The following is a 115,343-nucleotide window of genomic DNA, read 5'->3' as shown; positions in this document are numbered from 1 at the left end:
AAACATAATAAGTGTGGAAAAAGTAATAACTTATCCACATAAAAATATAAAAATCCACACATAATTTTCAAAATTAAACTAATCAACATTTACACACACATAGTATTAAATAACAATAAATTAATTAATAATATATTCTTTTATTTATATATGAATTCCAAAATAAGAAAAATCATTTTTTTGTTGCTCGTGACTTTTACCGGAGTTTTTGCTCAGGAACTTGAACTAGCAAATTCGTATTTCAAACAAGGGGAATATGACAAAGCTGCAGAGTTATATAAAAAACTTAGTTCGGACAGAAACAAAGCTAGACTGATTCATGCAGATTATTTATCTACGATGACAAAGCTTAAAGATTTTGACGCAGCGGAGAAATTTTTAAAGTCACAGATAAAAAATAATGGGAATCAAATAAGCTATAGAGCTGACTTAGCCCAGTTACATGAAATTTCCGGACAATCTGACTTAGCAAATGTAGAATACAATAGTTTGATTGAAGAAGCAGCCAAAGTAGATAATTACGTTTACGAACTTCAAAACTTCTTTTATAAAGCCAATAAAATAGACATGGCTGTTAAATTGCTTTTGACAGCAAGAACTAAAGGAAAAGACGCTCATAAATTTGATACACAGTTAGCACGTGGATATTTATATCTTGATCAGAAAGATAAGATGCTTGAAGAGGTGCTTGGCTTTGGCGTGAGAAGCAAGAACTACGCTTATGTACAGGCTACCATACAAGACAACATTAAAAGCGATAAGGAGATAGATATGCTCGAAAAAATACTTTATGGTAAAATACAAGACAGCCCCAATGAGTCATTTTATACTGAGATTTTAATTTGGCATTTTACACAAAAAGCAGACTTTGCTCGTGCGTTTATACAGGCAAGAGCATTAGATAGACGTCAAAAACTTTTCGGATTTAAAGTATTTGAGTTAGCTGGAGCAAGTTATAATGCCAAAGACTATAAAAATGCTGCTAAAATGTATCAATACATTATGGAGGAATATCCAGATGGCGAGCTGTATCCTTATGCAAGAAGATGGCTAATACAAAGCAAAGAAGAATTGATAAAAACTACGTTTCCTATTGATAATGAGCAAATTAAAGATTTAATTGAACAGTACAATCTACTAATAGTTGATGTTGGTATTAATACAAAAACCATAGAGGCACTTCGTAACATGGCTTTGTTAAATGCCTTTTACTTGCAAAATCATGACAAAGCCATAGAAATATTAGAATCGGCTATAGCAAGTGCAGGAAATAATCAAAAATTTATAGATCAATGTAAATTAGACTTAGGTGATATTTACATTTTGAAAGATGAGCCTTGGGAGTCCACTTTGCTGTATATGCAGGTAGAAAAATCCCAAAAAGAAGATAATCTAGCCGAAATAGCTAAACTTAAAAATGCAAAGCTGCAATACTACACCGGTCAGTTTGAACTGTCAAAAGAAATTCTAGACATACTCAAAAAGGCCACAACGCGAGAGATTTCAAACGATGCTATGCAATTGAGTCTATTAATTCAAGACAATACTGGCCTTGATACCTCGGAAGTGGCAATGGCTGAATTCTCTAAAGTAGATTTATTAATTTTTCAGAATCGTTACGATGAAAGCATTATACAATTAGATTCATTGTTTCAAAAATACAAATCGCATAGTTTAGCTGATGAAATACTTTGGTTAAAAGCCAATACGCTACTGAAAATCAACAAGATAGATGAAGCTGTAAAAGATTTAAAAGCTATTATAGAAAATTATAAATACGATATTCTAGCAGACGATGCCTTATTTATATTGGCAAAAGTGACAGAGGAAAATCTCAAAGACAAGCCAAAAGCAATGGAATACTACAGGACATTATTGAAAGATTATCCAGGAAGTATTTACGGTGCACAATCAAGAATAAGATTTAGGGAATTGCGTGGAGACAATGTTAATTAATTGACTATCAATATTTAATATGTTGATAAGTGCTAAATTTTATATTTCTAAACAAAAAATATTTAATTTTCAAAAATCCTGAAAAGGTCTTGTTATTATAATAAAAGTAATCGCCTTTTGAACCTAAAACCCTGTAAGGATTTAACTTTTTGTAAATAGTGACAATCTTAATTCTGATTTTAAAAGATTATAAAAAACTGTTTGAATAAATTTATATTTTCACATTTTACTTCAATTTAATTTCTAAGTTTTCATAAAAAAACTATATTTGTTAAAACAAAAATTCACCTTGAATTTATTAATCAAAATATCATCATTCGCTTTTCTATTAGGCTTACAGTTTAGTAAAGCACAAATTAATCCGTGTTTACCAATTGAAATTTATACGCAAAAGGAGGGAGCTTCCATTAGCAAAATACTTGTTGAATACGACAAATTCGATAATATCATCAGCAGAGAAGTTATACAATACTATGGAAATTCTCCAACATCTAGCAAAGTTGTAAATGAGTATAAAAACCCCAATAGACTGATAAAATCACAATATTTTGTAAACAATGTACTTACCAAATCAGTAGAAAAACAATATGATAATCTGGGAAAACTTATTGCTGAAACAGAATCTAATGGCGTAAAACAAAACAATAGAGGAACATTAGTAGATAACAAATTCGAACAGGTATATTTTAATGAAGATGGGAGTATAGCTGCAAAAACGATTTCAGAAAACAGCAATTCAGGAGAAAGTATTTCAAGATATAATGGAAACAATGTCCTTATTTCTTCTAAAAGAAACGTTCTTAACGCTTCTGGGAAAATTGTGGAAAATGAGAACAATGATGTTTTGGGTAAAGTAAAAATTTTAGAGAAGAATACGTATGACAGCTCTAACCAAATATTAAAGTCCGAAGAATATGTAAATGATGTTTTGAAGACCCATAGGACATATGAATACACAGGTAATTTATTGCGAAAACTTACTGCTTTTGATGCTAACAATACCGAAGATTATAGAATTGAGTATAATTATGAAAATGGCAATGTAATAGAAGAAATAGCGTATTACAAAGGGGAACTATCTGGTAAAAAAGTAAAAACTTACGACGAAAAAAATAATTGTATTAAAGAGACCAATTACAACAAAAACGGTCTTATAATAAACGAAACAACATTTAAATATACTTGTAAATAAAGGATGGATTTAGTAGCAGAAATTAACAGATTAAAAAAAGAAAAAAATGCCGTTATTCTGGCACATTATTACCAAACTGCCGACATTCAAGACGTAGCCGATTACATTGGTGATAGTCTTGGCTTGTCTCAAGAAGCAGCAAAAACTGAAGCGGATTTGATAGTATTTGCTGGGGTAAAATTCATGGCCGAAACTGCCAAAATACTCTCTCCATCCAAAAAAGTAGTATTGCCAGATATCAATGCGGGATGTTCGCTCGAAGAATCGGCTCCGGCTGATAAATTCAAAGCTTTCAAAGCAAATTATCCAGATGCAGTTGTTATTTCATACGTAAACTGCTCAGCAGAGCTCAAAACTCTGACAGATATAGTTTGTACAAGTACCAATGCCATTAAAATAGTGGAGAGTGTGCCTGCAGACAAACAAATCATATTTGCTCCTGATAAAAACTTGGGAGGATATATAAACAGAGTGACAGGCCGAAACATGATACTTTGGGATGGAGCTTGTATGGTCCATGAGGCATTCTCAGCTAGGATGTTGAAAACCATGAAAGAAAAATATCCTGATGCTTGCGTAATAGCTCACCCAGAATCTGAAAAACCAGTTTTGGATGAAGCAGAATACATTGGCTCTACCACAGGATTACTAAAATATACCATCAATAGTCCTAAGAAAGAGTTTATTGTAGCTACAGAATCAGGTATTTTGCACCAAATGCAGAAAGCTTCGCCTGATAAAGTGTTCCACGTGGCACCAACATCTAAAGACGGTCGTGCATGCCAGGCCTGTCAAGATTGCCCACACATGAAGCTCAACACGATGGAAAAATTGTATAACTGCTTAAAAGACGAATCACCAGAGATAATCTTACCAGAACAAACCATAAAAGACGCCAGGGCGGCCATAGATCGCATGTTAGAGATTTCGGCAAGGTTTGGGTTATAAAACACAAAAAAACATGTCAGAGCCACGTTTACAGCTTAAAAACATTCTCTTTCTCGATATCGAAACGGTGTCGCTTACCAAGGATTTTGATGAGTTACCCATAAGACTGCAAGAACACTGGAAAAAGAAGGCTCTGAGACTTAAAAAAGACGAAGAACACAAACCCGAAGATGTGTATTTCGAAAAGGCGGCGATTTACGCCGAATTTGGCAAAGTGATTTGCATTGGGGTAGGAGGGTTCTTTGAACAAGAGGACCATTCAAAGTTTAAAGCAAAAACGCTTGTAAATACCGACGAAAAGCAGCTTTTGCTAGATTTCAAAAAACTTATAGAAGAACACCAAGCCAAAGATGCACTGATACTTTGTGCACACAATGGCCGCGAGTTTGATTTTCCGTATTTGTGCAGGAGAATGCTCATAAACGGCATAAAACTCCCAAATGTTCTGGATATAACAGCCAAAAAACCTTGGGAAGTTCAACACATTGATACCCTAGAATTCTGGAAATTTGGGGATTATAAAAACTACACCTCCTTAGATCTCTTAGCCTCAGTATTCGACATCCCAGGTTCCAAAAGCCTGATGGATGGCTCAGAAGTTAACACCAACTATTACCACCAAAACAACCTCCAAAAAATCACAGAATATTGTCGTGAAGATGTGGTAGTACTAGCCCAATTGTACTTAAAACTTAACGGAAGAGATATTTTAGACGAAGGGGATATTTTTAGAGTGTAAAACAATTTTCCAAAATTGTTTGATTTAGATGAAAGGTAAGACCTTAAAAATGTCAATTATAGCATTTAACAAAGCTCACAATTTATAATCTAAAATAATTTTGGAAGACCCTCAAAGTACATTCATAATTTTTTCGGCTATTTGGGAAAATGCATCTTCTTCAAGTTGCCATTTATTTAGTGGGTGTAAATATAAATTTATCATAGACCAATTTTTCATAAAAGACCAAATTTAACCTCCTAAAAAACTCCCAAAATCCACTCAAATTTCCTACTTTTATAATCATATTCACTATTCAACCGTAATACAACATGAATTATTCACCCGGAGTTTTAAGTGTTTTACCTATTTTTTATGTGGGTTGGGCAGACTCGGTTTTGAGTCCATCCGAAATGCAATTGATCAGAAATCAGGTTCAGAAAATCCCAAACCTGAGTATTGACGATAAAAAACTATTGATAAGCTGGACAGATCAGAAAAACCCGCCCAATGCCGAGACTTTTGAATCTTGGAAACAAGCTTTGGTGGAGTTTTCGCCTGACTTAAGCCAAAGAAAAAATCTGGTACAAATAGGTCTGGAGATGGCCAAAAAAGCATCTTCGGCCAGCGATAAGGCTATTTGGGATGCACCACTTGTGCAGCAGGCTATAATTGAACTAGAACATAGCTTAGGTCTTGACAACAGTCTTTCACAACAAGCATTTTACAATGCCATATATTCATCTCAAAACATAGAGCTGGAAAAGCAGGATGCTTTTGATGTTTTAAAAATGCAGGCACATTTGGATGGTCCTTGGGCAGAATTAAAAACCCGCACTAAAAAATTGATTATGGATGAGTTTTTTAGGGTACCCACAGACCTAAGAGATAAAGACGCCTTAAGATTAAAAATACTCGAACAATGCAAAGCATTGGCTGAGCAAGGTTTGGGAGCCTACACTTTTTCAGAAGAATATGGTGGAAAAAGCTCACCGGCAGGCACAACTGTTATTTTTGAAGCGTTGGCGATGGGAAACCTGAGTTTACTGATAAAATTTGGCGTACAGTTTGGCCTCTTTGGCGGAGCTGTCTATTCGCTAGGTACGGCTTATCATCATAAAACCTATCTGGAAGCTTTGGGCAGCATGAAGCTGGCGGGTTGTTTTGCCATGACAGAAACGGGCCACGGCTCCAATGTGCGGGATTTAGAAACTACAGCAACTTATATTCACGAAAAAGGAACTTTAGTCATACATTCACCTACCGTTACAGCAGGAAAAGAATATATCGGAAATGCCCTGCATAGCAAAATGGCCGCTGTGTTTTGCCAACTCATAGTAGGAGAAGAGAACCATGGTATTCACGCAGTATTGGTTCCACTTCGCGATGAAAACCACCAGGAATTACCAGGTATAGCCGTAAAAGACAATGGCTATAAAATGGGACTGAACGGTGTGGATAACGGCCGGATCTGGTTTGATAAAGTAGAAGTTCCAGTGGCTAACCTGCTCAATAAATACGGCAGCATAGATGAAAATGGGCAGTATTCAAGTCCGATTGAAAATCCTTCAAAACGGTTTTTTACGATGTTGGGTGCTTTGGTAGGCGGTAGAGTTTCGGTAGCAATGGGCTCAAATACAGCAGCCAAAAAAGCCCTGGACATTGCCATTAGTTATGCTTTAAAACGCCGACAGTTTAAGACCTTAAGTCAGGAGACCGAAACTTTGATATTGGATTATCCAACGCACCAGGAGCGTTTGTTTCCACTATTAGCCAAAAGTTATGTATTAAGTTTTGCACTGGAGCGAATGCGGGAAAAGTTTGCGGATAGTATGCACTCAGACGACAAAAGAGAGGTGGAAGCCTTGGCGGCAGGAATAAAAAGCTATGCTTCCTGGCATGCAACGCATACGATTCAAGAGTGCAGAGAAGCTTGCGGCGGAAAAGGGTATTTGGCCGAAAATGAGTTAGCAGACCTAAAAGCCGACACGGATATTTTCACCACTTTTGAGGGAGATAATCATGTTTTACTACAATTGGTAGCCAAATCAATACTAACGGAATTCAAACAGGAATTTAACGATGGTGGTTACGGTGCAATTGTGAGGCATTTGTTTAAAAGAGTCAGCAGCGAATACATAGAGAAAAACCCATTTTCAGCCCGAAATACGGATGCTTCGCATTTGCTGGATGTGGAGTTTCATTTACAAACGCTAAGGTATCGCGAAGAAAAACTGCTGTTTAGCTTGTCAGACAGAATGCGTAGTTTCCTTAAAAAACGTATGAATCCGAATGATATTTTTTTAAGAACTCAAACACATATGATAAGCCTAGCCATGGCCAATATCGAAAGGTATATACTTGAATGTTCGAATGATTTCGTTTCTAAAATGGAGGATTCATCCGAGAAAGAAGCCCTTTTGACCCTCCAAAATGTATTTGCCTTAGATGCTATCTACAGGGATCGAGGATGGTTTTTGGAAAACGATTATCTGAGTGGCGAAAAATCAAAAGCTATCCGGAAAGTTTTGGCCAAAACTTACAGAGATATACGTCCGAATGCCGGACTGTATGTAAAAGCATTTGGTATTCCTGAGGTTTTGCGTAATGCTGAGATTGTAAAAAGGGAGCAAAGTGTGGTAAACTAAAAATATAAAATGAAGATTATTAAAGTACTGATTTTGTTATTTATCTCGAATTATGCTTTTTCTCAAACTAAAAAAGTATGTTTTACGATAGATGACTTGCCTGTGGTAAACTACGGAAATAATGGCCAAGATTTTCATCTAAAACTTACCGAAAAACTACTAACAGGACTAAACCAGAAAGGAATAAAAGCCATAGGTTTTGTAAATGAAGGTAAGATGTACGATAAAGATGGTGAAATTATTCCGTTTCAAAAAGAATGCCTTGAAATGTGGTTAAAAGTAGGGATGGATTTGGGAAACCATACGCTTAGACACCATGATTTTAATAATACGGATTTTAACCTTTATACCTCTCAAATTATTTCTGGAGAAAAGCAGACCAAAATGCTATTAAATAAATATAGGAAGGATTTGAAATTCTTTAGACACCCTTTTTTGCACGTAGGAGCTACAAAAGAAAGAGCCGATTCTTTGGCTATATTTTTAGAAAATAACAAATACACCGTGGCACCAGTAACTATTGATAATGAGGACTATATTTTCGCGAGTGCTTATGCCAAAACTTTAAATAAAGGCGATTTGGACTTAGCAAAAAAGATAGGAGAGGAGTATATAAAATATATGGAAGCAAAGGTTTTGTTTTATGAAAAACAATCTGATGCTATGTTTGGGAGACAAATAGCCCAAACCTTACTTATTCATGCCAGCCAGCTCAATGCAGACTATATTATAAAATTGGCTGAAATGTTTGAAAAAAATGGGTATGAGTTTGTTGGATTAGAAACCGCATTGTCTGACAAAGCTTATGAAACGCCAATTACAAAGTTCGGAAGATACGGCATTTCTTGGATAGACCGATGGGCTCTCTCGCAAGGCAAAAAAGGAGACTTTTTTAAGGGTGATCCCGAAACGCCTAATTTTGTGGTTGATTTGAGTAAGTAATTTAAAAACAAGTTTTTTTCATCTGAAAAGATAGAATCAAAAAATTAGATTATTAAAAGAATGAAATTGAATTTTTGTTTGAGCGAATGCAAAAAAAAACTGATTCATAATTTGAATCAGCTTATTAAAAACTAAATGCGAGTATAGCCTAAATATGTATCACTTCTGATAATTCTAGCTCCTTTGCAAGTTCTTGGGCAAATTTCAAATTACCTGTAGGAGCCATTAAATACAATTTGCTTGATTTCATTTTTGCAAGCGTATGAAACAACGTCACGTGTTCCTTTGTTTCTTTCAGATCATCTGCTTTTAACACTACCTGCATATAAAACTTTTTACCATTATAGACAGCGGAAAGGTCAGGAGTGAACTCCTTATTATCATTTGAACGAGTAAAATTAATTGGGTTTTCGAAACCTTCAATTGTTGCTTTTATATCAGTAAAGCCCTTTTTTTTAGCCCAGGCTATGGACTTTTCTACATGCTTTTCTTTGCTCATTAAATATTTAGAGGGGAAAATTGCTTCTTTTACAGAATTATTAAGAAGCAGTGAATACCTGAATTCTGTAAAATTAGCTAAAATAGCCTATAAAAACTAAAAACCAATCTATTTTAAGATAAAATTTTGTAAATGAATTGTTTTAAAATAGGTACTTTTTTTCAAAAAAACTTTGATTTCTGATTGAAAGTGCGAATATTTTTTATTGCAAAATTCTGAGATATTGATTCTACACTTAAATAAAATTATGCTACTTACCTTTAATTATAGTTAAAACAGTTAAAATGAAAATTTTTATTATTGAAAATAAATTGGTTGAGCATTATACTTTGTTCCATGAGAAATTGCTAGCTATTTAATTTATTTAAATGCAGTTAAAACAAATTTCGCCCCTGTCCATGCTTTGTCCATGACCTAAATTAGGTATAAAGCCCTCTACATCAATACTTTTGAACCTATTAATTCATTAAAAAAGTCTTGATTATGAAAACTACCTTTTACCGGCCTTGTTCTGCCTTGATTATCGGCCTTATGGCGTTTCTGCTAAACTCCTGCGATAAATTAGGCATAGATGCTGCACCTAAGCCCAATCCCGATGCTGCCGAAATCACGGATCTGATTTCTAATTTGACGTATGATCAGAATAAGCTGCTCAATGTAAATGATTTGGGAGGTACCCCTTCTAAACGTACCATGACCAAAAACTCCACTTCCAATAACGGCCCTAATCTGGGTATCATACAGTCTTGCGTTACCCAGGATTTCAACCTGAAAACTAATTTTGATGAAGTGGCCATTTTAAGACCTACAAATGGAATAGTTTGGCCGGGGGCTTTGGTTTTAGGTAACCAAAGCATGCTAGACGGACTGCCTGACCCTATTTCGCTGGATAGAAACCCGGTAAAACTTCGTATCGACCTGCCAGGTATTGGTGAAAACGGAAATTTGGAGATTAAAAAACCCACAAACTCCAGTGTGCAATCAGGTATCGATAATGCCCTCGAATGGTGGAATGCCAATGCCTATCAGGATGGTTATGTAAACGCCTCTAATTCATCTTACCAAAGCACTACTTCCTATTCGTCTAAACAAATGAGCATGGATATAGGCTTAAATATAGAATGGGCTACAGGCTCTGTCGCGTCTCAACTTAATTACGCCAGCAGTACCACCAAGCGGGTTGCTTCTATGGTTTATAAGCAAGTGTTTTATACCGTCACAATGGATACGCCCGAAACACCTGCGAGTGTATTTGGATCAAAGGTTTCTACCGCAGAAGTAGCGTCGGCCATAGGAGCGGAAGCACCACCGGCTTATGTAAATTCGGTTGCTTATGGCCGTATCATTATGTTCAGGATGGAAACTACCGATACCCGAACTTCAGTTGATCTGGACGCCGTTTTGAAATATGCCGCTGGTGTGAGTGGTACGGGCACTGTTAATTCTACTTACGATGCGGTTTTAAAGAATTCAAGCATTACGGTGGTAACTATCGGTGGAAATGCCGAAGTGGCCTCCGAAGCCGTAAACGCCACCGGACCGGGTTCTTTGAAAAAAATAATAACAGGTAAAAATGCGGTTTACAGCAGAAATAACCCCGGTGTACCAATAGCCTATACCATTCGATACCTGAAAGACAACACCTTTGCAAAATTGGGCTATACCACAGATTATAAAACAGTTACCTGTGGCGAAAATGCATACCAACACAAGAATGCATATGTAAAAAAGACAATTGACAACACGGTTCATTTTCGGTTCACATACAAAGAAAAAGGTACCCAAAATTTTAAAACAACGGGATGGACAGAAATCACCAAAAACAATATAAAAGTTGGTGCCAAACCACCTGCCGGTGCCCACGATGTCAGAATCCAGTTTGAAGCTTGGGATGTGGCCCATTGGAGCACGCTGGGAGAGCTTAATTTAGGCTATATTTCGAGTGACCATTGCTATGAGGCTTATTGTACCTCTTATTTTATTATTTGTACCTCCTGGAATATAAAATCGATTGGTTGTTAGCAAAAAGGGACTAAAAGTAAAACAAAACTTAATCTTTTGAAAAGATAAAGAATAGTCTGGTTCTTAAGGGCTATTCTAATTTTTCAAAACAATATTAGTCCGTCAATTTGACGTTTTTAGTTATTTTTTGTGAAAAATGAAAAGCAAAATATTGAAGAAAACTTGCGTAAAATTGCATCCAGGGCAAAGTTGATGGATGACCTGCAAAAGAAAGTAAGCCTATTGGAAAATAATTTGAATTTGTTTTTTAAAACTGCTTTAAAGGAAATAGAAAAGCAGGAAAATGACAGATAACAAAATGAATAAAAGGCCTTTTAAAAAATGCATTTCCATTTTGAAATTCCAGAAAGTGTTTCTTTTTAGAATTTAAAGTTTTTTATATTAAAATAATATTTTAAATTGTAAGTAACTGTTTACCAAACTATTGGCATTATGAAAACAAACATAATTTTGTTGTGCCTAATATTCTTACTTCAAGTCTTAAAAGGCGAAGCAAAAATCATTTATGTAAGCCAGGCTACATCGAGCACCCATAACGGTAGCAGTTGGACTTATGCTTACAATGATCTGCAGGATGCACTCACTACGGCTCAGTCTGGTGATACGGTATGGGTAGCTCAAGGTACTTATTTTCCTACCTCAGGTACTGACCGCACTTCCACGTTGCTCATCCCTGATAGCGTAAAGGTTTTCGGTGGCTTTGGAGGATTTGAGTCTCCGGATTTCAACTTAAATAATCGCAATTTTAATGTTTATGAAACCGTACTGAGTGGTGAAATTGGCGATACAACTACATTGGCGGACAATAGCTATCACGTGGTTCAGTTTGTACATGCAAGTTCTGAAACCGTTTTGGATGGATTCACAGTAAAAAAAGGATACGCCCAGGCACCATATACAGATATAACTCAAATTCTCGGTGGTGGCATTCATAACGATGGCCGCGGTTCAGGAATGAGCTCCAATCCGAAGATTATCAATTGCTTCTTCAAAGAAAATTCAGCAGCTACAGGTGGTGGACTTTATAACGATGCTCGATCGAGTGGCTTGGCTTCTCCGGATGTGATCAATTGCAAATTTTTCAATAACACCGCAGCAAATGGGGGAGCTGCTGCCAATAATGCCGACTCCGGTACTTCATCGCCAAGATACATCAATTGTGTGCTGGCTAATAATCAGGCAACAGCACTGTCTGGGACAGGAGGAGCAGTACTCAATTATGCCCGAAATGGTGGAATAATTCAATCAGAATACCTAAACTGTACATTTTATGGTAATACGGCGAGTTCGAATGGTCAGCATATCATGAATCAGAACGTGAATACCGGTGGCTCGGTGCTTGCCATAGTGGTGGTCAATTCTATTCTGGTTAATTCACCGCTAGGTCAAATGTTTGGTATTTCTACAAATGTCAGTTGCAAAGTATCATATACTCTAACGGACGAGCCTCAATGCACGAGTATGGGCTTAAATAGCCCTGATTGTCAGAGCGGGATGATTTATGCTGCGGACCCTCTTTTTGAAAACCCCCCCTTGGGTAGTTTCAGGCTTAACACCCTCTCTCCAGCTAAAAACATGGGCAGTGATATGGCCCTGGTATACGATACAGACCTTGATCTTAAAGACAGAAGAGTAGATGGACACGTGGATTTGGGAGCCTTCGAATCTCAAATACTTATCACCAAATATTTTGTGGATGCTAGTCAAAACGGGGGTTCGGGAGTTTATTGGAACGACGCCCTGCCTGACTTGCAAAAAGCGATCTATAAAGCAGATGCTGGTGATTCCATTTGGGTAGCACATGGAATCTATTTACCTACATCTAACGCCAATAGGAATATAGCCTTCCAAATACCAAATGGCGTGAAAATTTTTGGCGGTTTCCAAGGAAATGAAACAGAAACTTCTGATTTAGCAAAAAGAGATTTTAAGCTCAATGAAACCATACTAAGTGGAAATATAGGATCTTCGGGAACCGATACAGACAACTCGTACCATGTAGTTTATATCCAAAAGGCAGATTCCACCACGCTTCTCAATGGCCTTACGATTGCAGATGGAAACGCGGATCAGACAGACACCGAAAACTTTTTCGGAGCTGGGCTTTATAATAATGGTCAAGGGGCCGATACTGTTTCAAATCCCACTTTGGAACTTTGCGTTTTTAAAAACAACAAAGCTTACCGTGGTGGAGGTATCTACAATAACGGTAAAAACGAAGGACAAGCCAGTCCCTGGATTAGTCATTGCCGTTTTATAAGTAATACTGCTGTAGAGGGAGCAGGGGCATATAATAATGGATCAGGCAATGCCAAGAGCAATGTTACATTTTCTGATTGTGTTTTTGAAAACAACTTTACTTCATTTAATGGAGCCGCTATTTACAATTATGCCAACAATAGTGGTCAGGCCAATGCCTCTATAGACCGTTGTGTTTTTTCAGATAATGAGTCTTTATTTGATGGAGGAGCTATTTACAATCGTTCTGCTGATTTCAATTCTGAGTCAATATCTACCATAAAGAATTCACTTTTTGTTGGTAATCAAAGCACACAAGGCTCAAGTGGAGCTATTCATAACCTGGCCATCAATTATGCTGAAGCCTCTGCAAAAATTTATTCGTCTACATTTTATGGCAACTCCTCCTTCAATGTAGGGGCCATACTATTCAGTAACACCCAGCTCACGGATGCTATATCAAATAGCGAGATAGAAAATTGCATTTTTTATGGAAACGGCTCTGTTTATACGAGTACTTTATTCAGTGGTACGGTGGCTACGCTCAACATTTCAAATTCGTTGGTTTCAGAGCCAAATTGTGCTGCACTTTTTGATAACTTTTTAGGATTTTCCATGACTTGCGGCGGTGGAATGATTTATAACAGCAACCCACTTTTCAGAAATGCATCTCATGCGATAGGACCTGACAGCCTCTGGACTACATTAGATGATGGTTTACAGCTTAAGCCGGGAAGTCCTGCTTTAGAAAAAGTCTCTTTATTGCCCCTTCGCGACCTGAGTGGCAGGCATTTCAAACTTAAATCGGCCTTGGGTGCTTACGAGTATTTTGGTAGATTGTATGTCAGGCAGTCGGCGTCTGGAGAAAACAATGGAGAAAGCTGGCCCAATGCCTTTGTAGATTTACAAGATGCCCTGAAAGAAGCCGCAACGGGAGCGGAAGTTTGGGTGGCAGAAGGTACCTATAAGCCCACGCAAAGCCTTGATAGAACCCTGTCTTTTGTATTGCCTGATAGTGTAAAAATATATGGTGGATTTGCTGGAAATGAGCCTGAGAGTTTTAACCCAAAGCAAAGAAATTTTGCCAGCAATATTTCTGTTTTGAGTGGCGAAATTGGCATTCAAGGAAACCAGATAGATAATACATATCATGTGGTTTACAGCCAAAATGTAAGTCAAGAAACACTTTTGGATGGTTTTAATATAAAAAATGGGTATGCTGCAGGTACGGCAATGAATCTTAAAGGAGCGGGGTGGTTAAATGTGGCTTCTGGGCTCAATGCTATTTCAAGTCCTGAAATTAAAAACTGTGTTTTCCAAAACAATTACGCCATTAATGGTGAAGGAGCAGCAATCTGCAATTTTAGTGAAATGGGTGGCATCGGTAGTCCAAGAATTTCAGAATGTAACTTTTCAGCAAATACAAGTTATTACGGTGGTGCAGTGATAAATTATTCAAATGGCGGAAACAATTACCCACTTTTTGTCAATTGTAGTTTTTCTCAAAACTCGGGGACTTTCGGAGGGGCCATGGCTAATATTTCTAAAAATGGATCTGGTCAAACAAATTTTTTAAACTGTACTTTTTATTCAAATAGTGGAGGTTTTGGTGGGGCAATCTATAACGAAGCATACCTCGGCCAAACTGCCTTATGTTATGTGGCCAATTGTATTTTTAATGCTAATACGGCCAATAGTGTTATTCAACCTATTTATCAAAACAATGCTGACCTTGAAATTATGTTTTCACTGGTAGATGTATCCAGTTGTAGTGCTCTATACAGCGGAATCAACAGCTCGATCGTCAATTGCGGCCAGGGAATGATTTACAATCAAGATCCGCTATTCGTAAACACTTCCGATACCGATGGGCTTGATGATGTATTCGGCACAGCTGATGATGGCCTGAGGCTGCAAAATGGCTCCCCTGCCATCAATCAGGCGTCAAATATGAGTTTTAACACAGACCGAATCGGCCAAAAACACATCAATACGCCGGATTTGGGTGCTTATGAAAACCCTTGCCCTGAAATTCAAAACATCAGTTCAATTCCATCCATCACAAATCAAGTTATTTCAAAAGCAGCGGTGCAAACCATTCAAGCCAATAACCTCATAAACCCCACCTCGAATGTCTACTACTTGGCGGGCAATCATATTCTTTTAAGTCCGGGTTTTGAAGCCAAAAGCGGGAATGTGTTTGAGGCGGTGATTGAGGATGGGTGTCATTAAAAAAGGCGGATTCAAATTCCGAAGAAGCTCGCAAAACCCTTAAAAGAGAATAAGAAGCATTACCTAAAACTCGGGAAGCCAAAATTCCATAAAATTAAAACTACAATTCGCTTAAAAATGCATCAAAATCGGCATCCGCCTCCAAATTAAACTTCTTTTTTAAGCGATATTTTGATTTAGTCACACTCTCAGCTTGCACATTCAGCATACCTGCGATTTCTTTCGGGCTGAGTTTCATTTTAAGAAATGCCGCGAGACGAATTTCATTATCGGTGATATCAGGAGCCCGTTGCCTAAGCTTTAGGTCAAAATCATTATGAACTTCGGCAAAATGACTTTTAAATACCTCCCAATTGGCATCGGAGGTATTTTCTTGTTGCAAATCCTTTATAATTTTACCAATTTCTTTGGTATGCTCAGTAGTGGTTTTTCTAATTTCCTTCAGGTCTTCTTGTAAATCCTGAATCAAGGTATTTTTGTTGACCAAATGCAAGGTTTGACTAACCAGTTCTTTCTTTTTAAACTCCAACTCTTTTTGAACCAAAGCTTGCTTTTTCTCAAACTCAGCCCTATTTCTTTTATTACGCTGCCGGAATCCGAAATACAACAAACCCGAAATAAGTGATGCCGAAATCATACCACCCGCAAAAAGTGATTTTTGCAAATTTGACTTTTCTACTTCCAAAGCCAGGTTTTCAATTTCCGATTCTTTCTTTTCCGTATCAAAGATTATTCGGAGCTCTTCAATCTGCCTGGTTTTTGCCAGATTACTTACGCTATCTTGCCAAATGCTGTGTTTTTCAAAATCCTCTAAGGCACCTTGGTAATCGCCTTGTTTTTGTCGGCTTTTACCCCTTTTTTGATAGGCATAGCTTAAGCCTTCAATTACATTCTCCTGTTTAAAATAGGCCAGGCTTTCGGCAAACAATTGCTCCGCTTTTTCCTCCTGGTTTAGCCTGCTTAATGCTTCGGCTAATACTACCTGTTCATTGGCAATATCTAATTGATTTTCTTGCTCTTTCGATATTACTAGGCTTTTCTCAAGCAATTCAACTGCCTTTTTCAAATTGCCTTTTTTTAGTTCAATTTCCCCGTATTCGGCATAAATTCTACCCTTTGTTCCATCTATCTTATGCTTTTCGGAGTAAATCATAGCGGAATCCAGCATCAACCGAGCCTTTTCCAGATTCCCAATTTTCAAAGCGGATTCAGCTTCCGAATAATAAAGCTCAATCAAGAAATAGAAGTCTTTCTGCTTGAGGTAAATGGCTTTGGCAAAATCATAATATTTATACGCATCTTCGTAATGACTGAGTTGACTTTCAATATCACCCAGTGTGTAATAAGCATCGGCCAACCGCATCTCGGCATTGAGTTCTTTTAATCCCTTGATGCTTTTCAAAATATTCTCCAGTGCCAGTTTAAAATATCCCTTTCCCTGGTAACATACACCCAAATGCGTATAGCTAATTGCTAAGGTTAGCGAATCATTGGTTTTTTTTATTAATGGCAGCGTGCTTTCTATAATTTCCCGTGCCTGATCATATCGGCCGCTATCTAAATAACCCTGACCTATTCCGTTCAATGCCCTCACTTGTGCTCTGTAATCTTTTAGCTTCAATGCAATATCCAGGGCATTTCGATATGCCATTTCTGCAGAATCTGATTTGTACACCGTACTGTAATATACGCCAATCTGGTACCAGAGCATATTTTCACCTTTAGTGTATTTTAGTTTGGTGCTTAATGCCAGGCCTTCTCTGGCCAATTTCAGAGCCCTTTTCGCATCGTTATATATAAAAACATTGACCAGGTGATTTATGGTATGTACTTTACCGGTATCCGGTCTCGCATTTTTATAAGCGAGTAATAGGCTATCTTCTTTTCCATACAATTGGGCTTGAGGCTTAAAGGTTGATACAAAAAAGATGAAAATTAATATTGTAGTTTTTAAGGTCATGGTTTTCATTTTTTTATTAAGCATCTTTAAATGCTTAGTTCTCAGGCAAAAACCTCTCACAATTTAAATCTTTTTTTACGATTTGGGCAAATAATATTGTGATAAAAGATGAAATAAAAATCAATGAAATTGATTTTTTGAATTAAGTAAAAACATTTTGTTATTAAAAAAAGGGGGTAAATTGAATAATTAAATCGAAAAACCAATGCTCATCCCGAAAATATTGGTTGAGCCAGTTACTGGGTTCCAAGAGAAATTGCCAGATTTGTAGTTGGGTGTATATTGAAACTTTAAAAAGAGGACTTTCGGTTTTGGTGGAATGTCAAAAACAACCTGCTGCCTGATACCTATAATTCCTGATACTTGGTGACGAGGCTCAGAAATTCCGTAAAAAACGGGTGTATAAGCTAGGCCGACTTCTCCAAACCACTCTACTGATATTTTGGAAGGCGTAGCTTTGCATTTAAGTGAAACACGCTGCTTTACACGCCTTTTAAGATTATTTACCAAGAAATTTTCAGTAAGAGAAACAGGCAAAGAAACGCCGTTGTCCCTCCAGCCAAAACTATCCTTGTTTTTGGCACCAGGCACAAAACCCAATCCATATCTGATAGCCGTATAAGATCTTTTTTGACGGTTAACTGCATGTTCCATATTGAGTGAAACAATAGGACTAACAGCAAAAGTTTCCCCAAATATTGCGGTTTTGTACCTTGTTCTGTACCATATCTGAGCCATTCCATGCATAGGAAGCAACAAGAGAAGCATTAAAATGGGTTTCTTCACAAAAATATTATAGGTTACTAATAAAACTCAACCGCAAATTTAGGCGTTTAATATGTGGTTAATTGGTTATAAATTTCAAAAACGAATAAAAACTTACAACGAATCACAATTAAACATATTTTAATTTTGCTTTTTAAGAGGACGGGTTATTCTCTTAAATACTCTCGAAAGGTAAATATTTGTACTCAGAAATGAGATTTTGTGCCGTATTTTTTTTCGTAATCTGATTATATGGCCATTTAAAAGTATTTTAATAGATAAAAAATTAGGTACTTTGCGTTATCAAATATCTTATTTCAAATAATATTTAATGAATTACAATAACGATAAAAAATCAGTAATACTTCCAATAGCGGTGGCGGTTTCGATGATAGTAGGGATTTTGTTGGGAGCTACATTTTTTGGTAAAAAGACATTTGTTTCAAAAAGCCCCGGTTCTAATTCTATCTTTAAAGAAGTTTTGATGCACATCAACAAAAGCTACGTTGACGATGTGAGTATCGATTCATTGTCTACTTACGGAATCGAAAAAATGCTTGAAAAACTAGACCCACATACAGTTTTCATTCCTGCCTCTGATGCCGAATTGGTAAATGCAGACCTTCATGCGGGTTTTGATGGAATTGGCGTTGAATTCAATATTTTTAATGATTCGCTTTTTGTGGTTTCTCCTTTGGCCGGCGGCCCTTCAGAGGCAATTGGCATAAAAACCGGGGATATAATTTTAAAAGCAGATACGATAGACTTGGTTGGAAAAAAACTAAATTCTAATGTGGTTTTTAAAAGCTTAAGAGGTCCTCGAAACTCATTAGTGAAATTGACTATAAAGAGAAAAGGAACGGCTAAGCTTTTGACTTTCGATGTAAAAAGAGATAAAATTCCAACTTTTTCTATAGATGCCGCTTATTTGATGGCCGACAAAAAAACAGGCTATATAAAAGTTAATCGTTTTGCTGAAACTACCTATGATGAATTTAAAACGCATTTAGCCAAGTTAAAGTCTCAAGGAATGACCCAGTTGATGATTGACCTTAGAGGTAATCCTGGAGGTTATATGGATAAAGCTACAGACATGGTGGATGAATTGGTTGGCGGCAACGACGTTATAGTTTATACCAAAGGCAAAGACAGAGCGAATAATTATGAAGTAAAAGCTGGCAAAGCCGGAATATTTGAAAAAGGTAAAATTGTGGTTTTGGTAGACGAAGGCAGTGCCTCGGCTTCTGAAATCGTCAGCGGTTCATTGCAAGACCTTGACCGTGCAACTATAGTAGGGCGAAGGACATTTGGCAAAGGCTTGGTACAAGCACCTATTCAGCTTTCTGATGGTTCTGAGTTACGTTTAACTATCTCAAGGTATTATATTCCAAGCGGAAGAAGCATCCAAAAACCATATACGCTTGGACACTCTGATGAATACCGAGAGGATATGCACAAGCGATATACTAACAAAGAGCTTTTTGTGAAAGACAGTATAAAAATGAACGAAAAGCTAAAGTTTAAAACCAAAGGAGGAAGATTGGTGTATGGCGGAGGCGGAATAACACCAGATGTGTTTGTGCCGCAAGATACGAGCTATTATACCACTTATTTGGTGGAGCTTTTTGCTAAAAATATTTTTAGAGAATATGCACTGAACTATACTGTTCAAAACAAAGCAAAATTAGAGGCGATGGGTTTTGAAAACTATTTGAAAAACTTTCAGATTGATGAAAAAATGTTGGGAGAAATAAAACAAATAGCTTCCAAAAACAATGTGAAGTATTCAGAAGCTCAATATGCAAAGTCGAAAGATTTTATAAGAACACATCTGAAAGCCCTAATAGCAAGGAACGTTTGGAAAAACAACGAGAAAAACGGGTTAACCAATGAGTTTTATGAAGTTATTAACCTATCTGACGAGGTTATAAAGGCTGGAATGAAAAAGTTCTAAAGGCAAATTGATTTATTTTGGTAGTAGAGAACTTAATCAAATAAACATATTGAAATCTTTATTTTGAGGAGCATTCCGAAAATAAGATTCTTTAAAATTAGCTATTTTAGCAAAAAAGCGAAAAAATGTTTTTTGAGGCCAATTTTAAAAAACTATTTTGAAAACCGTCTCCAACCTAGATAAATTATAAAAAAGAGCAGTCCAAAGGCACCTATCAAATATTGAAACGGCAGAAAAGAAAAAACAAAGATTCTGATTTTTTCTAAAAACCACATTAAAAGCATAGTGGCAAAAAGGATAAACCAAAGTCCCGAGATACGGTCAAAGCCTGGAATGTAGTCTAATCTTACATTTTTTCTGATTAAAAAGATAGTAGCAAACATTACAACAATTGGAAAAATCTGAAGGTAGATATCCGTTTGCATGATATCTTGTCTTTGAAACAAGAAAAAATACACGTTCAGTGCCACAGCAAAAATCCCAGGAATGCTTACCAAATAGATCAATACTGCATAGAAATATTTCCAAAGTGAAAGGTGCCCTTTTCCAGAACTAATAAATCCTATAATGATTGTCAGAACGGGAATTGCCACAAAAAATGACAAAAGAATTATTGGGTGTTCACTTATTTTTTGAAAAAGCTCCTGTAAAGTCATATCCTGTTTTTTTTAACAAAATTAGTATAAATTATCATTTGACCGATTTTTTGGAAAAAAGATGAAATTTCAAAAAATGAGTTTAAAGGTTTTTTTACAAAACGGAACTAAAAGGTTTTGGAAAATTATACTTTTAGATTTTGGACTTCTTGGGAATTATTATCCACCAAAATTACTAAATATAATAATTACAAGTGCCACCAAAGCAGCAAGCCCAAGAGCATGTAAAATAGTCAGTATTATTCCAGCTTTTGCAAGTTTTTTACCCCTTTTGCCATTCTTTTTTATTTTACCTATGGCAATAATACTAAATATCAGGCCTACTAAACCAAAAAGTAAAGGACTGAAAATTAAAGATAAACTGCTTATTCCTAAAAGTTGAATTCCCCATGAAAGAATAGATGCAAGTGAAGAGGAGAAGCCAATTATTGAGGATATTTCATAAGGTTTTTTTATAGCTATTGTAGAGTCCTTTTTAGAAACTAAGTTTGACTGTACCGCAAGAATAGAATCCAATTTTGAATAATTATCAATCCGCGTATCAGAAGCGAAAGAAGTATTCCAAAAACCACACAAAAAAATAAACAAAAAGGCCGATTTGAGGTTCATAAAAGTTTAAATATTAATTAAAAGAAAGAATTTCTAACAAGATACTCATTCTCACAAAAAATCAGTAAAATTGTAGTACCTAAACTTATTAAAAGGTTTTAAAAATCATGAAACAAACTATTCAATTATTAACTATCGCAGTCCTTTTTTTCTGGACAATAAATACACAAGGTCAAAAATTTGATTTCGAAAAAGCTACTATAACATCAGTTGGGAAAGATATTAGAAGCAATCGAATTACTGTGGTTGAGCTAACCAAACTATATTTAAGCCGAATAGACTCTTTGAATCCGCTCGTTAATGCTATGTTGGTGATCAATCCTGAGGCTTTGGCTTTGGCAAGAAAAGCAGACCTAGAGCTAAAAGCAGGTCTGGACAGAGGCAAGTTACATGGAATACCTGTCATATTAAAAGACAATATTGATACCCACGATAAAATGCCAACAACGGCAGGTTCAAGGGCTTTGGCTGAGTCTATCGCTTTAAATGACGCCTTTATTGTGGAAAAACTAAGAGAAGCAGGAGCAATTATTATTGGAAAAGCCAATTTGAGCGAATGGGCAAATTTTCGTTCGAGCAAATCCTCTAGTGGATGGAGTGGGGTAGGGGGTCAAACCAATAATCCTTATAAACTAGATTGTAACCCATGTGGCTCAAGTGCGGGTTCTGGAGTAGCTATTTCTTCTGATTTCTGTTTGATAGCCATTGGTACTGAAACCAATGGCTCCATTGTTTGTCCTTCAAATGCAAATGGCGTGGTCGGAATTAAGCCAACTGTAGGTCTTTTAAGTCGATCGGGCATTATTCCAATATCTTATACGCAAGACACGCCTGGGCCCATGGCTCGAAACGTTACAGATGCAGCAATTTCTTTAGGTTTTATGACAGGTTTAGATTTAAAGGATAGCATCACAAAAGAGTCAGAAGGGAAATATTTTGAGGATTATACACAGTTTTTACAAAAGGATGGACTAAAAGGTAAAAGGATTGGTATTTTTCAGCCTCCATTAGGAAAAATGAAAAGTGTAGATAGTTTGTTTTTTAAAGCGGTAGACTATATGAAATCTCAGGGAGCTGAATTTGTAGATGTTTCAACATTGGGCACAAAAGATACAGGAAAAAGCTCATTTGAGGTTTTGCTATATGAGTTCAAGGATGGTTTAAATAAGTATTTTGCTGGTTTAAATCCCAATCAAAAAATTAAAAACATTGAAGATCTTTTTGCATTTAATGCATCAGACAATATAGAAACAGGGGTTTTTGATCAAAAACTCATTGAAAGTGCAATGAAAAAAGGCAACATTACTGAAAAAGAATATCTTGAAGCGAAAGCAAAAATGCACCAAGAAATGAGAGAAGAAGGAATAGATAAAGTAATGAATGAGCTTCAATTAGATGCAATAATAGCTCCTACGGGCAGCCCAGCATGGAAAACTGATTGGAAAAAGGGTGATACTTTCCATATAGGCAGTTCTTCTCCAGCAGCTATTGCGGGCTATCCAAACATTACGGTTCCGATGGGTTTTGTTGGCGAACTTCCCGTAAATATATCCTTCTTCGGTAGAGCATATTCCGAGCCTATTTTGTTGTCAATAGTTTATGCCTTTGAGCAAGGAACTATGCATCGTAAGTCGCCCAAATTTCTAAAGTAAAATCTTAAATACTTACGGAAACTCTTAAGGCACTAAATGCAGAGTTTCCCGTTAGTTTATCGATTACTTTTTCATCTGAAAGATCATTCAAACTTACGCCTGGATATTTTTCGGCTATTGACATTTTGGTGCCTTTTCTGTTATGTCCATAACCATGCGGAATGCTCACAACGCCAGACATAATATCTTCAGAGATTTCTACTGGCAATTGTACTTCACCCACACGGGATTTCACGGTAACTAAAGCATTTTCTGGGATCGCAAGCCTGTTTGCGTCATCGGGATTTATCAAAAGCGTACATCTGTTTTTACCTTTCATAAGTTTGGCGGAGTTGTGCATCCAAGAGTTATTATCTCTGAGGTGCCTTCTGCCTATCATCCAAAAAGTATTTTGACTTGAATTTAACATTTCAGTTTTCGATTCTTCCAAACGCTTAAGGTCATCCGCCAATAGCTCTGGGCAAAGGTTTATTTTTTGTTTGAGCCTTTCCGGCAAAAGCGGCTTTAAATCACCAAGATCTATGCCATGAGGGTTTTCCTTCAATTTCTCCATTGATAATTTGTAAGGACCATATTTTAAACCTAAATCAAGCTTAAACTCAGGGGGAATTACCGATTGGTTTTCTCCAATAAACACGTTTCTCAAATCCTGAAAAATCTCCCAGTCGTATTTTGCACCTTCTGTTTTTTCGAAAAGTGGAGGACTGTATTTTGAAGTATTTCTTACCGCCAAATTATGAAATGTTAAATCATAATGTGGGTTTTCAAGTCCTGTAGCAGGTGGCAATATCAAATCGGCGTGCCTTGTAGTTTCATTCAGATAAATATCAAAAGACACCATGAATTCCAACGATTCAAATGCCTTATCAAGCTGAATACCATTGGATGTGGATAACACAGGGTTTCCACAATTTGTAAACATCATCTTTATTTGCCCTTGACCTTCTGTCAACATTTCTTCTGCCAAAGCGGCAACTGGGAGCTCTCCTAAAAATTCAGGATATCCACTTACGCGACTTTTCCATCGTGCAAACCTATCTTTGGGTTTGGCTGGCCCCACAAAATCAATGGCAGGCAAAGTAAACATAGCTCCCCCTTTTTTGTCAAGATTACCCGACACTATGTTGATAACATTGATAAGCCATAAGCATATACCCCCAAAAGCTTGGGTAGAAACACCAACTCTGCCATAGCATACTGCGGAAGGTGCATCGGAGAATTCTTTGGCTAAAATTTGAATTTTCTCCATTGATATTCCCGTTAGGTCTTCTATTTCTTCAAGATTAAAGTTTAGAACTGAATTTTTCAATTCTTCTATTTTTTCTATGTATTCTGGAAAGGTTTTAGAAGGGTTGTTTTCTAAAATACATTTTAAAAATGCCAAAAGGAAATAGGCATCGGAATTAGGTTTTATGAATAAATGCTCGCTCGCCTGTTTGGCGGTTTCTGTTTTTCGTGGGTCTATTACTACGTATTTTCCGCTTTTTGATTTTATGGCCTCCAGTCTTTTGGCTACATCAGGTACGCTCATCATACTGCCATTTGAGGCCAATGGATTTCCGCCTATTATTAGCATATAATCTGTATGGTCAATGTCAGGCACAGGCAAAAGCATAGGGTGACCGTACATCAACCAAGACGCAAAATGATGCGGCAATTGATCCGTTGAAGTAGCCGTAAACATGTTATGGGTTTTTATCAACTTGAAAAAATCAGGAGCAAACATCGTGGTACCCAAATTATGGATAGTTGGATTGCCTTGATAAATGCCTACGGCGTCTCTTCCATATTTCTCTTGAATTTCTTTGGTTTTAGAAACTACCATCTCATAAGCTGCTTCCCATGAAATTCTTTCCCAACCATTTTCAGTCTTTTTTATAGGAAACTTCAAGCGGTCTGGGTCTAAATAAATATCTTTAAGACCATTTGCTTTTGGACAAATGTGTCCTCTGCTAAAAGCATCTTCTTGGTCTCCTTCTATTTTAATAATTTCATTATTGGCATAGGTGATTTTTAATCCACACATAGCCTCACAAAGATTGCAAGTTCTGAAATGCGTTTCCATTGATTTTTAGGTTGATAGTGAAGCAAATTAGTGAAATTAAATCTTTAAACAAAAATAGAAACATAACCGTAAAGTTTTCTGTAACTTCATGTTTCTTATTCAACCTTTTATAAATGAAAAAAAGAATTCTACTAGCGGTTTTTCTTGTAAATATTCAATTGTGTTTTTCACAAGAAACAAAACATATTGAAATAGATTTTAACCAGAAAGTGGGAGAAATGTATCCATTTTGGGCATTTTTTGGAGCGGATGAGCCCAATTATGCTTATATGAAAGATGGCAAAAAGTTACTTTCTGAGCTTTCTTCATTGAGTCCAGTTCCTGTTTATTTTCGGGCCCATAGTTTGCTTAATTCTGGTCATGATACTTTATCGCTTAAATGGGGATCTACCAATGTATACACAGAGGATGCCAAAGGGAACCCGGTATATGATTGGACGATAATTGATAAAATATTTGACACCTATCTTGAAAGGGGAATAAAGCCCTTGGCTCAATTTAGTTTTATGCCGGAGGCTCTTTCTACCAATCCCCAACCTTATGAGCCTCACTGGAAACCGGGAATGCCCTACAATGAAATTTACAAAGGCTGGACTTTTCCTCCAAAAGAGTATAAAAAATGGGCGGACTTGGTTTATGCTTGGGTAAAGCATTCCGTTGAGAGATATGGGAAGGCCGAAGTAGAAACATGGTATTGGGAACTTTGGAACGAACCTAATATCGGCTATTGGAGTGGAACAGTTGAAGAGTATTGCAAACTTTATGATTACACTGCAGATGCAGCAAAAAGGGCTCTCCCAACAATACGCATCGGTGGCCCTGAAACTACTGGCCCAAGTTGGGTAAAAGCAGCTGATTATTTGAAGTTTTTTTTAAATCATTGTGAAACTGGCACAAATTACGCAACAGAGAAAGTCGGTTCACCGCTTGATTTTATTAGTTTTCATGCCAAAGGATCACCAAAAATTGTGGACAATCACGTGCAGATGAACATGGGAACACAGTTGAGAGATATTTCGGAAGGATTTAGAATCGTAACTTCTTTTGAAAAATACAAAAACTTACCGATTATAATTGGCGAATCTGACCCAGAAGGCTGTGCAGCATGCGGAATGAAAACAAATCCTCAAAATGCTTATAGAAATGGCACAATGTATTCAAGTTATACTGCAGCATCTTTTGCAAGAAAATATGCTTTGGCGGATTATTACGGAGCTAAACTTTTAGGGGCAGTTAGTTGGTCATTTGAGTTCGAAAACCAGCCTTATTTTTACGGGTTTAGAGATTTGGCTACCAACGGAATTGATAAACCGGTTTTAAATGTTTTTAGAATGTTCGGGATGATGTCCGGAAAAAGAGTCAAAGTTGGTGGAGACCAAAGTTATACTTTTGAAATGGTGAGAGATTCAAGCGTTAGAGGAAAATCAAATGATATAGATGCTTTGGCGAGTATTGACCAAAACACCGCAGCAATAATGCTCTGGAATTACCACGATGATGATGTAAAAGATAAAGACGCAAAAATAGAAATAAATCTGAAAGGTTTACCCAACAAAACGATAAACTTTCACCATTATAGAATCGACGACGAAAATAGCAATGCTTACGAAGTGTGGAAAAATATGGGCTCTCCTGAAAGTCCAGACAAACAACAAATAGCCATTCTCGAAAAATCGGGTCAATTAGGGCTTTTAACTTCGCCAGAATTTATAAAAACGAATAACGGACAGTTAAAATTAAAAATAAGTTTACCTAGGCAAGGAGTTTCTTTATTGAAGTTTGATTGGTAAATTTTTTGCTTTTTGAGGAGATTTTATATCCATGTAAAGGTTAATTTACTTTAATTATTGAAAGTGTTTTTGTTGTTTCAGTGGAATTTCCAAAAAATGAAATGAAATATTTTCCACTGGGCAAAGCTTCAATATCAATGGTGTTTTCATCCGCTTTTAGCCTAAATTTTAATAGGCTTGTTCCTTGAGCATTGAATATTTCACAGCGATTATACTCTTTGGTTTTCAGTTTAATATTTAATTTTTTAGTTACTGGATTTGGATAAACCGATACGTCATTTTCTTCGGTGGAGTTGCCCAATAATATGAAACCAATGGAATTTGAAAACACACTTAAACAACCATTTTGGTCTTTTATTTGGACTTTATAGCTTCCTGATTTGGGTAATTCAAAACTTGTAAGTTTGTTTTCTGTGAACAGTGTGTCATTGATAAACCATAAAAAACTATTGGTATCTTTATTCAAATCAATTTTCGCCATTGAACCCGATAATTCTAGTTTTGCAGCGTCAGGGTTTTTATATAAAAGACAGTCATCGTTTATGTCAGCAATCATATCTCCGTCAGCGTCTGTGTCACACACATCTCCTATTCCGTCTTTGTCAAAATCTTCCTGATTTGGGTTTTTTACAGAAACGCAATTGTCTACCGTCGAGAGTACACCGTCGAGGTCGGTATCCAGGTATTGTCTTATTAGATCTGTCGCATCTACAAATATTGCTTTAGATTCAGAGAAGTCAGTAACGGCCTTGACTTCTATGATATATTCCTTTAAAAGGGGATCCAATGTTAGTAGATAGTTTTGATTTATAACTGTGTTTTTATTGGCTAAATCTTGGGGAGTATTGTTTCCAAGACTAAATTCATAAGCTACATTCTCATAATTTTTATAAACATTTGGGTTTAATGAAATCCTTAGTTTTCCATCTTCAATAGAGGTAGTAATTAATTCAGGTAAAGGAAGTTGATCATAAATAGCTACATCGTGAAATGTATAGGCTGGTATTTCTGTTTCATCAAAAATATATGGTCCAGAATATGGTTTGTCCTGAGGGTCGTTATATCTACCAGGTAAATAAGTCAGTGTTTTTCCAGGCAAATTGGAATAAGTGAGATAAAGAATGTTATTGTCTTTTTCTATTTTATCAAAAAAACCAGTGTTTTTATCAACAAAAAACTGGTCATTTAATCTTAATATTTGGTAACCATAATCCGCAAAAGGTTGAAAAGTAAGGTTTTTGTTAAAAATAAGTTTGAGTTGGTGTTTTTCTGGAAAATCGATAATTTTTTGAATATCAAGATATTGGAATCTGGTCTTGTTTTTTTCCAACGATTCGTAACCTTTATATAGCCAATCTCCAATTAGTCTATAACCCTCAAATGCAAAATGCATTCCGTCGAATTTCCAAAAGCCAAAACCTGTGGTTGGTATGACAGTTACATTATTAAACTCATGTCCAAATCGCCTTTCGTAATCTCTCAAAAGTCCGCCTTCCCAAATATGCGGTAAGTTGAAGATAGGCATCTGATAAACATAAATTTGGTCTATAGGTGGAAAGTCCGACTCCAAATTAGATTTAAATTTTCTAAAAGTATTCGGATAGCTTTTTACGCTGTTGGCACTTGTGTGTGCTTCTGACTCGCCTTGAAACAAAATAAAACCCTTTATTCTATCGATTTGTGCTTCTCTAACTCTTTTTAATAAAGTACCATAGGGAAGCGAAATGTTTTCTGGGTCTTCATTATTTCTTTCTGACAAATATTCCAAATAAGTACCTCCAATGGCGGCATTTATAAATAAAGCAGGCACGCCAGTTTTGTCAATTATTTCCTTACAAATCGACTTTCCCATGGTGCCGATGTCGTCAGGGTAAGTAAAGTCATGCCAACCATCATCGTTATGGCTTCTATCTTTGTAATAAGAAAAATTTCGGGCGAATTCACGCGGAATACTATCATTTAAAACCCAAAATCTAGCTACGGACATAGCATTTGATTGGCCATAGACTATAAATGCATCACCACAGAGTATTTTTTTTGCTTCGTTTAATTTTATGGAATCTGTATTTGTATAGCCCCAAGCTCGAAAAGCATATTGCTTTAATTGGGCTTTGATAGGAATTTTAAAGTCAAAAGACTTTTCTTTTTGTTCAAAAATTTGGGAAAGTTTGTCATCAATGAAGAAGAAGATTTTAATTTTTTTAAATTCTTCTCCCTCTATTTTACCTTTTATATCAACAAATGCAGAATCGTTTTCATTTCGAGTAAAAAGCTGCATTTCTTTTGGGAAACTATCAAATACAACTTGGGAAAATGATTTAAAAGAAACTGAAAACGTAAATACAATTATTAAAATATAATTGTTTTTCATAAGACCTTTACAGAATTTTTGAGACGCCTTTTAAGGCTTATAATTTATGTAAAGGAAACAAATTATATTTATTTATCCTGAAATACTCTGTAAACTTTATTATTCGTAAATCCAATAATTGAGAATTAAAATGGATTTTCTTTATCTTAAATGCTTTGGCAATTCAATTCCAATACTGTTTTCATCGGCAATAGGCGTAAGTTTTTTGCTTGGAATTGGGATAATTCCTGACCAAATCGGTAGCGTTTTGTCTTCTTCATCGTCATTGGGCATGCCAGTTCGCATACGAGCGGAGGCTTCAGATATTTCAAATGAAAGTAACATGGTTTTATTGACCTCGCTTGCTTTCATCTGACGTAGATATTCCCAACTATTAGGGACCATTTTCTCAGTCAATTCTTGAAAAAACAAGGCTTTTTCTTCGAAAGCATCGTGTCTTACGGCATTTGAAAACAATATTACTGATCTGTAATTTACAGAATGATGAAAAGCCGACTTGGCTACAACCAATGAATCGGTAAGCATAACAGAGATACAAACAGGCAAACCAGATTCTATTCCTCTTAAAAAATGACTGCCTACTGAGCCATGTATGTACAATTTGTTTTCTTTTCTGACAAATGCCGTAGGAATAGAAAAAGGTTGATTATCAACAGAGTAACTGACGGTGCAAAACAAGGCTTCGTCTAAAATAGAATATACCAATTCTTGATCATATTGCGTCCGACTTGGCATTCTGCTTGTAGTTGTTCTTTGTGTTTTTTGAATCATATTTTTGATGTTTTTTATTTTAAATTGCTTAAACTATTTTAGAATTCTAGTCTAAAATGATGATAGACAATCTTCATTCCTTTATTCAGATATAATCGGTGAGCATCGAATCTTTGATGTCCAGAATCAAGGTGAACAGCAGGAAGTCCTTCTGATTTAGCTTTTTCTACTACAAAATCAAATAGTTTTCCAGCATATCCTTTTCCTCGACCTTCGGGAAGCGTCGAAAGGTCATCTATATAAATGTATTTACCTTCAAAAAACGTGGTCAAATACCTAAAACCGCAAACAGACACAGCCATTTGGTTTTCTTCTATATATATAAGTGTATAAGTTTCTTTTTTCATTTCTTCGATTAAAGAAAGAAAAGACGCTAATGTTAAATGTGGTCTTAAGGCTTTCATTGCCTCAAAGCACTTTATGAAATCCGATTCTGTTTTTGCAATTTTGATATTCATATTTGTTTCATTTTTGAAAATTTTCCCATGTTTACTAACAAAAGCCCACATAATATTACGCCCAAAGCCACCAATTGTAATTTTGATATATGCTCTTGACCGAAAGTCCAGCCCAAAAACGTAGCAACGATAGGGTTCACGTAAGAATAAGTACTAACAATGGCTGGGGTTTGCACTTTAATAAGCCAAATAAATGCTAAAAATGTAATAGTGGTGCTCACTATTGCCAAATAAATAACCGCACCCCAGCCTTCAAAAGTAGCATGAGATAAATCAAAACTATTGTTAGAAGCAAAATTTAATAGCAGACAAAAAACACCAGCAGATAACAACTGGATTGATGTGTTTGGATATACAGAGGAGCTCGAAGGGTGGGTTTTTAAATATAAAGAACCCAAAACCCATAATAAACTTCCAGAAATCATAACCAGAATACTCAGAAATTGTAGGCCATCTGATGCATTTGAAACCTTGGCTGTCTTCTCTGTCATTAGTAAAATAACACCAACAAGCCCAAGGACTAGTCCTCCAATAATTAAAGGGTTTTTAAAATAAAATTTCCATTGGCTTTTATCTAATACAACAAACCAAAATGGAGTAGTAATAATAGCGGAAGCCATACTTGACGAAATATGTTGTTGAGCCCAAACTACGGCTACCACTCCACCAATAAAAATTACAATTCCCAAAATCGAATGTTTTTTTAATTCGCTTTTTTCGGGGAAGCTTTTTTTTGTAATAATCGAAAACAATAATAAGGCGGTACCACCAATTATAAAACGTAAGGCGGATAAAATAAAAGGTGGAAAAGAACCCAATGCTATTTTTACAAACAAAAAAGTAGAGCCCCAAACAAAATATATGGCTATGTATGCTAATACGAGTTTGGTTCGAAACGAAAACATTGTTTAATTTTTATTTTTTTACAAAATTCGCCTAAATTTGGACTATCATTGTAGTCCAAATTTCACAAATCTAGTAGTCCAATTATGGTTCCCTATCTTTCAACAATACAAATTGACCATCAGTCAAAAACGCCCATATATCAGCAAATATCTAATCAATTCATTTTGTTGATTCAAAAAGGAATTTTAAAACCGGGTCAACAAATTATTTCTTCGAGAGCATTAAGTGAAACTTTAAAAGTTCATCGAAAAACCATTTTAATGGCTTTTGATGAGCTAATTTTGCAGGGATGGGTAGAATCTCGCCAAAGTTCTGGAACGTTTATAGCCCAAAGTTTGCCTGAAATTAAACCCCAAACTTTAATAGAAAATACGGGTCTAGGCATGAAATTAAAGGCAGGTTTTGATATTGAAGCTAAGCCGCATTTACAAAGAGCCGTTATAACTTCAAGTGATTTATTACACCTCGATGACGGTTTTCCAGACCCACGAATTGCCCCATTGTCAGACTTAGCTCGGGCGTATCGTTCTAATCTGTTGAATGGAAATTTATATCAAAAATTGGGTTATAGTGAAACCAAAGGCACCCCTTGGCTTAGAAAAGAATTGGCCGTTTTTCTGAATGAATCAAGGGGGTTAAATATTACTGAGAATAATATAATCATCCTGCGGGGGACCATTATGGGCCTCTATCTCAGCAATTTGGCTCTTGTTAAAGCCAATGATTACGTTGCTATTGGAGAAGCCTCTTGGCAAAGTGCTAGAATAAGTTTTATGAATGCAGGAGCAAAAATCATTGATATACCCATTGATGAAAATGGAATTGTAGTAGATGAGTTAGAGGAAATTTGTAAAAAAACACCAATTAGAATGGTTTACATTACCTCTCATCATAATTATCCAACAACGGTTTCTATGAAAGCAGACCGAAGGCTGAAATTATTAGACCTTGCTCAGAGATATCGTTTTATAGTTTTTGAAGATGATTACGATTATGATTTTCATTATCAGAGTCGGCCGTTAATGCCTTTGGCAAGTGCTGATGACAAAGGGGTAGTATTATATTCAGGCTCATTTACAAAGAGTATTTCTCCAGCCTTTAGAGTTGGATATCTTGTAGCTTCTGAGGAAGTCATAGAACATTTGGCTATTCACAGAAGATTAATTGATCGTCAAGGAGACAATATGCTTGAAAATGCCATCGCCCAACTGTTACATGAAGGAATACTTCAAAAACACCTTCGAAAAGCCTTGAAAGAATATAAACAAAGAAGAGATTTTTTTTGTGAAATACTTTCAGAAACTTTGAGAGACGAAGTTTCTTTCGAAATCCCCGAAGGAGGCATGTCTGTCTGGACTAAATTTGATTCAAAAATAGATATTAAAAAAACAGCGGAAATAGCCCATAAAAATGGGCTTTATTTCTCAAATGGTTTACATCATAATATTGAAAACAAAATATTTAATTGCACAAGGTTGGGTTTTGCTTCATCCACACTTGAAGAATTACAAACCTCAATAAATATTTTAAAAAATAGCCTAACGTATTTTTAGGAGATAGTTAGCATATTTCCACTTAATGCAACCGAAAAACCCGTTGTGCTAGCATTTCCGTCACCTTTTCCCGAAGTTTTAAAGTACCAATTATGGTCTGTACACCTAAACTCCCCTGCCGAAGTATCGTAAATCATTCTATCTTGTTTTTCGTGAGGGCAAATTCTTGCAATGGCCGCATAGGCTGAGCTATCCGTTCCAGAGGAAATTCTGGCGATAATTACACTATTAATTTTCACATAACCTCCAATTTTTAAAAGTGCAGAATAGGTACTAGTGCTGAGATCTATTGAAAAAGAACCAGAGGAGCTTGGCGTTACGGTCGTGTCACTTGTAGAGCAAGATGTCAAAGTAGCGAATAGGGCCGCACCACCTAATCCCATTTTCATTAGAAATTCTTTGCGATTTAGTTTTTCTTGTAATGTCATAGATTTTTGTTTTTGAATATTATTACGGAATGCCGAGCAAAAATGTGGCTTTGTGAAAAATCAGTTTTACTTTTATTAAAAAATTCCTAGAAATGAAGATTTCAGTTTTCAAAGACGAAGAAGCTTTGTCAGATGCTGTAGCAGATTATATTATTGATTTGGTAAAGACCAATCCCAAAGCCACCATGGTGCTTACATCTGGAAGCACGCCGATATTAGCTTATCAAAAAATTACGCAAAAAGCGAACAAAGAAGATTTTGAAAATATAACAATAATAGGGTTGGACGAATGGGTTGGAATATCTGCAGAAAGTGAGGGTAGTTGTAGATATATTGTTGAAGAAAATTTATTAAAACCGCTGCAAATTCCTGAAACAAACTATACTTTTTTTGATTCCTTGTCTGATGATTTAACATCAGAATGCCAAAGAATTGATAAATTGATTTTTGAAAATGGCGGCTTAGATTTTATAATTGTAGGCTTAGGACTTAATGGGCACATCGGGCTGAACGAACCAGGGTCTTCATTTGATGCTTATTGTCAAGTTACAGATTTGGAAGAAATCACTGTGGTTACAGGCCAAAAATACTTTAATGCTAGTACCCCACTTACCCAAGGTATTACAGTAGGGTTAAAGCATTTTTTGGAAGCAAAAACAGCCATGGTTATGGCAAATGGAGCTGCAAAATCCGAAATTATTGGACGAATGGTAAACGAAGAAATAAACGAAAGTTTGCCTGCAACTGTATTAAGAAAACACAAAAATAGTTTGCTTTGGATAGACGAAGCGGCTAGTTCTAAATTATGAAAAAAGAAAGAGACTTTGGTTCGGAAATACAATACAGCACCTCTCGCAGCAGCGGAGCGGGTGGGCAAAACGTGAACAAAGTCGAAACAAAAGTAGAGTTAAGATTTAATGTAAATGCATCTATCGTTTTACAAGAAAATGAAAAAATACTGATTTTAGCTAAACTTAAAAACCAAATAAACCAGGAAGGTGAATTGATTTTAATTAGTCAAGAGAGTAGGTCTCAACTAAAAAATAAAGAATTGGTTTTGAAGAAATTTAAAAAATTAATATCTCAGGCATTGATAATCCCGAAAAGTAGAAAGCCAACAAAACCAAGCCTTGAAAAAATAGAAAAGCGACTAAAAACCAAAAAAGTAAATGCCGAAAAGAAAGCCCTAAGATCAAAGATCTACGAGTAAAGACGCAATGCATTGCGTCTCATCTCAAGAGTCTCAACATAAGCGTCTAACGGTAAAGACGCGATGCATTTTGTCTCAAGAAAAGTATCTTAACCCCAATAAACAATCATGAAAAAAATAACCCAGTTAGTCTTAATCTTAACAGCGGCAATAGCCTGTCAAAAAAAACCAAAAACCATGGGAACTAGCATAAAAGTAGGTGAGTCCATCTCTCACATATTAGATGGAAATCCCTCCACGGGCTACAATTGGAAATATACAATTGAAAACCCAGAAATAGTAAACATTACAGAAGAAATAACCTCTAAAAACCAAGAAGCAATGGTTGGAGCCCCATCAAAGTTTAAATACCAAATAGAAGGTGCCAAACCAGGAACTACCAAAATATTTTTCAAGTATTTTAGAGAATGGGAAGAGGATGTTCCGCCTGTTCAAACTGATACAATAGAGGTTAGGGTAGAATAAATTTACTTTCTATAATCAAGCGGAGGTTTTCTATCTCCAGCCAATGATTTATACTCAAATTCTTTTCCACCTCTTTTTTCATAAAGTTCTACTTTAGCTTTTTCAATAGTTGAAGTGTCAGAAAACAAGTCTTTTGCAGTAAGAGCTATAGTTTTGGCTGCATTTATCATACCTTTTTGGCCAATACTCATTCCGTCACAAGCTACTGCCTGCCAACTATGAGCGGGCACACCGGGTACCCATGTAGCAGTAGAAAGTCCAGCCGTTGCCACAACATAGCTAACGTCACCCACATCTGTAGAGGCTGTGCCTGGTGAACCCACAAAATAAGGTTTAACTTTATTGGCATTGTCTATTGGAGCCAAATTGCTGGCTGCTACCGTTTTTCGGATATCTTCTGCAAATTTTATTTCAGCGGCGTCGTATTTAATACCACCTATAAGTTCAAGGTTTTTTTGCATTGTTTTGGCAAGGGTTTCGTTTGGTAAAAGATTATACAAACCTGCCATAATCTCAAAACTCATTATGGTTTCTGTTCCATGAGCTGCTGCTTCTGCTGCTTTCATTACACGTTTCCATACTTCTTCCATACCTTGAGCACTAGGGTTTCTTACCGTATATTCTACCATTGCATAGTCGGGTACGATATTAGAAGTTAAGCCACCATTTTTGATTACATAGTGAATCCTTGTTTCTGGTGTTACGTGTTCTCTCATCATATTTACCATGTAATTCATAGCTTCAACAGCATCTAAAGCAGAACGGCCCTTTTCTGGACTTGCGGAAGCATGAGCGGCCAATCCTTCAAAGGTAAAATTAGTAACTCTGTAGGCCAAAGACGAATTAGGGCTAGCGTTGTTGTTGTCACCCGGATGCCAATGAAGTACTGCATCAATATTTTTAAATACCCTTTCTTTTACCAGATATGTTTTACCACCGCCTGCACCTTCTTCGGCGGGAGTACCTATAAGCTTTATCGTTCCTTTTATTTTGTTTTTTTCCATCCATTGTTTGGTAGAAATTGCCGCTGCAACAGAACCAACACCAAACAGATTGTGTCCGCAGCCGTGCCCGTAGCCATTAAGAGTTTTTGGTTTTCTTTGGGGAATGGCCTCTTGTGAAAGTCCCGGTAAGGCATCCATTTCCGCTAATATTCCGATTGTAGGATATCCAGAGCCAAATGTTGCAACAAAGGCAGTAGTCATTTCTCCAACACCTTTTTGTATGGTAAAACCATTCGTTTCTAATTCTTTTATTAGCAATGCAGAAGTTTTTTCTTCCATATAGCCTGGTTCGGCCCATTGCCATATCTGCTCTGACATTTGGGCATATTTTGCCTGATTTTCATTTATGTTTTTTAGAATATCATTTTGTGCCCATGATATATTGCAAAATGCTGGTAAAAATAGAAGTACAAGTTTTTTCATGTTTTGGTAAAAAATTGATTGCTAATGATAATTAAGAATTTTAAATATAAAATTAATAGTATCCGAATAAATATTAAAAATTGAATTTTCAATTCACAAACAAGTGATAATCAACAACCCAGAAGGGGTGTCATTATTAAAACAAAAATGACCCCTTTTGAGTAAAAAACCCTGAAAGGGTTTAATTTTAAAGTGATTTTTTTTATTTAATCGGACGCCAACAATATAAAATACAATCTCGTTTAGATTAGAATCATTTTGCTCTTGAACCTCACCCTATACCCATCTCAATAGGTAGGGGAACTAGGATCTCTGCTTAATTAAACTACATTGATATTTAATCAAAAAAAGATTTACTTGAAAATTAATAATCTTTTTTTAATCTTAAGTGATCTTAAATCAATTTAGCCTCGGGTCAACTGGATAATTTGCCAGGATTTTATAGTCTCCACCCATTCTTTTCAAAACCAATCGCCAAAACTCCTTTGCATTGTTTTCAAATACGACTTCGGCATCTATATCAGATAGAATCCAAGTGTTCTGAGACAATTCGCTATTCATTTGTCCTGCACCCCAGCCAGAATAACCTAGAAAGAACCGAATATCTTCTGATTTGATCGTACCAATATTGATTAAGCTTTTAACAGACTCAAAGTCTCCAGACCAAAAAATACCATTCCCCAGGTCAACAGAATCTTCAACCAAACTCCCTAAACGATGTATAAAATGTAGCGTATTCTGTTCTACAGGTCCACCTATATAGAGAGGGAAATCTACAAAAATATCATTTACAACATCCGCAATAGAATTTTTGGAAACGTTGTTTAACACTAGACCAAATGAACCTTGATCAGAATGTTCACAAATGATAACCACACTTCTCTCAAAATTTGGATCTCCCAAAAAAGGCTCTGCAATAAGAATTTTCCCTGCACTTGGTATTTCATTCATAACAATATTGTGTATTTTTGGCAAATTAGAAATTTTAGGTATTCAAACAAATAAAATCTTTGAATATGCCTTTTTTGTTTCTAAATTATTTTTTCAACCAAAATAACCTTAAAATGAAAAACAGAAGAGATTTTATTAAAAGCACGGGTTTAATAGCCGCTTCAGCCGTTTTTTCACCTCATGTATTATTAAAAGCTACTCAAACTAAGAAATCAAAGCTTGGAATTGCCTTGGTAGGTTTGGGATATTATAGTACTGATTTGATAGCTCCGGCATTGTTAAAAACAGAACATTGCGAATTAAAAGGAATAGTAACGGGCACACCTTCTAAAGTGGAGATTTGGAAAAACAAATATGGCTTGGAAGATAAAAACATTTATGATTATAATAGCTATGAACAAATTGCCAACAATCCAGATATAGATGTTATTTATGTGATTTTACCTCCTTCTATGCATAAAGAGTTTACTATTAGAGGAGCAAATACTGGCAAGCATATTTTTTGTGAAAAACCAATGGCACCATCTGTGGGAGATTGTCAGGCAATGATAGATGCTTGCAACAAAAACAAAGTAAAACTTGCCATAGGTTATCGTTGTCAGCACGATCCTAATTTACAGCAAGTGATGAAAGTGGCCAAAGATAGACCTTTTGGAAAGCCAATGATGATAAATTCTGCCGCTGGATACTTTGATGGCCGCACCACACATTGGAAACAAAGCAAAGCCATGGGCGGAGGCGTAATGGGCGATATGGGTGTGTATGCATTGCAAGGAGCCCGTATGGCTGCTGGGGAAGAGCCCATTAGCGTAATCGCTCAAGCGTCTACTACTCGTCCTGAAATATATCATGAAGTTGAAGAAACGATGATGTTTCAATTGGAGTTTCCATCGGGTGCAAGGGCTGCTTGCCAGTCGAGTTTTGGTATAAACATGAACCATTTGCAAGTAAACTACGAAAAAGGATGGCTTAAAATGGAACCCCAAAGTGGTTATGGAAACAACAAAGGCAGTATGTCAGACGGTACGCAAATAAATTTCCCTTTGGCAAGCCAACAACCCAAACAATTAGATGAAGACGCTCTTTCAATTCTTCAAAACAAGCCCATGCAAGTTCCAGGCGAAGAAGGTTTAAGAGATATTAAAGTAGTAGAGGCTATTTATAAATCTGTGAAAACTGGCGGTTTGGTGAAGATTTGAAATAACCATTGATTAAATTTCAGCTTTTAGAAAGATAAAAATTTCTGGTGTTCCTCTCAGCAATTTTTCACAAAAGCCAATTGGAGTGGGTTCTAATGTTTTTTTGCTATATTTAAGTTTCAAAAAAACACCTCTCTCAAACTATGAAGAAGCTGAGCCATATCTTGGGTATTGCATTATTTTGTTCTATTCAAAATCTTTCTGCCCAAACTGACCCTGATCAACTGGCTAGAATTAAAGCGGCATTGCCAGTTATTGATCAAATTTGCAAAGAAAATGCAGAGAAAAACCATCTTCCAAGTTTAGTATATGGCCTGGTGATAGATGGTAAAGTGATGCATTTCAATGCTATGGGACTTTCAAATATTGAAAAAAACATTCAAGCCAATGAGCAATCGGTTTATAGAATAGCCTCTATGTCAAAAAGCATTACGGCGATGGCCATTTTACAGCTTCGTGATGCTGGAAAACTCAAATTAGATGAGCCTGTTTCTAAGTATATTCCTGAAATAAAAGGACAAAAATTCTCTGATGATTCACCAGAAATCACTATCAGGCACTTGCTTACTCATGCAGCGGGTTTTCCAGAAGACAATCCTTGGGGCGATCGCCAGTTAGCAATTTCAGACGAAACAATGCTCAAGATGTTTAAAAAAGGCATTTCGTTTTCCAACACGCCAGGCGTAACTTACGAATACAGCAACATGGGTTTTGCAATGTTGGGATATATCATCAAAAAAGTATCTGGTGAGACCTATCAAAACTTTACGATAAAAAACATTTTGAAGCCTTTGGGTATGAACAATACCTATTGGGACTATATCAAAGTGCCCAAAGATCAACTTTCCTTGGGCTATAGATGGGTTGAAGACCGCTGGGTAGAGCAACCAATGCTAGGCGATGGTGCCTACGGAGCTATGGGAGGCATGCTCACCACTATAGAAGACTATGCTAAATATATGACATTTCATCTTTCGGCCACGCCATCAAACTTGCCTGAATCTAAAGTGTTGAAAAGAAGTTCATTAAGGGAAATGCACCAGCCGTGGAATTTAGGTGCTTTTAATGTTGAAAACAAAAATGCCTTGGGGAATCCATGCCCTTTTGTACTTGCCTACGGTTATGGGCTTCGATATGTCCAGGATTGCGACCATCATGTCAACATTGGCCATAGTGGAGGCTTGCCTGGCTTTGGTAGCAATTGGAAAATTTTACCTCAATACGGTATCGGTTTTGTATCATTCGCCAACCGAACGTATGCACCAGCTAATGCCTTGAATACCCAAATTTTGGACACATTGATTGCCTTAGCGGATTTAAAACCGATTCCATTAAAAGTTACACCAATTTTGAAAGAACGCCAAAGCCAATTGGTGGCTTTGTTGCCAACTTGGGAAAAAGCCGAAGCTTCAGGCATATTTGCCGAGAATTTCTTTTTAGATTATTTTCTTAAAAGCCTGAGAAAAGAATCCGAAGAAATTTATCAAAAAGCTGGAAAAATAAAGAAAGTGGGTGAAATGATGCCTGAAAACAATCTTAGAGGTTCGTTTATTTTGGAATGTGAAAATGCTAACATTAAAATTAGCTTTACACTATCTCCCGAAAAACCCGCATTGATTCAAGAATATCATATTCGCATTCAATAATATGAAACTCTTCTTACTACTTTTACCATTTTGTTTGTTCGGTCAAAACATTCCAAAAAACATGACATTGGATGAATATTTTAAGGAACTAGACCCCGAAATTCAGGTTTCTATGAAACTCCAGAATCAATCGGGTGAGGTTTTGTATGAAAGAAATAGCCAGAGAGTGGTACCGAGTGCAAGTGTTATAAAAATCCCGATTTTAATATCTTTTTTTAGTGCAAAAGACCAAAAATATTTAAAACTAAAAACAAAATACATTTTGCTGCCAAAAGATATTGTGGCGGGCTCTGGAGACTTGCAATTTGAAATTCCATTTACAAAATATTCTTACCTGTTCATTGCTCAAAAAATGATTGCTGTTAGCGATAATACAGCCACCAACATTTTAATAGAAAAGCTAGGTATGGAAACCATCCAGCAAGAGATAGATGAATGGAAACTCAAAAACACAAATTTGAGGCGAAAAATGATGGACTTCAAAGCTGTAATGGCTGGCATACAAAACACAACTTCTGCCGAAGACATGAACAGTATTTTGCTAAAACTGCTCAATAAACAAGTCCTTTCTGACAAATCTGGCAAACAAGCCTTGGAGATATTGTTAGGTTGCGAAGACCGAACCACCATTCCTAGAAACATACCTCTAAACATCCCTATTGCCCATAAAACAGGTACCTTAGATTATATCCGCGGGGATGCAGGCATCATTTTTTCAAAAAATATTTTAGTTCTCAGTGTTTTTGTAGAAAACTTTGAAAGCCATGAGCAAGCCGAAACTATTATAGGTAAAATTGGCGAACTTTCTTATTTGAATTTTGGAATTTGAGAAATTAGTCAAACTAAGAAAAAAAAGCAGAAAACCTGAAGTCTTCTGCTTTTCAATATTCAAAATTATTCTTCTCAATAAATCTCCTTTCTCTGCCCTTTAATTTTCTCGTCTGTCAAGTACTCATCAAAAGTCATTAATTTATCCAAACAACCCTTAGGTCCGATTTCGATGATTCTATTGGCCACAGAGTTGGTAAGCTGATGGTCATGACAAGCAAAAAGGATATTACTTTCAAAATCCTCCATTCCCTTGTTTAGTGCTTGTATAGATTCTAGGTCTAAGTGGTTAGTTGGTTCGTCAAAAATCAAAACATTCGAGTTTGAAAGCATCATTTTAGAGAACATACAGCGTTGCTTTTCTCCCCCAGAAAGTACTGTACATTTTTTCAGTGCTTCTTCTCCCGAAAACAACATTCTGCCTAAAAAACCACGAACAAAAGACTCGTCTTTGTCAGTAGAATACTGTCTAAGCCAATCTACTAAAATCAAACTATCGTCTTTGAAGAAATCAGAGTTATCGTTAGGCAAATAATCACTTGTGATAGTTACACCCCATTTAAAATCACCCGAAGAAGCTTGTTTTTTGCCACTAATTACATCAAAAAATGCGGTAACTGCTTGGCCATCTTTGCTCAAAAATGCAATTTTATCATTTCTTCCAACCCAAAAACTCACGTCTTTGAAAAGATAAACGCCGTCTTCGTTTTTATAGCTTAGATTGTTCACTTGTAAAACTTGGTCGCCCACTTCTCTCTCAGGTTTAAACCCAATAAATGGATAACGTCTCGAAGAAGGCTGTATAGCAGTAATATCCAACTTCTCAATCATTTTCTGACGAGCAGTGGCTTGTTTTGATTTGGCTACGTTGGCAGAGAAACGACGAATAAAGTCTTCCAGTTCTTTCTTTTTCTCCTCCGCTTTCTTGTTCTGGTCAGCCTTTTGGCGAGCAGCTAATTGGCTTGATTCGTACCAGAAGGAGTAATTTCCACCATAAAGCGAAATTTTCTTGAAATCAAGGTCAGCCACATAAGTACAAACATTGTCAAGGAAGTGCCTATCGTGAGAAACCACGATTACGGTATTCTTAAAGTTCATTAAGAAGTTTTCTAACCACAAAATTGATTCAATGTCTAAGTTGTTGGTTGGCTCATCTAGAAGCAATACGTCTGGATCTCCAAACAATGCTTGAGCTAATAAAACCTTCACTTTATCGGCAGGGTTTATGTCTTTCATCAACATGAAGTGAAGGTCTTCAGAAACACCAAGTCCTGATAAAAGAGAACCAGCATCTGATTCGGCCTCCCAACCATTCATTTCTGCAAACTCACCCTCTAGTTCCGCAGCACGATTACCATCTTCTTCTGAAAAGTCAGGTTTTAGATAGATGGCATCCTTTTCCAACATTATTTCATAGAGTTTTTCATTCCCTCTTAATACCGTATCAAGAACAGTAAACTCATCAAAAGCATTTTGATTTTGATTTAAAACAGACATTCTCTCACCTGGATCCATAGAGATGCTTCCTGAGGTGCGATCCAATTCTCCTGATAATATTTTAACGAAAGTAGTTTTTCCAGCACCATTAGCTCCAATAAGGCCATAAACATTGCCTGGAACAAACTTTAAATTTACATCTTCAAACAATACACGCTTCCCAAATTGAAGCGAAAGATTAGAAACAGTCAGCATATTTTTTGATTTTATTAAACGCTTTTTGTCTTTTGACGAAAACGAAGCCGCAAATTTACGATTATTTAAACACAAAAGATAGAAATCCTTTGGCTTAATTAAAAAGAGTTTTTGAAGGCATTAAAAAGTCCTTGATTACTAATTTTAATCGAATTATGCCGTTAATTGTTTTTATTTAAGGGTAAAAAAGTGCTTTTTTGTATTTTGTAAAATAAAAATATTGATGAAGGTCTCTGTATCCATACTATTATTTTGGGTGTCTTTAAGTTCAGTTTTAGGATTATTTGTTTCAGCAAATAACCCAATTTCTGTTGAAGAGGTATTTAAAAAAAATAAAACTGAAAAACCATTAAGTTTTAATCAAAAACAAACTATTTGGGTTGATAGTCTTCTTGCTTCTATGTCTTTAGAAGAGAAAATCGGCCAATTGTTTATGGTTGCGGCATATTCAAATAGAAATGAGGTAGATTATAGAAAATTAGAAGGGCAAATAGAAAAATACCACATTGGTGGAATAATTTTTTTTCAAGGAAATCCATTAAAACAAGCCGAATTAACTAATAGATACCAAGAGGTTTCTAAATATCCACTTATGATAGGTATTGATGGCGAGTGGGGATTGGGAATGAGGCTAGACGATGCATATTCTTTTCCCAAAGCAATTACACTTGGGGCAACTTCAGACCCTATTTTGGTTGAAAAAATCGGGTATGAAATAGGAAAGCAATGTAAAAGGCTTGGTGTGCATATAAATTTTGCTCCTGACGCGGATATAAATTCTAATCCTAAAAACCCAGTTATTAATTTCCGCTCCTTTGGCGAATCTGTATCAAATGTTTCTAACCTGGCTTTGGCATATTCACGGGGCTTAAAAAAGGCCAAAGTTATGGGTAGTGCCAAGCATTTTCCAGGTCATGGAGATACAGGCACTGATTCCCACTATGCTTTACCAGTCCTCAATCATAGTCTGAAGCATATAAATGAGGTAGAATCTATGCCATTTCGGGCATTGATAGAAGACAGTGTGGCGAGTGTAATGATTGGACACTTACACGTGCCTAGTTTAGATGATTCTCAAAATACTCCAGCGAGTGTATCTGAAAAAGTAATAAATGGGTTTCTAAAAAAGCAATTGAATTTTAAGGGTTTAGTAGTGACTGACGCCCTGAACATGAGAGGACTATTGAAGTATTATCCCATTGGAGAGGCAGAAGTTAAAGCTTTTCAGGCGGGCAACGATCTTTTGTTACAAACAGGAAACTTGGATATTGCTTTTAATAGTCTTCATAAGAAGTTTTTAGACAGTACTTTATCTATTACAGACTTAGACTATAAAGTCAGAAAAATTCTTATGTCGAAATATTGGGCTGGATTAAACAAAGTAAAATCAGTTGAACTTAGAAATTTGATTTCAGACCTAAACAATAACCCCTCTAAGGATTTGACACAAAAAGTCTTTAATGAAGCTACAACAATTGTTAAAGACGACGACGGACTTATTCCTTTGCCCGTTGTTTCAAAACTGAAGTATGCGTCTATTGCTATTGCTGGAAAAGTAGGCAATGATTTTCAAGAAACTTTATCCTATTACTCTAAAATTGAGAATCACACCATGCCATTTAAACCTTCTAGTCCAAACGATTGGAAATGGGTGGTAGATGAAGCCTCAAAGAGTGATTTGGTGATTGTGAGTGTACATGAAATGCACAATTTAGACAAAAAAGATTTTGGAGTAGTTCCAGAAACTTTAGAAATGATTAGGACTCTTCAGGAAAAAACCAAAGTAATTGTCTGTGTTTTTGGAAATCCATATAGTTTAAAATTATTTGATGAGTTCGAAACAGTTATTTGTGGTTTTGAAGATGAGTCAGCAGCTCATATTGCAATGGCTAATATTATTTTTGGCGTTGATGGTGCTTCAGGGACGATTCCAGTAAACACCCTATCGATTGACGGGAAAGTAAATTTTGGAATTTCGACAAAGCCTTTAAATAGAATTGGGTTTGGAATTCCTTCAGAGGTAGGAATGGATCAAGCCAAATTAGAAAAAATAAGTAATTTAGTTCAAAACAGTATTGCGAACCAAGAGTTTCCAGGGTGTCAAATATATGTTGCAAGAAAGGGAAAGGTTGTATATTATAAATCTTTCGGAAATCAACGATATGGTTATGATGAGCCAATAAACGGCAACACTATTTATGATTTGGCCTCCTTAACGAAAGTTTCTGCCACTCTTCAGGCCATTATGATGCTTTATGATCAGAAAAAGTTAAACATTGAAGCTAAAGCATCGATATATTTACCTGAGTTATTGAATTCAAATAAAAAAGACATCACTATCAGAGATTTGCTTTTGCATCAGGCAGGCTTAAAGTCTTTTGTGCCTTTTTATGAAAAAACAAAAACAAACAATACTGGGCTCAATCCTTTTTATTTCAAAAATGAAAATACTGACAAAAGTTGGCTAGATGTTTGTCCAAATTTGTGTGTTAATCCAACCATTAAAGATTCCTTATTTCAATGGATAAAAGATAGCCCATTGAGCACTTCTAGCACTAAAAGATACCTTTATTCAGACCTAGGCTTGATTGTTTTACAAAGAATTGTAGAAAAGATAACCGATCAAAGTTTAGATGTGTATGTGGGAGCAAATATATATAAACCATTGGGCTTACATAATACGGCCTTTAATATTCTTAAATTCGGAGATAATCCAAATATTGCTCCGACCGAAATGGTAAATGATTATAGAAGTGCATTATTAAAAGGAACAGTTCATGATCCGAATGCGGCCTTACTTGGTGGAGTGTCAGGTCATGCCGGCCTATTTAGTACGGCTTGGGAACTAGGTACCTTGTTTCAGATGAATCTAAATAATGGCACCTATGATGGACATCAATTTTTTTCTCCTAAAACAATTGAGCTTTTTTCATCATCACAATCAACTATAAGCCATAGAGGGTTGGGTTGGAATAAACCAACAAAAAACGATGCTAGCGTTTCGGAATATGCCTCAAGTAAAACATTTGGGCATACTGGCTTTACCGGTACAGTGGCTTGGGTTGACCCCGAAAATGACTTAGTTTTTGTTTTCTTGGCAAATAGGGTTTATCCAAGTGCTGATAACACCAAAATAATTAAGAATAAAACTAGGAAAAGAATTCATGACTTAGTCTATGAAGCTATTGTGGATTAATAACAATCAATTTCGCACAAAAAAATGAAGCGACGCAAAGCATCGCTTCATTACTAGTAACCCAAAAAGTAAAAATTAACGTCTAAGTGCTTTTAAGACACTCTCAGTTTAGTCTTCATTCTTATCGTAGTACTAACGTTTTTTCCAGAAGCCGTTAGAAAACGCCTGTATTTTCTTCTGAAATCAGCCGCTTTTCTACGTGAGATATTGATAGTTTCTTTTTCCATAAACAATTCTCCTCCTCTACAATTAAACTGTAAATCATTAACATAATCAAAGTTTACTATGTAGGATCTATGGGGGCGAACAAAATTCGAAACTCCTTTAAGTTCTTCTTCGAAAATACCTAGCGTTTTTGAACTTATGACTTCTTTACCACTTTTAAGTTTAAAAATAGTGTAGTTTTTTGCACTTTTTAAGTAAACAATGTCATTCAAATCGAGTAGGTTTCTTTTCCCTGCCACTCGCATTTGCATTTCAGTTTCAGTAGACAATACGCCTATTGAAGGCAATCTCATAGGATTGCTCATCATCATTGGTTTTGAATAGAGTAATTTCATCTTTATATTTTTGTTTATTAGGAAAGCTATTTTTCTAAATACAGATGCAATATTGGTTCCTCAATTTATGATTTCATAACCATATTCGATAAGTGGCTCGAATTTTAGGATAAGTGACGGAGAAAAAAAATGAATAATTATCAATCGGTATCATTTTGCCAAATCAATCCTTTTGATAATTATTTAAAGGATAAATTTTAATGTACTTTTATTTGGCAATTACCACTAAATAATTTTTTTGGGAAGGAGATTAGATATTAAACATGGACTTTAGTGCTGCCCAAAGTAATCTTTTTTCATCTTTTTGATTTGCCTGAATCGTGGCCAAATCATCAACTATCAAATAATTTGTCTCAGATTTTTTTTGAACCTGATAAGGAAAAAGCAAAAGATCACTTCCAAGTTTTGACATAGCTACGCCAAAACTTATTAACTCTTTTGCCGAACTCAAACTTGAAATATTTGCTGTAGGAGATGTTGATAACTCAATTATTTGAGCATTGTTTATGTCTTTTTTTACGGAAGCTAAGATTTTGCTTAAAAGTTCTTTTTCGCTCTTAGATATCGTATTTACTACAATTACAAGGCTTTTTTGTGGAATGATTTCAGTTTTTGCAGCTGGGGTAATTGGTGTAGTAACAATAGGACTTTGAGAAGGCACTATTGGTTTTTGTTCAATAGTGCCTTTCTCTATTTTATTAGTATCTATATTGAATAAGGTTTCTCCTGCAAACAAATAGCCTGCTAAGTATTTATTCATAGTCCTGACGCTCTAGTAAGTGTTGCTGTTCTGTCTGGCCCAGTAGAAACAAATGTTACTGGTACGCCAACTTCTCTCTCTATATATGCTGTGTATTCTTTTAATGCTTCTGGCATTTTTTCAAAATCAGTAATTCCTACAAGTGAAGTATTCCATCCTTTAAAGGTTTTGTAAACAGGTTCAATGTCTACATCACAAATATCAAATGGCAACTCTTCGGTAATCGTTCCGTCTGCCATTTTATAGTGTGTACAAATTTTAATTTCGTCAAAAATATTCAAAACGTCCACTTTCATCATTACCAATTGCGTTACGCCATTGAGCATAATTGAATACTTAAGAGCAGGTAAATCCATCCAGCCGCATCTTCTAGGCCTTCCGGTAGTGCTTCCAAACTCTCTGCCCTCTTTTCTCATTCTTTCGCCTACTTCATCTTCTAGTTCGGTAGGAAAAGGTCCAGACCCAACTCTTGTACAATAAGCTTTAAAAATGCCGTACACTTCGTTTATTTTTGAAGGTGCCACACCCAAGCCGGAGCAAACTCCAGCTGCTGTAGTACTTGAACTAGTTACAAACGGATAAGAGCCAAAATCGATGTCTAACAGCGAGCCTTGAGCACCTTCTGCTAATACTTTGGTTCCCTCACTTGCCAATTTTTCGTTGATAAGATATTCTCCATCAACAAGATTGAAGGTCTTTATAAATTCCAATGCAGCAAAAAACTCTTTTTCAGCTTCTTCAAGAGAATATTCGAATTTATAAAAGTCTAGTATTTGTTTATGGCTATTTACTAGTTTTTGATATTTTTTGTTAAAATTTACAGACAAAATATCTCCCAATCGTAGCCCTTGTCTAGAAACCTTATCCGAATAAGTTGGCCCAATGCCTTTCAAAGTAGAACCAATCTTCGCACTTCCTTTGGCTTGCTCATAAGCAGCATCTAAGAGCCTATGAGTAGGTATAATGATGGATGTTTTTTTAGAAATAAAAAGATTCTTTTTAAAATCTATATTATAAGCAGCTAATCCATCTATTTCTTTTTTGAAAATAATTGGGTCTAACACTACGCCATTTCCGATAATGTTTACACAGTCTTCACGAAAAATACCAGAAGGAATTTGGTGCAAAACATGTTTTTTACCATCAAATTCTAGCGTATGGCCGGCATTTGGACCACCTTGAAATCTCGCCACTACTTTATAATCTGGAGCCAAAACATCTACAATTTTGCCTTTTCCTTCATCGCCCCATTGAAGTCCTAATAAAATGTCAACCATTAATCTTTTATATTTTTATTTTCTGTTCTATTTTCACAATCTGCGTTTTTGCAGTTCCCGTAAAATATTAGGGAATGGTGCATAACCTCAAAACCCAGGTAATCCCCAACCATATTTTGGATATTCTGTATTCTAGGATCACAAAACTCTTTTACTTTGTTGCAATCCATGCATATCAAATGGTCATGCTGTTTGAAACCGTATGATTTTTCGTACTGAGCAAGGTTTTTGCCGAATTGATGCTTGGTAACCAAATCACATTCGACCAATAAATCGAGGGTATTGTATACCGTAGCTCTACTGACTTGATATTTTTTGTTTTTCATAGAAATATACAAATCTTCCACATCGAAGTGGTCACCTCGGTTATATATTTCTTCTAAAATAGCATATCTTTCAGGGGTTTTTCGGAGTTGTTTATTTTCAAGATAAGCAGTGAAAATCTGTTTTGCAGCCTGAAAATTTTTATTACTTTCTAAAACCATAGCGATTAAGAGCCCTTTTGCCTTTTGAGTAATTTCTAAAACACAAAATTAAGGGTTTTAATGGTAGAAAAAACAAATTTGTTAAAAGTTAGCAATTAGACCAATATTGCCCGACTTTGTAAAGCCCACTTTTAAGTCTAAACTGGACGAAGAATTTTTGTCTTTTATTTTTTGATTGTAAAGATTTACGGAGGTTCCTTTAAACTCATTGGCATATTCTATCATACATATGCCAACCGCAAAGACCGCTATGCCACCCAATAATTGTTTAATAGGCCTGATGTAATAAGTATAAGAAACACCGTCAATTTCAGCTACTCTTTTTTCTCCTTTAATGGCATCATAACCCAAATATATTCCTCCTAAAACTAAAGGTGGACCAACAGGTAAAAAATATTTTGCTTTTTTATAAAGTTTTAAAGATTTGGTAGCTCCTTCGGTAGTGTACAAATCGAGAATGTTTTGTTTTGATAAAACAACCTCGTTTTTTAATATTTGAGTATTAAGAAACCTTCTTTTATAGCTTAAAACATCAACATTGACAGTTGAGTCTTGAGCTTGAGTTTTTATTATAATTATAGCAAATAGGAGGGAGAATAAAAATTTCACACTTTTTGGTTTATAGTTCTACTTGGCCTCTAGACACATTACTGATTCCATCAATTTCTTCAAGTTTTGACATCAATATGTCTAAATGTTTCGTGTCAAACACGTACACTTTTATTTTTCCCTCAAAGATACCATCAAAAGTGTCAACTGAAAGCCCTCGCATATTAATATGTAGTTCGCCAGAGATTACCTTCGAAATATCTTGAATAATACCGACCCTATCTATGCCATTTAAATCAATTGAAACAAGATATGACTTTTCAATTTGACTTGCCCATCTAGCTTTTATTACCCTATTGCCATAGTTTGATAAAAGTTGTTGAGCATTTGGGCACAGATTTCTGTGAATTTTAATGCCCTCGTTTATTGTTAAAAAGCCAAAAACGTCGTCGCCAGGAATAGGATTGCAGCATCTTGATAAAGTAAAATCAATTTGTTGCATGTCGTCACCGATAAGTAATGTATCGTTGCCTTTTACTTTTTTTATTTCTTTTTCAAAACTCTTGGCATCTTTGAAGGCTTTTTCGTCAATAACAATTTTCTTTTGACGATTCAAAAGTGCTTCTCTTTCGTTTCTGAACTTTTTGATTTCGTCAGGCAGTATGTAGCCTTTTCCGAAAAAGTAGAAGAGTTCGTTATAATCTTTTTTATTAAAAAATGCCCGAAGTTGATTAAATGTCTCCAAGGAGTTTTCTATGCCTAAGTGTTTGAGCTTTTTACTAATAATCTCTTTTCCTTCTGTAACATATCCCTTATTGGATTCTTTCAGAACATCTTTTATGCGAGATTTAGCTTTGGATGTTACTACAAAACGCAACCAGTCTTCCGATGGTTTTTGATTTTTAGTTGTAAGGATTTCTACTTGATCGCCATTTTGTAATACATGACTTATGGGAACCAAATGGCTATTTACTTTTCCTGCAGTACATTTTCGACCTATTTCGGTATGAATATCAAAAGCAAAGTCTAAAACCGTAGCTCCTTTTCGCAGCACTTTCAAATCTCCCTTTGGAGTAAAAACAAAAACTTCCTCACTGAACAAATTGCCACGGAAGTCTTCCATAAACTCTATGGCGGAGGTATCACCAGAAGCTAAGGTATCTCGGACTTGGTTAAGCCACTGATCAAGGGGTTTGTCCAAAGAGGTATCAGCTCCTTTATATTTCCAGTGAGCGGCATAGCCCTTTTCGGCTATTTCGTCCATTCTTTCGGTTCTAATTTGTACCTCTACCCAGACACCGGAATTGCTCATTACTGTGGTATGAAGCGATTCGTAACCATTGGCCCTTGGTGTAGAAATCCAATCTTTTAGTCGGTCTGGGTTCGGTCTATATTCATCTGTTACAATAGAATATGCCTGCCAACATGCCGCTTTTTCCTTTTCTTTTTCTTGTGGTGGAATTCCTTTTAGGATTATCCTAATGGCAAAAAGATCATAAATGTTTTCAAAAGAAACATTTTGGGCATTGAGTTTTTTCCAGATGGAATATATATGCTTTGGTCTTCCTTTTATATAAAAATCCAGTCCTGCATCTTTAAGACGTTTAGAAATTGGCCTCATAAAACCGTCTATCAATCTTTTACGGGCAGTTTTAGAAGTATTTAGTTTGGATGAAATTTCCTTATAAACTTCTGGCTCGGTATATTTCAAATACAGGTCCTCTAATTCAGATTTAATTTGATAAAGACCTAAACGGTGTGCAAGTGGAGCATAAATATAAATGGTTTCGTGAGCAATTTTTAACTGAGAGTTGCGAGCCATGCTTCCCAAAGTTCGCATATTGTGCAATCTATCCGCAAGTTTTATCAAGATTACCCGTACATCTTGCGAAAGCGTGAGAAGCATCTTTCTGAAATTCTCAGCTTGAGCAGACTGTGTTTGTTCAAAGTTCTCGGCTATTTTGGTAAGTCCGTCTATGATTTGAGTGACTTTAGGTCCAAAATCCTTGTTGATATCTGTAAGTGTAATAGAAGTATCTTCAACAACATCATGCAATAATGCACAGATTATTGAGGTTGGCCCAAGGCCAATTTCTTCAACACAAATATTAGCTACTTCAAGTGGATGGTATATATAAGGCTCTCCAGACTTTCTACGCATCTCCTTATGAGCCTCCATGGAGATATTCAGTGCTTTCCGAATTATTTTTGTATCGCCTTCTTTTATATATTCTTTAGCATTTCGCAGTATCTTTTTATACCACCTCGAAATCTCTTTTTTTTCCGATTCAGTATAATACTCTTTGGGGAGTTCTTGAGGTATAATATTTTCTTTGGTCAAGCTCATAGATCTTCTCGTATCGGAAAACAATAATTCTTTCTGCTAAAGTATATAAATTATGATATTTTTTAAAGTAAAAACAGCTTTAGATTTAAGAAGTTATTTAAAGAATAATATTTTTTAAAAAATACAGAGTGATTTTTTGAATAATAAAAAAATAAATCTAACTTTGCACCCCGAATAATTGAGAGACATATTCATTTGCGGGCGTGGCGGAACTGGTAGACGTGCTAGACTTAGGATCTAGTGCCGCAAGGCGTGGGGGTTCGATTCCCTCCGCCCGTACTTCTAACCCTTCAAACTAATATCTTGTTTGAAGGGTTTTTAAATTTTATAGTTTTAGAACAAAATTTCAAATAAATGCAAACAAAATTTGACAAGGTTTCTTCCACAAATGCCAATTTGAAGGTTGAAATTGCTGAGGCAGATTACCAAGAAGTAGTAAATAAAAAACTTAAAGAATACGCGAAAACAGCACACGTAAAGGGTTTCAGACCTGGTCATGTGCCTATTCAATATATCAAAAACATTTACGGAAAAGGAATTTTGATAGACGAAGTTATCAAAATTGCTAGTGATGCCGTTAATAAATCAATTCAAGAAAACAACCTTAATGTAGTAGGAGAGCCAACACCATTAGAGGATTCTTATAAAATAGATTGGGCTGCTCAGAAAGAATTTACCTTTGATTATGAAATCGGTTTTGCTTCTGAGTTCACTATCAATGTGGATGAGCTTCCTACCATTACAGAATATGACATTGAGCCGTCTCAAAAACAAATTGACGAATCTATCGAAGATTTGAAGAAAAGATTTGGAGTAGAAACTGAGCCAGAAGAAGCCGAATTGGGCGATTTAGTGTTTGGTATCCTTTCACAAGAGTCTACAGAGTTTTCTTTTCAATCGGGAATTCCTACAGACAAAGTAAAAGCAGATGCTCAAAAACTTTTTGTAGGATTAGAAAAAGGAAGTTCTTTGAAGTTTGACATTCAGTCGATTTTCGAAACAACAAAGGAACTTGGTTTTGCAACTGGCAAATCTGATGAAGAGGCAGAGGCACTTTCAGGTGATTTCGACTTTGTAGTTGATAAAATTACGAGAATCTCTCCTTCAGAATTAAACCAAGAGTTTTATGATAAGGTTTTAGGGCCAAATAAGGCGGCTTCTGAAGAGGAGTTTTTGACGCAAGTAAAAGAGATTATTAAAGGAAATTACAAAAGGGAATCTGAGTTTTTGTTAGATTTTGATATTGATAAAATATTGTTAGATAGCACATCAATCGAGTTGCCGACTGAGTTTTTGAAAAAATGGTTGCTTGAAATAAATGCTGGAAAAGCTACCGCTGAAGATGTAGAAAAAGAGTTTGACGCTATAGCGAGAGGATTGAGGTTAGACCTTATCAAAACTGAAATAGCCAAACAAAACGACATAAAAGTAATGTATGATGATGTTTTGGAAGAAATCAAAAACGAAATCAGAGGATATTTTGGTCAGCAAGGAGGTTTTGATGGCATGGAAGAGTTTATAGACAGCATGGCCAAAAAACAAATGGACGAAAAAAACACTGAAGCTACAAAGAAACATTTTGAGAAGGCATTCGGTAGAAAAGTGTTGAACTTTGTGAAAGATAAAGTTAAAAGAGAAACGAAGTCTGTTATGGTGGAGGAATTCAACGAAATAGCTACGGAGAAATACAAAGTATAATATCTGATATTGTTTATTGTTTAAAAAATCGGGTTCAGGGTTCGCTCTTACCCGATTTTTACGTTTTAGGAAATTGAACTTTTAGAAAATTTACATAGTTTTGAATATAAACAAATAATTAAAATGCATTTAGGAGAAGAATTTAGAAAATATGCGGTTCATCACGCAGGCATGAATGGTCTTACGATTGATGACTACATGAAGCACAATGTGACCAATATGACTCCAAATATCATCGAAGAAAGACCTATGCGTTTCGCAGCTATAGACGTATTTTCTCGTTTGATCATGGACAGAATCATATTTTTAGGCACAGGAGTCGACGACCAAGTTGCCAATATCGTTGTAGCTCAATTATTATTTTTGGAATCTGTGGATGCCAAAAAAGATATATTAATGTACATAAATAGCCCAGGAGGTTCGGTTTATGCTGGTTTGGGTATGTATGATACTATGCAATATGTGCGTCCAGAAGTGGCTACTATTTGTACTTCTTTGGCTGCATCTATGGGGGCAGTATTATTGGCTGGCGGTGCAGCTGGAAAGCGTACGGCTTTGCCTCATGCACGTGTGATGATTCACCAACCAAGTGGTGGTGCTCAAGGTCAATCACGTGATATGGAAATTACAGTGAAGCAAATCATCGAGCTTAGAAAAGAGTTGTATGATATTTTAGCTAAACATTCGGGTAAAACATTCGAAGAAATTGAAGCAGACTCAGACAGAGATTATTGGATGAAAGCCGAAGAAGCAAAGGCTTACGGTTTGATAGACGAAGTTTTGTATAGAAATTGAGATAAGTTAATATTTAAGAAAAAGCTCTTCAGAATTGGAGAGCTTTTTTTATATAATATAGTCTCATTTTATCAAAAAATTGATAAAAATATTAGAATTGGGTTCCTTATTTTCTTAGGAATTGTTTTCACAGTCAAAAACCTTTATTTTTGTAAAAAATTCAGTTAATGGCAGCAAACAAAGAACCCAATTGCTCTTTTTGTGGTAGAAAAAAAAATGAAGTAGAACTTCTGCTTTCAGGGACAGATGGTCACATCTGTAATTTATGCATTGAGCAGGGTTATGAGCTTATACAACAAGAGCTTTATGGAGTTGGGCCAAAATCCAACAAAAAGAAGAAAAAAGGAGAGACACCTAAATTTGATATCAAACCACCAATTGAGCTCAAAAAATATCTTGATAAATTTATTATAGGTCAAGATGAAGCAAAAAAAGTACTTTCAGTTGCTGTTTATAACCACTACAAAAGATTGTCTCAACCTAAGGGTGACGAAGATGTAAATATCGAAAAGTCAAATATCATCATGGTAGGAGAAACTGGTACAGGTAAAACCTATTTGGCTAGAACAATCGCCCGCATGCTTCAAGTACCATTTGCTATTGCAGATGCTACCGTTTTGACCGAAGCCGGATATGTCGGAGAAGATGTAGAAAGTATTTTAAGTAGACTATTGCAGGCAGCAGATTATAATGCAGAGCTAGCCGAAAGAGGAATAGTTTACATAGATGAAATAGATAAAATAGCTAGAAAGTCAGATAATCCGTCTATAACGAGAGACGTAAGTGGTGAGGGTGTACAGCAAGGTTTGTTGAAATTACTTGAAGGATCAATAGTAGGTGTGCCACCACAAGGAGGTAGGAAACACCCAGACCAGCAATTGGTACAGGTAAATACTGAGAATATATTGTTTATTTGTGGTGGAGCATTTGACGGTATAGCCAGACATATAGCAAAGCGTATAAACAAAGCACCAATTGGGTTTAAAGTAGACAGCAAAGGACTTGATCTAAACGACGAAGAAAGTTTGCTGAAATTTGTAACACAGCAAGATCTGAAATCTTTTGGATTGATACCTGAATTAATAGGTCGTTTACCATTGTTGACCTACTTGAATCCTTTAGACAAAGAAACACTTAGAAAAATATTAACCCAACCTCAAAATGCCCTAATCAAACAATACAAAAAATTGTTTGACATGGAGGGAATACATCTAGAGTTTGAAGATGATGCCTTGGATTATATTGTAGACCAAGCTATTGTGTTTAATCTTGGAGCTAGGGGACTTAGATCTATTTGTGAGGCTATTCTTACAGATGCAATGTTTGAATTACCCTCAGATAAATCTATTAAAAGTTTTAATGTATCAAGAGACTATGCCCAAAGTAAGTTTGAACATTCGGCATTTTATGAGGTAAAATTAGTAGCATAAAATTTAAAGTTTTTAATATTTGAGCCTTTAGATAAGATTCTAAAGGCTTTTTTATTTGCCTGAAAATGAAAAGGTTTGGTAATTAAAATGAAAACAATAACTTTGGATTTCATAATTAAAATTTAAACCCTAAAAAAATGTCACAAAAGCTTGAAAATCATTTAGCCAATGGATACGAAGTTAAAATCGGAGATTATATCTCGCGAGGATTTGAAATATTAAAAGCCAACATGGGAGCATATATAGGCTACATGGCTGTGTTCATGGTTATTTCTTTTTTTATTAATTTTATTCCTTTTGGTAATTTAATTCTTTCTCCATTACTATTATTTGGATTTTATTTAGTGTCTAATCAAATTTCACAAAATAAAACTATTCCGCCATTTGGCACTTTTTTTAATGGGTTTCAACATGCTGGAAAACTTATTGTCATAGCTTTAATTACTGCAGTTGCATATCTTGTATGTGCTTTACCGTTCATTATTTCAGTAGGTGTTAGTATATTTTCTTTGAGAGGGGCAGACAATTCAGAAATAATATCTGCGATATTGGCTGGACCACTTCCGATTTTAGGAATTGGTCTATTGGTTATTATATTTTTGGGCGTAAGTTGGGTATTTGCTTCAATGATTGCTGTTTTTCATAATAAAGAAGCGTGGACTGCTATGGAAACCAGCCGCAAACTTGTAGCAAAGAATTGGTTAATGATATTTTTGTTTTTAATAGTGGTCGGGATTATTTCAATGAGCGGGTTTATATTGTTAGGTATTGGAATGTTATTTACTGTTCCATTAGGCATTTGTTCTCTTTACGCGGCCTTTGAAGACATAGCCGGTTTGCAAACAGATGATAGTGAAATAGATGAAATTGGTGCAATCGGAGCAGAATTATAATTTTCCGTTTTTTAACAATAAAAAAGCCTTCAAATCGAATTTTGAAGGCTTTTCTTTTTAGACAGAATGAGTTTTATGCATATACATTCAATGCAGAAACAACATCTTTTACACCAAGCATTTGCATATTGGATAAGTGGCTTTCTACATTACTTTCAAAATCATGCAATAAACTCAAGTCTGTTCCCCAAAGTTCTTTGTTTTTCAAAACAACCGTAACCACTTCATGGGCATTATGATTATCCCAAACAGATTTAAAATATCCTGCTGAATCACAATTTATCGGATATTCTACACCATTATATTCTCCGAAATATTTCCCATCCACTTCTTTTGTAGCTTTCATAAACAATAAATAAGCAGCAAAACATCTAGCAAAATACTGAGGCACGGTGTCAAAAGCTTTGTAATAATTTAAAAGCAAAGGAATAACTCTAGCTTTCATTTTTAAAGTGTACTGAAGGGTAATACTTATCCATTGGTGTTCTAGATATGGATTTCTGAATCTATCCATTACCTCTCTTCCATATCTATGAATAGTTTTAAGGTCTAAATCTAAAGGAATAGCTGGTCCTAATTCGGTAAGCATCAAAATGGTGATGTATTTTTCCATCATTTCGTCATTGAGAGCGTCTTTTACTAGCTTGAAACCTGACAAGTAGGCCATTCCAGATAAAAGTGAATGTGGGGCATTTAACAAGCGAAGCTTTAATTCTCTATATTTTTCTATGTTTTTGGCTATTTTAACGCCATTGTCAACTTCAGCAAATGTCAAAATATCTTCAAGATTTTCACCCTCAATGGCCCAAAGTCGGTAAACTTCTGACTTTATGATAAGATTGTCGGTATAACCAATTTTTTCAAAAAGCTTTTGAGCTTCTTCTTGATTCGGTTTTCCTGGTACTATTCTATCTACTAAAGAACTGCAAAATCTAACTTTTTTATCTAGCCATTTTGTGAAGTCCTCTCCAAGTTTGTTATGAGAGATGTGTTGGTATACTATATCTTTTAAAACTTTACCATTGTCAACAATCAATTCTGTTGGTATAACCACCGTTTCGGTTTTAACAGTTAAATATCTTCTATGAAGCCATGCCACGAGCTTTCCAGGATAAGAGTCTGGGCAACCCTCTAGCACATTTTCTTCAGTATATTGGAGGCCAGCTTCGGTAGTATTAGATACTACTATTTGTATTTCAGGATTTTCAGCCGTTTTTAGAATTTCTTCCCAGTGAGTCTTCGAGCTCAACACTCTGCTAAGGCATTCAATAATTATATCTTCTTCTATCAATTGATTGTTTTCGATACCTCTTACTGAAATCGTATAGAGATTATCTTGCTGGGTAAACTCTGACACATCTGGCCCTGTAGTTTTTACCATTACTACACTTCCGTTGAATACATCGTTTTTATTGGCCTTGTCGATAAAATAATCGACTAATCCGCGAAGCAATACGCCTGTTCCAAATTGAAGTACTTTCTCAGGTAAAATAGAGGTTTTATTTAAGTGGTTCTTGTTAAGCATCATTAGATTTTTGTAAACTCAAAAATATCAAAAAATTAGACAACTTTTTAGTAATATATTACTAATGTTTTGTGAATTTTTGACACAGGTAAATCTCAAGTTGTCATAAATGTATTATATTTTTCAAAAAGCGATAAAATAATACCTAAAATCAGAATAGTATTTAATTAAAGAGGTAGAGATTTGCAAATATTATGCAAGCATACTATTTTTGTTTTATATCATTTAAAATACATGGAATACAAAGTATCTACAATGGCCGAAATGGCAATGAATGGTGAAACACCTGAAATCTTGTTTTGGGTAGGGTGTGCTGGTTCGTTTGACGATCGCTACAAAAAGGTCACGAAAGCTTTTGTGAAAATATTGAATCACCTCAACATTAAGTTTGCTGTGTTAGGTACAGAGGAAGCTTGTACTGGCGATCCCGCAAGAAGGGCTGGAAATGAGTTTACTTTTCAGATGTTGGCACAGCAAAACATTCAGGTTCTGAATGGCTATTGTATAAAAAATATTGTAACAGCATGTCCCCATTGTTTCAATACTTTGAGGAATGAGTATCCCGAGCTTGGAGGTACTTATGATGTAATTCACCATTCTACGTATTTACAAAACCTTATCAACGAAGGTAGACTAAAAGTAAGTGGAGGTGCTTTTAAAGGTCAAAAGATTACTTATCACGATTCTTGCTATCTCGGAAGAGCAAATGATATATATGAAGCTCCAAGAGATGTTATAAAAGCATTGGATGCCGAATTGGTGGAGATGAAAAAATGCAAAACCAATGGCTTGTGCTGTGGAGCTGGTGGTGGACAGATGTTTAAAGAACCAGAAAAAGGCACTAAAGATATAAATGTAGAACGAATAGAAGACGCCTTATCAACAGGTTCAAAAGCGATAGCGGTTGCCTGCCCTTTCTGCATGGTTATGATGTCTGATGGCGTAAAAAACAAAGAAAAAGAACACGAGGTAAAGGTTTATGACCTTGCGGAATTATTGTTGGAGGCTTTGTAGGATATGAAAAGAAAAGCTTATCTTATGTATGAAATTTATTATTTAACTAGGTAATACTAACTTCATAAAAATATATATAATTGACAAACCTTATAAAGGAAAAGTGTTTTTTGAAATAATAGTGTTAACAATTTAGGAAAATTGTTTTACTTGATTGAAAAAACTGCTACATTCATATTAGAAATAATTCAACCCTATTTTTGATATGAAAAACCTTACTTCAAGAAGGCAGTTTCTTCAGAAAACTGCATTGGCTACCTTAGGCATGGCCGCATTTCCAAGTTTTGCTAGAAAAGTAGCTCCAAGCGATAAATTAAGAGTAGCTCATATAGGATTAGGTGGCATGGGCAATGCCCATCTCAACTGGTTTGGGGCTTTACAAGAAGTGGATGTGGTGGGAATTTGCGATTTAGATTCTGAGCACCTTAATAATACAGCTAAAAAATACTCCGAAAAATATCCTGACCGAAAACTTGAACTATTTGATGATTTCAGAAAGGTTTTAGATAGAAAAGATATTGATGCCGTAACGGTTGCCACACCTGATCATTGGCATGCACAATTAGCTATTATGGCATTTGAAGCTGGTAAAGATGTTTATGGAGAGAAACCGCTTTCTTTTTCTGTAAAAGAAGGACAAATGATGCTGGCCGCTCAACAAAAGCACAATAAAATATTTCAATTAGGCACACAGATACACGCAGGCGAAAATTATCACCGTGTAGCCGAAATAATAAAATCAGGTGTATTGGGTCAAATAAAAACGGTGAGACTATGGAAAACAGGTTTTCCGCCAGTTTTGGGGCCAACAAATTACCAAAAACCTCCAGCCAATTTGAATTATGATATGTGGTTAGGGCCAGCACCCTATCATAAATATTCGCCAGAAAGAGTACACTTCAATTATCGTTATTTTTTAGATTATTCAGGTGGCGTTTTTCAAGATTTTTGGTGTCATATAGCGGATATCGTTTGGATGTCATTGGATCCGCAAAATCTTAAGAAAGTTTCAGCGACTGGTACGAAACCAGAAGGTGTGGCAACTGCTCCCAAATCCATAGATATTGCCTATGAATTTGAAAATTTAAAGTTGTTTTGGACTTCAACGCCCCCAAATGTTCCGGGAGCAGCAGCAAGAGGAATAGGAGCTTATTTTGAAGGAGAAAAAGGAACTTTGATCTGCGATTATAGCACAAAGGAAATAACTATAAATGGCGTAACAATGTTGGATGTTCCTGAAGTGCCGATAACTATAACTAGATCTCCCGGCCATCAACAAAACTTCGTAGACGCAGTAAAAACACGAACCCAACCAGAATCTAATCTTGCTTATGCTCGAAAAATGACCATGCCGATGCATTTGGGTTTGATTTCCTACCGTTTAGGTAAAGAGCTTCATTGGGATAATGTAAATGAGAGATTTGTAAAAAACCGAAAAGCTAATAAATTATTATGGCGGCCTTACCGTAAAGAATGGAATTTAATAAATGCATAATTTTAAACGTAAATTCGGCAATTTTCACTTTTAAACCTAAGAATATTTTATTGCATAATATCAATTTGCTTTTTTCAAAAAGGCAAAAATTTAAATTTTTATGCTTGTTTTTCGGTCACCACACTTATTTTTGAAAAAACTATGTATATATAAAATATGGAAGGACTAATTATTTTGATTTTTTTGGTTGGATATGCAGCCATCGTACTAGAACACAAACTTTCGATTAATAAATCCTCCTCGGCTCTTTTAACAGGAGTTTTAACATGGACGGTAGTTGCTTTAATTTCCCCTAATATTGAAGAAACTTTACATCATCTTAATGAACATCTAAGCGAAATAGCTAGTATTTTGTTTTTTTTGATGGGTGCTATGACTATAGTTGAGCTGATAGCAACTTACGGTGGTTTTGAGATCATTACTAGCAGAATTACTACCACAAGTCAATCTCGATTGTTGTGGATTATCGCCCTAATTACATTTTTCATGTCGGCACTTTTAGATAACCTTACCACCACAATTGTGATGACGACTTTGATAGGAAAAATTGTGCAAGACACAAAACTTAAATTAATGTATGTCGGAATGATAGTGATTGCTGCCAATTCTGGTGGAGCTTGGTCGCCGATTGGAGACGTTACCACTACTATGCTATGGATAGGTGGACAAATTTCTACAGGAAGTATAATTGGCCAGTTGATATTACCTTCTTTGGTAAGTTTATTGATACCATTATTGGTACTTTCTACACAAATGAAAGGCGATTTGCCTGTAAAAACTAGCACTAAAAAAAGTGGAACTGAAGGATTGACTTTTGGTAAAAACATAATTTTTTGGGTTGGATTGTGCGGATTATTATCTGTTCCAATATTCAAGTCTATTACGCATTTGCCTCCTTTTATGGGTATGTTATTAGCTTTAGGAGTTATTTGGGCTGTTGCGGAAATACTCATTAAGGATAAAGCAGTCGAAATAAAAGATAAATTATCAATTTTTAGGGTTCTGGAAAAAATTGACCTGCCAAGCATTCTTTTCTTTATGGGTATTTTGCTTGCAGTAGGAGCTTTACAATCGGTAGGATTGCTTACCTCTGCTGCGGAATGGCTAACTACAAATCTTAAAAATCAGACGGTAGTTGTCACTATTATAGGTATACTTTCTTCAATAGTTGACAATGTGCCTTTGGTAGCGGCTGCGATGGGAATGTACGGCTTAGAGCAATTTCCAATGGATGACCCGTTCTGGGAGTTATTGGCATTTTGTGCGGGTACGGGAGGAAGCATATTAATAATTGGCTCGGCAGCGGGTGTTGCAGCTATGGGGATTGCCAAAATTGAGTTTTTTTGGTACTTGAAAAAAATCAGTTGGTTGGCATTGATTGGGTATTTTTCTGGTATAGCAGTATATCTTTTACAGAAAAGTATTTTTGTTTAAAACCAATAATATTTTTAAATGAAAGGTTGCCAAAAATGGCAACCTTTTTTTCTTTTTATGTCTGCATTTTTACTAAATAACGCACTTATTATTAATTGATTAAAAAAGAAATTATTTAATTTAAACATTATTTAAAAAAAAGTGGTTTAGGGAGGATAAAATATCAAATAGTCTTCTAAATTTGATAAAATTTAACCCCTTATAAAAAATGACAACACTTTTAATTCTCGTTTTTATAGCTGGATATACAGCTATCGTTCTCGAACATAATATTTCAATAAACAAATCGGCCTCTGCATTATTAACAGGGGTTTTTTGTTGGACTTTGGTGGCACTAGTTTCACCCAATATGGAACACACCAATGAAAAACTTAATGAACACTTAAGTGAAATCGCCCAAATTTTGTTCTTTTTGATGGGAGCCATGACTATTGTTGAATTAGTGGCAACCTACGGTGGTTTTGAAATCATTACGGACAAAATAAAAACTACAAGCCAATCACGATTACTCTGGATTCTATCTTTGATTACATTTTTTATGTCTGCCTTGTTGGACAATCTAACAACTACAATAGTTATGACAGCTTTGATTGGAAAGTTGGTTCATGATAAAAACCTCAAACTATTGTATGTTGGCCTTGTAGTAATAGCGGCAAATTCTGGAGGAGCATGGTCTCCAATTGGAGATGTTACCACAACAATGCTTTGGATTGGCGGGCAAATTTCTACTGGAAACTTAATCAAAGGTTTGTTTTTACCATCTTTAGTTAGTCTTTTGATTCCATTGTTATTCTCAGCGTTTTCAATGAAAGGCACATTGCCCTTGAAAAAAGAGAGTCTTAATAAAAATGAAGAAGCTGCACCAGAATTTGGTAAATACATTATTTTTTGGATAGGGATGTTGGGACTACTTTCTGTACCTGTTTTTAAATCAATTACTCATTTACCTCCGTTTTTAGGGATGCTCTTAGCTTTAGGAACTATTTGGGTTGTTGGAGAAGTATTGTTAAAAGACAAAGATGAGCATTTAAAAAACAAGCTTTCTATTTATAGAGTTTTAGAAAAAATAGATCTTCCTAGTATACTTTTCTTTTTGGGAATTTTACTCGCAGTAGGTGCATTAGAAACTGAAGGGATTCTTGCTTCTGCCGCAAATTGGCTCACCGAAAATCTGAAAAATCAAACTATTGTTGTTACGGCAATAGGCCTATTGTCATCAATTGTCGACAACGTACCTTTGGTTGCTGCTGCTAAAGAAATGTACTCCATGGATATGTTTCCTATGGATAATCAGTTTTGGGAGCTTTTGGCTTATTGTGCAGGTACGGGCGGCAGCATATTAATTATTGGTTCTGCAGCAGGCGTGGCAGCTATGGGTATTGCTAAAATAGAGTTTTTTTGGTATTTGAAAAAAATAAGTTGGCTTGCACTAATTGGTTATTTTGCGGGGATAGGCACTTTTTTATTACAAAAAATGATATTACATTAAAAACTAAAGCCTCAAGTATTTTCTTGGGGCTATTTTTTGCTTTACAGAAACTATTAAATTGCCATTCTTTTTGTAAGTTTGACCATATTATTCAATCTTTAAATTTAATAAAAATGAAAAATAGAGTGCTTTTGGCTCTTATTGCTACTTTAGTATTTAATGTTTCGGCATTTGCCCAAAAACAATTCAAGGTATTTCTTTTCACTAAAACCGGTGGCTGGCACCATGAGTCTATTCATGAGGGCGTTGAAGCAATTAGAAAATTGGGAGAAAGACATAATTTTGATGTAGACTGGCAAGAAAACACACAATTTGTATCTGATAAAAATTTAGAAAAATACCAAGTTATCATTTTTTTAAATACGACTGCGGATATTTTAAACGACGAACAACAGAAAGCAGTAGAGAAATTTATCCAATCAGGAAAAGGGTTTGTGGGTATTCACAGTGCGTCTGATACCGAATACGAATGGGCATGGTACACCAAAATGGTGGGAATGATGTTTAAAATTCACCCAGCACAGCAAACAGCATATTTGAGAGTGCAGGATAGCAATTTCCCTGGCATGGAGCGTTTTCCGAAAAAACTACTTTGGACAGACGAATGGTATGAGTTTCAAACGCCTGCAAAATCAAATGATTTAAAAATTTTGGTGACTGTTGACGAAAAAACCTACGACCCAAAAACAAAGTGGGGACCTAATGAAGGCAAAGGAATGGGAGATGTGCATCCAATCAGCTGGTATCATCCATATGATGGTGGGAGAGCATTTTATACTGCTTTAGGACACATACCTGCTACATTCTCAGATCAAACTTTCCTAGACCATATCTACGGAGGTATTTATTGGGCAGCAACTGGGAAGGGGATTGAGTAAATGAAGCTATGTGGCATTAGGCACAAAGGCATAAAGCACAGAGTCATAAGGCAAGATTTTTAGGGCATTACCTCAAAAGACAAAAGTTAGGTGGCTTTCTGTATAACTTTATGTAAAAAGCCAAAACTCATAATAGTGCATGGAGATAGTTAAGGTAGAAATAGATGAACTAGAAACCTTTAAAGAGGTTTTCGAAATCTATGAATCATCTTTTCCTGCCAATGAGCGTCAGCCAATAGAAACATTAAAAATCAGACTAAAAATAAACAAAGAAGTACTTTTTGCAGCCAAACTTAACAACAAAGTGGTAGGCATTGGGTTCTTATTTGACTTGCTTGGGTCTGATTTTTTGCTTTTAGATTATTTGGCTGTTAAACATAACCATAGGGGAAATCAAGTAGGGGAGAGGCTATTCAAACAATTGAAAGAGTATGCTAACAACCAAAAAAAACATCTTTTGATGGAAGTAGATGACCCCGAATTTGGAGAAGACAAAGAACTGAGAATTAAAAGGATAGCTTTTTATCAAAAAAATGGTGCATTGGTTTTGCAAAATGTTAAATACATTTTACCTGCTTTAGATGGCACCGAATCAACAAATCAAATATTAATGTTGGTGCCTTATTTATCGAAAAGTCAGTTTTCTGGTTTTGAAATTAAAGAATTAGTAAAATTGCTTTATTCGGAACTTTATGGGATTGATGGTGATGATGAAGGACTTTCGGCAATTATAAAATCAATTAATGGAAGTGTTTTAGTTAGTCCATATTCTTAAATCAAAACTCCAACAAATCGGGCTCAACAAACGCTTTTTTTGTTCTTTCTTCTTTTAAAATATCAAAACTATAATGTTTGGAAACTAAGTTCTTGAATTCGTATTTCAAAGCTGGAAAAGTTTGGATAAAGTCTAAAAAGTCATCACTTTCGACTTTTTGTATAAAATGATTCACCATTTTCATAGATGCTACTGTGAGTGTGGTATTAAATTTTTCTTCTGCACCGAGAGGAATTACGAATGCCAATATTTGTGAACAAATCAATTCTGTTCCTTTTTCCAAACCGTGATTTTTTATCAAGATCCAAGCTAATCGCAGATGTGCTTCATGCGTGAAAATTTCAGGATTCAAGATTTTTGATGCGAACTGAGTTGAAAATTCTTCATCAGAGAGAATAAAATGTGCTTCTAATGGAAAACAAGTTTCATTATCTAATGGGAGCTTTTGTAAATCGGGTTCAACCCAACTTTTTCGAGCTTTTAAAGAAAACAAAACCTCTTGTGAGTAATAATCTAAGGCCAAACCTCGATTTGCAAATGGAGAAGCTAAAATAGCATCCGCTGTTTCTTCAAAACTCTTTCCAGAATATGACTTTACAAACATGGCGGCAATCAAAAGCCAAAATCTAGTCAAAGTTTCGTGATATCCTCGGGTGTGTGAATTTGGTGTACCGACGGATGTATTATAAAATTTAATTTGAAACCTTAGTAGATTCAAAGCTTTTTCTAAGGCGTAGTTTTTACAATACCAAATGGCTACCACTAGATGTGCTTCGTGCGTCCATTGTTCTTTGGGTAAAGAGCATTTGTTGAATCGTTTTACTAAATATTCAAAATCTTTCATTTCAAATAATCATAAGCAGCTTTGGCAATTTCAGCTATTATTTTTTCGTTTGTTTCAATTTTTTCTTTCGATTTACTCACAAAAATAGCAATAGCAAATTGGTTTCCGTTTGGTAAAGTAATTAAACCAATATCGTTTACCGCTGCCATTTCACCTGTTTGTTTATTTGTGCCAGAAGTGCCAGTTTTGTGTGCAACTATAATTCCTTTAGGCAATAGACCTTTAATTCTTTTGGGGCCAGTGGAGGTTTCTAAAAGTAATTTTTGGACAAATGCTCTACTTTTAGTAGATAAAATTTTATTTTTGTGTATTGCCATCAAAAGCTCAACTGCCGAGTTGGGCGAAGAGTAATTTTCAAATTGCGGCTCCCAAGAGGCCTGCATAACGGTTTCGTTATGTTTTACTTGAACATCTTTCATGCCAATTTTTTTCAAATAAGCATCTACCACTTTTGGTCCACCTATAAGATCAAGAAGAACCTCACAACCCACATTATCGCTTTCAGAAACCGTTGGTTTAAGAATTTCAGCCAAAGTTAGTTTAATATTTCCATTTGGGTATTTGTCCCTTAAAGGGCTGTACCAATCGGGCTGCATGCGTTCTTTCGAAATAAAAACCTTTTGTGTGAGACTCAATTTGTCTCTATCAACCAAATCCAAAACTGTTAAAGCAATGTGTAACTTGAAAACACTTTGCATTGGATAATGCTCGTTTTGGTTTATTCCATAAGATTTTTTTGAAGAAAAATCATAGATGGAAACGCCTACTGTGGCATTTTTGCTCTTTAGGATTTCAGAAATAGTTTTATTTAAATCAGGTTTTTGTGAAACCGCACAAAAAGAATAAAAGGTAAACAGAATAAAGTATAGGTTTCGCATTCGTTATTTTTTCAATAAAGTTAAAATTTCTGAAAGACTTTTGAGCAAATATTTTATTGAATAAAACTTTATCTATTATTTAATTCCATTTTTTCTTAAAAAACAAAAAAATCCCGCCAATTGCTTAGCAGGATTTTACACTTGATTCTTATTGGGTTTTGTTATATCATCTCTTTTTTCAAAAGATATTCTGCTATTTGTACGGCATTTGTAGCGGCACCTTTACGAAGGTTGTCTGCTACGCACCAAAGGTTTAGCGTTTTTTCTTGTGATTCGTCTCTGCGTATACGGCCTACAAATACTTCGTCTTTACCGTGTGCCGTGATAGGCATTGGGTATAGGAAATTGGCTGGATCATCTTGTACAATAACACCTTCGGTAGCGGCCAATAATTCACGCACGGTTGTCAAGTCAAAATCGTTTTCAAATTCGATATTCACCGCCTCGGAGTGACCACCGATAGTAGGTATACGAACCGTGGTTGCCGTAACTTTGATGCTATCGTCTCCCATGATTTTGTTGGTCTCTTTTATCATCTTCATTTCTTCTTTGGTATATCCATTTTCAAGAAATACGTCGATGTGAGGTAATACGTTTAAGTCGATTTTGTGCGGATATACTTTCGAAACGCTATCGTCACCTGCTCTTTCGGCAAAAAGCTGGTCAACGGCCGCCTTTCCAGTTCCCGTAACCGACTGATAGGTAGAAACTACCACACGTTTGATTTTATATTTGTCGTGCAAAGGCTTCATTACTACCACCATCTGTATAGTGGAGCAATTTGGATTTGCAATGATTTTGTCTTCCGAAGTCAAACAATCTGCGTTTACTTCTGGTACTACCAATTTTTTGGTAGGATCCATACGCCATGCCGATGAGTTGTCAATAACCGTAATGCCAGCATCTGCAAATTTTGGAGCCATCTCCAGCGAAGTGCCACCACCAGCAGAGAATATTGCCACGTTTGGCTTCATTTTGATGGCTTCGTCATAACCCACAACGGTAAATTCTTGACCCTTAAAACTGATTTTTTTTCCGATACTACGCTCAGAAGCGACTGGAATGATTTCTGAAACAGGGAAATTTCTTTCCGCCAAAACTTTCAAGATTTCGCCACCCACTAGACCGGTAGCTCCTACTACTGCAACTTTCATGATAAATAATCTTACCCCCCGACCCATGGCAGGGTATTTAAATTATTGATAAAGAGAGAGGTCTATTCTCTTTTTGTTGAAATGTTTGTAAATGTATTGATGGGTGTAAAAGGGCTGCAAAATTACGGAAAAGATTTTTTAAATGAAAATAGGTTTGGATTTTTTGTACGGCGATTTTTCAAATCGCCGCAAAGGACATCAAAAAATGTAGTTTCTATTTAATCGGGTAATTGGTAAATATAAGGATGAAATAGTATATGAAAGTCATTTGAAAATTTGAATATTAGCAGCTTATATATTTAAACGATTTGGAAAATCGTTATGCTTAGGTGTTTAGTCATTTTACATTTAATTTACCAAGCCCAAACTCGCTCCGGCGTAACACAAAAATTCATTTTGACATCAAATTCATTCGGATCTTCAATTAAGTCGGTTGGTTCAAAAAGAGAAAGTCCTACGATGGTGGTGTCTTTGGTGGCATATTGAAGAAATCTGTCGTAAAAACCTTTTCCATAACCCACACGGTTTCCTTTTTTGTCGAAAGCTAAAAGCGGCACAAAAATCAGGATGTCTTCGTTTTTGAATTGCTCAAAAAAAGCCTCTGAATTCAGTGCGTGCTCTATGTCTATCGGTTCTTCTATGCCCCAATGATTGGTTTCGACAGGTGTTGATTCTAAAAATTTGGTATGGAGCAGTTCTCCGTTTTCTAGACTTTTTGGAATAAATATATCTGGGGAAAAATCTTTTCGAAGTGTGTTTAAAATCAAAAGTGAATCTACTTCATTATTTCTTTTAATAGGTAGATATAAATGAATAGGCGAATAGCGGTGCATCATCAATCTGCTAAACAACAAATCGTGTATCCGCTTGCTCATTTTATCAATTTCCTCCGATTTTAGTGCATTTCTTAAGCCTTTGAAATGTGTTCTTATTTCTTTTTTTGTCACAGTTTGTTTAGGTTTAAATCAAATAGCGAAAAAATTTACGATTTTTCCCTTCTCAAAATAATCATTTTCGGAGTTTGGCAACTCCACAAATCCGTCAGCGTTAATCAAACTTATAAAGTCACCCGAACCATTGTGTTTTAAAGGAAATGCGTAAAAAGCACCATTTTCGTTTATGATTTTTACTTGCAAAAAATAGCTAAGTTTGGGTTTGAAAACTATGTTTTCTCCTAATATTACTTTTTGAAATTCCCCTTTGTTTGTTCCGAGACTTTTTTCTAAAAAAGGCAAAACATAGCGTAAAGTGCATAAATATGTTGAAACCGGATTTCCAGGCAAAGCGAAAACAAGGTTTTTGTCAGTTTTTCCAAACCACATGGGTTTTCCTGGTTTTTGTGAGATTTTATGAAATACTTCGATTACACTATTTTGAGCTAAGGCTTCTGGGATAAAGTCTTTTTTGCCCATTGATACTCCACCTGAAAATATCAAAACAGAAAATTCTTTTAAAAGCTCTTTTATTTTTTCTACGGAGTTTTCTAAGTCATCAGCAATATGGAAATGGGTAATTTCTGCATTTACTTTTTTGAGGATGGTTTCTATGGCATACACATTAGATTTTCGAATTTGATGTGGAAGTGGCTGATCTGTAACATCTACCAACTCATCTCCTGAAGAGATAATGGCGATTTTGGGCAATACATAAACATTCAAGTTTTCTTTTCCAAGCGAGGCTGCCAAAGCTATATGAGAAGCATTAATTTTTGTGCCTTGTTTCAAAACAAGCTCTCCTTGTTTTTTGTCTACGCCTTCTAAATGAATATTTTGGCCTTGTTTTATGTCGACCAATATCTCTGCCATTCCATCTACAATTTCTACATCTTCATATCTAATAACCGTGTCGGTGTTTTTAGGTAAAACTCCGCCGGTCATAATTTCTATGCAACTTTGGTCGGAAGATAAGGTTATTTGCTCATCTCCTGCGGCTTGCATTTCTTGTATTTTAAACTTGCGTCTACCATTTTTATAAGCCTTAAAATCAATAGCTATTCCGTCCATTGTTACTCTATCAAAAGGCGGGAAGTTTCGGTCAGCCACCAGGTCTTCTGCCAGAATGTGTCCCAATGCTTTTTGAAAAGGGATGCTTTCTACCTTTAGAGAAAGCGTATTTTGCATGATAAGTTCGAAAGCTTTTTCTACCGAAACCATTCAATTAAATTTAAAAATTTCTTCATTTCTTTCGTTAATCGGCAAAGTTCGACTTTTTAAAAAGCCACCAGCTCTTTCATTAAAAACTGCCTTTATTTCAGCTAATATGGCCAGTGCGATTTCCTCCGGCGTGTTTGCACCAATATCTAATCCTGTCGGTGCAAAAATCACATTTTCTTTTATAACAACACCTTCTGTTTTTAATTCTGAAATTATTCTTTCTGAGCGTTTCTTTGGCCCAAGCATACCTATGTATTTTGGATTAGCGGTTGTCAATTTTCTTAAATTAGCTTTGTCGGTTTCTAAGGAATGGGACATCAGTAAACAAGCCGAATTTTCATTGATATTTTCTATATTAAAATCTGTGGGACTAATAATAGATAAGCCTTCTGGGTTCTTTATTTTTGAGGGTTCGGATACAATTAGTATTTCCCAATAAAGCATTTTTAGAAGCTCAATTAAAGGATAAATGTCATATTGATTTCCAAAAATATAAACTTGAATAGGTGTTGGAATTTTTTCTACAAAAACCCTGATTTTATTGTCAAAATTATAATTTTTAGACTTTTCCAGATTTTCAATTTCCTCGGCAAAACTTTTTATATCAACTATTTCAGACAGGAACGCCAAATCCTCGGTAGAAGTATAGGCGAAAATTTTACCCAGAAATTCAGGATGAGCGTCTGAATTGGTTATGGAAACTATCGTATTTATATTTTCAGCTATACCTTTTTTTAATATTTCTATCGCATTTTCCGAGCTTTGATAATCTATAGGAATAAACAGTACATCTATAATACCATTGCAACCCAAGCCTACTCCTATTTGATGATCATCGTCGGTACTTGTGTCGTATCTTACTAAGTTAGGTTTTGATTTTAAAATAGCCATGCGAGCTTTTTTTAGAGCATCACCCTCTAGGCATCCACCACTTATGCCACCTTCCCAAAAACCGTTTTCGCTCACCAGCATTCTGGCACCTGTACGCCTGTATGAAGAGCCTTCAACGTAAACCACAATCGCCAAGGCACAAGCTTGATTGGCTGATTTTTTCAGAGAATCGTAGAAGCTCAGTATTTTGCTTATTTCCTTCATTTAATTAAATAATGGCTCAATTTCCGTATTTTTTTTGAGGAGGCGTAAATATTTGTCATTTTTGTAAAAAAGAAACATTCGTTAAATGCAGATAGTTTTCGATAATGCTCAGTTGTTATTATTATTTTTTGGAATAGCATTGCTCTATTCTTCCGTTGGCTTTGGAGGAGGTTCTAGTTATTTAGCTGTAATGACCCTTTTCAATATTGATTTTAAAATATTGAGGTCTATCTCTTTGCTTTGTAATCTCACGGTAGTTTCTAATGGCACCCTGCAGTTTTATAAAAAAGGATTTCTTAATCTTAAAAAAGTTGGTCCTTTGGTTTTCGTTAGTGTGCCTATGGCTTTTATAGGGGGCTTGTTGCCTATTTCAGAAAAGTTATTTTTTATAGTATTGGGTATAACACTTTTTATTGCTGCTATATTGATGTGGTTTCAACCTCAATCAAAAGTAGATTTTTCAACAAATCTAAACGAGAAAGTATGGTTTAATGCAGTTTTGGGAGGAAGCATTGGGTTTTTATCTGGTATGGTAGGGATTGGAGGAGGCATTTTTCTTTCGCCCGTTCTTAATATGTTAAATTGGGATAAACCTAAAAACATTGCTGCCACAGCGAGCTTCTTTATTTTAGTAAATTCGCTTTCGGGCTTATTAGGACAATCAAAAAGTTTGACCTTGGATTTTCCTTGGACTTTGGCCTTAGCTTTGATGGTGGCAGTAGGAATTGGCGGTTTTATAGGAACTTATTTGGCAACGAATAAATTTACCCAAGTGTGGGTCAGAAAAGCAACAGCCATTTTGATTGCCTATGTAAGTTATAATGTTTTAAGAAAATATATATGAAAATAAAACTGCTGTGTTTTGGTATTACTAAAGAAATGGTTGGTGTTTTTGAAAATCAAATTGAGCTTGAAGAAGGTACAACGGTTGGTGTTTTCATGGAAAACCTTAAAAAGGAGTATCCAGAATTAAACAAATTGAACTCGTTAAGAATAGCTGTAAACGAAGATTATGCCGAAATGACTCAAATTTTGTCTGAAAAAGACGAGGTAGTTTTGGTGCCGCCTGTAAGTGGAGGTTGATTAAAATAATAATGATAAAACTCACAGAAAACATATTATCTCTTGAAGAATGCGTTTCATTAGTTTCTTCTGATGAAGTAGGAGGCATTGTAACATTTGTTGGTACAGTTAGAAATTTGACAAAAGGAAAAACCGTACTTCGTCTAGATTTTGAGGCTTATAAACCCATGGCTATTTTAGAAATGGAAAAAATAGCGAATCTGGCCAAAGAAAAGTTTGGCTTAAGCCAAATGGCAATTCATCACCGCATTGGTAGACTAGAAGTTGGCGAAGTACCAGTAATAATAGCAGCATCTTCTGCCCACAGAAAAGCAGCATTCGAAGCCTGTCAGTTTGCAATAGACACACTAAAAGAAACTGTTCCCATTTGGAAAAAGGAATATTTTGAAGATGGCGAAGTTTGGGTTTCTGCAACTCCCTAGGGTTTTTTAAATGGAATAGCTTCATTGGTTCTTTAAATCAGAGGTTTATTAAAATTATTTAAGAAGATTTTTTTAAATTGTGAGCTGTTTCAACCGCCGGTAAAAAGAATGTTTAAAAAAGCTTCTCTCAAAATTCTTGTTTTCTCAATTCTTGGGCTCTTGCTCTTCAATTACGCATGCCGTGTTCAATCTAAAATTGACTACAATTCGCAAGTCAAACCCATTATCAATAAAAGTTGTATTACCTGCCACGGCGGTGTAAAAAAGCAGGGAGGCTACAGTTTATTATTCAAAGAAGAAGCTTACGGAAAAGGTAAATCGGGAAAAATCGGAATTGTACCAGGAGATGCTTCTTCGAGTGAGTTTATCAAAAGACTTACCACTAAAGACCCAGAAGAAAGGATGCCGCATGAAAAAGCACCACTTACTGATGAAGAGATAGAAATCTTAACCAAATGGGTGGACCAAGGAGCTGAATGGAAGGAGCATTGGGCTTATGTTCCAGTTGAAAAACCCGAAATTCCTGATTTTTCTAATGAATGGGTAAAAAATGACATAGACAGATATATCTACAAAAATGCTGAAAAACAAGGATTAAAACCTTCAAAAGAGGCCTCCTCCGAAGATTTATTAAGAAGAACAGCACTAGACATTATTGGTTTTCCAGCATCAGATAATCTCCGAAATCAGTTTTTACAAAACAAGAACTACGATCTATTGATAGACAGCTTGTTGAGTTCGAAGCATTATGGTGAAAAATGGACCTCCATGTGGCTCGACATGGCCAGATACGCGGACACCAAAGGCTACGAAAGAGACGGCGACAGAAATATTTGGCGTTACAGAGATTGGTTAATTCGGGCATTCAATGAAGATAAACCCTATGATATTTTTTTAAAGGAACAGTTAGCGGGAGATCTTTTAAAAAACCCATCCGAAGATCAGTATATCGCCACAGCTTTTCATCGCAATACAATGACCAATGACGAAGGAGGAACTGACAACGAAGAGTTTAGGGTGGCAGCTGTTTTGGATAGAGTGAATACTACTTGGGAAACGCTTATGGGCACCTCTTTTTCGTGTGTACAGTGCCATAGTCACCCTTACGATCCTTTTCGGCATGATGAGTATTACAAGTTTATGGCATTTTTTAATAACAGCCGTGATGAGGATACTTACGACGAATATCCTATTTTCAGACATTTTGATGACACGCAAAAGACTGCTTTAAACGGCTTGGGAGAGTATCTACAAAAAACAGTTTCCGAACCTGAAAAGCAAGAATTAATAAATTTTATAAAAACCTTTCAACCATCGCATAATTCTCTAAAATGCGATAATTTCGTAAATTCTGAACTCTCGGATACCAAGTGGCTATCAATGCGACATAATTCTTCAGCAAGGCTCAAAAACATTAATTTGACAGGAAAAACTAAAGTTATTCTTCAATACAAGGAATATTTGGAAGGCGGATTTTTAGAAATAAACTTAGACGAACCAAAAGGAAATTCTATTGCTAAATGGAAGGTCAAATTCGAACAAGATAAAAAAGGATGGAAAAAAATCGAACTGCCGATTCGGTCAACGGAAGGTTTTCATGACATTTATCTCAAATATGTCAATCCAAAACTCACCAATCCAAATGCAAACGGTATAACTTTTGATTGGTTTTATTTTACGAAAGGATTTCCTGAAATCAATACTGCCGAAAACAATAAGCAAAAAACGATTTTTTGGGATTTATTGAATGCAAATGTCGAGAAAACACCTATAATGGTAGAAAACCCAAATGATTTTTCTAGAAAAACGCAAGTTTTTGAAAGAGGAAGTTGGCTCTCTTTGGGTGATGAAGTTAAAGCGGGTGTACCTGCTTCCCTAGGAACAATACCAACAGGATTTCCTGCTAACAGATTAGGTTTAGCTGAATGGATGACCTCAAAAAATAATCCTTTGGTGGCTAGAACTATGGTAAACAGAGTTTGGGAACAATTATTTGGGCTGGGATTGGTAGAAACCTTAGAGGATTTAGGTTCACAGGGTGCAGTTCCACAAAATCAAGAGCTTTTAGACTATTTGAGTTATAAGTTTATGAATGAATACAAATGGTCTATTAAAACATTAATAAAAGAAATAATGCTTTCGGCGACTTATCGACAAGATGCCAAACTTACACCTGAAGCTTTGGAAAAAGACCCTTCTAACAGGTATTTGGCCAGAGGACCAAGAGTAAGACTTTCAGCAGAACAAATTAGAGATCAGGCTTTGTCCGTTACAGGCATGATGAATTCCAAAATGTTTGGACCGCCAGTTATGCCCTATCAGCCCGAAGGAATATGGAGTTCACCTTATAATGGTGAAAAGTGGGTAAAATCTTCCGAAAATGAGCAGTATAGAAGAGCCGTTTATACCTTCTGGAAACGAACGAGTCCTTACCCAAGTATGATGGCTTTTGACGGAGTTGGGCGTGAAGTATGTGTGTCACGCAGAATCCGAACCAATACGCCATTGCAAGCATTGGTTACATTAAACGACTCTGTTTATGTTGATCTTTCAGCTAAATTGGCCCTTAGAGCTTTTAATAATTCAAAGAAAAACTATCAAGAGAGTATAAAAAAGGCCTATGAATATGCCGCTGGAAAAAAAATTAGTCAAGAAAACTATGCGATTCTTGCCAAATTATATGCCCAATCTTTGGCTATTTATAGAAAAGAAAACAGTAAAATAATAACTGGGGTTGAAAGTCCCGAATTGGGAGCATTGATTGTTGTATGTAATTCGATTTTAAACCTCGACGAAGTAATAACAAAAAGCTAATGGAAAAGTTAATTCAAGAGGCTCTTCTTGCACAAATCAGAAAAGATACCAGAAGAAATTTTCTTAAAGGAAGTTTTCTTGGTTTAGGCGGTATGGCACTGGGTTCTATGTTGGGTTGTTCAGGTTCAAAAAATACAAGTCAAAGTCTTTTTGATCCTCAAAATCCGCTTGCACCGAGGTCGCCACACTTTGCTCCAAAAGCTAAATCTGTCATTTATTTACACATGGCAGGTGCTCCATCGCAATTAGAGCTTTTTGATTATAAACCTGAACTTTTAAAGTTAGATGGCCAAGATTGTCCTCAGTCTTTTCTGGAAGGCAAGAAATTTGCATTTATTAGAGGCGTACCAAAAATGTTGGCTTCGCAGGCGGAGTTTAAACAACACGGACAATCTGGGGCTTGGATTAGCAATTATTTGCCGCACCTATCTACAGTGGCTGACGAGTTGAGTTTCATGAAAGCCGTAACAACAGACCAGTTTAACCATGCTCCAGCCCAATTGTTGATGCAAACCGGGAGTGCAAGATTAGGAAGACCAAGTATGGGCTCATGGGTAACTTACGGCTTGGGTTCTGAAAACAACAACTTGCCTGCTTTTGTAGTCTTGACTTCGGGCGGAAGTAATCCTGATGCAGGTAAAAGTGTATGGGGAAGTGGGTTTTTACCTTCGGTTTACCAAGGCGTACAATGCCGCTCAGAAGGTGACCCCGTACTTTTTATAAAAGATCCAGAAGGTATGGGCAGAGATATAAGAAAAGCCTCTATAGATGCCATAAACGAAATAAATCAAAACGAATTTAAAAACTACGGCGATCCAGAGATTTTAAGTAGAATAAGTCAATATGAAATGGCTTATAAAATGCAGATTTCGGCACCAGAAGTAATGGATATTAAGTCAGAGCCTGCCTATATTCATGAAATGTATGGTACTAAACCCGGAACGGGAAGCTTTGCCAACAATGTGCTACTTGCCAGAAAATTGGTAGAAAACGGTGTGCGTTTCGTGCAATTGTACGATTGGGGCTGGGATACACACGGCACCGATGCCGGCGGAGCATTAGACATAGGTTTGATAAACAAATGCAGAAGTGTGGATAAAACCATAACGGCATTGATTTTAGACCTAAAACAAAGAGGCTTATTAGACGAAACGCTTATTGTGTGGGGAGGAGAGTTTGGGCGTACACCGATGGCCGAGAACCGTGAGGGCAAACCAAACGCCTTCAAAGGAAGAGACCACCATGCGGAGGCATTTACGATGTGGATGGCTGGTGGAGGTATTAAGCCAGGGGTAAGTTATGGAGAAACGGATGAATTGGGCTATTCGGCAGTTTCTGGAAAGGTAAACCCTCACGATATTCAAGCAACCATTATGAATCAACTTGGTTTTGATCATGAAAAACTTACGTTTGATTTTCAAGGGCGATCATTCCGTTTGACTGATTTGGAAGGAAAGGTTATTAAGGAATTGGTGGGGTGATAAAAAACGCTTGAAGTAAAAAAGAATTAAATTATTGGTTAAATTCGTTGAAAATTTGTTTAAATATGACTTTGAAAAAAACATATAGCGTAATTAACAATCAGATAGTAATAGACTTGCCTGAAAATTTTAAAGGTAAAAAAAGTCTAACTGTAACAATTGAAGATAATGTTTTATCAAAAGAGGAGAAGTTTAATAAAATGAAATTAGCTTCTAAGGATCCTTTGTTTTTAGCTGATATTTCTGATATTTCTGAGGATTTTAAAGATATTGATAATGTCTGATTTTCTTAAATGGGGAATATACAGAGCGAGTTTGGACCCTGTCATTGGATCTGAACAAGGTAAATCCAGACCAGTATTAATTATTAGTGAGAATGAATTAAATGAATTAGTAAACACCGTTAATATACTGCCAATAACAAGTCTAAAACCTGGCAGGCATATATATCCTAATGAAGTATTACTTCCTAATCAGGAAGTAAGCATAGATAATGATTCAATCGTTTTATGTCATCAAATTCGTACAATTGATAAAATTAGATTAACCAAATTTTATGGGATTGTAGAAAGTTTTAATGTAAAAAGAGAAGTATTAGAAGCTTTATCTTTTCAGCTTGGGATAGAATTAAAATAATACTTTCATTATGAACCGTAGAAATTTCCTTTCCAATACCCTCGCAACATCGGCTGCATTGGTTTCCTCTAAAGATACTTTTGCTCAAAAATCCACAAAAACCGACTTGGAAGTTATTGTTTTAGCCACAGATTGGGGTTTTGGAGGAACTATTGACGAATTGTGTGCAAAAGTAAAAAAAGCAGGTTATGATGGATTGGAACTTTGGTGGCCAACAAAAAAAGAAGATCAGAAGGCACTTTTTATGGCTCTCGAAAAATACGAATTGCAGATAGGCTTTCTTTGTGGAGGCAGCGGGCCGGATTTTGAAAAACACTTTACACAATATAAAAATGCTGTTAATGCAGCTTTGGAAGCCAAACCTTTGTATGTAAATAGCCATTCTGGCAAGGATTATTTTAGTTTCAAACAGAATGCCAAGTTTATAGAATTTACGATAGAGAAAATGGAATCTTCCGGCATAAAAGTGCTACATGAAACGCATAGAGGAAGAATGTGTTATTCCGCTCCAATTACTAGGCAATTTTTGGAGAAATACGAAAAAATGCGTCTGACTTTGGATATAAGTCATTGGACAAATGTGCATGAATCTTTACTAGATGACCAAGCGGAAACCGTAGAAATGGCTCTAGAAAGATCCTATCATATTCACGCAAGAGTTGGTCACCAAGAAGGGCCACAGGTAAATGACCCACGGGCTCCAGAATGGAAAACAGCCTTAGACAAACACCTAGAGTGGTGGGATAAGGTGGTCAAATACAGAGAAACGCAAGGAGCAAAAAGAATCACATTTTTAACCGAATTTGGGCCACCAAACTATCTGCCAACATTGCCGTATACCAATGTGCCTGTGGCTGACCAATGGGAAATAAATGTATTTATGCTGAACCTTCTAAAAAACAGATATAAAGGATGATAATTGAGTTTTTTGGAAAATTCCACCCATTGTTGGTTCATTTACCCATTGGCTTTTTTCTATTGGCCTTTGTGCTAAAAATTTATTCTTTTTGGAGACAAAAGGATGTTATAGATGCTATACTTCCACTCATTCTAGGTTTGAGTATTTTGGCTTCCGTTTTTAGTTCTGTTACGGGGTATTTGCTTTCGCAAAGTGGCGAATATGACCTGGAAATGGTCAATGACCATCAATGGACTGCGATAGGATTTACGATAATTTTATGTCTTTTTTATTTTCTTAGAAATTACCAAAAAGTCAATTTACTATTTTGGATAGGCCTATCTGTACTTTTAATGGTTGTTGGTCATTTGGGTGGGAGCCTTACGCATGGAGAAGGTTTTCTAAACTTGACCAAAGCTGTTGAAAAAAACCAAATAGTGGATGTTCAAAACGCCAAAGTTTACGAAGATTTGGTAAGACCTATTTTTGAAGAAAAATGTTATGCTTGCCATTCTTCCAAAAAACAAAAAGGGAAGCTAAGACTAGACAGCCAAATAGCTATAGAAATGGGAGGGAAAAATAAAAATTTGATTATTCCTCATGAAGTAGAAAAAAGCCTTCTCAGCCAAAGGTTATTCCTTAAAGACTCTGATGAAGAGCACATGCCGCCTAAAGGTAAACCACAATTGACAAACGAAGAGCTGAAAATAATAAATTGGTGGATAAAAGAGGGGGCCTCTTTTGATAAAAAAGTAAGCGAAATTCCGCAATCTGCAGAGATAAAGACCACACTTCTGCGTTTTCAAAAAGGCTCCGAAATCGTAAAATCAGCACAAAATATTCCCGAAAAAGAAGTAGAAAAGGCTTTAGAAGAAAAGATAGAAATTTTAAAAAATGCAGGCATTTTAGCATTGCCAGTTGCGGCTAACTCTAACTATTTATTGATAAATATGCGAGGAATATCACCTCAAGAGAAAGAAATAGAGGCTATGAAGTCTTTGAAAAAACAGATAATTTGGTTTAATGCGGCGAATGTAAAAAACACCAAATCATGGAGTGAAGTTCTTAAAGATTTAACGGAAATAAGTATTTTACACTTAAACAAAACTGAATTTTCGGACGAAGAAATGAAAAACCTACAAGGTTTAGCCAATCTGCAGACTTTAAACCTTAGCAATACTCAAGTTACTGAAAAAGGACTGGAAAGTCTAAAAGATCATAAAAAGCTTCAAAAAGTCTTTTTGTATAAATCTAAAACTGATTTTTCGAAACTGGACTTCAATCAGTTTCCAAACATTAAAATCGACACTGGTGGTTATAAAGTTCCAACTTTTGAAATGGACACGGTGGAGGTAAAAGCGATGTAAATTTTATTGAATGCAAATCACTTCGTACATAAGTGGCATTTCTAATTTGTAATAACTCATTTCAAACTCTCTGTAAAGAAAATCTATATCATCTTTAGTTTGGAAAATTCTTTTTGCTACTGATAAGGGTCTGCCTAAAGCATTCAAAATAATCGAATGCTTGTTTTTATCTATTATTTTAATAAAATATCGATTGCTCGCTGGAAATTTCCCCATCACTTCAATTCTACTCAATTTTGTGTTCTTTTTGCCCCAATCAGACTCAAATGAAGGGTCGAAATCCACAGTTTTTAATTGGGCACTATCTGGATAAACAACAACTCCATTATTTAACATTTTAGTCACCATATTATAAACATCACCTGAATTAAATACCTTTTTTTCTTTTAAATATTCGTATTTAAAGCCTGCTTCAAAGGTATTGTTGGCCTTATCGTTATTTACCATTTTCTGTTCTAAATTATAGGCATCCATCATTTTAGTTTCCTTTTTTTGATTTAAAGAGAATAGGGATTTAAATAGCCATATAGTATAAACGGCTATGAAAAAAGAAACTAGGGTGTATTTAAACAAATTTGAAGACTTGTATTTTACTAAAAATGAAAGCCCTGCTATTAAAATAAGTATACCATAAATTTTATATCTCGAAACCAATACGCTTTCTATGCCTACAAACCAATAGTTGTATCTGTTGAGTACGATTACAGCTAAAGATGCAGCTGAAAACAAGAACAATAATTTTTCAAAATCATAGGTTTTTGATTGCCAATTTCTCAAAATAAAATAACTTGTTGAGAGGAAAATCAAAAGACCAGTCATTCCTGCCAATGCATAGCCTATAGAATTAGAAAAGAATTGGAACATGCCTCCGAGTGAAACAAAATATGCCCATACTATCTCAAATTTGTATTTAAAAATATTTTCAAAAAGACTATTTGATGGGTCATCGTTAGATGCATGACTTTGATAAATAAACAATTGAAAGCCTAAAAGTATTAAAATAATAAGCCAGTGTGGATTCGTTTTTCTTAAAAAACTATAGATGAGAATAAAGAAAATAGCAATAAAACCTATTGCACTTCCAAATGGAACTATGAATAGAAATATATAAAAGGCTATTTTTGAAAAAAGGGAATGTTGTTTATAATCAGTCGTGACAAAATAGAATAAATAAGCTGACAAAGCGATAGAAGCTAATTGATAAGTAACGACATCGTTTCTAAAGTAAACTTCCCAATTACAAAGATTTAATACTGTTAAACTTATGATACTAAGAAAAAGAGGTGAAAATTTGTATTTTCTGTAGAATACATAAATTAATAAAACTGTGTAAAGGTTAGCAAACCATAACATTGTTTTAAAATTCAGTTCGCCGAATATACCCATTTGGGTTAATAATGAAAAACGTATTAAGAATGGCCTGCTTTCGTTATCAGGCGTTAAAATCATGTGGAACTTATCGGAAAGCGTATTGGCTTTTAGAAAGTTATAGGTAAAATCCATAAAAACCCGATGTTGGTCTTCAAAAGGGAAGTTTATGGAAAAATTGTTTAATACAATCAAATGGATTACAATCGGAACAAAAAATAATAAGAGAGCTATTTTTTTCGAAATGGTTTTTTTCAAAGCAAATTTATTAAATTGAAAATAGGGTTTGTTTTAGCGTGTTAATTAATAGCAAATTTATAAGGTCAGATAATAAAAGAGGCATTTTTGCCTTAAAAATATCTATTTTTAATATTTTCTCTATCTTCTGGAGTATTTACATTACTAAGTATTTCCGGATTCGAAATTTCTACTAACTCGATGTCACTGTTTATCAGTACTTTTCGTGGGCAAGAGTAACCTAAACTAAGAAAAGATAGAAGGTTTAGATAAGCTTTGGGTTCCCAAATTGTAAACAATGGATCAGGGAAATTCGTGGCTGGATTTAGAATGGCAGTAGCAAATTTCCTTGCGTTTCGTGTTGAAATTAAACTTAGAATGTCTTCTTTTTTAATCAAAGGCAAATCACAGGCAATAACCAACCATGCGGCATTTGGGTCTGATTGAAATGCCGATAAAATCGCTCCATATGGTCCTAGATTTGAGAATTTATCCGTAATTACAGAGGTTTTATAATTGAGTTCTTGTTCGGCTCTGCATGAGATAAAAGAGGGCACGCCCAATTCTTCAAAAATTTGGCTTAAATACTGGTGCTGAGGTACTCCATGGTAATTTATTTCGCTTTTATCTTCACCCATTCGCGAACTTTTGCCTCCTGTTAATATCAATGCTTTTAGCGGAGCACTTTTTATTTCAGATAAAATAATGGCACAAATTTTATCTATTTCAGAGGTTTTGATAATTGGTATTTCAACTTCATTGTTAAGCCATGGATATATTTCCTCCACTCCTTCGGCTAAAATATACGCTTTTACATCTGTTAGCTGCGGGTTTCTCTTTTTTAAAGATGCCTCTTTTTTAGGATCTATAATCACGAACTGACTTTTCGCCTGAAAATGATTTCCATTGACCAAAATTAAATCCTGATCGTTTAGAAAGAACTTCTGCTCATATTCATTGATATTCTTCTTTTCAAGTCGAATATGGCTTATTTTATCTTGAAAAACATTTGCTGAAAAACTATCATTTTCGTTTTTACCATGGTCAGCATCTATATAGGTTATTTTTAAGTCTTGGAGTAAAATTGAAATAATTCTTTGACTTATTTCTTCAATAAAACCACAAGGAGCACCTAAAAAAGAGAATTCATTTCTGCCAAAAAAACCGATATCGGGCTTAGATAGTTTGCTATGTTTTTCGTGTTTTTTCATTGTTTTAGCTTAAAATCACTCTTTCCACCTGTTTTTTCAATCAACCTCGTTTCTTTGATTACTATATCATGCGACAAGGCCTTGCACATATCATAAATGGTCAATGCAGCCACACTTGCACCTGTCAAAGCCTCCATTTCAATACCCGTTTTACCTGATAAAGATGCTGTGCAAAGGATTTCGATTTCATTTGTTCCAATTACTTTGATTAATATTTGGCAGTTTTCCAAACCTAAGGGATGGCAAAGCGGAATCAAATCACCTGTTTTTTTGGCTGCCATTACTCCAGCAATTATTGCGGTTTGAAATACAGGCCCTTTTTTTGAGTGGATTTCCTCATTATTAAACTTGGCCATGATTTCATCATTGACAACGACTACACTTCTAGCAGTAGCAGTTCGCTTTGTTATGGCTTTCCCGCCAACATCTACCATTGATGGATTTCCTTGAGCGTCGAGATGCGTAAATGAGGACATGTTTGTTTCCTTTTGTTTCCCAAAATTAAGGAATAAATAAATCAAATAAGATATCGATACAATTAATCCGCAAATGTATTTTCTAAACTATAAATGATGAAATCTTAAATCTTTCCGAATTAGCATAAAAAAATTAGCAAAGATTAAAAAGCAATAATTCTGTTTTTGAATAATTAGAGTTTACCCACCAATTGTTGTCATACTTTCGTGCACAGTACTTTTTCGGGAAGCTTCCGCTTCAAAACCATCCTTGGCCCGGTGTAGAATCGATTCTTGTAGTTTTTCTTTGATTTCTTCATTGCTCATTCCGGCCCTCAGCATATCTCGGAGGTTCATTACGCCGTCGTCGTAAAGGCAGGTTTTGAAGTCACCCGTGGGTGTTATGCGGAGACGATTGCATGTGCTACAGAAAGTACGGCTAAATGCTGCAATAACGCCGATTGAGCCCTGAAAGTCAGCTATTTTGTAGTTGTAAGAGGTAGAATTTGCCTCATCAGCTATTTTATAAAGTGATGGATGTTTGGCTTTTATGGTATCTATGATTTTGTGATAAGACATAAAATACTCAGGTTTTTCGCCTTCACCGTTAAACGGCATTTCTTCTATAAATCTTACGCCAATCGGGTGGGTTTTTGCTAAATCTACCAAACTAAAAATATCTTCTTCATTCTTGCCAGCCATCATAACCGAGTTGATTTTCAGTGGGATGTCGTTTTCGAGAATGGCACCAAAAGTTTTCAAAACATTCGGTAGCTCATCGCGGCGGGTCATTTCATGGAATCGCTTTCTGTCTAAGGAATCCAAGCTGAGATTGATAGACGAAATACCCAATTGCTTAAGTTCGGGAATGTAAGGTGCTGTAAGTACACCATTGGTGGTCAAATTGATTTTTTCGATGCCTTTAATCTCAGATATTTTCCAGAGGAAAGACATTAGTTCTTTACGTACAAATGGCTCTCCGCCCGTTATTCTGACTTTAGAAATACCCATTTCGGCCAAAAGGCTGATCAAACGCAACATTTCCTCAAAACTCAAAAGGTGTGTTTTGGGCAAAAAATCAATGCCCTCGTGCGGCATACAATAGAAACAACGGAGGTTGCATCGGTCGGTCACTGCCAATCGAAGATAGTTTATCGGACGTCCGTGGTTGTCTATGAGCACTTTTTGAGTTTTTAAATTGTATAAAGATTGAAACTTATCTTGGAGGAAATTTCTTATAAATATCGCCTCTACTTAGAACTGTTATTACTATTATTTGAGGATCAATAACCTCTATTCCAATACGATAAGACCCAACTCGAATTCTGAAATAATTCTCATCGGCTCTCTGGCCTTCCATACGTTTGATGTCAATGTTGATATTTTGAAGGGTTTTAGCACTTTCTAGAGTATCAATTATTTCTCGGATAGAACTTTGAATTTTAGCAGGCAATTTAGCCGACTCTTTTATGAATTGCTTCTTAAGAATTATTTCCACCCTAGTTCTTTTTTGGCATCTTCATAAGAAACATTATCGTCGTTTTTTAGAGCTCGCATACGTTCAAGCATAAAAAACTCCTCTACATCCTCATTTTTTATAACTTTCAGCAGCCTTTCGGCATCTTCAGGACTAAATGATTTTCTGCTAATTTTAGCTGAAAATGATTGAGGTGAAATACCAAGTTTTTTGGCGATGTAATCTTTCCTATATCCAGAAACAGCTATAGCCTTCGGAAGATTCGCTAGAATACTTTTATAGTTAATGATTGTCTCTTGAACCATACAAAATTTGAATTTGTGGTAAATCTAACACAAAAACGTTAAGTGTGATAAACGAAAGTGTTAAAATTTATAAAATAAGAATTGCAAATCAAGCCTTTAAGCTCCTACACAATTAACCTGAGTAGCTAAAAAATACCCAATAACACCAGCCACAAGTAACAACAAACCATAAAATGGCCAAACGGACTTCGAAATTATTTGATAGAAAATTTCAAGTTTGTCTGCAGGACTTTCCATGTCATACACATTGAAAATATCAATTTTACCTTCTTTATATTTTTGTTTTAATAAGTTGTATTGCTCACGATAAAAAGTTTCTAAAGCCAAATAATACATATCCAAATACATTAATGGCAAAATAGGCAAAACAAGCACAAACCAGGGCAAAGCCAAGGTTTTAGAACTAAAAACCAACAAAGCCGAAACAATACTAATGCACCAAGTTTTTGCATTTCTACTGTTTTCTGTCATTCGCTTTATAAGCTCCTGATACAGGCTCATTTGATGATGTAGGGATGTTTGAAGGGTTGGTTCCATTTGGAGTTATTTTTTCTATATATTTTACTATTTCTTGCCATTTTGCGGCTCTTTCATTTACTCCCAATTCTTGAGAAAGATCAAAGGAATTGCTATTTGTTGAAATTGGCTGGGCTTTGTCGTAAATATTAAGTTCTTTTAATCCCGTTTTTGTCCAATCGCAAGGGCTTACAAGAATAGGTATTATCTTCAATCCTCCCAAGTTAAATCTTTTCATTGCTTCTGGTATTTCAACATTCATCACATAAGGAGTACCTAATGTTTTAACACTAATCAAAAGTATAAAGATATCACATTGCTCTAATTCTTTTTTAAGTCTTGCATGCCATTTTTCACCCATATCCATTTCTCTGTCATCAAAAACAGTAAATTTACCTTCAGCAATACCAGGATAAAGGTGGTCTCGAAGCTCAAGACGATAAATATCATCAAATTTGGAGTAAGCAATAAATATTTTTAATGGAGCATTTAATTCATCACCTAAAAAATGTCTGAAATCATATTTAGGATATAATACGCCGTCAGAATAAACAAACTGGCTTTTTTTACTATTTCCTTCGGAAATAGTCATGTTTATATCATCAAAAGGAATATAATTTCCGTAAGGTGTTTTAACTTTGATTAATGGTGAATATTGACTTAGTCGGTTTTTAATTTCTTTAAATACTTGATAAAATTGGTCATTCTCAATTAATCCTGCACTACTTCGAGATATAGAGAAGACTGGAGTTCTATTTTGATATTCTTTATTGGGTAGTAATAGTTCTAGTTTCAAATATTGCTTTGAAGCTTTTGAATTGTTATAAATTATAACACAGTTTTTCCAAAGTAAATATTCTACTTTAGCATCATCTTTTACTAATAAACCTTCATTTTTGTAATGTTTAACAACTTGTAAAATAATATTGGGATGGAAAAAATTATTAAATTCGAACTGGCAATCTGGGCTTTCAAAAGAATCTATAAATAAATTCTCAATTTTTTCTTTAGGGTTGGGTAAATAAGAAGGAGCCACAAATTTTGGATTTATACTATCTGTTCCTTCTACTTCAAATATAATATCAGTTTTTATCAGAAAGTTTAATACGTATTCTTTTACATTTTTATCCTTACATTTTATTCTTTCAAATGCCTCTAATTTATTAAAATACCCTTGATTTTTTTCATTTACGGCTAACTCCTTAGATAGCACTTGATAAATAAATTCACTAAATTTCTGAATGTTTACAATATAATATTGACTTAACTCAGGTATGTTTTTACCAAGGAATAATAAATACTTATAGTTGATTAATGAATTTTTAAATTGGTCAATGTCGATTTTATTATATTTAATATTTAATCCTTTAATTTTAGCTTCTAAAGTTGAATGATTAATTAATGTCAATCCTTCTTTATAAATACCTTCACCAAATTCTTTTACAGCCTTTAAAACTGAATTTTGTTGAATTTGGGAACGTTCTTTTATCTTATTTCTAAGCCATTCTCCAACATCTGGCTTAATAAAATCAAAACTTAAAATATCTTGTACTCTTACATATTGTGTAGACTTTAAATCTTTATTGTTTAAAAACATTTCAAATGTCCTAGCACTAACATTTTGTATTATATCAACTATGGGTTCATTTTCGTTAGGTTTGAAAACTTCTCTAGCGATTTCTTCCTCACTAATATCTTGTGAAGTTTCTTTAGCATATTTTAACCTGCCAACAAATTCATATTGTTTGTTAAATAGAGATTTGGAGCTATAGTACATGTGGTTATTTAAAAAAGAAATTTTTTGAATACTTTTTAACCAATATTCAATTGGGTAAAGTAAATTCTGAATTTCTATATTTTTAATCTCTTTCGGTATTTCTGTTTTCCCAAAATATGAATTATAATTTCCCCATACTTTATTTTTATGATTTCCCCATACAATAATATAATGACTCAAAGTATCAAAAAATGATAAATGTAACGCATGATAATAATCTTGTCCACCAAAATCATAACCCATAACTTCAATGTCTCCAATTTTTTTCAAAAAATACTGAACACCATGGGTAGAATCAAAATTTGTTCTTTCTTCTTCTAATAATCGGTGCTTCAATTCTGTTTTTCCAGCAGTGGTATTTCCTAATAATATTATTTGATGTCGATTTATAGGGACTAGTTCATCTTCATGTTTTTGTTCAAACTTTAAATATGCTTTTAGATTTTCTCTTAGTTCTCTACCTGATGTAATTTTTGCTATTTCGAGAATATCTTTTGACAATAATTGATTGGATTCGTTTAATCCCAAGATTTCTAACTTGTCTTGAATCCATTTTTTGGGCCATATAATATTTAGTTTTGAATTTCCTTCAGCAAAAAAGTATTTGAGATTAATTAATTGTGAAATATTTATGACGTCGATCTCATTATTTTGTATATTTAAATATTCAAGTTTTTCAGATCTTCCTAAAGTTAATGAAATTAGTCCAGACTTCGAAGCATCAATTTTTATTAGGTTTTGGCTTGATTCTTTTATTAAAAGGGTCTTAAGTTTGGGACAATCAAAACAGTAAAACTCGAAAAGTTTAGAAGTGTTTCCAAAAGTTATTTTTCTTAAATCTGGGTTAGAGGATAAATACAAATATTCCAAGTTCGAGTAATTAAATACATCTAAATTGTACTTACTAATTTTAGTTCTGGAAATATATAATATTGACAGCTTTTCAATAATTTGTTGTTCATGAAGACTATTTAATACTAAGGCAATTTCAATTTCGTTGAAGTGATTATCTGAGATGTGCAGGCCCAAATTTTTTCCATCCCAATAATATCGTAAATCGGGAGTGATAATTTCAGACGTAAAACCCTCTTTGTCAAATACAACCTTTCCAAAAGATGTTTTTATGCTATCGATATTTATTTTATCTTCAATAAAACCTAGCTTTTTTAAAAAATCTATTTCCATTATAATATCATATTAGTAAATTTTGTCTTTTTTTTGTGATTTTCTGGAATAGCTATTCAGAAAATAAAATTCGAAAACCATAACCTTCTCCTTTCAATTCAGGCTGAATTGCACTTCGACTTCTATTGCAGCAGTAATTGGCTCGCCCAAAACAACTTCCTCCACGAAAAGTTTTTAAATTAATTTCGCCCAAATGTGGACTTCCATTTTTAGGAATATCATTAAGGTTTGGGTTAAAATCATCAATGCACCATTCCCAAACATTTCCGCTCATATCGTAAAGTCCACTTTTATTAGCTAATTTAAGCCCAACTGGCATTGTTTGCTTGTTACTATTTCTATCATACCAGCCTACATCGTTTAAGTTTTGTGAGCCCGCAAAAACGAAGCCTTGGTTGGCTTCAGCGGCGTATTCCCATTGGGTTTCTGAAGGGAGATCAAACTTGCCATTAATTCTATTATTATTTTCAAAACTAATTTTTTGTAAGTGCAAAAGCGAATTCAAAGCGTCATTAAATATTCGGACATTACTCCAGTTAACTCTTTCCACTGGACGAGTTTCTCCTTTAAAATAACTTGGGAATGCTTTTAATGATTTGTGCTCTGCGGCAATTACAACGCAAGACCAAAATTCTTGAGTAGTTTGATAAGCACACATCCAAAAGTCTTTTTCAAAGGTTATGGGAATACCTTCGCTCTTAGTTCCGAGATTTGAACTATCATCCGCCTGAAACATAAAGGTTTTACCTTTTGCGGGTATAAATTTGAAAGGCATTGGTAGGCTTAGTGCAGTGTCGCCTATGTGTGTAATCGTAAAGTCTTTCATGTGTTTAAAGGGGATATGAAAAGACTAAACTAAGAAATATTTCTGAGGTTTAAAAGTAGAGCGATTTTTCAAATCGCTTGGGCAAAATCAAAAAGTAGATAAAGAAAATTATTAATAATCTGCGATTTGAAAAATCGCAATACAAAAGACCTTACTTAAACAATCCTTCTGCCCTCAAAACCGCCTCCGGCTTCCCAACATCCAGCACCAAATCTTTACTGTGGTCGTATCCAATTATTTTGTTGTCGGCACAGAGGTCGAGGTAGAGGTCTATCATTCCGAACTTGCCTGTGAGGTTTATTTTGGCAAAAATGGCATTGGAAATCACATGTATGCCGCTGAATGCCATTGGCGTAGGTTCAGTTTTGCCAAGTTTGGCTTTAGCGGGTAGTTTTATTTCTTCGGTTTTTATGTTTTTCCAACCTACCATTTCTTGGTTTTCGTTGAATAGTAGATAACGGCTTGTTTCTCTATTGGCTACGGCCAAAGTAGCGAGAGCTTGGTTTTCTTTATGTTGGTTTATTAAAATATTTAAGTCTAAATCCGTGAGAATATCACAATTCATTAGCACGAAATTCTCATTTTCAGCCAAAAGGCTTTTGGCTTTTAATAAACCCCCACCAGTTTCCAAAACCTCTTCTGTTTCATCACTAATACTTATTTTACTGCCCCAGCCTTTGTTGGTTTCGATAGCTTGAATGATTTGGTCGGCAAAGTGATGGACATTCACTACAACATCTGTAATTCCGAATTTCTGAAGGTATTCGATATTCCGTTGCAACAAGGATTTTCCATTCACCATAGCCAATGCCTTTGGATGGTGATCAGTCCAAGGTTTCAGGCGTGTACCGAGGCCAGCAGCTAATATGAATCCAGCAATATTTTTTGTCATAAATTGATCTTTTTTAACCACATAGTTCACATAGCTAGTACTTTAGAATATTTTTTAACTAGATAAAAAGTTTAAAACCTATGTGTCTATGTGGTATTTCCTATGATAACTATGTGTTTAAAATCCCATGTTATTATCTTATCTTATCACCTTAATATTTTACCCGTTTAGAATATTTTTCACATAGAAACAAAGATTAAAAACCCTATGTGCCTATGTGTTATTACCTATGTTAACTATGTGTTTAAATTTTCATAAAACTCAATCAAACTTACCACCTTTCTAACTTACCACCTTTCCACCTTATTAATACCTCACCTCCTTAATCCCCTGCTCCACATGTTCTAGCTCCACTTTTACTTTGTATTTGTTGCGGAGGTGGCGGGCGGTTTGTTCGGCTGCGTACACGCTGCGGTGCTGGCCGCCAGTGCAGCCAAAGTTTATAGCCAAACTGTCAAATCCACGAGCCAAATAATCTTCTACCGAAATATCAATGATATTATAAACATTGTTCATAAAATCCGGCATTTTGGTCTGTTGTTCCAGAAAATCTATCACTTCTTTTTCTCTACCTGTGATTTTCTTGTAGGGTTCAAAACGTCCAGGGTTCAAAATTCCCCTGCAATCAAACGCAAATCCTCCTCCATTGCCAGTTTCATCTTTAGGTATTCCACTTTTTTTGTAGCTGAAGCTCTTAACTTTTACTATCAATGGCGTGGTTTCATCGGCTTTTTGAGTCTCAAATCTTTTGATGATTTCGTCACTCGTGATTTGAGCCAAAATATGATCTAAAGTAGGCACAATTAATCCCACTTTTCTGTTTTCCAAGAACCATTTGAGATTATGAAGTGCCAATGGAATACTAGATAAGAAATGTGCTTTTCGTTCAAATAGTCCTCTAAAACCATAAGCTCCTAACACTTGGAGAAGCCTAATTACTATAAAACCGTAATATTGTCTCACAAAGACATCTTTTTGGACAGGTTCTGGCAATAGTTTATCAATTTCAGAAATGTAATATTCCAAAAGTTCGTTTTTCCAATCATTGCTCAAGTCGGCCTTGGCTTGCCAAAGTAAGGAGGCTACGTCGTATTGCAATGCACCACGCATGCCACCTTGGTAGTCTATAAAGCTCACTTCACCTTCGTTCACAATGATATTTCGGCTCTGAAAGTCCCTAAACATAAACATTTTGTGTTCAGTTTTGGTCAAATAAGTTGCCAAAGCATCAAAATCCTCAAGGAGCTGCTGCTTGTCGTAGGCGATTTTGAGGGTATCAATAAAGTAATATTTGAAATACAATAAATCGCTCAATATAGCTTGTTTGCCAAATTCTTTTGCGGTCAAACATTTTTCAAAATCCAGATCTTTTGCACCTAGTATTTGCATTTTAGCCAATGCTGACAAACTTTTTTTATAGAGTTCAAAAACTTCATCCGAGAACCCTTTGGCTTCAAGATTATTGAGTAAAGACTCCTTGCCCAAATCCTCTAAGATATAGATTTTTTGTTCGGTATCGATAGATAGAATCTCAGGTAGGGGAGAACCCACCGACCTAAAATGATTGGTAAAGTAGAAAAAAACTTCGTTTTCCTTTACGTTTTCATTGTAACAAACGATATAAGATTTTTGGGAAGTATTAAAACGAAAATAACGTCTATCGCCACCACTCAAGGGGATGATTTCGGTATTGACAATGGGCTCAGCAATAACTGAAGTAAAATATTCTTGAACGATCTCTAATAAAGGCTTCATTAAACAGAATTAATCTGCAAATATATTGAAAACAAAGGGCGGAACAATTTGAAAAAGCAATTAGCGAAGAAATACCTTTTAAAATATGAGATAAAAATGTTTAGAAGTTTTCTAAAATTGAAATTGTTTTTGTTCTGTAGAAAATATTTGAGAAAGGGAAAACCTAATATTAATCAGGTCTGTTTTTCAAATTATCGAATCAAATTTTATCCTTTAAAAAACAAAAAAATCCGTGTCCCATCCATCCAATCTGTGTGCCAACATTTCAAAAAATTAGGCCAAACTGTTCTCAGGATCAATTTTGAGCCAAAGCAAAGAACTTACCGCAATTAAAACATTAAAAATCCGTGTCCCATCCTTCCAATCCGTGTGCCAACAAATCAAAAAATTAGGCCAAACTCTTCTCAGGATCAATTTTGAGCCAAAGCAAAGAACTGACCGCTAAACAACCCGCAATAAGGAAGAGCGGCAACTCGAAATTATTGGTTTGTTTTACGATAATACCAAAAATAATAGTGATAAAAAAGCCGCCCATTTGCCCTGCAAAATTCATGGTGCCCGTTACTGTGCCTGAGTTTTGTTTGCCAATATCCACACAAGTGGCAAAAGCTACTGGCAAGGCCAAGTCTTTGGAAAGCACGCAAAGTGCCAAAAGATATCCTGCCATTTGGTTGTTTGGCGTAAGACCAGCAAACAAAAAGAAAACAGCCGAAAGGCCAAGTCCTGTACCTGCCACAGCTCTTCTTCCAAAACGTAAACCGTACTTTTTAACGAGGAAGTCACTCAAATACCCACCAATTAAGCATCCAATCGCACCTAAGAAATAGGAAAGTGAAATGAATTTTTTGGTGTCGTCTTCACTCAGGCCGCGGCCTTCTTGAAAATACGTAGCGGACCAATTGGTAAAGAAATAAGAAGCATAAAAAAACAAATGGCACATCAACATTAAATATAAAATATTGGACTGTATTATGACCTTTTTCCACTCTATTTTATGTGATTGAGCTATTCCTCGTCCAGTTTCTATTTCTTTAACTTCTTTTTCTGAGATATTTTTCATTTCGGAAGGTTCGTCTCGAAACCAAAAATACCAAATTGCCGCCCAAAATGAGCCCACCAAACCTAAGACAAAAAAGGACATTCGCCATCCAACGGCATGCACCAATGGAATGACCAATAAAGGCGTAAGTGCACCACCAATACGTGCCGCAGCCCAAATAGCAGCCTGTGCTTTGCCTGTTTCGGTAACAGGAAACCATTTTGATATTGCAATCGAAGTGTTTGGATATGCACCAGCTTCACCCACTCCAAACAGAAACCGTACGACTATCAAATACACAAAATTGAACGCAGTTCCGGTCAAAGCTGTAAAAGTTGACCACCAAATTACCACACGAGTTAAGACTTTACGAGGGCCAATTTTATCTCCCAAAATACCTGTTGGAAGTTCGAAAAGTGCGTATGCTAGTGAAAATGCTCCCAATATATAGCCAAACTGTTGATTGTCGATTTTGAGATCTGCTTTGACGTATTTACTGACAACGTTCATGCATACTCGATCCAAAAATGTGATTATAGAGAGTAATACCAATACGGCCAATACTTTATTGCGTACTTTCATTCGGTTTTAGGGTTTGTAAAAGTAAATGTAATTTATTTTAAGAATTACCATCAAAAGTTTTCAAATTTTTATACTAGAAATAAATGCCTGAGACATTTTTTTATCTGCTTAAAGCTATCTAATTTTAGTTTTTAATTCAACCATAAATAAAAAAATGAAAACCTTAAAATTTATCGTAATTGCATTGATTGGACTTATGGGTCTCACAAGTCAGGCACAAAAAAAGCTATATACTTACCCTCTTGGTGTCCAAGCATATACCTTCCGAAATCATTTCCCCAAGGGCGTTGAACAAACCTTGGATATTATTCAGAAAATGGGTTTTACAGAGCTTGAAGGCGGACCTCAAAAAGGTCAAACAGCGGAGGAGTTCAAGAAAATGTGCAACGATCGTGGCATCAGTATTCCGTCTACAGGATGTGGTTTTGAAGAACTGCAAAAAGACCCTCAAGCTGTAGCCGATAAAGCGAAAGCTTTGGGTGCTAAATACGTAATGTGTGCTTGGATTCCTCACAAAGGCAATGATTTTACATTCGAAGACACCAAAAAAGCTGTGGAGGTTTTTAATGCTGGTGGTAAAGTGTTGGCGGAAAATGGATTGATATTCTGTTACCATGACCACGGCTATGAGTTTCGTCCGCATGAAAAAGGAACCTATATGGATTATATCATCCAAAATACCGATCCAAAATATGTGTCGTTTGAAATGGATGTCCTTTGGACAATTCATGGTGGTGGAGCCGCTACTCCACAAGAACTGTTAAAAAGATACGGAAATCGTTGGAAGCTAATGCACGTAAAAGACCTTAAAATTGGTGTAATAGGTGATAAATCTGGTCACGAACCGGCAGAAAACGACGTAGTTTTAGGTACAGGTCAAGCTGATTGGAAAAAAATATTGAAACTTTCTAAAAAAGCCGGTATCCAACATTATTTCATAGAAGATGAAAGTAATAAAGAATTGGAGAATGTACCCAAGAGTTTGGAGTATTTGAAAAGTCTTTAGTTTTAATATTGTATTTGAAGCTTTTTAAAGTTTAACTAATCTTTACTTATCTTCGCCACAAATTATTTTTCAACCAAATTTATATTTAAAAATGAAGTTCTTAAAATCAACCTTATCATTTGCTTTACTTTTTACGGCATTAGTTTTTTTTAATGCTTGTCAGTCAAAAACTGAAACACAAGAGGAAAAAACGCCAGATCTCAATATATCATTAGCACAATGGTCTTTGCATAAAAGTTTTTTTGGCAACTCCCTAAACGGTGATTGGGCGGCTTTCGGAAAAATGCTCATGGAGTCTCCCGATTCATTATTAAAAGGAACTTTACACCCTGACGATTTTCCAAAAATTGCTGCAGGCTATGGTGTAAATACGATTGAACTTGTAAATACTTTCTACTATAGCAAAGCCAAAGACATGGCTTATTGGGAAGGTTTCAAAAAGAAATGTGATGATGCTGGCGTAAGTGTAGGTTTAATCATGTGCGATGCCCTTGGTGACCTTGGCAATGCAGACTCTGCAGTACGAATGAAAGCTGTTGAAAATCATTATGACTGGGTTAAAATCGCCAAGTTTTTAGGAGCGAAATCAATAAGAGTTAACGCCGCAGGACAGGGAACAGCTGAAGAAGTTGCTATGCATGCAGTTGATGGTTTAACTCAATTAGGGAAATTTGGAGCTCAAGAAGGAATAAATATTATTGTTGAAAATCACGGTGGGTATTCATCTAACGGAGAATGGCTTTCTGGCGTAATGTCAAAAGTAAATATGGAAAATGTTGGAACCTTACCAGATTTTGGGAACTTCTGTCTAGAAAGAGGTCCTGATGGTTGTTTGAAAGAATATGATCGCTACAAAGGAATCGCCGAATTGATGCCATATGCAAAAGGCGTAAGTGCAAAAACCAATGTTTTTGATGCAAATGGTAACGAAAGAGTAATGGATTATTCTCGAATACTTAAAATTGTGAAAGACGCAGGTTTCAAAGGAAATATTGGGATAGAGTTTGAGGGTGACGAGATTAGTGAAGACGAAGGAATTAAAGGTACAAAAGCTTTGATCGAAAAAGTTTTGACTGAAAAATAGTTTCAGAATTTATTTATTAAATAAAAATTTAGCCTAGGTGTATTTTCTACATCTGGGCTTTTTTGTGCAAATACCTGAGCAAGGTCAGTTTTTTTAAGCCTTTAAGGGTGACAAATCTTACATTTTATAAAACTTCGAAGGTCTAATTTTGTATTTCAAAAAGAACACAAAAAATGAAGATAATAATTATTGGTGGTTTGTCTGCTGGTCCATCTGCAGCAGCAAAGGCTAGAAGAGAAAATGAATTTGCAGATATTTTGCTTTTTGAAAAAACGGCAGATATTTCTTATGCCACATGTGGAATTCCATACGCACTTTCTGGTCATATAAAAACACGGGACAAATTGCTTGTTACAGACGTAGAACTTTTAAGAAACAGATTCAAGATCGATGTACATCTTAATGAGGAGGTTACAGCAATTGACCCAAAAACTAAAACTATTGTAACGCCCAAAGGTAAATACAAATATACAAAACTAGTTTTTGCCACAGGTGCTAAGTCTTTTGTACCACCGATTCAAAATTTAGATAAAGCCCAAAACTGGTCTACATGCCGTAGTTTAGGAGATTTTGACCACATTATGGCGGAAGGACTTAACGACAAGGTAAAACATATTACCGTGATGGGAGCGGGTTTGATTGGCATAGAAGTAGCTGAAAACTTGATCCATGCGGGCAAAAAAGTAACCGTCATTGAAGGTGGAGCTACTGTATTGCCGATGTGGCAACCAAAATTTAGTGCATTTGCTCAAAATATTTTAGAAGACAAAGGAATAGCGTTTATCAAAAACACATTTGTAAAAAATGTTATTGTAGAAGAAGGAAAAATTAAAAAAATTGAAATAGGACATGGGCAGTTTTTGGATACAGATTATGTGATAATGAGTGTGGGTATTAAACCAAATACCGAAATGTTACTGAACCTTGGAGCCAAGGCATTGCCAAATGGAGCACTTTTGGTAAATGAAAGTTTCGAAACTTCAATTCCTGATATTTACGCTGCCGGAGACAATGTAAGCATCAACAATTTACAAACGCACGAGCACGATTATTTGCCTTTGGGTACGCACTCCAACAAAGGTGGAAGGTCTGCAGGATTTAATGCCGTTGGGGGAAATGAAAAGCTTTTTGGAGGATATAAAACTGCAATAGTACAATTGTTCAATTATACCATGGCTAGGACTGGACTTGGCCCTAGAGAATTGGATAAAATGTGTATCAATTTTAAAAAGACATTGATAGTGGCTAGTTCTACACCAAGTTATTATCCCGAACCTAAAGATATAATTGTGGAGACTTTTTACGATGCAGATTCTTTGGTGCTTTTAGGAGCTGAGGTTTTTGGTGAAGTTGGCGTAGACAAACGAATAGATGTTTTAAGTACTGCTATCTATGGTAAATTAAAAATTACGGATTTGCCTCAGTTAGATTTAGCATACGCTCCTCCATATTCACCAGCAAAAGACCCGGTGGTTGTAAATGGATATACGGCAACAAATGCCATAAATAATGGATGTTCGCCTCTAAGTGTAGAGGAATTGCACGAAAAAATATCTGAAAACGATGATATTCAAATCATCGACGTTAGAGAGCCAAAAGAGAGGGAAACCAATGGAATAATTGAAGGCTCATTGAACATTCCTTTGGATACTTTAAGAGAAAATCTAGAGAAAATCCCAACAGATAAATTGGTGATTTTACATTGTGCTAGAGGACTTAGAGGGTATTTAGCAGCCAAAATATTACAACAACATGGTTTTAATAATATAAACAATCTGGCGGGAGGATTTAAAGTTTGGAAAGAGTATGTTAGACAATTTCCAATTGCCTATCCAATTTCTTACGAATTAACATAAACAAGCGATTATACTTCAACAAAAAAACCTTCCAGAGCAATCAGGAAGGTTTTCATTTTTATGTTTGGTGCTTATTTTTTATAAACCACACCGTCTTTCATCACAAAACTCATGTTCATTAATGCCAAGACATTTTTAGCAGGGTCTTCGTCTATTGCCACGATATCAGCCATTTTTCCTGGCTCTATTGCACCCAACTGGTCATCCATTCCTAATACTTTCGCATTGGTAATTGTAGCTGCTTTTAGTGCTTCCATTATAGGCATTCCGGCTTCTGTCATGTATAAAAACTCTTTGGCGTTGTATCCATGTGGGTAAACTCCTGCATCGGTTCCAAAGCAAATATTTACACCAGCTTTGTACGCTCTAGCAAACGCATCTTGAATCAAAACACCTGTTTCTAAGGCTTTTTTTACAACAAATGGATGAAAATATCCAGGGATTTTGGCAGAATCAGAAGCTGTTTTTCCAGCTATAATGGTTGGAACCAAATACGCTCCTTTTTCTTTGAAAAGAGCAATGCACTCATCATCAAGAAAGGAACCATGTTCTATTGTGGTTACTCCGGCTCTAAGGGCTCTTTTCATACCTTCGGCTCCATGAGCGTGGGCAGCTACACCAAATCCATAATCTTTTGCAGTTGATATCAAGCCTTCTAATTCGTCGTCTTGAAACTGTGGTCCTTTTCCGTTTTTGGCAATACTCAAAACGCCTCCAGTTGCTGTTATTTTTATCCAGTCGGCACCATCTTGGTATCTTTGTCTTACTGCTCTTCTTGCTTCTTCCGCTGAATTTATAACACCATCAGATGCGTCTTCCGGCAACATTAGCTTTGTACCAATACCATTGGATGGGTCGCCATGTCCGCCTGTGGTTGCTATCGTTTTACCAGAAGTAAAAATTCTTGGTCCAATCACACTTCCTCTATTTATGGCATTTCTTAGAGAAATATTGACATTTGTGCCACCCATATCTCTAACGGTTGTAAAACCCGCCATTAAGGTAACCCTAGCATATTTTTGGGATTCAAAGGCCACATCAGCTTCACTATACTGAATTCGTTTTTGAAACTGGTCTTTAGCTGTTTGGCTTTCTATATGTACGTGCATATCTATCAAACCTGGCATCACATACTTTTTGCTTAGGTCAATAAGCACATCAGTCTTTTCACCTTTTTTTAGGCCTTTTTGTACATCTACTATTTTGTTGCCTTCTACTACAATCGTCATGTCTTTCAACACCAACTGATTTCGGGTATCAATTAAGTTTCCACACTGAATATAAGTTTTCTGAGCAATTGAGATTTGAGAAACTAAAAATAAAAGAAGGAGTAGTCTTTTCATGTTTGAATATTGATAAAAAATAGGGAATGAAATTTAAGGAAATAGGTTTTAAATCGTTTTTTAGTAAAATTCATAATTTATAACAAAGAAAAAAAATTTGTAGAGAAAAGAATTACTTAAAATTCTTAAATTCGATAGTGGATAGTTTAAAGATGATGATTTTCACATAAATTTCACAAAAGTTAAGATCATGGATTAAATGCTTTACTATTAGTTTCCTTTCAGATTTTTTTAACACATAATTATATCAATGCAATTATGATAAAATTCAAGATTAAAAGTTTTACGGGTATAATTTTTTTATTTTTAAATATCCAATCTTCATTTTGTCAAAATTCTGAAATTGGTATAAGAGAATATTACAGATATTATTTTAAGTTTAAAGGGATAGGAAACCAATTTGCTTCTAAAAATAAATACCCCGGAAATCAATTTTCAACGGAAATCAATTTTCAAAAACAAATCTTTAATTCAGAAAATATATATCCTTATTTGAATATAAAATTTGGAGGAGGGTTAAATTTGATAAGAGATGGTTTGTTTTTTCAAACAAAAAACAGCAATGACAATAAAATTATCTGGTTTCCATTTATATTAAATTCTTTTACAATTACTCCTATTAAATTGCGTGATTCAAATGTTAAATTCCGCTCTGAGGTTTATGTTCCAATTAAATTTAATCATCTAAACAAATATTTTCCGGGTCAATTTTTTCCTATTGCAACTTTAGGATATTCACTGATTTTTAATTCAAGAAAAGTATTGTCTAGGCTTAATATTGGCTTTAGTTCAAACATAACGCCTTGTTTGTTGGGAAAAGATGATATTGGAATTAAAGTTCAAAAATTTTACAGAAATTCGTTTTTTTTGTCAGTTAATTTTTAAACCTACTTTAAACTAAATTTTTTCCTAAAAGTAAATCTTCAGGCATAGTTTTATGAACTTTCTCGGCTTTTTCCAGCATTTTATGAACCCTCATCAGCTGCATCATTTTACGAAGCCTTTGCTCATGAATGTTCAATTCAGACACCTTTTTCCCAAGATATAGTTCCTCTTTCATTTCGATAAAATATTAAATCAAGTAATATAAATCTATAACATGAAGATAATCAAAATTTTATCAAACTATCCCTCCATTAACCGAAAGCGTATGCCCATTTACAAATGAGGCATCTTCAGAAGCCAAGAATAAATAGGCATTGGCAATATCAATTGGTAAGCCCATTCTTTTGGATGGAATTTCCGAAACCATTTTGTCGATGACTTCTTTTGGCATAAGGTCCGTCATATCAGTTTTTATAAATCCTGGAGCAACTGCGTTGGCTGTAATATTATGTTTTCCAAACTCTTTGGCCCAGGTTTTTACCATGCCAATGATGGCCGCTTTTGTGGCCACATAATTCGTTTGTCCAAAGTTTCCAGCTATTCCCACTACAGACGAAGTACAAATTATTCTTCCATATTTTTGCTCTACCATGTGCGGTACAATGGCTTTTGTACATTTAAATACGCCTGTTAGATTCACATCAAGAACTGACTGCCACTCATCATGGGTCATTTTGAGCATGCTTTTATCTCGCGTTATCCCAGCATTGTTGATTAAAATATCAATTTTGTGATGCTCTTTTATGATTTCAGAAACGGCATTTTCTATTCCTGCCACGTCAGTAACGGCTACTTTCATAAATTGAGCTTTGCCTCCTGCTTTTACAATTTCTTCAGCAGTTTCTTGTCCTGCATCGAGCAAGTCCCAGATTATTACTGTTGCACCTTCTTTGGCAAAAAGTTCGGCTGCAGCTTTTCCTATTCCACGTGCTCCGCCAGTTATTACGGCTACTTTATTTTCTAGTTTCATTTTCGGTTGATGTTTAATATTTTTATACGCCAGGCTCCACGAAGGGCATTTTACAAACTTGAGCTTTTATAAGCTTCTCTCTAATTTTTATAAAAACTTCAGTTCCTGTTTTTGCAAATTCTGTTTTAACAAAACCCATCGCTATTCCTTTTCCTAAAGTCGGAGATTGTGTTCCTGAGCTTATTTCACCGATTGTATTTCCATCTTCATCACATATTTCGTAATGACTACGAGGAATCCCGCGGTCTATCATTTCTATACCTACAAGTTTTCTTTTAAGTCCAGCTTGTTTTTGTGCTAAAAGACTTTCACTATTTATAAATTCTTTCGTGAATTTGGTCACCCAACCCAATCCAGCTTCTAATGGCGAAGTAGTGTCTGTAATATCATTTCCGTACAAACAATAGCCCATTTCTAACCTAAGGGTATCTCTAGCACCTAATCCTATAGGTTTTATGTCAAATTCAGCCCCTGCCTCAAATATTTTCTTCCAAACCTCTTCGGCAATTTCATTGGGTAGGTATATTTCAAAACCTCCTGCTCCAGTATATCCCGTAGCAGAAATAGTAACATTGGGATGTCCTGCAAATTCCGTCTTTAAAAAAGTGTAATAATCCATAGCTGAAAGATCAACCGAGGTTAGTTTCTGTAACGTTTCAGTTGCTTTTGGTCCTTGTACCGCAAATAGGCTGGTTTCGTCAGAAAGATTTTTCATTTCCACCTCAAAAGTGTTATGGCTACTTATCCAATTCCAATCTTTTTCTATATTTCCAGCATTTACAACCAAAATATATTCTGTGGCATTTACTCTGTAAACCAACAAATCGTCTACTACACCACCATCAAAGTTGGGTAAATATGCATATTGGATTTTTCCATCAAAAAGTACTGAGGCATCATTAGAGCAAACTTTTTGGATCAAATCCAAAGCCTTTTCCCCTTTTAGTGAAAATTCTCCCATGTGGGACACATCAAAAACACCCACACTTTCTCTTACACATTTGTGTTCTTCGTTGTCTGAGGAATATCTTACTGGCATATAGAATCCTGCGAATGGCACCATTTTGCCGCCAATAGATTCGTGAAAGTCGCTTAAGGTTATTTTTTTTGTGTCCATTTGTTGATTACGTTAGTTTAGAATTGCAAATATAATAAAATGAGCGATGGATTTTATTTTACCTATTTATTTCGGTAATATTTAAAACCCTTTTAGCCATTCAATTAAAAAAAAATCTTTTTGTTTAGAAAGTCCAAAAAACCGATTATTTTTGATTCCTTTTTTTTGGCACGAAAATTTCAAAGAATATTTAATAATCTTAAATATTTTTTGAAATAATACGTTTAAATAATGTTTTCTGAAAAATTAAAAGTTTCCGTGAAGAACCATTTTTTATTTCTTTTTTGTGTTTGTGCAAATACCCTCAGCTATTCCCAGCAGATGGTGTTGAAGTCGCAGAATGTAGGTAATAAAATCCTTTCTTCAAAGTCAACCATTCTTACTAAAACTTCAAGTTTACCTACTACTAATACAATTATAGAGGAAGGAAACAATGCAAAACTAGAAGAAGAAAGCGAGGTAGTAATAGTAAATAAAACGGCTCCTTCAGGTGTTGATATTAATTTTTTGCCGCTTTTTGGGCGATATACGAAAACAGAAGCTCAGCAATTAGATGACTACATGTTTTTGTCTGATTGTGATAAATCATTTAAATCTCGAAGTGAGGCTTCTGATTTTTTTTCAAAAATGGGCTGGGATTATCTGTCAGAAGGAGACAAAAACACTGCCATCAATAGATTTAATCTTTCTTGGTTATTAAACCCTGAAAATATTGATCCTTATTGGGGTTTAGGGGTTATAGAATATCAATCATCCAATTTTTCGAATGCCATAAAACTCATGACAAAAGGGATTGATATTTCGAAAAACACAAATTATGTGCTGAAGGTGGATTTGGCAACTGTTTACATAAAAATGGCCTTCGACAATCCTAACTCTATGATAGAAACAAATATCGCAAGAGGATTAGTAAATGATGCATTGGAAATACAGCCAAAATATACTCCTGCATACATGCAATTGACTTTGTTAAACATATTCGAAAATAAACCCGATGAAGCTTGGGAGTCATTTCATAAGGGATACGAACTTAATAGTCAGGAAATAAATCTTGAAATACTTAACGAGCTACTTCAAAGAAAGGATGATCCCAAAGGGATTTTTAAGAAATAAATGCTTTTCGCTTTACAAATAACCTACAATTAATCCCTTAAGCTTTATTTTCATTTAGGAATAAACTATCTTTGAAAGAATTTAAACTCAAGTTTAAACTCAACAAAACCTTTCCAGTGAAAAAACTTCTCTTCTTATTTTTATTAGGTTTTTATACCGTTTCAAGCCAATCTTTCGACATTAAATTTGATTCCATTCGCAACAATACAGCCTTGCTAAGGTCTTTTTTTTCGGCAATGCCAAAGGGGGGAGATTTGCACCACCATTTTGATGGATCGTTATACGCTGAAACGTTTTTTGAAAACGCTATTCAAAACAAATTGTGGCTAAACACACAGACTTATATTCTTTCAAAAAATCCTGAGAAAGCAAAAAACAAACCTGGTGTCTGGGTGCAATTATCTAATATTAAAAGTCAAGATAGTCTTTTGTTTTTACAACAAAAGCTTTCTGAAAAATGGTCGTCCAAAGATTTTAATATTTTAAAAGGACCATCTGACGATCATTTTTTCAGTACTTTTTCAGGATTTGAAATAGTTAATAACGAAGATATTGGCAAAGGGTTATTAGAATTAAAAAACAGAGCACAAATAGAAAATGTACAATATATTGAAACTATTTTATTGCAACATTATCAATCAGAAAAGACCGAGTCTTTGGAAGGATTTAATTTAAAACTTTGGAACGCTCAAGAAAATAAGGATGAAAAATTATTGACAGAAATTTTAGATGAGGTTTATGATAATTTACTAAAATCTAACCTCGAAAAACAAGCAAAGGAATATAATAAGAAAATTGAAAAAACGCATTTAGCAAACCGTATAGATGATGATTCGTTTACTTTAAGATATCAAAATGCTGTACTACGTTTAAAATCTCCAGCTCAAGTTTTTGCTGATTTGGTGCTTTGTTTTGTTTCTTCATCCAATAGCCAATTGATCAATGGAGTAAATATTGTAGGTCAGGAAGACCACAGGGTGGCGATGTCAGACTATTGGCTCCACATGCGTATGTATAGGTACTTGAATTCAAAGTTTCCGAATATTCAAAATTCACTACATGCTGGAGAGCTAACCCTTGGTATGGTAAAACCTGAAGAACTCAGTTGGCATATTGAGGAGGCCATCGACGTAGCTGGAGCAAAACGCATTGGGCATGGAATTGATATACCTTTTGAAAAAAATGGAAAAGCTATTTTAGAAAAAATGCATAATGAAAACATTGCAATAGAAATTAATTTAACCAGCAATGAGTTCATTCTAAAAGTTAAAAACGACGAACATCCTATCTCACTTTACAAAAAACACAGTGTGCCGATTGTCATTTCCACAGATGATGCAGGTGTTCTTAGAACAAACTTGACAGAACAATACGTTTTAATGGCTAAACGTTATCCTCAATTCTCTTATTCTGACATAAAGCAAATTGTTTTTAACAGTATTCAATATTCCTTTATTGAAGATTCAACTTTGAAATCTAGGCTTATGCTTGAACTCAAAAATGATTTTGAGTCTTTTGAGAAGGATCATTTTTAGAATTTCTAATATGAAATGCAACATTTGGCTTTAAAAAATCACTTTTATTTTAAACAATTTGCAAGTTTTATTATTAATAACTCCAAATAACCTGGACAGTCTCAATTATTAAAAAGTTTTTTTATTGGTATCGTTTCTGTAATTTTAAATTTTATATCTCATTTTTTTAACAAATTAAACTTCAATTTATGAAAGTAAAACTACCCATTTTGCTCCTTTTGATGTTTTGTGCTATTTCAAGTTTTGCACAAAAAACAGTCAAAGGGCAAGTAAAAGATGAATCTAGCCAGGAGTCTTTACCTGGAGTGACAGTGACTGTTCCAGGCACAAATGTTGGAACTTCTACAGATGCTGACGGAAATTTTTCTATTTCTTTACCAAGCAACGCCAACGAGCTTAGTTTTAGTTTTATAGGCTATGATGCTAAAATGGTTACTATAGGTGCCCAAAGTTTTATAGATGTAAAACTAAGTAGCGATGTAACAAACCTTCAAGAGGTTGTAGTAAATGCTTTGGGTTTTAAAACCAAAAGAGATAGGTCAGGCTCCACGTCTTCTAGTGTTTCTTCAGATGCTATAAAGAGTAGCGGCGAAGCAAACATTTTAAATAGTCTGGCTGGTAAAGCTTCGGGTGTGAAAATCGCTCGCTCAAATGGTGATCCAGGTGCTGGTACGAATATTCAAATCCGTGGGGCAAATACTATTGGAGGGAATACTCAGCCATTGGTAATTGTAGACGGCGTGCCATTGTCAAACGATAACTTGTATGGATCTGGAAGTTCAAGATCTGGAGGAGTTTCTCAGCAATCTCGTTTAAATGACTTAAATCCTGAAGATATCGAATCAACTCAAATTCTTAAAGGTGCTTCTGCGGCTGCTCTTTGGGGTTCGAGAGCTGCAAATGGGGTTTTGGTTATTACAACAAAACAAGGCAAGTTGAATCAAAAAATGAAAATTAGTTACTCTGCAGCTTACTCAATGGATGAAATAAACAGAAAGCATCCAATGCAAACTGTTTATGGACAGGGTTCTGCGGGGAAATACAGCCCAACAGCGACAAATTCATGGGGAGATAAAATTGCCAATAGAGCTGGAGGAGCTGATATTTTCAACACTACTGGAGAATATTTTTTGGGGGACAATGGTCAAACTATTTACCCAATTACCACTAAAAATTCCAAAGAACTTTTTGTTAATAGCAATTTCGATCAGGTATTTCAAACGGGTTCTTATCTAGATCAAAACCTTACGATATCTGGAGGTAGCGGTAAAACCACTAATTTTTTTAGTTTAGGGTATTTAAGCCAAAAAGGTATTGTTAAAAATAGTGATTATGATCGTTTTTCGATGAGATTCAATAATCAAACGTTTTTCAATAATAAAGTAAACCTTACTACAAAGGCTAACTATATTTTTACAAATAGCAACAGAATTCAACAAAACTCCAATACTGCTGGACTTTATTTGGGATTGTTAAGACAGCCTGCTGATTTTGATATGTCAGCCTATAAAGGCACATATTTTGATAAAGCTGGTGTAGCTACTTTGGGAAGACAAAGAAGTTATAGAAGATATTTAGGAAATAATATTAACCCTACATATAACAACCCGTTGTGGACTATTTACGAACAAAAAGCGACAACCGCTGTAAACAGATTTAATGCTAACTCCAACCTTAACATAAATCCAGTAAGTTGGTTGCAATTAGACTTTAGGGGCGGAATTGATACATATGTTGATAAAAGAGTTTATTTCTCTCCAATCGGTTCAGCAAGTTTTAATAATGGTAGATTAGATAATGAGAATTTTATTAATTCCGAAATTAATTTGGATGCGATAGCTAGAGCTGATTTTCCAAACTTAGTTCCTGATAAAATTGGTCTTAATGCTACTTTAGGATATAACATCAATGATAGAAATAGAAATAGCCTATATGCAGCTACGCAAAATTTCTTGGTAAATAGTGACCTTCAAAACTTTAACAATGGAGTTGCTCCATTTGAAGTATCAAATAACACCAATCATATTCGTTCAAACAGATTGTATTCGATTTTGTCATTTGATATATTCAAACAGTTATTTTTGAATATATCAGGTACGCAAGAGGCTGCTTCCACTATCAGTGGTACATATTTTTATCCTTCTACGGACTTGGCTTGGCAGTTTTCAAATCTTAAAAATATCACAAATGATATTTTCTCTTTCGGTAAGTTAAGGTTGTCATATGGTCAGGTAGGAGTTCAGCCTACAGCATATAAATTTGGTACTACTTATGAAACCTTTACTTATTCTACTTACGACGACGCACTTGACATAAACGAGTTTGGAGGAGGTTTTAGATTAAATGATGACCAAGGAAATGCTAATTTGAAACCAGAAATCAAAACTGAATTTGAAATTGGTACTGATTTAAGATTCTTTAAAGATCGTCTAAATTTAGGATTGACCTATTATAGAAACGAAATCAAGGATATCTTACTTGCCGTAAACTTATCTCCTACATCTGGTTTCCTTTCTAAATATGCCAATGCTGGTAGAATGGAAAATAAAGGACTAGAGCTTGATTTTGGATATAAAATCTTAGCCAAAGCAAACTATGGATTTGATATTTACGGAAACTGGAACAATAACCAAAACAAGGTTTTAGATTTAGCGGGAGTTGATAGAGTGGCTTTAACTGATCAATCGATTACATCCAATGCTATCGTAGGACAGCCATTGGGAATTTTGTTTGGAAGTAGAGCCGCAAGGAATGAAGACGGTAGCTTGAAGCTTGACGCTAATGGATTCCCAACTTTAGACCCTCAACAAGGAATTATAGGAAATCCAAACCCGGATTGGAGAGGAGGCTTAGGTTTTAGAGGATATTTCAAGAAACTAAGCTTTAATATCTTATTTGAAAGATTCCAAGGAGGAGACTTTGCAGAAAGAACAAGATTTGTCTTGAACAGTTTCGGAACTTATGAAGATACAGGTCATGAAGTTACTTTAACAAAAGACCTCAAAAACTCTGCTGGAAAAACCTTTACGTCAGGAACTACGGTACGTGGAAATATTTATAATTATGGTGGAGGAGATGTGCTTTTAGATGAGTCATGGTATACTACACTAGGTGGAGGTCTTGGTGGTTCTGCAATAAATGAATTTTCGATAGCAGATGGTAGCTGGACACGTCTTCGTGAGATCTCAATGGGATACAATTTCGGAGGAGAGAAATTCAGAAAAGCTACGAAGTTTAATTCTGTTGACTTCTCAGTTTCGGGCAGAAACCTACTTCTTTGGACAAAAATCAAAGGTATAGATCCAGAAGTTAATCAATCGGGTGTTGATAATGGATTCGGTATTGAATATTTTACTAATCCAAGTACACGTTCGTGGGTTTTCACTGCAAAACTTAATTTCTAAAATCTAAAAAGAATAAAATGAAAAAGATAAAATATATAGTGCTGTCTCTGATGTTTTTCACAACAATTAGTTGCGAAAGCTTAGTAGATGGAATCAATAATAATCCAAACGAGATATCTTCTGATTCGTTTGAGGCAGGTGTTCTTTTATTGAAAGGAATAGAACTTGCTGATATTTCTGTTCAAGCAGGTCATCAAACACGAATTGGTGGGATGTGGTCTGGACAAACTAAAGGTCTTATTCTATTATACAAAAGTATATACGAGTATAACCTTTCGGCTGAAGAAACCAATGGTATCTGGGAGAATGCTTACCAAGGAGTTGTTAAACAAGCTCGCGTTTTAAGAGAACAAACCAAGTCTAGTCCTAAAGCAAAGCAATATTCTGGAATTACTAAGGTGCTGGAAGCCAATGCTTTGGGTACAGTAGCTAGTTTATTTGGCGATGTGCCGTTTTCTGAGATATCAAACGATGAAATCTCAGACCCAAAATTTGATTCTCAAAAATCTGTATTTGCTGGGTTACAAACTCTTTTAGACGAGGCTATTGCCGACTTAGGGGCTTCAACAAGCTCTGCTATTCCTGAAGATTTAATGTTAGCAGGCAATGTAACAAAATGGAGTAAAGTAGCTCATACGCTTAAGGCTAGATTCTACATTTATACCAAGGAATACGATAAAGCCAATCAGCAAGCACTTTTAGGTATTTCTTCTACCTCCGAAGCTTTGGCATTTACACCACCTAATATCGGAAATGGTAGCTTGAATTTAAACTACAAAATGATAAACGAGAGAGGAGGATATTGGGGATTTAATGGTTCTCATCTTGATAACCTATTATCTGGCAGCCGCAATAATGCCAAAACGGCTGAAGGGGCACGTTTAGCATATTACAAGTTTGATGGTAACTCAGCTTCAAATAATAAAGGAATAGCTGCGGCTAGTACTCCAATCACCTTAGTTGGTTATGAAGAAAACTTGCTCATTTTAGCCGAAACAGCTGTAAGGACAGGTAAAACAGCAGATGGCTTGGTTCAGTTAAATAAGCTTAGAGCTCATTTAGCAAGTGGAAAAGCATTTACTAAATTGAATGCAACCAATGAGCTAAAATACGATGCCTATGAATTATCAGACTTTGATAAAGGAGGAATTGAAAACGTTGACAATCTTGACCCAGTTAGGGCTCTTTTACGTGAAATTATTGAGGAAAGATATGTATCTGGTTTTACAGGCCTTCTAGCTTTTGATGATTTAAGAAGGTTAGGAGCTAAAGAAAAGGACATTGCCGTTCTTCCTCCTTATAATTCTCCGACTATCGCTCAATACCCTCAAAGATTTGTAGTGGCTCAGTCAGAGTTAAGTGCAAATACCAATGCTCCACAGGATGCTGGTATTTTTGCTATCACAGAAGTGAACAAGTAAAATTTTACTAGAGGTTTTTTCAAAAAAAGCCCTTTTGATTAATTTCAGAAGGGCTTTTATCTTTTTTCGTATTATTTCAAAAGTATCTCCATCATTTTCATGGCTGACAATTTGCCTTTCTCTTCAATAAAATCCCTCGGTGTGTCATCACCAATTTCATAGGTAATTCCCACGGCATTAAAATTTACAAAAAACCAGTTCTTAGATACAGGTTGACCAAGTTTCGAAGGTGCGATTTTGGGTTTGTATCCAATCAATCCATCTTGTATTGATTTTAGCCAAGTATTAGTAAAATTTGGCAAAACCGAAATGGAGTCACTTAGATTTGTGTAATATACGTCGTCAAAAGTAGAATGAAAGTCAATACCCATTACTACTCTGTTTTTTGTTGATTTAATATAATTATTTACAAAATCATTAATGGCTCTCGTCTCAGGTTGATTATATAATGCCCAATCCCTATTCAAATCTATTCCACCAACATTGTGTCGCCAATGGCCAAGAGCTACCCCGTCAGGGTTTAGCATCGGAAATACCAACACATTATATTTTTCAAAAAAGCTGCTTTTTGTTTCGCTGGGAACCAACAAGCCATCAATAAAAGCCTTGAGGGCAAATTGCCCCGTCACTTCTGGTGGGTGTTGTCTACTAAATAGTACTATTAAATTCTTTTTTTTATTTGACTTTTCGCTTATTTCAAAATATTTAATGTCTCTTTTTTGAGTACTAAGCCCTGCGTTTCCTATATTAATATTGTCATTTTCTGCTTTTAATTCATCTAGCCAATTATTTAATTCTTTTGCAGTAAAAAGCTCCTGAGCTGAAACCCATGTTGTATCTGAACTAATATTTAATCTTAAAATTTCTTTGTTTTCATATTTACCCAAGGCACTTGAGTCAATTTTAACCCAACCTTTGCCATCGGCACTAATTTTGGGTAAGTATCTATGTTTAGATTTTCCATAGTCGAACACCAAATAGATTTTTTTAGGGGTATTAGACCATATTTTAAATGAATACCAAGGGCTTGGATTTATCGGTTCGTTTTCCGGATAGCTTTCTACCAAAAAAGTAGAGTCATTTATTGGGCTAAAATTATTTAGCCTTGCACCATCAAATTTATTGCTTGCAGATACATTTTGAGGTGTGCTAAATTCTTTTCTCTCTTGAAACCTAATTTCTCGAGATTTGGTGTCAACTATTTCTGCATAATAGTTTTTAGAATTTGTTTTTAAAGGTATAATCGTTTTTTTGCAACCCAAAAAAAGGACAAATAAAAACAAACCAATAAAAATTCTCATTGTTGTAAAATTAAGGATTTAATCCAGATCCAAAGAAAAACCAATTTAAACGATCGCCTCTCTTATTCTTACCAATTCCACCAAAAGTTGTTCCATATTATTTAAATGTAGCATATTTGCTCCATCCGACTTTGCGTTTGCAGGGTCAGGATGGGTTTCTAAAAATAAACCGTCAGCCCCTACCGCAATAGCTGCTTTAGCAATAGTACCTATCATTTTAGGATTTCCGCCAGTTACACCAGACGTTTGGTTGGGCTTTTGAAGCGAATGAGTACAATCCATAACCACCGGAGAGCCAAACTCCCGCATATCTACAAGATTTCTATAATCAACCACTAAATCTGAATATCCAAAACTGTTCCCTCTGTCAGTCAACATTCCTTGCACATTTGGGTTCACAGATTTTATCTTTTCTATAGCAAAACCCATTGAAGCACCCGAAAGGAATTGACCTTTTTTTATATTTACCGCCTTTCCTGTTTTGGCAGCGGCTTCTAAAAGCTCGGTTTGTCTACACAAAAATGCTGGTATTTGTAAAACATCGACGTAAGCTGCAGCCAATTCCGCCTCTTTGGTTTCATGGATATCAGTTACTGTTGGTATATCAAATGTCTTTCCAACCTCTTCTAGTATTTTCAAAGCTTTTTCATCTCCAATTCCCGTAAAGCTGTCCGCTTTTGTTCTATTTGCTTTTCTATAACTTCCTTTGAATATATATGGAATCTGAAATTTCACGCACAAGTTATTTATCTTTTCCGCGATTGTTAAAGCCAATTCTCTGTCTTCTATTGCACATGGACCTGCTAATAAGAAAAAATTATCTTTATCGTATTTGGCTATTTTATCTAGTTTAAGCGTCATTTTTGATTATTATTTTAATTTTTTTGTAAATATCCGAACAAACTTCCAATCAAAAAAAATTGATTCGTTTTGTTGGTTTCACATAAAATCCATTTCTTTGCATTGTTTTTCACCAAAATACATTTTTAAAATGTCTGATATAGCATCTAAAGTAAAGAAAATTATTGTTGAGAAGCTTGGCGTTGACGAATCTGAAGTTACAGCCGAAGCCTCATTTACTAACGACCTTGGAGCGGATTCGCTTGATACTGTCGAGTTAATAATGGAATTTGAAAAAGAGTTTAATGTTTCTATTCCTGATGACCAAGCTGAAAACATTCAGACTGTAGGTCAAGCGGTAACTTATTTAGAAGAAAACGCTAAATAATTATTTTCTCTTTCAATAAAGTTCAATATTCAATTGTTAAATGTTAATTTGCATTTTCAATAGGATATTGAATTTTTAATTTTAAAACAAATATGACATTAAAAAGAGTTGTCGTTACTGGATTGGGTGCCTTAACACCTATTGGTAATACTGTTGAGGAGTTTTGGAATGGATTGTCAAATGGTGTAAGCGGATGCGATTTTATCACACGATTTGATGCCACAAATTTCAAAACAAGATTTGCTTGTGAAGTTAAAAACTTTGAAGTAACAGACTTTATCCCGAGACAAGACGCTCGAAAAATGGACTTATTTACCCAGTTTGGCGTAGTCATAGCTGATCAGGCTATTGTGGATTCTGGCCTTTCTGAAGAGAATGTCGATTTAAATAAAGTCGGTGTAATCTGGGGTTCTGGTATTGGAGGCTTAAAAACCTTCGAAGACGAAATGATATCTTTTGCTCAAGGTAATGGAACACCAAGGTTCAATCCATTCTTTATACCAAAAATGATCGCTGATAGCGTTTCCGGCCAAATATCAATTAGACACGGTTTCCGTGGGCCAAACTACGTAACTGTTTCAGCTTGTTCATCTGCTAACAATGCAATTATAGACGCATTCAACTATATTCGTTTAGGTAGAATCACCGCTTGTATCTCTGGTGGTTCTGAAGCCACTGTTGCTCAAGCAGGCATTGGAGGTTTTAATGCCTTAAAAGCACTTTCTGAAAGAAACGACGATCCAAAGACTGCCTCTAGACCTTATGATCAAGACCGTGACGGTTTTGTGTTGGGAGAGGGCGGAGGAGCTATAGTCTTAGAAGAGTACGAACATGCTAAAGCGAGGGGAGCAAATATTTACTGTGAGTTAATCGGTGGAGGTTTTTCTTCAGATGCCTATCACATCACTGCACCACATCCTGAAGGCTACGGTGCTTATCTTTCTATGAAAGACGCTCTCGAAGATGCTCAAATAGCACCAGAAGAAGTAGACTATATCAATACCCATGGAACTTCAACTCCGCTTGGAGATCCACAAGAAATTAAAGCTATTGAGCAATTGTTTGGGGATCACGCATTTAAAGTATCAATAAGTTCTACAAAATCAATGACTGGCCATTTATTAGGAGGTGCAGGAGCTGTTGAGTCAGTAGCAGGTATTTTGGCTATCAAACATCAAATGGTGCCACCGACTATTAATCTATTCAATGTTGACGAGACTATAGATCCAAGAATAGACTTAACGCCAAATGTTGCCAAATCAAAAAAAATAGATGTAGTATTAAGTAACTGCTTTGGTTTTGGTGGCCACAATGCCACTCTTATTTTCAAAAAAGTATAAAAAGCCCACATCAGCCATGTTAAATATATTTTAATGGAAATTGGAAAAACATTTTTAGGCTTTTTAAATAAAGATGTAAAGCAAAAAGAGTTCAGGAAGTCGATTGAGCAAATAATAGGCTCTAAGCCTAAAAACAATTTGCTTTATCAATTAGCTTTTAGGCATACATCAGCTTCCAAACATAACGGTTTCAATAATTTCAAAGAATCCAACGAAAGACTTGAGTTTTTGGGCGATGCAGTATTAGGCATGGTGGTAGCAGAATATTTGTTCAAAAAATATCCTTTTAAAGATGAAGGATTCCTAACAGAAATCCGCTCAAGGATCGTTAATAGAGAATCATTAAATGTAGTAGCCAGAAGATTTGGACTTGATAAACTGATAGAATTTGACGGCCAACGCAACTTTCATCGGACCTCCATGTTCGGTGATGCAATGGAGGCTCTGATTGGAGCTATCTATCTTGACAAGGGTTTTGCTTTTACAAAAAAATTCATTGTTAATAAATTACTCTCAAACCACTTCGATTTAGACGAAGTAATATCCAACAATACCAATTACAAATCAACTATTTTAAGCTGGGCACAGGCAGATGGTCGTAAAGTCGAATTCCTTATAGTAGAAGAAAAAGGCAAGAACCATAGCAAGGAGTTCATTGCCCAAGTTTTGGTCGATGCTAAAGTGATCAGTTCTGGAAGTGGCTGGAATAAAAAGAAAGCCGAACAAGATGCCTCAAGAAGAGCCTGCGAGATATTAAGTATCTAGTGATTTAATTTCCTTCAAAAATTAGTATTGACATATTTCAGAATATTTTAAATTTTAATACTTTCGAGTAATAAACTTTCTATTATACTTTAGGGCGTGCCCCTACACCCAACACCTTTGTTTTAAAATTTCAGCTTTTTGCCTTGGGTGGAGGGTCGTGCAGAGCTATGCTCGTAATCTTAGCATTTTCATGCTCAATTATTTTCCCGCTTTTGTGTCCGGCCACGGCCAGGCCACAAAGAGCTCCACTACTATCCCTCACGCTTTCCCCCGCCAAAGTTTCTGTCATCACAAACATTACCCAACGCTAATATTTATATCCCCGCAAACTTTTCAGACCGAAATCAGTATCCAATTAGATATAACAATCGGATAAATAAACAGGACAAAAAGAAGAAGTTTAATTGGGAAGAAACAAGAAGATACTGAAAAGCAGAGGATTAGGGGAAGTGGATAAAAAGGCATATAAAATAAAATTTGGAAAAGGGGAAAAAGAAGTGCTACCTTTGCACTCCCAAACGGCGAGAGAGAAGAAATAGGAGAGTTAGTTGGGATAAAGTACATTAAAAATAAATAAATTTTTTTCGATAAAAATTTGGGAAATAAAAAAAGGTTGTTACCTTTGCACCCCGATTAAACGAGAAGGATTAAGAGTTTAGAAGGGAAAGCTTGAAAAGGCAACGAGCTCACTACGGTGGGATAAAGTTCATTAACTTATTGGAGATAGAGACGAAACACGAAGTTGGGAGATCTTTCTGTTAGTAGATATTACTATGGAGAGTTTGATCCTGGCTCAGGATGAACGCTAGCGGCAGGCTTAATACATGCAAGTCGAGGGGGCAGCAATGTCACCGGCGAACGGGTGCGTAACGCGTATGCAACCTACCTACATCAGGGGGATAGCCCTAGGAAACTGGGATTAACACCGCATAATAGAGACTCTGGCATCAGAGACTTTTGAAATATTTATAGGATGTAGATGGGCATGCGTAGGATTAGCTAGTTGGTAAGGTAACGGCTTACCAAGGCTACGATCCTTAGGGGCTCTGAGAGGAGTATCCCCCACACTGGCACTGAGATACGGGCCAGACTCCTACGGGAGGCAGCAGTAGGGAATATTGGGCAATGGAGGCAACTCTGACCCAGCCATGCCGCGTGCAGGAAGACGGTCCTC

At 35.5% G+C, this 115,343-nt stretch carries 93 protein-coding genes, 1 tRNA gene and 1 rRNA gene; 50 read left to right on the top strand and 45 right to left on the bottom strand.

Annotated features, from left to right (window positions below; all coding sequences use genetic code 11):
* Positions 1-150 precede the first annotated feature (150 nt).
* The 6 genes from EGI22_RS00475 to EGI22_RS00450 all read left to right on the top strand — a co-directional run bounded on the left by EGI22_RS00475 (position 151) and on the right by EGI22_RS00450 (position 8,404).
* Positions 151-1,956: a tetratricopeptide repeat protein gene (locus EGI22_RS00475; RefSeq protein ID WP_255065598.1), complete on the top strand. Its 1,806-nt coding sequence runs from the start codon at positions 151-153 to the stop codon at positions 1,954-1,956.
* A 289-nt stretch (positions 1,957-2,245) separates the two neighbouring features.
* Positions 2,246-3,148 (top strand): hypothetical protein, encoded by a 903-nt coding sequence (locus EGI22_RS00470; RefSeq protein WP_255065596.1) that lies wholly within the window; start codon positions 2,246-2,248, stop codon positions 3,146-3,148.
* A gap of 3 nt (positions 3,149-3,151) precedes the next feature.
* Positions 3,152-4,096: a quinolinate synthase NadA gene (nadA, locus tag EGI22_RS00465; protein WP_255065595.1), complete on the top strand. Its 945-nt coding sequence runs from the start codon at positions 3,152-3,154 to the stop codon at positions 4,094-4,096.
* A gap of 13 nt (positions 4,097-4,109) precedes the next feature.
* A complete protein-coding gene (locus EGI22_RS00460; RefSeq protein WP_255065594.1) occupies positions 4,110-4,835 on the top strand; it encodes a 3'-5' exonuclease in 726 nt (241 codons plus the stop codon).
* A 311-nt stretch (positions 4,836-5,146) separates the two neighbouring features.
* Positions 5,147-7,462: an acyl-CoA dehydrogenase family protein gene (locus tag EGI22_RS00455; protein WP_255065593.1), complete on the top strand. Its 2,316-nt coding sequence runs from the start codon at positions 5,147-5,149 to the stop codon at positions 7,460-7,462.
* 9 nt (positions 7,463-7,471) lie between these two features.
* On the top strand, positions 7,472-8,404 hold the full coding sequence (locus EGI22_RS00450; RefSeq protein ID WP_255065591.1) for a polysaccharide deacetylase family protein: 933 nt from the start codon (positions 7,472-7,474) through the stop codon (positions 8,402-8,404).
* Positions 8,405-8,552: 148 nt separating this feature from the next.
* On the opposite strand, the gene EGI22_RS00445 is transcribed toward EGI22_RS00450, so the two are convergent.
* Positions 8,553-8,903, bottom strand: a complete 351-nt coding sequence (locus EGI22_RS00445) for a hypothetical protein (protein WP_255065585.1) — start codon at positions 8,901-8,903, stop codon at positions 8,553-8,555.
* Positions 8,904-9,386: 483 nt separating this feature from the next.
* Here EGI22_RS00445 and EGI22_RS00440 point away from each other — a divergent pair, with 483 nt between their 5' ends.
* Positions 9,387-10,925: a thiol-activated cytolysin family protein gene (locus tag EGI22_RS00440; RefSeq protein WP_255065583.1), complete on the top strand. Its 1,539-nt coding sequence runs from the start codon at positions 9,387-9,389 to the stop codon at positions 10,923-10,925.
* Positions 10,926-11,357: 432 nt separating this feature from the next.
* Entirely contained in the window at positions 11,358-15,395 is a 4,038-nt protein-coding gene (locus EGI22_RS00435; RefSeq protein ID WP_255065582.1) for a 3-coathanger stack domain-containing protein, read from the top strand.
* A gap of 100 nt (positions 15,396-15,495) precedes the next feature.
* Here the strand turns inward: EGI22_RS00435 and EGI22_RS00430 are convergent, their stop codons facing one another.
* Both EGI22_RS00430 and EGI22_RS00425 read right to left on the bottom strand, forming a co-directional pair.
* Entirely contained in the window at positions 15,496-17,364 is a 1,869-nt protein-coding gene (locus tag EGI22_RS00430; protein WP_255065580.1) for a tetratricopeptide repeat protein, read from the bottom strand.
* Positions 17,365-17,544: 180 nt separating this feature from the next.
* Positions 17,545-18,123 (bottom strand): hypothetical protein, encoded by a 579-nt coding sequence (locus tag EGI22_RS00425; RefSeq protein WP_255065578.1) that lies wholly within the window; start codon positions 18,121-18,123, stop codon positions 17,545-17,547.
* A 328-nt stretch (positions 18,124-18,451) separates the two neighbouring features.
* Here EGI22_RS00425 and EGI22_RS00420 point away from each other — a divergent pair, with 328 nt between their 5' ends.
* The gene (locus tag EGI22_RS00420) at positions 18,452-20,074 is read left to right on the top strand and encodes a S41 family peptidase (protein WP_255065577.1); all 1,623 of its coding nucleotides are present in this window, start codon (positions 18,452-18,454) and stop codon (positions 20,072-20,074) included.
* A gap of 152 nt (positions 20,075-20,226) precedes the next feature.
* On the opposite strand, the gene EGI22_RS00415 is transcribed toward EGI22_RS00420, so the two are convergent.
* On the bottom strand, positions 20,227-20,730 hold the full coding sequence (locus EGI22_RS00415) for a hypothetical protein (RefSeq protein WP_255065576.1): 504 nt from the start codon (positions 20,728-20,730) through the stop codon (positions 20,227-20,229).
* A 159-nt stretch (positions 20,731-20,889) separates the two neighbouring features.
* The gene (locus EGI22_RS00410; protein WP_255065574.1) at positions 20,890-21,339 is read right to left on the bottom strand and encodes a DUF4190 domain-containing protein; all 450 of its coding nucleotides are present in this window, start codon (positions 21,337-21,339) and stop codon (positions 20,890-20,892) included.
* Positions 21,340-21,446: 107 nt separating this feature from the next.
* Between EGI22_RS00410 and EGI22_RS00405 the strand changes: the two genes are divergently transcribed.
* Entirely contained in the window at positions 21,447-22,991 is a 1,545-nt protein-coding gene (locus tag EGI22_RS00405; protein ID WP_255065573.1) for an amidase, read from the top strand.
* Positions 22,992-22,995: 4 nt separating this feature from the next.
* Here the strand turns inward: EGI22_RS00405 and EGI22_RS00400 are convergent, their stop codons facing one another.
* Entirely contained in the window at positions 22,996-25,056 is a 2,061-nt protein-coding gene (locus tag EGI22_RS00400; protein WP_255065572.1) for a molybdopterin-dependent oxidoreductase, read from the bottom strand.
* A gap of 113 nt (positions 25,057-25,169) precedes the next feature.
* Between EGI22_RS00400 and EGI22_RS00395 the strand changes: the two genes are divergently transcribed.
* Positions 25,170-26,846 (top strand): beta-xylosidase, encoded by a 1,677-nt coding sequence (locus EGI22_RS00395; RefSeq protein ID WP_255065570.1) that lies wholly within the window; start codon positions 25,170-25,172, stop codon positions 26,844-26,846.
* A gap of 40 nt (positions 26,847-26,886) precedes the next feature.
* Here the strand turns inward: EGI22_RS00395 and EGI22_RS00390 are convergent, their stop codons facing one another.
* The 4 genes from EGI22_RS00390 to EGI22_RS00375 form a co-directional block, all read right to left on the bottom strand.
* On the bottom strand, positions 26,887-29,217 hold the full coding sequence (locus EGI22_RS00390) for a sialate O-acetylesterase (protein ID WP_255065567.1): 2,331 nt from the start codon (positions 29,215-29,217) through the stop codon (positions 26,887-26,889).
* Between the two features lie 141 nt (positions 29,218-29,358).
* Positions 29,359-29,988, bottom strand: a complete 630-nt coding sequence (locus EGI22_RS00385) for a pyridoxamine 5'-phosphate oxidase family protein (RefSeq protein ID WP_255065564.1) — start codon at positions 29,986-29,988, stop codon at positions 29,359-29,361.
* 38 nt (positions 29,989-30,026) lie between these two features.
* Entirely contained in the window at positions 30,027-30,446 is a 420-nt protein-coding gene (locus EGI22_RS00380) for a GNAT family N-acetyltransferase (protein ID WP_255065561.1), read from the bottom strand.
* Complete coding sequence (locus tag EGI22_RS00375; RefSeq protein WP_255065560.1) at positions 30,443-31,351, bottom strand: EamA family transporter; 909 nt, start codon at positions 31,349-31,351, stop codon at positions 30,443-30,445. The genes EGI22_RS00380 and EGI22_RS00375 overlap by 4 nt, the downstream gene beginning before the upstream one ends.
* 84 nt (positions 31,352-31,435) lie before the next feature.
* Here EGI22_RS00375 and EGI22_RS00370 point away from each other — a divergent pair, with 84 nt between their 5' ends.
* Positions 31,436-32,905 carry a PLP-dependent aminotransferase family protein gene (locus tag EGI22_RS00370; RefSeq protein WP_255065559.1) on the top strand — a complete coding sequence of 490 codons (1,470 nt, stop codon included), beginning with the start codon at positions 31,436-31,438 and terminating at the stop codon, positions 32,903-32,905.
* On the opposite strand, the gene EGI22_RS00365 is transcribed toward EGI22_RS00370, so the two are convergent.
* On the bottom strand, positions 32,902-33,333 hold the full coding sequence (locus EGI22_RS00365; RefSeq protein ID WP_255065558.1) for a hypothetical protein: 432 nt from the start codon (positions 33,331-33,333) through the stop codon (positions 32,902-32,904). The two genes, EGI22_RS00370 and EGI22_RS00365, sit on opposite strands and share 4 nt — an antisense overlap.
* A gap of 92 nt (positions 33,334-33,425) precedes the next feature.
* Here EGI22_RS00365 and EGI22_RS00360 point away from each other — a divergent pair, with 92 nt between their 5' ends.
* The 3 genes from EGI22_RS00360 (at position 33,426) to EGI22_RS00350 (ending at position 35,008) form a co-directional block, all read left to right on the top strand.
* Complete coding sequence (locus tag EGI22_RS00360) at positions 33,426-34,142, top strand: glucosamine-6-phosphate deaminase (RefSeq protein ID WP_255065556.1); 717 nt, start codon at positions 33,426-33,428, stop codon at positions 34,140-34,142.
* A complete protein-coding gene (arfB, locus tag EGI22_RS00355; protein ID WP_255065555.1) occupies positions 34,139-34,543 on the top strand; it encodes an alternative ribosome rescue aminoacyl-tRNA hydrolase ArfB in 405 nt (134 codons plus the stop codon). The genes EGI22_RS00360 and arfB overlap by 4 nt, the downstream gene beginning before the upstream one ends.
* Positions 34,544-34,651: 108 nt before the next feature.
* Positions 34,652-35,008 carry a protease inhibitor I42 family protein gene (locus tag EGI22_RS00350; RefSeq protein ID WP_255065554.1) on the top strand — a complete coding sequence of 119 codons (357 nt, stop codon included), beginning with the start codon at positions 34,652-34,654 and terminating at the stop codon, positions 35,006-35,008.
* Between the two features lie 2 nt (positions 35,009-35,010).
* Here EGI22_RS00350 and EGI22_RS00345 read toward each other — a convergent pair whose 3' ends face one another.
* Both EGI22_RS00345 and EGI22_RS00340 read right to left on the bottom strand, forming a co-directional pair.
* Positions 35,011-36,435: an amidohydrolase gene (locus tag EGI22_RS00345; RefSeq protein ID WP_255065553.1), complete on the bottom strand. Its 1,425-nt coding sequence runs from the start codon at positions 36,433-36,435 to the stop codon at positions 35,011-35,013.
* A gap of 399 nt (positions 36,436-36,834) precedes the next feature.
* A complete protein-coding gene (locus EGI22_RS00340; RefSeq protein ID WP_255065552.1) occupies positions 36,835-37,386 on the bottom strand; it encodes a YqgE/AlgH family protein in 552 nt (183 codons plus the stop codon).
* A 113-nt stretch (positions 37,387-37,499) separates the two neighbouring features.
* On the opposite strand from EGI22_RS00340, the gene EGI22_RS00335 reads away from it, so the two are divergent.
* From EGI22_RS00335 to EGI22_RS00325, 3 genes are all read left to right on the top strand, one after another.
* Positions 37,500-38,585, top strand: a complete 1,086-nt coding sequence (locus EGI22_RS00335; RefSeq protein WP_255065551.1) for a Gfo/Idh/MocA family protein — start codon at positions 37,500-37,502, stop codon at positions 38,583-38,585.
* Between the two features lie 143 nt (positions 38,586-38,728).
* Positions 38,729-40,231: a serine hydrolase gene (locus tag EGI22_RS00330; RefSeq protein ID WP_255065548.1), complete on the top strand. Its 1,503-nt coding sequence runs from the start codon at positions 38,729-38,731 to the stop codon at positions 40,229-40,231.
* A gap of 1 nt (position 40,232) precedes the next feature.
* Positions 40,233-41,060 carry a serine hydrolase gene (locus EGI22_RS00325; protein ID WP_255065547.1) on the top strand — a complete coding sequence of 276 codons (828 nt, stop codon included), beginning with the start codon at positions 40,233-40,235 and terminating at the stop codon, positions 41,058-41,060.
* Positions 41,061-41,134: 74 nt separating this feature from the next.
* Here EGI22_RS00325 and EGI22_RS00320 read toward each other — a convergent pair whose 3' ends face one another.
* A complete protein-coding gene (locus EGI22_RS00320; protein WP_255065544.1) occupies positions 41,135-42,751 on the bottom strand; it encodes an ABC-F family ATP-binding cassette domain-containing protein in 1,617 nt (538 codons plus the stop codon).
* Between the two features lie 223 nt (positions 42,752-42,974).
* Between EGI22_RS00320 and EGI22_RS00315 the strand changes: the two genes are divergently transcribed.
* Positions 42,975-45,947, top strand: a complete 2,973-nt coding sequence (locus EGI22_RS00315) for a glycoside hydrolase family 3 N-terminal domain-containing protein (protein ID WP_255065540.1) — start codon at positions 42,975-42,977, stop codon at positions 45,945-45,947.
* 92 nt (positions 45,948-46,039) lie between these two features.
* On the opposite strand, the gene EGI22_RS00310 is transcribed toward EGI22_RS00315, so the two are convergent.
* The 6 genes from EGI22_RS00310 to EGI22_RS00285 all read right to left on the bottom strand — a co-directional run bounded on the left by EGI22_RS00310 (position 46,040) and on the right by EGI22_RS00285 (position 51,925).
* A complete protein-coding gene (locus EGI22_RS00310) occupies positions 46,040-46,507 on the bottom strand; it encodes a LytTR family DNA-binding domain-containing protein (RefSeq protein ID WP_255065539.1) in 468 nt (155 codons plus the stop codon).
* Between the two features lie 250 nt (positions 46,508-46,757).
* A complete protein-coding gene (locus EGI22_RS00305; protein ID WP_255065532.1) occupies positions 46,758-47,267 on the bottom strand; it encodes a hypothetical protein in 510 nt (169 codons plus the stop codon).
* Positions 47,264-48,544, bottom strand: coding sequence for an adenylosuccinate synthase (locus tag EGI22_RS00300; RefSeq protein ID WP_255065531.1), 1,281 nt, complete (start codon positions 48,542-48,544; stop codon positions 47,264-47,266). Before EGI22_RS00300 ends, EGI22_RS00305 begins: the two co-directional genes overlap by 4 nt.
* A complete protein-coding gene (locus EGI22_RS00295) occupies positions 48,544-49,029 on the bottom strand; it encodes a Fur family transcriptional regulator (protein ID WP_255065529.1) in 486 nt (161 codons plus the stop codon). The genes EGI22_RS00300 and EGI22_RS00295 overlap by 1 nt, the downstream gene beginning before the upstream one ends.
* Before the next feature lie 81 nt (positions 49,030-49,110).
* A complete protein-coding gene (locus EGI22_RS00290) occupies positions 49,111-49,638 on the bottom strand; it encodes a hypothetical protein (RefSeq protein ID WP_255065528.1) in 528 nt (175 codons plus the stop codon).
* 10 nt (positions 49,639-49,648) lie between these two features.
* On the bottom strand, positions 49,649-51,925 hold the full coding sequence (locus EGI22_RS00285) for a bifunctional (p)ppGpp synthetase/guanosine-3',5'-bis(diphosphate) 3'-pyrophosphohydrolase (RefSeq protein ID WP_255065527.1): 2,277 nt from the start codon (positions 51,923-51,925) through the stop codon (positions 49,649-49,651).
* Between the two features lie 197 nt (positions 51,926-52,122).
* On the opposite strand from EGI22_RS00285, the gene EGI22_RS00280 reads away from it, so the two are divergent.
* The 5 genes from EGI22_RS00280 (at position 52,123) to EGI22_RS00260 (ending at position 56,741) form a co-directional block, all read left to right on the top strand.
* Positions 52,123-52,204, top strand: a tRNA-Leu gene (locus EGI22_RS00280).
* Positions 52,205-52,279: 75 nt separating this feature from the next.
* On the top strand, positions 52,280-53,623 hold the full coding sequence (locus EGI22_RS00275) for a trigger factor (RefSeq protein WP_255065525.1): 1,344 nt from the start codon (positions 52,280-52,282) through the stop codon (positions 53,621-53,623).
* Positions 53,624-53,746: 123 nt separating this feature from the next.
* Entirely contained in the window at positions 53,747-54,418 is a 672-nt protein-coding gene (locus tag EGI22_RS00270; protein WP_255065523.1) for a ClpP family protease, read from the top strand.
* Between the two features lie 167 nt (positions 54,419-54,585).
* The gene (gene clpX / locus EGI22_RS00265) at positions 54,586-55,848 is read left to right on the top strand and encodes an ATP-dependent Clp protease ATP-binding subunit ClpX (protein WP_255065522.1); all 1,263 of its coding nucleotides are present in this window, start codon (positions 54,586-54,588) and stop codon (positions 55,846-55,848) included.
* Positions 55,849-55,985: 137 nt separating this feature from the next.
* The gene (locus EGI22_RS00260; protein ID WP_255065521.1) at positions 55,986-56,741 is read left to right on the top strand and encodes a YfhO family protein; all 756 of its coding nucleotides are present in this window, start codon (positions 55,986-55,988) and stop codon (positions 56,739-56,741) included.
* Positions 56,742-56,814: 73 nt separating this feature from the next.
* On the opposite strand, the gene EGI22_RS00255 is transcribed toward EGI22_RS00260, so the two are convergent.
* Positions 56,815-58,269: a tagaturonate reductase gene (locus tag EGI22_RS00255; protein WP_255065520.1), complete on the bottom strand. Its 1,455-nt coding sequence runs from the start codon at positions 58,267-58,269 to the stop codon at positions 56,815-56,817.
* 231 nt (positions 58,270-58,500) lie between these two features.
* On the opposite strand from EGI22_RS00255, the gene EGI22_RS00250 reads away from it, so the two are divergent.
* The 6 genes from EGI22_RS00250 to EGI22_RS00225 all read left to right on the top strand — a co-directional run bounded on the left by EGI22_RS00250 (position 58,501) and on the right by EGI22_RS00225 (position 65,351).
* Positions 58,501-59,280 carry a (Fe-S)-binding protein gene (locus tag EGI22_RS00250; RefSeq protein WP_255065519.1) on the top strand — a complete coding sequence of 260 codons (780 nt, stop codon included), beginning with the start codon at positions 58,501-58,503 and terminating at the stop codon, positions 59,278-59,280.
* Positions 59,281-59,485: 205 nt separating this feature from the next.
* Positions 59,486-60,775, top strand: a complete 1,290-nt coding sequence (locus EGI22_RS00245) for a Gfo/Idh/MocA family protein (protein ID WP_255065518.1) — start codon at positions 59,486-59,488, stop codon at positions 60,773-60,775.
* 156 nt (positions 60,776-60,931) lie between these two features.
* A complete protein-coding gene (gene nhaD, locus EGI22_RS00240) occupies positions 60,932-62,209 on the top strand; it encodes a sodium:proton antiporter NhaD (protein ID WP_255065517.1) in 1,278 nt (425 codons plus the stop codon).
* Positions 62,210-62,417: 208 nt separating this feature from the next.
* Positions 62,418-63,698, top strand: coding sequence for a sodium:proton antiporter NhaD (gene nhaD / locus EGI22_RS00235; RefSeq protein ID WP_255065515.1), 1,281 nt, complete (start codon positions 62,418-62,420; stop codon positions 63,696-63,698).
* A 113-nt stretch (positions 63,699-63,811) separates the two neighbouring features.
* Positions 63,812-64,576, top strand: coding sequence for a ThuA domain-containing protein (locus EGI22_RS00230; RefSeq protein ID WP_255065514.1), 765 nt, complete (start codon positions 63,812-63,814; stop codon positions 64,574-64,576).
* Positions 64,577-64,715: 139 nt separating this feature from the next.
* On the top strand, positions 64,716-65,351 hold the full coding sequence (locus EGI22_RS00225; protein WP_255065513.1) for a GNAT family N-acetyltransferase: 636 nt from the start codon (positions 64,716-64,718) through the stop codon (positions 65,349-65,351).
* Between the two features lies 1 nt (position 65,352).
* Here EGI22_RS00225 and EGI22_RS00220 read toward each other — a convergent pair whose 3' ends face one another.
* The 6 genes from EGI22_RS00220 to EGI22_RS00195 form a co-directional block, all read right to left on the bottom strand.
* Positions 65,353-66,195, bottom strand: coding sequence for a hypothetical protein (locus EGI22_RS00220; RefSeq protein WP_255065512.1), 843 nt, complete (start codon positions 66,193-66,195; stop codon positions 65,353-65,355).
* Positions 66,192-67,073: a class A beta-lactamase, subclass A2 gene (bla, locus tag EGI22_RS00215; protein WP_255065511.1), complete on the bottom strand. Its 882-nt coding sequence runs from the start codon at positions 67,071-67,073 to the stop codon at positions 66,192-66,194. The genes EGI22_RS00220 and bla overlap by 4 nt, the downstream gene beginning before the upstream one ends.
* A gap of 161 nt (positions 67,074-67,234) precedes the next feature.
* Positions 67,235-68,227 carry an aspartate-semialdehyde dehydrogenase gene (locus EGI22_RS00210; RefSeq protein ID WP_255065510.1) on the bottom strand — a complete coding sequence of 331 codons (993 nt, stop codon included), beginning with the start codon at positions 68,225-68,227 and terminating at the stop codon, positions 67,235-67,237.
* 353 nt (positions 68,228-68,580) lie between these two features.
* Positions 68,581-69,174, bottom strand: coding sequence for a 5-formyltetrahydrofolate cyclo-ligase (locus EGI22_RS00205; protein WP_255065509.1), 594 nt, complete (start codon positions 69,172-69,174; stop codon positions 68,581-68,583).
* Between the two features lie 18 nt (positions 69,175-69,192).
* The gene (locus EGI22_RS00200) at positions 69,193-70,380 is read right to left on the bottom strand and encodes a molybdopterin molybdotransferase MoeA (RefSeq protein ID WP_255065508.1); all 1,188 of its coding nucleotides are present in this window, start codon (positions 70,378-70,380) and stop codon (positions 69,193-69,195) included.
* Positions 70,381-71,475 (bottom strand): XdhC family protein, encoded by a 1,095-nt coding sequence (locus tag EGI22_RS00195; protein WP_255065507.1) that lies wholly within the window; start codon positions 71,473-71,475, stop codon positions 70,381-70,383.
* A gap of 85 nt (positions 71,476-71,560) precedes the next feature.
* Here EGI22_RS00195 and EGI22_RS00190 point away from each other — a divergent pair, with 85 nt between their 5' ends.
* From EGI22_RS00190 to EGI22_RS00150, 9 genes are all read left to right on the top strand, one after another.
* Positions 71,561-72,319, top strand: coding sequence for a sulfite exporter TauE/SafE family protein (locus EGI22_RS00190; protein ID WP_255065505.1), 759 nt, complete (start codon positions 71,561-71,563; stop codon positions 72,317-72,319).
* Positions 72,316-72,558, top strand: a complete 243-nt coding sequence (gene moaD / locus EGI22_RS00185; RefSeq protein WP_255065504.1) for a molybdopterin converting factor subunit 1 — start codon at positions 72,316-72,318, stop codon at positions 72,556-72,558. Before EGI22_RS00190 ends, moaD begins: the two co-directional genes overlap by 4 nt.
* Before the next feature lie 11 nt (positions 72,559-72,569).
* Positions 72,570-72,980, top strand: a complete 411-nt coding sequence (locus EGI22_RS00180; protein ID WP_255065503.1) for a molybdenum cofactor biosynthesis protein MoaE — start codon at positions 72,570-72,572, stop codon at positions 72,978-72,980.
* A 108-nt stretch (positions 72,981-73,088) separates the two neighbouring features.
* Complete coding sequence (locus EGI22_RS00175; protein ID WP_255065502.1) at positions 73,089-75,794, top strand: DUF1553 domain-containing protein; 2,706 nt, start codon at positions 73,089-73,091, stop codon at positions 75,792-75,794.
* Positions 75,794-77,275: a DUF1501 domain-containing protein gene (locus tag EGI22_RS00170; protein ID WP_255065501.1), complete on the top strand. Its 1,482-nt coding sequence runs from the start codon at positions 75,794-75,796 to the stop codon at positions 77,273-77,275. Before EGI22_RS00175 ends, EGI22_RS00170 begins: the two co-directional genes overlap by 1 nt.
* Before the next feature lie 65 nt (positions 77,276-77,340).
* The gene (locus EGI22_RS00165) at positions 77,341-77,559 is read left to right on the top strand and encodes a hypothetical protein (protein ID WP_255065500.1); all 219 of its coding nucleotides are present in this window, start codon (positions 77,341-77,343) and stop codon (positions 77,557-77,559) included.
* Complete coding sequence (locus EGI22_RS00160; protein WP_255065499.1) at positions 77,552-77,911, top strand: type II toxin-antitoxin system PemK/MazF family toxin; 360 nt, start codon at positions 77,552-77,554, stop codon at positions 77,909-77,911. The genes EGI22_RS00165 and EGI22_RS00160 overlap by 8 nt, the downstream gene beginning before the upstream one ends.
* A 10-nt stretch (positions 77,912-77,921) precedes the next feature.
* Positions 77,922-78,827: a sugar phosphate isomerase/epimerase gene (locus EGI22_RS00155; protein WP_255065497.1), complete on the top strand. Its 906-nt coding sequence runs from the start codon at positions 77,922-77,924 to the stop codon at positions 78,825-78,827.
* Positions 78,824-80,176: a c-type cytochrome domain-containing protein gene (locus EGI22_RS00150; RefSeq protein ID WP_255065496.1), complete on the top strand. Its 1,353-nt coding sequence runs from the start codon at positions 78,824-78,826 to the stop codon at positions 80,174-80,176. Before EGI22_RS00155 ends, EGI22_RS00150 begins: the two co-directional genes overlap by 4 nt.
* Positions 80,177-80,179: 3 nt before the next feature.
* On the opposite strand, the gene EGI22_RS00145 is transcribed toward EGI22_RS00150, so the two are convergent.
* From EGI22_RS00145 to EGI22_RS00090, 12 genes are all read right to left on the bottom strand, one after another.
* Complete coding sequence (locus tag EGI22_RS00145) at positions 80,180-81,679, bottom strand: hypothetical protein (protein WP_255065495.1); 1,500 nt, start codon at positions 81,677-81,679, stop codon at positions 80,180-80,182.
* Positions 81,680-81,894: 215 nt separating this feature from the next.
* The gene (locus EGI22_RS00140) at positions 81,895-82,992 is read right to left on the bottom strand and encodes an NTP transferase domain-containing protein (protein WP_255065494.1); all 1,098 of its coding nucleotides are present in this window, start codon (positions 82,990-82,992) and stop codon (positions 81,895-81,897) included.
* Entirely contained in the window at positions 82,989-83,468 is a 480-nt protein-coding gene (gene moaC / locus EGI22_RS00135) for a cyclic pyranopterin monophosphate synthase MoaC (protein ID WP_255065493.1), read from the bottom strand. Before moaC ends, EGI22_RS00140 begins: the two co-directional genes overlap by 4 nt.
* A gap of 180 nt (positions 83,469-83,648) precedes the next feature.
* Entirely contained in the window at positions 83,649-84,629 is a 981-nt protein-coding gene (moaA, locus tag EGI22_RS00130) for a GTP 3',8-cyclase MoaA (RefSeq protein WP_255065492.1), read from the bottom strand.
* 34 nt (positions 84,630-84,663) lie between these two features.
* The gene (locus EGI22_RS00125; RefSeq protein ID WP_255065491.1) at positions 84,664-84,945 is read right to left on the bottom strand and encodes a type II toxin-antitoxin system RelE/ParE family toxin; all 282 of its coding nucleotides are present in this window, start codon (positions 84,943-84,945) and stop codon (positions 84,664-84,666) included.
* Positions 84,936-85,229 (bottom strand): hypothetical protein, encoded by a 294-nt coding sequence (locus tag EGI22_RS00120; RefSeq protein ID WP_255065490.1) that lies wholly within the window; start codon positions 85,227-85,229, stop codon positions 84,936-84,938. Before EGI22_RS00120 ends, EGI22_RS00125 begins: the two co-directional genes overlap by 10 nt.
* A gap of 96 nt (positions 85,230-85,325) precedes the next feature.
* On the bottom strand, positions 85,326-85,700 hold the full coding sequence (locus EGI22_RS00115) for a hypothetical protein (RefSeq protein WP_255065489.1): 375 nt from the start codon (positions 85,698-85,700) through the stop codon (positions 85,326-85,328).
* Positions 85,684-88,050 (bottom strand): TIR domain-containing protein, encoded by a 2,367-nt coding sequence (locus tag EGI22_RS00110; protein WP_255065488.1) that lies wholly within the window; start codon positions 88,048-88,050, stop codon positions 85,684-85,686. The genes EGI22_RS00115 and EGI22_RS00110 overlap by 17 nt, the downstream gene beginning before the upstream one ends.
* Before the next feature lie 709 nt (positions 88,051-88,759).
* Positions 88,760-89,533, bottom strand: a complete 774-nt coding sequence (locus EGI22_RS00105) for a formylglycine-generating enzyme family protein (protein WP_255065487.1) — start codon at positions 89,531-89,533, stop codon at positions 88,760-88,762.
* 151 nt (positions 89,534-89,684) lie between these two features.
* On the bottom strand, positions 89,685-90,425 hold the full coding sequence (locus EGI22_RS00100) for a sugar phosphate nucleotidyltransferase (RefSeq protein WP_255065486.1): 741 nt from the start codon (positions 90,423-90,425) through the stop codon (positions 89,685-89,687).
* A gap of 306 nt (positions 90,426-90,731) precedes the next feature.
* Positions 90,732-92,180, bottom strand: a complete 1,449-nt coding sequence (locus EGI22_RS00095) for an RNase adapter RapZ (RefSeq protein ID WP_255065485.1) — start codon at positions 92,178-92,180, stop codon at positions 90,732-90,734.
* 388 nt (positions 92,181-92,568) lie between these two features.
* Positions 92,569-93,801 carry an MFS transporter gene (locus tag EGI22_RS00090; protein WP_255065484.1) on the bottom strand — a complete coding sequence of 411 codons (1,233 nt, stop codon included), beginning with the start codon at positions 93,799-93,801 and terminating at the stop codon, positions 92,569-92,571.
* 154 nt (positions 93,802-93,955) lie between these two features.
* On the opposite strand from EGI22_RS00090, the gene EGI22_RS00085 reads away from it, so the two are divergent.
* From EGI22_RS00085 to EGI22_RS00075, 3 genes are all read left to right on the top strand, one after another.
* Complete coding sequence (locus tag EGI22_RS00085) at positions 93,956-94,807, top strand: sugar phosphate isomerase/epimerase (protein ID WP_255065483.1); 852 nt, start codon at positions 93,956-93,958, stop codon at positions 94,805-94,807.
* A gap of 91 nt (positions 94,808-94,898) precedes the next feature.
* Positions 94,899-95,891 (top strand): sugar phosphate isomerase/epimerase, encoded by a 993-nt coding sequence (locus EGI22_RS00080; RefSeq protein ID WP_255065482.1) that lies wholly within the window; start codon positions 94,899-94,901, stop codon positions 95,889-95,891.
* A 173-nt stretch (positions 95,892-96,064) separates the two neighbouring features.
* Positions 96,065-97,747, top strand: coding sequence for an FAD-dependent oxidoreductase (locus tag EGI22_RS00075; RefSeq protein ID WP_255065480.1), 1,683 nt, complete (start codon positions 96,065-96,067; stop codon positions 97,745-97,747).
* Between the two features lie 71 nt (positions 97,748-97,818).
* Here EGI22_RS00075 and EGI22_RS00070 read toward each other — a convergent pair whose 3' ends face one another.
* The 4 genes from EGI22_RS00070 to gcvT form a co-directional block, all read right to left on the bottom strand.
* Entirely contained in the window at positions 97,819-99,090 is a 1,272-nt protein-coding gene (locus tag EGI22_RS00070; RefSeq protein WP_255065478.1) for an amidohydrolase family protein, read from the bottom strand.
* 892 nt (positions 99,091-99,982) lie between these two features.
* Positions 99,983-100,150: a hypothetical protein gene (locus tag EGI22_RS00065; RefSeq protein ID WP_255065477.1), complete on the bottom strand. Its 168-nt coding sequence runs from the start codon at positions 100,148-100,150 to the stop codon at positions 99,983-99,985.
* A gap of 60 nt (positions 100,151-100,210) precedes the next feature.
* Complete coding sequence (gene fabG / locus EGI22_RS00060) at positions 100,211-100,945, bottom strand: 3-oxoacyl-[acyl-carrier-protein] reductase (RefSeq protein ID WP_255065476.1); 735 nt, start codon at positions 100,943-100,945, stop codon at positions 100,211-100,213.
* Between the two features lie 22 nt (positions 100,946-100,967).
* Complete coding sequence (gcvT, locus tag EGI22_RS00055; RefSeq protein WP_255065475.1) at positions 100,968-102,062, bottom strand: glycine cleavage system aminomethyltransferase GcvT; 1,095 nt, start codon at positions 102,060-102,062, stop codon at positions 100,968-100,970.
* A gap of 258 nt (positions 102,063-102,320) precedes the next feature.
* Between gcvT and EGI22_RS00050 the strand changes: the two genes are divergently transcribed.
* From EGI22_RS00050 to EGI22_RS00035, 4 genes are all read left to right on the top strand, one after another.
* Positions 102,321-103,175, top strand: a complete 855-nt coding sequence (locus EGI22_RS00050) for a tetratricopeptide repeat protein (protein ID WP_255065474.1) — start codon at positions 102,321-102,323, stop codon at positions 103,173-103,175.
* Positions 103,176-103,291: 116 nt separating this feature from the next.
* Positions 103,292-104,710 (top strand): adenosine deaminase, encoded by a 1,419-nt coding sequence (locus EGI22_RS00045; RefSeq protein ID WP_255065473.1) that lies wholly within the window; start codon positions 103,292-103,294, stop codon positions 104,708-104,710.
* Between the two features lie 188 nt (positions 104,711-104,898).
* Positions 104,899-108,114 (top strand): SusC/RagA family TonB-linked outer membrane protein, encoded by a 3,216-nt coding sequence (locus EGI22_RS00040; protein ID WP_255065472.1) that lies wholly within the window; start codon positions 104,899-104,901, stop codon positions 108,112-108,114.
* A 17-nt stretch (positions 108,115-108,131) separates the two neighbouring features.
* The gene (locus EGI22_RS00035) at positions 108,132-109,535 is read left to right on the top strand and encodes a SusD/RagB family nutrient-binding outer membrane lipoprotein (RefSeq protein ID WP_255065471.1); all 1,404 of its coding nucleotides are present in this window, start codon (positions 108,132-108,134) and stop codon (positions 109,533-109,535) included.
* Positions 109,536-109,606: 71 nt separating this feature from the next.
* Here EGI22_RS00035 and EGI22_RS00030 read toward each other — a convergent pair whose 3' ends face one another.
* Together EGI22_RS00030 and kdsA are read right to left on the bottom strand one after the other, a co-directional pair.
* On the bottom strand, positions 109,607-110,836 hold the full coding sequence (locus tag EGI22_RS00030) for a M14 family metallopeptidase (protein WP_255065470.1): 1,230 nt from the start codon (positions 110,834-110,836) through the stop codon (positions 109,607-109,609).
* 45 nt (positions 110,837-110,881) lie between these two features.
* Positions 110,882-111,697 carry a 3-deoxy-8-phosphooctulonate synthase gene (kdsA, locus tag EGI22_RS00025; protein ID WP_255065469.1) on the bottom strand — a complete coding sequence of 272 codons (816 nt, stop codon included), beginning with the start codon at positions 111,695-111,697 and terminating at the stop codon, positions 110,882-110,884.
* 130 nt (positions 111,698-111,827) lie between these two features.
* Here kdsA and EGI22_RS00020 point away from each other — a divergent pair, with 130 nt between their 5' ends.
* The 4 genes from EGI22_RS00020 to EGI22_RS00005 form a co-directional block, all read left to right on the top strand.
* On the top strand, positions 111,828-112,064 hold the full coding sequence (locus EGI22_RS00020; protein ID WP_255065467.1) for an acyl carrier protein: 237 nt from the start codon (positions 111,828-111,830) through the stop codon (positions 112,062-112,064).
* A gap of 92 nt (positions 112,065-112,156) precedes the next feature.
* Positions 112,157-113,404 carry a beta-ketoacyl-ACP synthase II gene (fabF, locus tag EGI22_RS00015; RefSeq protein ID WP_255065466.1) on the top strand — a complete coding sequence of 416 codons (1,248 nt, stop codon included), beginning with the start codon at positions 112,157-112,159 and terminating at the stop codon, positions 113,402-113,404.
* A gap of 33 nt (positions 113,405-113,437) precedes the next feature.
* Positions 113,438-114,169 (top strand): ribonuclease III, encoded by a 732-nt coding sequence (rnc, locus tag EGI22_RS00010; RefSeq protein WP_255065464.1) that lies wholly within the window; start codon positions 113,438-113,440, stop codon positions 114,167-114,169.
* A 770-nt stretch (positions 114,170-114,939) separates the two neighbouring features.
* Positions 114,940-115,343 (top strand): 16S ribosomal RNA (locus EGI22_RS00005); the annotation flags it as partial.

The sequence above is a fragment of the Lacihabitans sp. LS3-19 genome, assembly GCF_024343575.1.
Lineage (GTDB): Bacteria > Bacteroidota > Bacteroidia > Cytophagales > Spirosomataceae > Leadbetterella.
The sequence above is the reverse complement of the archived record's forward strand: the minus strand, read 5'-3'. Positions and strand labels throughout refer to the sequence as shown.

Coding starts and splice junctions, on each gene's coding strand:
- EGI22_RS00225 (WP_255065513.1), top strand. CDS start 64,716: ATGGAGATAGTTAAGGTAGAAATAGATGAACTAGAAACCTTTAAAGAG.
- fabF (WP_255065466.1), top strand. CDS start 112,157: ATGACATTAAAAAGAGTTGTCGTTACTGGATTGGGTGCCTTAACACCT.
- EGI22_RS00345 (WP_255065553.1), bottom strand. CDS start 36,435: ATGAAAAAACTTGTACTTCTATTTTTACCAGCATTTTGCAATATATCA.
- EGI22_RS00195 (WP_255065507.1), bottom strand. CDS start 71,475: ATGAAGGAAATAAGCAAAATACTGAGCTTCTACGATTCTCTGAAAAAA.
- EGI22_RS00275 (WP_255065525.1), top strand. CDS start 52,280: ATGCAAACAAAATTTGACAAGGTTTCTTCCACAAATGCCAATTTGAAG.
- EGI22_RS00325 (WP_255065547.1), top strand. CDS start 40,233: ATGAAACTCTTCTTACTACTTTTACCATTTTGTTTGTTCGGTCAAAAC.
- EGI22_RS00255 (WP_255065520.1), bottom strand. CDS start 58,269: ATGATGCTTAACAAGAACCACTTAAATAAAACCTCTATTTTACCTGAG.
- EGI22_RS00475 (WP_255065598.1), top strand. CDS start 151: ATGAATTCCAAAATAAGAAAAATCATTTTTTTGTTGCTCGTGACTTTT.
- EGI22_RS00285 (WP_255065527.1), bottom strand. CDS start 51,925: ATGAGCTTGACCAAAGAAAATATTATACCTCAAGAACTCCCCAAAGAG.
- EGI22_RS00340 (WP_255065552.1), bottom strand. CDS start 37,386: ATGAATGAAATACCAAGTGCAGGGAAAATTCTTATTGCAGAGCCTTTT.
- rnc (WP_255065464.1), top strand. CDS start 113,438: ATGGAAATTGGAAAAACATTTTTAGGCTTTTTAAATAAAGATGTAAAG.
- EGI22_RS00370 (WP_255065559.1), top strand. CDS start 31,436: ATGGTTCCCTATCTTTCAACAATACAAATTGACCATCAGTCAAAAACG.
- EGI22_RS00030 (WP_255065470.1), bottom strand. CDS start 110,836: ATGAGAATTTTTATTGGTTTGTTTTTATTTGTCCTTTTTTTGGGTTGC.
- gcvT (WP_255065475.1), bottom strand. CDS start 102,062: ATGGACACAAAAAAAATAACCTTAAGCGACTTTCACGAATCTATTGGC.
- EGI22_RS00145 (WP_255065495.1), bottom strand. CDS start 81,679: ATGGATTTTACCTATAACTTTCTAAAAGCCAATACGCTTTCCGATAAG.
- EGI22_RS00400 (WP_255065572.1), bottom strand. CDS start 25,056: ATGGAAACGCATTTCAGAACTTGCAATCTTTGTGAGGCTATGTGTGGA.
- EGI22_RS00300 (WP_255065531.1), bottom strand. CDS start 48,544: ATGGTTGACATTTTATTAGGACTTCAATGGGGCGATGAAGGAAAAGGC.
- EGI22_RS00405 (WP_255065573.1), top strand. CDS start 21,447: ATGAAACAAACTATTCAATTATTAACTATCGCAGTCCTTTTTTTCTGG.
- moaD (WP_255065504.1), top strand. CDS start 72,316: ATGAAAATAAAACTGCTGTGTTTTGGTATTACTAAAGAAATGGTTGGT.
- EGI22_RS00140 (WP_255065494.1), bottom strand. CDS start 82,992: ATGAAAAAACACGAAAAACATAGCAAACTATCTAAGCCCGATATCGGT.
- EGI22_RS00445 (WP_255065585.1), bottom strand. CDS start 8,903: ATGAGCAAAGAAAAGCATGTAGAAAAGTCCATAGCCTGGGCTAAAAAA.
- EGI22_RS00440 (WP_255065583.1), top strand. CDS start 9,387: ATGAAAACTACCTTTTACCGGCCTTGTTCTGCCTTGATTATCGGCCTT.
- EGI22_RS00120 (WP_255065490.1), bottom strand. CDS start 85,229: ATGGTTCAAGAGACAATCATTAACTATAAAAGTATTCTAGCGAATCTT.
- nadA (WP_255065595.1), top strand. CDS start 3,152: ATGGATTTAGTAGCAGAAATTAACAGATTAAAAAAAGAAAAAAATGCC.
- EGI22_RS00095 (WP_255065485.1), bottom strand. CDS start 92,180: ATGAAGCCTTTATTAGAGATCGTTCAAGAATATTTTACTTCAGTTATT.
- EGI22_RS00430 (WP_255065580.1), bottom strand. CDS start 17,364: ATGAAAACCATGACCTTAAAAACTACAATATTAATTTTCATCTTTTTT.
- EGI22_RS00375 (WP_255065560.1), bottom strand. CDS start 31,351: ATGTTTTCGTTTCGAACCAAACTCGTATTAGCATACATAGCCATATAT.
- nhaD (WP_255065515.1), top strand. CDS start 62,418: ATGACAACACTTTTAATTCTCGTTTTTATAGCTGGATATACAGCTATC.
- EGI22_RS00320 (WP_255065544.1), bottom strand. CDS start 42,751: ATGCTGACTGTTTCTAATCTTTCGCTTCAATTTGGGAAGCGTGTATTG.
- EGI22_RS00210 (WP_255065510.1), bottom strand. CDS start 68,227: ATGAAAGTTGCAGTAGTAGGAGCTACCGGTCTAGTGGGTGGCGAAATC.
- EGI22_RS00100 (WP_255065486.1), bottom strand. CDS start 90,425: ATGACAAAAAATATTGCTGGATTCATATTAGCTGCTGGCCTCGGTACA.
- fabG (WP_255065476.1), bottom strand. CDS start 100,945: ATGAAACTAGAAAATAAAGTAGCCGTAATAACTGGCGGAGCACGTGGA.
- EGI22_RS00305 (WP_255065532.1), bottom strand. CDS start 47,267: ATGAATAAATACTTAGCAGGCTATTTGTTTGCAGGAGAAACCTTATTC.
- EGI22_RS00220 (WP_255065512.1), bottom strand. CDS start 66,195: ATGAAAGATTTTGAATATTTAGTAAAACGATTCAACAAATGCTCTTTA.
- EGI22_RS00360 (WP_255065556.1), top strand. CDS start 33,426: ATGAAGATTTCAGTTTTCAAAGACGAAGAAGCTTTGTCAGATGCTGTA.
- EGI22_RS00365 (WP_255065558.1), bottom strand. CDS start 33,333: ATGACATTACAAGAAAAACTAAATCGCAAAGAATTTCTAATGAAAATG.
- EGI22_RS00035 (WP_255065471.1), top strand. CDS start 108,132: ATGAAAAAGATAAAATATATAGTGCTGTCTCTGATGTTTTTCACAACA.
- EGI22_RS00070 (WP_255065478.1), bottom strand. CDS start 99,090: ATGAAAAGACTACTCCTTCTTTTATTTTTAGTTTCTCAAATCTCAATT.
- EGI22_RS00390 (WP_255065567.1), bottom strand. CDS start 29,217: ATGAAAAACAATTATATTTTAATAATTGTATTTACGTTTTCAGTTTCT.
- EGI22_RS00175 (WP_255065502.1), top strand. CDS start 73,089: ATGTTTAAAAAAGCTTCTCTCAAAATTCTTGTTTTCTCAATTCTTGGG.
- EGI22_RS00150 (WP_255065496.1), top strand. CDS start 78,824: ATGATAATTGAGTTTTTTGGAAAATTCCACCCATTGTTGGTTCATTTA.
- EGI22_RS00250 (WP_255065519.1), top strand. CDS start 58,501: ATGGAATACAAAGTATCTACAATGGCCGAAATGGCAATGAATGGTGAA.
- EGI22_RS00295 (WP_255065529.1), bottom strand. CDS start 49,029: ATGGTTTTAGAAAGTAATAAAAATTTTCAGGCTGCAAAACAGATTTTC.
- EGI22_RS00160 (WP_255065499.1), top strand. CDS start 77,552: ATGTCTGATTTTCTTAAATGGGGAATATACAGAGCGAGTTTGGACCCT.
- EGI22_RS00155 (WP_255065497.1), top strand. CDS start 77,922: ATGAACCGTAGAAATTTCCTTTCCAATACCCTCGCAACATCGGCTGCA.
- EGI22_RS00335 (WP_255065551.1), top strand. CDS start 37,500: ATGAAAAACAGAAGAGATTTTATTAAAAGCACGGGTTTAATAGCCGCT.
- EGI22_RS00165 (WP_255065500.1), top strand. CDS start 77,341: ATGACTTTGAAAAAAACATATAGCGTAATTAACAATCAGATAGTAATA.
- EGI22_RS00455 (WP_255065593.1), top strand. CDS start 5,147: ATGAATTATTCACCCGGAGTTTTAAGTGTTTTACCTATTTTTTATGTG.
- EGI22_RS00115 (WP_255065489.1), bottom strand. CDS start 85,700: ATGACAGAAAACAGTAGAAATGCAAAAACTTGGTGCATTAGTATTGTT.
- EGI22_RS00200 (WP_255065508.1), bottom strand. CDS start 70,380: ATGGTTTCGGTAGAAAAAGCTTTCGAACTTATCATGCAAAATACGCTT.
- EGI22_RS00420 (WP_255065577.1), top strand. CDS start 18,452: ATGAATTACAATAACGATAAAAAATCAGTAATACTTCCAATAGCGGTG.
- EGI22_RS00075 (WP_255065480.1), top strand. CDS start 96,065: ATGAAGATAATAATTATTGGTGGTTTGTCTGCTGGTCCATCTGCAGCA.
- EGI22_RS00270 (WP_255065523.1), top strand. CDS start 53,747: ATGCATTTAGGAGAAGAATTTAGAAAATATGCGGTTCATCACGCAGGC.
- bla (WP_255065511.1), bottom strand. CDS start 67,073: ATGCGAAACCTATACTTTATTCTGTTTACCTTTTATTCTTTTTGTGCG.
- EGI22_RS00395 (WP_255065570.1), top strand. CDS start 25,170: ATGAAAAAAAGAATTCTACTAGCGGTTTTTCTTGTAAATATTCAATTG.
- EGI22_RS00460 (WP_255065594.1), top strand. CDS start 4,110: ATGTCAGAGCCACGTTTACAGCTTAAAAACATTCTCTTTCTCGATATC.
- EGI22_RS00315 (WP_255065540.1), top strand. CDS start 42,975: ATGAAGGTCTCTGTATCCATACTATTATTTTGGGTGTCTTTAAGTTCA.
- EGI22_RS00080 (WP_255065482.1), top strand. CDS start 94,899: ATGAAGTTCTTAAAATCAACCTTATCATTTGCTTTACTTTTTACGGCA.
- EGI22_RS00180 (WP_255065503.1), top strand. CDS start 72,570: ATGATAAAACTCACAGAAAACATATTATCTCTTGAAGAATGCGTTTCA.
- EGI22_RS00260 (WP_255065521.1), top strand. CDS start 55,986: ATGTCACAAAAGCTTGAAAATCATTTAGCCAATGGATACGAAGTTAAA.
- EGI22_RS00385 (WP_255065564.1), bottom strand. CDS start 29,988: ATGATTCAAAAAACACAAAGAACAACTACAAGCAGAATGCCAAGTCGG.
- EGI22_RS00085 (WP_255065483.1), top strand. CDS start 93,956: ATGAAAACCTTAAAATTTATCGTAATTGCATTGATTGGACTTATGGGT.
- moaC (WP_255065493.1), bottom strand. CDS start 83,468: ATGTCCTCATTTACGCATCTCGACGCTCAAGGAAATCCATCAATGGTA.
- EGI22_RS00020 (WP_255065467.1), top strand. CDS start 111,828: ATGTCTGATATAGCATCTAAAGTAAAGAAAATTATTGTTGAGAAGCTT.
- EGI22_RS00415 (WP_255065576.1), bottom strand. CDS start 20,730: ATGACTTTACAGGAGCTTTTTCAAAAAATAAGTGAACACCCAATAATT.
- EGI22_RS00190 (WP_255065505.1), top strand. CDS start 71,561: ATGCAGATAGTTTTCGATAATGCTCAGTTGTTATTATTATTTTTTGGA.
- EGI22_RS00065 (WP_255065477.1), bottom strand. CDS start 100,150: ATGAAAGAGGAACTATATCTTGGGAAAAAGGTGTCTGAATTGAACATT.
- EGI22_RS00105 (WP_255065487.1), bottom strand. CDS start 89,533: ATGAAAGACTTTACGATTACACACATAGGCGACACTGCACTAAGCCTA.
- EGI22_RS00425 (WP_255065578.1), bottom strand. CDS start 18,123: ATGCTTCTCTTGTTGCTTCCTATGCATGGAATGGCTCAGATATGGTAC.
- EGI22_RS00410 (WP_255065574.1), bottom strand. CDS start 21,339: ATGAACCTCAAATCGGCCTTTTTGTTTATTTTTTTGTGTGGTTTTTGG.
- arfB (WP_255065555.1), top strand. CDS start 34,139: ATGAAAAAAGAAAGAGACTTTGGTTCGGAAATACAATACAGCACCTCT.
- EGI22_RS00350 (WP_255065554.1), top strand. CDS start 34,652: ATGAAAAAAATAACCCAGTTAGTCTTAATCTTAACAGCGGCAATAGCC.
- nhaD (WP_255065517.1), top strand. CDS start 60,932: ATGGAAGGACTAATTATTTTGATTTTTTTGGTTGGATATGCAGCCATC.
- EGI22_RS00330 (WP_255065548.1), top strand. CDS start 38,729: ATGAAGAAGCTGAGCCATATCTTGGGTATTGCATTATTTTGTTCTATT.
- clpX (WP_255065522.1), top strand. CDS start 54,586: ATGGCAGCAAACAAAGAACCCAATTGCTCTTTTTGTGGTAGAAAAAAA.
- EGI22_RS00435 (WP_255065582.1), top strand. CDS start 11,358: ATGAAAACAAACATAATTTTGTTGTGCCTAATATTCTTACTTCAAGTC.
- kdsA (WP_255065469.1), bottom strand. CDS start 111,697: ATGACGCTTAAACTAGATAAAATAGCCAAATACGATAAAGATAATTTT.
- EGI22_RS00310 (WP_255065539.1), bottom strand. CDS start 46,507: ATGAAATTACTCTATTCAAAACCAATGATGATGAGCAATCCTATGAGA.
- EGI22_RS00230 (WP_255065514.1), top strand. CDS start 63,812: ATGAAAAATAGAGTGCTTTTGGCTCTTATTGCTACTTTAGTATTTAAT.
- EGI22_RS00170 (WP_255065501.1), top strand. CDS start 75,794: ATGGAAAAGTTAATTCAAGAGGCTCTTCTTGCACAAATCAGAAAAGAT.
- EGI22_RS00090 (WP_255065484.1), bottom strand. CDS start 93,801: ATGAAAGTACGCAATAAAGTATTGGCCGTATTGGTATTACTCTCTATA.
- EGI22_RS00245 (WP_255065518.1), top strand. CDS start 59,486: ATGAAAAACCTTACTTCAAGAAGGCAGTTTCTTCAGAAAACTGCATTG.
- EGI22_RS00450 (WP_255065591.1), top strand. CDS start 7,472: ATGAAGATTATTAAAGTACTGATTTTGTTATTTATCTCGAATTATGCT.
- EGI22_RS00380 (WP_255065561.1), bottom strand. CDS start 30,446: ATGAATATCAAAATTGCAAAAACAGAATCGGATTTCATAAAGTGCTTT.
- EGI22_RS00040 (WP_255065472.1), top strand. CDS start 104,899: ATGAAAGTAAAACTACCCATTTTGCTCCTTTTGATGTTTTGTGCTATT.